An 86,788-nucleotide genomic window follows, 5' to 3' on the forward strand; every position below is an offset into this window, starting at 1 on the left:
GTTTAAGCTTATTTTGGAGGTTAAGCTTTCGATAACTTAACATAAAAGTCCCATAGGACGATACCCGCTGATACCACTATATTAAAGGAATGTTTAGTGCCAAATTGAGGGATTTCGATACAGGCATCTATATTGTCCATAACATCTTCAGACACACCATTAACCTCGTTTCCGAATACTAAAGCATAATTTTTATATGCAACAGGACTGTAATCATCTAAATTGATACTATTATTGGCCTGTTCTAATGCAATGATGGTTAGCCCATCAGCTCTGAGTGAGGTAATAGCCTCTAGTGTGGTGTCAAAATGAACCCATTCAACAGATTGAGTCGCTCCCAGTGCCGTTTTCTCAATCTCACGATGAGGAGGCTGACCTGTAATACCACAAAGAACAATTTTTTCTACTGCGAAGGCATCGGAGGTACGAAAAATAGACCCCACATTATGCATACTTCTTACATTATCCAGGACGATGGTAAGAGGTAGTTTCTTTTGTTTTTTAAATTCGTCAACGCTTACCCTGTTGAGTTCATCCAGTTTGAGTTTATGCATCTTTTAATTAAAGTTCAACTACACCAGTTCCAATTTCAGAACTGTAAACGGAAGGTGCGTATCCAATTTTAGCAGCATAATAGTCAATAACTGACTTACTGAAATCTTCAAACTGATTTTTCTTAACCAATGCAATAGCACAACCTCCAAATCCTGCACCAGTCATTCTTGCTCCTGTAACACCCTTATAGGTTTTACAAAAATCAACAATAGTGTCCAGCTCTACTCCCGATACCTCATAAAGAGTTTTTAATGATTCATGCGAAGCATACATCAATACGCCAAACTCATCTAATTTATGAGCGGCCAAGGCTTTAGCTGCATCAATCACACGGTCATTTTCTTCCACAACATGTTTAGCCCTGTTTTGAACAATAGGATTCTTAATCAGGTCCTTGTTTTTATTAAATGTATCGGTATGAATCTCGCATAGATTCCCTATTTTAAGTACGGATTGCAGGGCCTGAAGGGCTTCCTGACATTCACTTACACGTTCATTGTATTTTGACTCTGCCAGTTTGCGTGGTTTATTGGTATTGATAATAGCGAGCAGATGATCAGCAAGATCACATTCTACTGCTTCATAATCCAATGTTTCGCAATCCAACTTCAATGCCTTATTCTTTTCACCAAATGTCACAGCAAATTGATCCATGATGCCTGAATTCACACCAATGAATTCATTCTCTACCTTTTTAGTGATTTTAACTAAATCAAGTTTAGAGTATCCAGCGTTAAAAAGCGTGTTGAGGGCATAAGCCATAACGACTTCAACAGATGCAGATGAAGAAAGACCCGCACCAATAGGTAAATCCCCATAGAATAACAGATCAAGTCCATGAACATTTTTTCCACCTACTAAAAAATTATGAATGACACCTAATGGATAATTATACCATTCTTTTCCTGTTCGTGCATAGTCGTCCTGTAAAGGAATTTCCAGTACATCATCAAAATTAGTACTGTGAAAGCGAAAGATACCCTCTTTATTGGGTGCAGTTAAGAGGTAAGTTCCAAAAGTTACTGCGCAGGGCATAACCAGTCCTCCATTATAATCTATATGTTCACCAATAAGGTTTACACGTCCAGGAGCAAAGAAAGTATTTTGGCTTTGTTGTCCAAATAGTTCAGAAAATTTTAATTTAAGGTTATCTAACATGGCTTTATTAGTGATAATAGCAAATGTAATAATTTACTTGGTTTTAGGAATGATTAGTGTAATTAAAACACTAAGCCTCAGCAACCATTAGCCACATTTAATTGCTGCTTGTCGGGAATAATTAGTATAACAAAATCTGGATAATGATTCGTTTAGCTTTATGCTAAAACCTGAAATTAAAATTCAACTATTTGAGCATAATTTAAAATGCCAAACTAAAATAATAAGCCTGATAGAATCGTTAAATTTATCCCTTCTTATTAGATGAATTACGAACAATCAGAATTGGATCCAGCACAATTTGCTCCGGATGATCCTCCAGGCTATCATCCTTAATCTGTTTTAGGAATAATTTAGCAACCTCTCTTCCCATGGTAAGCGCTTGCTGATCAATTGTGGATAGGTTGGGAGTAACCAGACTTCCAAAAGATTCATTAGCAAAGCCAATCACACCTACTTCCTCCGGAATGTTTACCTTATATTCCAGTAATTGCTGCATGACCCCCATAGCCGTAAAATCTTCTAATGCAAACACTGCGTCAAAGTTTAACCCACTTGCTTTTGCCTCCTGAATAACCTGCTTTCCAAAGGCAAGAGAAAAGTTGCCCCTTATAATAAGGTTTTCATCTATCTTCAGATTATAATGCAATAAAGCATCCATGTATCCACGTAATCGTTCTTTAAATATGGAGATATCCTGCTCATCTGTAATGTGTAAAATGCGTTTATACCCCTGTTTAATCAAATGTTCTGTCGCAATAAATCCACCCTTATAATCATCAATGGTGACAGATGGAACATTTAACTGAGTGGGTATACGGTCAAAAAAGAGTAAAGGAGTTTTACGGGTAATAATTTCCTGATAATGTGCGATCTCAGTGGTCTCCGTAGAGATTGAAGCAATAATACCATCGACTCTGGATTGTAAAAATGTTTCAATTCCATTTTTTTCCTGTTCCAGCTTTTCATTGGATTGATATAATAATATGTTATAGCCGTTAGCATTCATAACCTGCTCAATTCCATATACAACCAAACTAAAAAAGGTAACTTGTAAGCTAGGCACCAGCACACCAATCACGTTGCTCTTTCCTGATCTTAATGAAGAAGCTATTTTGTTTTGCCGGTAATTCAAGCGCTCCGCTGTTTCTCTTACCGCTATTTTAGTTTTAGCACTAATGGCCGGATGATCGTTCAATGCCCGGGCTACAGTAGAAAATGTGATTCCCAGCTCTTTTGCTATATCTAAAATTGTAATTTTTTTCATTTAAACTATTGGCCTATCTGCCGATTTAGTGCCCTTTTTTTTTGTGTGAAAATTTTTATTTTAAGCTATACAATAATTTTGTATGCCATTTTTGTTGATTTTTTTTTCTAATATCAGAATTTATTTCTACAATTGCGCTAACGTTGGCATTGTCAACCACCAATATAAAGAAATGTTATTATTAGGAATCGATGTAGGCACCTCGTCCATTAAAGTTTCGGTAGTGGATCCGGCAACCCAAAAAACAATTAGTTCGGTTCAGTATCCGGAAACGGAGACTGAAATCAACTCCCCGCAACCCGGTTGGGCAGAGCAATCGCCCGAAATGTGGTGGGACCATGTCTCTCAGGCAATCTTAAAGATCAATGCCCTGGGTTCATTCGACCCTAAGGATATCGGGGCGATAGGTATTGCCTACCAGATGCACGGGCTTGTGGTGGTCGATCAACACCAGCAGGTACTCCGCGATTCAATTATTTGGTGTGACAGTCGCGCTGTTGAAATTGGGAATGCCGCTTTTGAAGTGATAGGAGAAGAAAAGAGTCTTTCTCATCTGTTAAATTCCCCTGGAAATTTTACTGCTTCAAAATTAGCATGGGTAAAGGAGAATCAACCGGAGATCTACGCTAAAATTGATAAAGTGATGTTGCCCGGCGATTTCATTTCCATGAAGTTAACAGGAGAAATAACATCCAGTCCTTCCTCTTTATCCGAAGGCATCTTCTGGGATTTTCAAAATGAACAGCTGTCTGAAGATGTTTTAAATTACTTTGGTTTTGATAAAAAACTATTTCCACCAGTGAGACCTGTATTTTCGGAACATGGTTACCTCAAGGAAAGCATTGCAGAACTGTTATCGCTTCGTAAAGGAATTCCTGTAAGTTACAAATCCGGAGATCAGCCCAATAATGCCTTATCTTTAAATGTATTACAGCCTGGAGAAGTAGCCGCTACCGCAGGTACATCTGGTGTGATTTATGGCGTAAGTGATCAGTTGGCCTACGATCCGCAATCACGCGTGAACACCTTTGCGCATGTTAATCATTCTTCAGAAAACAAACGACTTGGCGTCCTTTTATGCATTAATGGCACGGGAATCTTAAACCGTTGGGCAAAGAATACATTTGGTCATGGATTAAGCTATTCGGATATTAATCATAAAGCTGGCGCAATTGCCATAGGATCTGCAGGATTGCGCATCCTCCCTTTTGGCAATGGCGCAGAACGCATGCTTAATAATAAGTTGATAGGGGCACAGTTCCATCATATCGACTTAAACCTGCATACTGCTGATCATATTTTCAGAGCTGTTCAGGAAGGTATTGCATTTGCGTTTCGTTATGGTCTTGATATCATGAGGGAGAATGGCATGTTTCCTACTGTGATCCGTGCCGGAAAAGCAAACCTGTTTCAAAGTGCTCTTTTTACTGAAGCATTTGTCAATTCAACAAATGTTCCCGTAGAGTTATACGATAATGACGGAAGTGTGGGTGCTGCTCTCGGTGCAGGGATAGGAGTAGGGGTCTTTAGCTCCGAAAAAGAAGCCTTTCAAAATAATAAAGCAATTCAACTCATTGAACCGGGTAAGTCGGATTGTTATGAACCTGTTTATCAGGACTGGAAAGAAATACTACAAGAACAATTAATTATAAAATAATATACGATGGGAAATGTAATTACTGGCGAAAAAGAATTCTTCAAAGGAATCGGCCAGATCCAATTCGAAGGTCTGGAATCAGACAATCCTCTTGCATTCAGATGGTACGATGAAAATCGTGTCGTTGCAGGGAAAACACTTAAGGACCACTTTAAATTTGCCTGTTCGTACTGGCATTCCTTTAATGGTACAGGAGCAGATCCCTTTGGTGGTGCTTCACATATCTTTCCATGGGATGAAAAAACAGATGTAATTGAACGTGCTAAAGATAAAATGGACGCAGCATTTGAGTTTATTACCAAGATGAACTTGCCTTATTACTGTTTCCATGATGTAGATTTGGTGGATTATGGTAATGATGTAGTAGAAAACGAACGTCGCCTAGCTGCTATTGTGGAGTATGCCAAAGAAAAACAGGCAGAAAGTGGAGTTAAACTTTTATGGGCAACAGCCAACTTGTTTTCTCACCGCCGTTACATGAATGGGGCCTCTACTAATCCTGATTTTCATGTGCTTGCTCATGGAGCAGCTCAGGTTAAAGCAGCTTTGGATGCTACTATCGCACTTAAAGGCGAGAACTATGTATTCTGGGGTGGCAGAGAAGGATATATGTCCTTACTCAATACCAATATGAAACGCGAACAGGAACATTTGGCTGGTTTCCTTCATGCTGCAAAGGATTACGCACGTGCAAATGGTTTTACAGGTAATTTCTTCATTGAACCAAAACCTTGCGAACCTACTAAACATCAGTATGACTATGATGCAGCAACTGTTTTGGGCTTTCTGCAAAAGTATGATCTGTTGGGCGACTTCAAGATCAACCTTGAAGTTAATCACGCGACTTTAGCTGGCCATACTATGCAACATGAAATGCAGGTTGCTGCAGATGCAGGATTACTTGGTTCGTTGGATGCAAACAGAGGCGATTATCAAAATGGATGGGATACCGATCAGTTCCCAAATAACGCAGGAGAACTTACTGAATGTATGTTGGTCTTTCTTGAAGCTGGTGGATTGAAGGGTGGAGGCGTAAATTTTGACGCTAAGATCAGAAGAAATTCCACAGACAGAGCAGATCTATTCTATGCGCACATTGGCGGTATGGATACTTTTGCACATGCATTGATTGCAGCGGATGCTATTTTACAAAAATCGGATTATAAAAAAGTAAGAGAAGATCGTTATGCATCTTTTGATTCCGGTAAAGGCAAGGCTTATGAAGAAGGTAAGTTAACACTGCAGGATTTGAGAGATTATGCTGTCGAAAATGGCGAGCCTGCTACTATTAGTGGCAAGCAGGAATACATGGAGAATGTCATAAACAGATATGTTTAGGTCATAACCTAATAAAGCAAAATAGCTTATTTCTTTTATCAAAAAAAGGCTGGATCATCAAAGACTCAGCCTTTTTTGTTTATTAGAAACGTCTGAAATGCCAAAGTCATTATACTATCTTTGATGCCCACACATCAAATTAGTGTAAAGGCAAATGATTTACATCCTTCTCAGCATAATCTGCAATATAGTCGTATCCATCCTACTCAAACTAGCCCGGAGATATGAAATTAGCGTCCCTCAGGCTATTGTATGGAATTATGCTGTTGCATCCCTGCTTACCTATGCGTTTTACAAGCCCTCTTTTACTACAATTAACTGGGCTTCAGCTCCAATAGCTGTTTTTATACTACTTGCCATCCTCCTTCCATCCCTTTTTATTATCCTGGGACTTTCGGTGAGGTATACAGGAATCGTTAGGACAGACCTGGCCCAACGACTCTCTTTATTCATTCCTCTGCTCTTTACCTTTCTCATCCTGAATGAACCAGTTTCAATTTTGAAATCTGTTGGCATCAGCATTGGATTTATAGCTATTTTATGCACTATTCCCTGGCATAAAACTCCTCTGAAAAATAAAGGGGCTGTTTTGAACTGGCTTTACCCCCTGTTGGTATTTGTGGGAATGGGTATAATCGATCTATTTTTTAAACAAATAGCCGCATTTACACAACTCCAATATACCACTTCGCTGTTTATTATTTTTCTTTTTGCTTTTGCAATTGCTGTACTTGTTTTGATTATCGCTATTTTATCCGGAAAGACTAAATTCAGGATCATTAACCTGTTTTGTGGGATTATTTTGGGAGTCTTTAACTTTGGTAATATTTTGTTTTATCTGAAGGCACATAGGGATCTGCCAAACAATCCCTCGGTTGTGTTTTCTGCCATGAATATTGGTGTTATAATAGCTGGTGCTCTCATAGGCGTTTATCTTTTTAAAGAAAAACTAAGCAAGATCAACAGAATTGGAATTTTCCTGGCTATCCTGGCTATTTTCATTTTATATCTGGCTAAATAAGCTAATTACCACTAGACTGATATAAAATAGAACTTATGCTAAATCTTTTTTGTAGTTTTAGAATATAAGATTACTACATCATAAATTCCCAAATGCATAATTGTGTTTTAGAAGAACAGGAGTCGAAGAGACTAAAAGCATTAACGAATTACAAAATACTTGATACTGAAAGGGAAATAACCTTCGATTCTATCACGCAGCTTGTTGCCCGGATTTGTCAAAAGCCTATCGTGCTGATTAGTTTAATGGACGCTAACCGTCAATGGTTTAAATCAAAAGTAGGAACTGATCGATGCGAAATGTCAAGGGAACATACTTTTTGCAACTATACCATTCAGAGCGATAATCTTTTAGAGATTCCCGATACCTTTGAAGACAGCCGTTTAACTAAAAATCCATTACTAACCTTACCCGAGCCTATTCGCTTTTATGCTGGGATGCCTTTAAAAACACCTGATGGGTATAGGATAGGAACTCTATGTGTTTTGGATCTGAAACCGGGTAAACTTTCCGATGTTCAGCGCGAAACGATACAAGTCTTTTCCGCAGAGATTATGGTACATCTGGAGTCCGCTAAAAAGAATCGTGAACTGCTACAACTACTGAACGAGGAAAAAGAATTCCAGGTTCTATTTAATAATTCAGGCGATTTACACTGTATTACTAATGAACTAGGACAAATAGAATATATCAATGATTCAGTTAAAGATAGGATAGGCTTTAATGCCACTGAGATCCTAGGTCATACAATTTGGGATTATTGTTTACCAGAAGATATAGAAATCGTACGACCCTTGATAAAAGAAGGGGTGAAAAATGGAAAAACTCATTTCGAAGTCGAAACCAGAGTATTGACTAAAAGTGCTGATGTCCGCAATTACTGCTGGTCTAATGTACTGTTAAACGGAAGGTGGCTTGTCAATGGAAGAGATATTACGGAGCAGAAAAAGACGCTTAAGAGTTTGGAGCAACTTTCCCTTGTAGCGAGTCATATTAATAATGGCGTGGTGATCAATGATAATAATAATAGGGTTATTTGGGTAAATAAAGCGTTTGAAACGATCACCGGTTACCCTGAGAATGAGTTGTTAGGCAAAAGGTTGGGCGATATTTTATCGGGCAAAAAAACAGATTTAAATATTATTAAAAATGCAAGAATGCGGACTTTAGATGGGAAGTCTTATTCTATTGATATTTTGTCTTATCGTAAAGATGGTGAACCAAGGTGGTTCTCAGTAATGAATTCCATTATATTAAATGAAAATGGTAAACCTATCAAAAGTATAGAAATTATAACTGATGTTACTAATCATAAAAACGCGGAAATCGAACTCCAAACCCTTAGTCTGGCAGCAAGTAAGTCAACCGTAGGGATTCTTATCCGTGATAAAGATGATCAGGTAATGTGGGTGAATGAAGCTTTCGAATATACTTTAGGATTTACATTAGCTGAAGTAAAAAACAAAAAGATAGGTAGCCTATTGTTAGGTCCGGAAACAGATATGGAGTTGATTTCGAAAGCAATACTGAGTTTCGATGCTAGAAAACCGTATGAGATCGATAATCTTTTTTATAGAAAAGACGGAAGTAAAATATGGATGTTTATTTCGAATACACCTATATTTAATACGGAAGGAGAATTAGAGCGTCAGTTATGCATTGGCGTTGATATTACAGAAAGGAAAATAGCGGAATCTGAATTGATTAATGCTCGTGAAGAGGCTATTAAATTAGCGAAAGCAAAAGAAGCTTTTCTTTCTGTGATGAGTCATGAAATTCGCACCCCTTTAAATGCGATTATCGGTATGACTCAAATCCTTTTGGAGGATAATCCACAGGAATATCAAGTGGAAAACCTGGAGGTACTTAAGTTTTCATCTGAAAATTTACTCGCTTTAATTAATGATGTGCTTGATTATAACAAACTGGATACAGGCAATGTAGCGCTGGAATCGAGATCTATTGATATTAATAAATTCATTAGTTCTACAATTGAAACGATGTATTTTCGTATAAACAGAAATAATGTTACGCTTAATTATCATATTGATCCACGCATTCCTCAATATGTTCAAGCAGATAAAACCCGCTTATTTCAAGTCTTGATTAACTTGTTAAGCAATGCCATCAAATTCACCGAAAAGGGGGAAATTAGGGTCGATCTTTCTCTGGAGAATGAAGATGAAACAACGGTGTCCATTAAATTCAAGGTATCTGACTCGGGAATAGGAATAAACGAGGACAAACTCAACCTTATCTTTGAGTCCTATGCCCAGGCAAGCTCAGATACCACGCGGAAATATGGAGGTACTGGTTTAGGATTAGCAATAACACGAAAAATTTTACATGTCCATCAGTCAGAAATCTATGTAAAAAGCGAAAAAGATAAGGGCTCCTGCTTTTATTTTACCATAGCTTTTTTACGTTGCGATCGTTGTTCACAAGAGGTTATAGAATCGTTAGAAGAAAAACCACTCCCTTCTCTAGTATTGGTTGTAGATGACAATCCCATCAATAGGATGGTAGTACAAAAGGTGTTGAAAAGATGGGAAATCGTGAGTGAGTTTGCTGAAAATGGACAGGAAGCTTTAGACATGGTTCAACTGAAAGAGTATGATCTGGTATTAATGGATCTTCACATGCCTGTTATGGATGGTTATGATGCTTGTCTTCATATCAGAGCACTGCCCGAAGGAAAATATAAAAAGATTCCTATTATTGCTTTAACAGCGAGTAAGCTGAATATTAACAAAAAAGAGTTAACCGAAAAAGGTATGAATGATTTCGTGTGGAAACCTTTTGTACCTCATGACCTCTTTAATAAAATCAGGCCATTTTTAGAGAAAACGAAGTAGTTTACAGTATATTCTTCAACTCTTTCCACACATTTTCTGCCACTATCTTCTGTCCGGGAGCAGTTGGATGAACACCATCTTTCAGATTGAGCTTTGGAATCCCTGCTACATTCTCCAGTAAAAAAGGAACAAGTAACATGCTATTCTTATCTGCTATAGTTTTAAATACTGCATTGAAATCAGCAGCATAACGTCCTCCCATATTTGGTGGCACTTTCATGCCTAATAAAACTAGTTTGGCATCCGGATATTTCGCTTTAACAGTGTCCACTATGGACTGCAGGTTTTTAATAGTCTCCGTTACAGGCAAGCCCCTCAAACCATCATTTGCTCCTAGTTCAAGCACAAAAACATCCACTTGAGTACGTAAAAGCCATCCAATGCGACCCTTTCCCCCAGCAGTGGTTTCACCACTTAAACCAGCGTTAATAGCTTTGTAATTCAGCTTTAAGGAATCTATTTTTTCTTGTATAAGAGAAGGGAAGGACTCACTTGAAGGATCTTCCAGACCGTAACCGGCAGTAAGACTGTTTCCGAAGAATAATATATTTTTAGTTACTTGTTTATCGGTACTATTATTTTGAGTTGAAGCTTCATTTGCAGCCTTTTTTTGATCCATATTTCTGTTCGTGCAGCTTGTTGCAATTAGAAGAAGAGATAAGTAGAAGAATAGTTTTTTCATAATAATGTCCTAAAGTTAAATAAAAGCTTCATTTTAAACAGGAACATCTATGTTTAGTTTAAATGGCAGAAAATATATTAACAGTTGAACATCTTAGTAAAGTATATAAAGGAGCCGGACAAACCCTTACCGTATTGCACGATGTCAGTTTTTCCGTAGAGCGGGGAGCCACCGTAGCCATTGTAGGGCCTTCCGGAAGTGGAAAGACCACCTTATTAGGATTATGTGCAGGGTTAGATACCTCTACAACAGGTTCTGTGCTGATTAATGATATTCGTATTGATCAGCTAAACGAAGACCAGAAAGCCCAGGTAAGAAGCCAGTATACCGGTTTCATATTTCAAAACTTTCAACTGCTGCCAACATTGACGGTGTTGGAGAATGTGATGGTTCCACTAGAACTCCGGGGCGAAAAGAATATTCGGCCCATCGCGCTCGATCTTCTTGAAAAAGTAGGCCTTTCGGATCGCGGACATCATTATCCAGCCCAACTTTCAGGTGGTGAGCAACAGCGCGTAGCCTTAGCCAGAGCTTTTTCCAATCGCCCACAAATCCTTTTTGCAGATGAACCTACAGGAAATCTTGATTCCGAAACCAGTGAAAAGATCATTAAACTCATCTTTGAACTGAACCGGGAAGCGGGAACTACCTTGATCCTGGTTACCCACGACCTCGAACTTGCTGCAAGAACCCAGCGCATCATCCGGATAAAAGGTGGGGCCATCGTATCCGATCAACCTGTAATTTCTTCCGAAAATAATTCATAAGAGCATGGAAAATCAAACAGCATGGCTCTTTAAAATGGCCTGGCGGGATAGCCGAAGAAGCAGGTCGCGTTTATTTCTCTTTATCTCTTCCATTATCCTGGGTATTGCAGCACTCGTTGCCATTTATTCCTTTGGTGATAATTTAAACAGAGACATTACCATTCAGGCCGCTAGTTTAACAGGTGCCGATCTGATTATTTCTGATAATCAACAGCCTCCAGTGGCAACCGTTACTTACCTTTCTAAACTAGGTGATGCCCGTTCCTCAGAAAAAAGCTTTGCCTCCATGGTGCTTTTTACAAAAAGTGGCACAAGCAGACTGGTACAGGTACGTGCCTTGGAAGGTGGTTTCCCTTATTATGGAGAGATTGAAACAAGTCCCTCCTCTGCAGCTCAATCATTTAAAGAAGGCTCCCGTGCTTTAGTAGATAAAACGCTGATGCTCCAATATGGTGCTGCAAATGGTGATTCAATAAAACTTGGAAACGAAACCTTTGCCATAGCAGGCACCCTGAATGGCGCACCCGGTCAAACCGGTTTTTCATCTGCCATCGCACCCATTATCTATATTCCTTTAGCCACATTGGAAAAAACCGGTTTGCTCCAAAAAGGCAGCAGAATAAACTATACCTACTACTATAAGTATAATAGGCCGGAGCAATTGACAAAGGAACTCAAAACAATCAGGAAGAAAGCAGAAAAGGCATCCATGGAAGTGGAAACCATTGAATCAAGAAAAGAAAATACAGGCGATTCTTTCCGCAACATGACCAAATTCTTGTCATTGGTTGGCTTCGTTGCTCTTTTACTGGGCTGTATTGGTGTGGCTAGTGCTGTTCACATCTACGTGCGCGAAAAGTTAGCATCTGTATCCATTTTACGTTGTCTGGGCGCCACAGCCTCACAAGCTTTCCTGATCTATCTGATCCAGATCGTAGTCATTGGCTTTGTAGGTTCTATCCTTGGTGCTTTACTCGGCACCGTGATCCAGCAAGTCCTACCCATGGTACTAAAAGATTTCCTTCCTTTAGAAATCACTTCACGCATTTCTCCTTTAGCCATCGTGCAGGGGATCGTAACCGGATTAATAGTTTCTTTCCTGTTTTCGCTGTTGCCCTTGCTTGCTGTACGAAAGGTGTCACCCTTAAATACACTTAGGGCAGGCTTAAATGAAGATAAGATAGCTCAGGACCCCTTAAAATGGGTCGTTTATTTAGCGATCATTATTTTTATGGCAGGCTTCAGTTACCTGCAGTTGAGAGAAGTTAAACCAGCCCTCTTTTTTACAGCTGGAATAGTTTTTGCCTTTTTGATCCTGGCAGGTATTGCGCAGCTGCTTATATGGCTCGTGCGCAGGTATTTTCCTGAGTCATGGAGTTACTTATGGCGACAAGGTCTATCTAATTTATTCAGGCCTAACAATCAGACGCTGATTCTGATCGTATGCATCGGATTAGGTACCTCATTTATTGGTACGCTGCTTTTGGTGCAGGATGTACTCATTAAAAAGGTATCCAGTTCATCGAGTGAAAATAAGCCCAATATGGTGCTTTTTGATATTCAAACTTCTCAGAAGGAAGCGGTTGCCAGTCTGGCGAAAAGCTTTAAGCTTCCTGTGATCCAACAAGTTCCTATTGTGACGATGCGCATTGAAGAAATTCGGGGGATTACGGCTGCACAAGCTAAAAAGGACACGACTCTGGATCTTTCCTATCGTTCCTACAATTCGGAAATAAGGGCAACCTTCCGTAAGGATCTGACAACTACGGAGAAAATCACAGCAGGTAAATGGGTGGGTCAGTTTCAGGCAAATGATAAAGAAATCATGGTCTCTCTGGAAGGTAGATATGCAGAAAGGTTACATGTTAAGGTCGGGGATAAAATGGTGTTTAATGTGCAGGGAGCTCCAATTCCTGTCGTAGTGGGAAGTCTAAGGACCGTGGACTGGAATAATATCCAGACCAATTTCAGGGTTGTATTCCCTGCCGGTGTACTGGAAAGTGCCCCCCAGTTTCATGTGTTGATTACCCGCTTAAAGACACCAGAGCAAGCTGCTCTATTCCAACAGGCTGTAATTCGTAATTTCCCTAACGTATCTATCATCGATCTGAACCTGGTATTAAATATTCTGGATGAGATTATGAGTAAGATCGGTTTTGTAATCCGTTTTATGGCTGGTTTTAGTATTATCACTGGCATTGTGGTACTGATCACCTCGGTGTTGATTAGTAAATACCAGCGCTCAAAGGAGGTTGTTTTACTGCGCACATTGGGTGCCAGTAGCAGGCAGATTTTGGTCATCACCGGAATGGAATATTTTTTCCTGGGTGCATTTGCTGCATTTACAGGAATCATATTGTCATTTGCCGCAGCCTGGGCTTTGGCGAAGTATAATTTTGAGACTGATTTTTCACCTCAGTTGATTCCTGTGATCATCCTCTTTTTCTGTGTTTGTTTGTTAACGGTTGGAATTGGTTTATATAATAGCCGGAGCAGTTTGAATGGATCGCCTTTAGAAGTGTTGAGGAAAGAGATATAGGGAGATAGGGATCTGATGATTTTAATCTGTTCCTCTTATAACATAAATGTTATTTGTAGCAAAATAATTCGGGTAAGAATCCGGTAAAAGTCCGACTTAAGGACCCTACAGTCGGACTTATACTGGATTCATACTGCTATCTTATCAATATCATTATATTGTTTTATACTGAAATTACCTTACAAAAATCGGACTGTTAAGCGGCTTTATATTTACAACGATAAAAGTTTGTACGGATATATCTTTACACTTAAAATAAATCATACAGATTTACTTTCCTATGTTTTTCATGTTCTATTTGATCTTTATTGTTTTCTTCTTCATGTTTGGTTTGTGGAGAGGCTAAATGGCAACTTAAATGGGGCCTTAAACATTTGTACCGGGTTATTGCTTTGCAGGTTGCATCAACCAACCGCTTTTGCATAGTAGTCGAAAGAAGTATTTAAGCCGAAGTCGCTTTTAAGTATCCCATTGACCCTTTCGGAAACGGCATTATCGTAGGGAGATCCGCTCTGTGTCATGCTGATCTGTATACGGTGTCTTTGCAAAAGAGACACATAGGCATCACAGCAGTACTGGATTCCCCTGTCAGAATGGTGAATAAGGGATCTATAGAGTTGTGCAATGGCTTTATTAAGTGCAAATACACATCCTGAGGCCTCCATAGTCTGACTTAAATCATGTTTTTATTGTTGTTAAGAACTTTAATATTCTAGTTGATACTTGTATAGCAACAATCGCATCTCACCGCAATTTAAAGTATAGAAGCAGACGAAGAGTCTATAATTTAAATGCTTTATATTATAATTAATCCTCGATTCGCGATTCGCGAATTTATGAGTAAATTTGTTCTATGAAAGCACATAATGGCATGAGGCCACATGATATTGTGGTACTTCTAAAAATTATATCTATCAGAGGTGAGTGGTTGAATAAAGATCTTTCATCGGCATTGCATATTAGTAGCTCAGAAATAAGCGAATCATTGAACAGGTCTAGGATTTCAGGACTGATAAGTCCCGACAAAAAGAAGGTAATGAAATCTGCATTTATCAAATTCATCCAATTTGGGCTAAGATATGTTTTTCCAGTAGAGCCAGGATCAATGGAGAGGGGAATACCCACTGGGCATAGTGCACCTATTTTAAAAGACTATTTTCTGTCAGCAGAGAAATACGTCTGGCCGTCAAGGTTAGGAAAGGAAAAGGGGTTTGTGATACAGCCATTGTACCCCAATCAAGTATTGGCTGCAGGTGATAACGGCCAGCTCTATGACATGCTTGCCCTCATTGATGCAATCAGGGCAGGGAAAACCAGGGAATGTGAAAAGGCAATAGAACTTTTGGAACAAATATTTGATAAGCCATATGCACGAGAATATAATTAGGTTAAAAGCAGTCGCTCTGGCATTGAAGGGCCTTGGACAGGAGTACGTATTTGTGGGAGGCGCAACAGTTTCTCTTTATGCAACTGATCCTGAACTTGCTACAGAAGTAAGACCAACAGATGATGTAGATGTTGTTGTTGAACTTGCAAGTTATGGAGGATATGCAGAACTCGATGAAAAATTACGTGGTATGGGGTTTACTAACGACATTGAATCTGGGGTCATATGCAGGTATACAATACAGGGAATCATTGTAGATGTGATGCCAACTGAACCAAAGGTCATAGGCTTTAGCAACAAATGGTATCCGGAGGGTTTCCAGAGTGCTGTAGAACATCGGTTGGATGATGAAGTAACTATCCGCCGCTTTTCGCTCGTCTATTTTATTGCCACAAAATGGGAGGCATTCAAAGGAAGGGGAAAAAACGATTATAGAACCAGCAAGGACTTTGAGGATTTGGTTTATGTTATGGAAAATGTTAATGATTTTGAAGAACAGATGCAGGAAATTCCAGAACATCTAAAGGGCTATTTACATGAATCGTTTAAAGATGTACTATTTACGGACGCTTTTGAGGAGGGATTATATGCGCATCTAACGGGCGGTTACAGAGGATTAGATGCAAACTACATTGTGCTCCGACTGCAACAAGCGTTTGGAATAGCTTGACAATAGGTCATTATTTTGCCCAGACAAATGGTTAACGAGAAACTATACTTATAAAAAGTATTTAGAATATAATATAAGCAAAGGCTTTCTCAATTGAAAGGGTATTTTTAATCTGCTATATTGTTGCAATACATTCTACATGGTATTAACAACGGTTCTCTTACTAATGAACAGTTTAATATCAGGATGCATTATGATAACAAGGAAGGTTTAAATTGTAATTACTATAAGTACAAGAATACATGTGAACAATGCTGCTCTAGTTTGTAGTTTTTTATTTATAATTCCTAAACTTGGTATGCCATGAATGTATTTAATAAAATCAGTAAAACCGAGGGTGTTCAATTACAAGTACCTGTATTATTTAAAGAAGATAATGAGAATGCAAATAATCATTACGGCATTATTTCAAATAATGAATATATTTTTAAATTTTCATGGAATAGTGACATAGAGCCGATTATAATACAAGTTAGTCAAAATGTTTATAGTATTGGGATAGACCAACATTTTGCAGTAGTAGATTTGAATCACAATACTATTTTGTTAGACCTAAATCTCTTCTACAATTTTTATGATGCAAAAATCTTTAATGATTGGCTTTTTGTAATTACAGAACTTGAAATAATAAAGGTTGATATAAAAACCCTTAAAGTTATCGGTAAATATGCCTTGCCGGATTTCTTCGAGGAAATGGAGTTTAATCACCGAATAATTGAAATAAAATGTTCAGGAGGCGAACATATAATCATCAAATAACCAGCGTCCATTCTAGTGTGGAAGGCTTTTTGGTTGTATCTGCACTCGGTTACCAGAAAACGAGGGTTTCCTAATAATTCATGATACCTTTTGCTGCACACATAAAGGTTGTAAATTTGGAATATAGCGCATTTTTTTATATGAACGCAAATATCGGAAAACAGTCTTTTCTTAGACGCCTCGTTCCCTCTGTCATATAATTAAATCTTTCTTTTTAACATAAAACCAGTTATAAAGAATATATACCTAATATGTGTTTATCTGCAAGTGCCTTAAATTTTTCAACACGCAGTTAAAACTTCTAAATACTTTCCTAAATTGCCGGTACTTTTGAAGTATATGCAGCTAATTAAAAACGATAAAAAGACGATCAGGGGATGGGCGATGTTCGATTGGGCCAACTCTGCTTATAACCTGGTGATTACCTCCACTATCTTTCCTGCTTATTATACCATTATCACGACTACAAAGGAGCATGGCGATAAAGTGCAATTTTTTGGAAGAACATTTGTCAATACGGCGCTGTCTAATTATTCACTTTCAGTAGCCTATCTCATCATGGCTTTGTTATTGCCTTTTTTGTCATCCATGGCCGATTTTAATGGTACTAAAAAGCTGTATATGAAGATCTTTACTTATATCGGCAGTTTCGCCTGTATGGGGCTTTACTTTTTTAAGTTGGATACGCTTGAACTAGGAATTATCTGTTTTGCTATTGCTGCCATGGGTTACATCGGCGGGGTTATGTTCAGCAATTCCTACCTTCCTGAGATTGCTACGGTGGATCAGCAGGACAGGGTAAGCGCCCAGGGTTTTGCCTATGGTTACATTGGGAGTGTACTTTTACAGATCATATGTTTCGTTTTTGTATTGAAACCTGATTGGTTTGGCATTACGGATCTTTCTTTTCCTCCTCGGTTTTCTTTCCTTTTGGTAGGAGTATGGTGGATCGTATTTGCGCAGATCCCTTTTCGCCGGCTCCCGAAACAAAATAAGGACCAAGTAGCTGAGGTAAAAAAGAAAGCGAATAATGGTTACCAGGAACTTAGTAAGGTGTGGAAACAATTAAATGGAAAAGCACAGTTAAAGCAGTTTTTACTGGCATTTTTCTTTTATTCTATAGGGGTACAAACCATTATGCTTGTTGCGGCCAGTTTTGGTGAGAAGGAACTGCATCTGGGTACCGATAAACTCATTATTATAATTTTGATCATTCAGCTTGTTGCTATTGCAGGGGCATATTTAATGTCAACACTAGGTAAGATCATTGGAAATGTACGGGTACTTATTATGGTGGTGGTGATTTGGATTGGCATCTGTGTGGCCGCCTATTACATCAGTACAGCACAGCAGTTTTATATCATCGCCATCTTTGTAGGATTGGTGATGGGAGGGATTCAAAGTCTTTCGCGGTCCACTTATTCCAAATTCCTTCCTTTGGATACGCCTGATACCGCTTCTTTTTTCAGTTTCTATGATGTGACGGAAAAGATTGCGATCGTCATTGGTCTAGCAGCATTTGCCTTTATTGAAGAGCGGTCCAATATTCGTAACTCAGCCCTTTCTTTAAGTGTGTTTTTCTTTATCGGGCTGATCATGCTGATTATTCTAGCTTATACAAAAGATAAAAGTCCTTCAAAAGTAATCTCTGAAAATTAAAATTTGGCATTTACAGAATACAATATACCTTTACAATTGAAATGACTGTAGAACTATTCATTCCATGTTTCATGGACCAGCTTTATCCCGATACTGCCTTTAATACAGTTAAAATACTGGAGCGCGCAGGATGTCAGGTAATTTATAATTCAGAGCAAACTTGTTGTGGACAACCGGCATTTAATGCGGGATTCTGGGATGAGGCCAAGGCAGTGGGAGGTAAGTTCTTAACTGATTTTTCGGAAAGCAACTACATTGTATCACCATCCGCTTCTTGTACCGGGATGGTTAAAAATTACTATAGCGACCTGTTTACCAATACAGCCGTGCATAATAGATGCAGAAATATCCAGGGGAATATACATGAGCTCTCAGATTTCCTGATCAACGTGCTGAAGAAAGATTACTTCGGAGCAGAACTGGATGGTAGGGCGGTTTATCATGATTCATGTGCTGGTTTGAGGGAGTGTAAAATCAAGGCAGAGCCACGTGCTTTGCTGGCTAAGGTACATGGTTTGGAGTTGGTTGACCTGAAGGACAATGATACTTGTTGTGGTTTTGGGGGAACGTTCGCTGTTAAATTTGAAGGGATCTCCAGTGCAATGGCACAACAAAAAATTGATAATGCACTGGATGCAGGTGCAGAATACATTATTTCGACGGATGCTTCCTGCCTTTTGCATATGCAGGGATACATTGATAAACACCATCTTCCGATCAAATCAATGCATCTTGCTGATGTGCTGGCACATGGCTGGGGAAATGTATAATTTGTAAAATCTTTCATTATTAGCTTCAAAACCTTACTTTTGCAATTGAATTTGGATCACGTCTGTATGTGATTTGATGAATAAATACTTATAAATGAACTTAAAATCATAGTTGTAGATGATTAACATTACACTTCCTGATGGTTCCGTACGCGAATATGAAAGCGGAATCACATCCTTCCAGATTGCACAGTCAATCTCTGAAGGTTTAGCACGAAACGTATTAGCTGCCGAAGTAAACGGCGTAGTTTGGGATTCAACCAGGGCAATTGAAGAGGACGCTACCGTTCGTTTGATCACCTGGAATGATGACCTTGGAAAGGCCACTTTTTGGCACTCCTCTGCGCATTTAATGGCTGAAGCACTAGAAGCACTTTACCCGGGTACTAAATTTGGTATCGGTCCGGCTATTGAAACCGGCTTTTACTATGATGTAGACTTTGGCGAGAGAGAATTCTCCTCCGATAACTTTAAAGAGATCGAAGATAAGATGCTGGAGCTTGCCAGAAAAAAATCGGCCTATGTACGTACACCGATCAGTAAAGCCAATGCCCTGGAATTTTTCACAGAAAAGGATGATGAATATAAACTGGACCTGATTAAGGATCTTCCTGATGGTTCGATCACGTTATATTCGCAAGGTAACTTTACAGACCTTTGCCGTGGTCCGCATATTCCAAACACAGGCTTTATTAAGGCCGTGAAGTTGATGAATGTTGCGGGAGCTTACTGGCGTGGGGATGAGAGTCGCAAACAGCTTACACGTATCTATGGGGTTACTTATCCCAAACAGAGCGAGCTGACTGATTACTTAAAACTGATTGAAGAAGCTAAGAAGCGAGATCACCGGAAACTGGGAAAAGAACTTGAACTGTTTATGTTCTCAGAAAAGGTAGGAATGGGATTACCGATGTGGCTTCCTAAGGGAACTGCATTGCGCGAGAAACTGGTTAACTTTCTGCAAAAGGCACAAGCTAAGTCAGGCTATCAGCAGGTAGTTACTCCACATATCGGTAATAAGAATTTATATGTGACATCTGGCCATTATGAAAAATATGGTGCTGACTCATTTCAGCCGATCAAAACTCCACAAGAGGGGGAAGAGTTCTTTTTAAAACCAATGAACTGTCCGCATCACTGCGAGATGTATAAATTTAAACCTCATTCTTATAAGGATCTTCCTATTCGTTTTGCTGAATTCGGAACCGTTTACCGGTACGAGCAAAGTGGCGAGTTGCATGGTTTAACCCGTGTAAGAGGATTTACTCAGGATGATGCGCATTTGTTTTGCCGTCCCGATCAGGTAAAAGAAGAGTTTAAGAAAGTAATTGACCTGGTATTGTACGTTTTTAAGGCTTTAGGTTTTAATGAGTACACTGCACAGATTTCTTTACGTGATCCTGCTAATAAGGCCAAATACATTGGAACAGATGAAAACTGGGCTTTAGCTGAGTCGGCTATTATTGAAGCCGCCGCAGAAAAAGAATTATCTACTGTAGTGGTTTTGGGCGAGGCCGCTTTTTATGGACCTAAGCTTGACTTCATGGTAAGGGATGCTTTGGGCAGAAAGTGGCAGCTTGGAACTATCCAGGTGGATTATAATTTACCAGAGCGATTTGAACTCGAATATACAGGAAGTGACAATTTAAAACATCGTCCGGTGATGATCCATAGGGCTCCATTTGGCTCCCTGGAGCGTTTTGTGGCCGTTCTGATTGAGCATTGTGCAGGAAACTTTCCATTATGGTTAACACCTGATCAATTTATTATACTTCCAATATCAGAGAAGTATGAAGAATATGCAAATAAAGTTTTAGAATCACTTAATAATTCCGATATTCGCGGCCTGATTGACTTACGAGATGAAAAAATCGGAAGGAAAATCAGGGATGCAGAATTGAAGAAAATTCCGTACATGTTAATCATCGGAGAGAAGGAAATGAGCGAAGGCTTGGTTTCAGTGCGTAAGCATGGTGAGGGTGACTTGGGAAGCATGACGGCAGAAGCATTTGAAAAACAACTATTAACAGAAGTAACAATTAACAAATATTAAATTTGGCATTAGGAAGACCAGGGTTTAACAAAGGTCCACGCGGACCAAGACCTCCGTTTAAGAAAAAAGAGGCTGAGCACAACATTAACGAGTATATCAGGGCTCCGCAAGTACGGCTTGTTGGAGAAAATGTTGAACAACAAGGTATCATGGCTTTGGCTGATGCCAGAAGAATTGCCGATGAGCAAGAGCTGGATTTAGTCGAAATCTCTCCTAATGCTGATCCTCCTGTTTGTAGAGTTATTGACTATAACAAGTTTATCTATGAGCAAAAGAAAAAGCTTAAAGAGATAAAGGCAAATGCAAAGCAAACGGTTATTAAAGAAATCCGTTTCGGGCCTAACACCAATGAGCATGACTTTCAATTTAAATTGAAACATGCAATGGGTTTCCTGGAAGCAGGAGAAAAGGTTCGTGCCTACGTTCATTTTAAGGGTAGGGCAATCGTTTACAAAGAACAAGGAGAAATCCTTTTGTTGCGGTTTGCACAGGCTTTAGAAGAAGTGGGTAAAGTAGAACAATTACCAAAATTAGAAGGAAAACGAATGTTTTTAATCGTTGGCCCAAGAGCAAAGAAATAAACAATAAATAAATAGAGTTATGCCAAAAATGAAGACCAATTCCAGTGCTAAAAAGCGTTTTAGGCTTACTGGAACCGGTAAAATTGCAAGGAAGAATGCGTTTAAGAGCCACATCTTAACCAAGATGTCAACTAAACGTAAGCGTAACTTAGGTCAGACCAGCTTAGTGTCTAAAGCTGACTTAGGAAATGTGAAGATGATGCTTGCAATAGGAAAGTAAATTAATTAATGTCACCTGGTACCCGGTTTTAAGATTGCCTAAACAGCAACACCGTCTGCCAAAAATCAAACAACATGCCACGTTCGGTAAACGCAGTAGCGTCAAGAAGAAGAAGAAAAAAGATCTTAAATTTAGCCAAAGGCTATTACGGATCTCGCAGCAAGGTTTATACTGTTGCAAAGAATACATTAGAAAAGGGTTTACAGTACGCGTACCGTGACCGTAAGACTAAGAAAAGAGAATTCAGAGCATTATGGATTCAACGTATTAATGCTGGTGCACGTCAACACGGAATTTCTTATTCTCAGTTGATTGGTAAATTAGCAGCTAAGGAAATTGGTTTAAACCGTAAGGTTTTAGCTGACTTGGCAATGAATGAGCCAGTTGCTTTCAAAGCAATCATTGATTTGGTAAAATAAATCGTTGTATTTTAATACAATTTATACAAAGGGAGTCACACAATGACTCCCTTTGTTCGTTTTAAGAATTATGGATTTCGGTAAAGTACCTGAGAATGAATTGGCAGGCATAGATTTTACATTGCCTGCAGATAGTGTCTTAACCACAGCTGTTTTAAAGCAAGCTAAAGCATTAAAAGATCTGCCATCGTACATTGGCTGTGCAAAATGGGGAAGGAAAGAGTGGAAGGGTTTAATCTATCCGGATAAACTGAAAGATATCCTGTTCCTGAATGAATATGTGAAGCATTTTAATTCCATAGAGCTCAATGCGGTGTTTTATAAAGTTCCCGAAAAGGACCAGATCATAACCTGGCGGGAGAAAGCTGAAGCAAAAGGAGCGGAGTTTAAATTTTGTCCCAAGATCTCTCAAACGATCAGTCACATTAAAAGGTTAAAGAATGCTGAAGAAGCTACTTCAAAGTACCTTTCAAGCATCATGGAGTTTGGTAAATATCTGGGACCTAGCTTCCTTCAGTTAAGTGATAATTTTGGTCCTGCTAATCTGCAGGTCCTATCCGATTATTTAGAATCGTTGCCGAAGGATTTCGACCTGTTTGTTGAAGTGCGTCATCAGGGCTGGTATACCGATGTTTCGGCAAGAAAGGAATACTTTGATATGCTCTCCAAACATCACGTAGGGGCGGTGATAACTGATGCTAGCGGGAGGAGGGATTGTGTCCACATGGAACTTCCTACGCCACATGCTTTCATTCGTTTTGTTGGAAACAGTTTGCATCCTACGGATTATAAACGGGTGGATGAATGGATTGATCGCATCGCGGAATGGAAAAAGCAGGGTTTGCAATCGGCCTGGTTTTTCCTGCATCAGCATGATGAGAAAGACACACCAATTTTAGCTGATTATACGGTAAAAAAGTGGAATGAGGTATTGGGTACTGAGTTAGCCGGACCTGGAATCAGGATTAAACCAACTGAGTTGGGCTTGTAGTCATTATCACTAATTATGATGTTAAACAGACATAAATATTTTTGTTGACTTCGATAAATCTATTAGCTTAGTAGACTTAATTTAAAGAATTAAATACTTACAATTATGAGTTTAAGACTAGGAGATACAGCACCGAATTTCACTGCCCAGACATCCTTGGGTGTAATTGATTTTTACGACTATGCAGGAGATAGTTGGATTGTATTATTTTCGCATCCTGCTGATTATACACCTGTATGTACCACTGAGTTGGGTGCTACAGCTGCTTTAAAGGAAGAATTTGTTAAACGTAATGTGAAGGTACTTGCATTAAGTGTAGATGGATTAACCAAACATGAAGGCTGGATTCAGGATATTAATGAAACTCAGGGTGTAGAAATTGATTTTCCTTTGATAGCAGATGAAAATAAGGAGATCGCAAATGCTTATGGCATGATTCACCCGAATGCATCAGACACTTTAACGGTTCGTTCTTTATTCATTATTTCTCCTGATAAAAAGGTGAAATTAATGATTACCTATCCCGCTTCTACAGGAAGGAATTTTCAGGAAGTGCTTCGTGTAATTGATTCGCTGCAGTTGACTGCTAAATACAGTGTAGCTACTCCTGCAGACTGGAAAGAAGGTGAAGATGTGGTTGTGGCGAACTCAATTAAAACAGAAGATATCGATGCCAAATTCCCTAAGGGATACCGAATTGTAAAACCATATTTGCGGTTTACACCTCAACCGGACAAATAACTATAAGTTATTCATAAAGAGCTCCATTTATGGGGCTTTTTTATGATTAGGCTAATCGTTCGGCTTCTATGGTGATGAGGTTACCACTGCAGCCGGTTGTAAATAATAAAAATACTTCCCCACCGTCACTAAGTTTGTGTTTCTTTTTGAGTTGTTCCGGAGTTAAAGGGAAGTTTCTGCTGATGACATTAAAGCTCCCTTTCATCTTTTTCTTGATAAAGTCCCTATAAGGTATCGCGGAAATAACTTTAAACGTTTTACCGGGGAATTCTTTTACGATATTTTCAGAGGTATAGAGATGCGTATTGATGTTTAATTTTTCTATAGCCTGTTTTATAGCAGTGGATTTAAATGCACCGGCCTTGAGTACGGCTACATCAGGCTCATATAGATAAGATAGGGGATCGGTATAATTAAGGATCTCTGAATTTTTCTCATATTCTATAGAAAAGTTAAAATGCAGCGTTTTTTGTGGAGTTAGAATGGCACAATGGATTTGAGGTTCAGCACAAAGCTCAGGCTGGAGTATCCATAAGAGCTCCTTACAGTCGTTTTTATAACTCACTACATGTATTTCCCTGACATAAGATCCAAACTCTTTTAAACCTGCCTGGATGTCCAGCATAGGGGATGTTTTAATTATAAGTTGATGTGCTTTTTCTAATAGCAGCGGTAAATTCTCAATTACATTAGGTTCTGTATCCTCAAGCATGAATACTTTTTTGTTTTCCACTCTCCGGGACGGATCAATATAGATTGTGTCAAACAGTTCATTGCCTTTTTTTAGGAAAGTTAGCCCGTCCTCATGGAAGAAATCTACATTTTTGAGGCCTAATGTGGTCAGGTTGTGTTTGGCAATTGCTGCAAGTTCGATATTCCGCTCACAATAGATAACTTGTTGTGCGACTTTAGCGAAAAAGTAACTGTCTACTCCAAAGCCTCCGGTAAAGTCAAGTATTCGTTTCCCTTTGATTAGCTGGGATTTATAACTTGCAGTTGCTTCTGAAGAGGTCTGTTCTAAAGCTAATTTTGAAGGATAGTAGACCTGATCGGCATGAAACCAGGTAGGAAGTTTCTTTTCTGCCCTATGCTTGCTATCGATCTGTTCGGCCAGTTCTTTAGCGCTCACATCCTTAAAGGGACTTTTAGCCAACATAATTTTGGTTATATCGGCTGTCAGGTTCTTATTTATATAGCTTTGAACGTCTTGTTGAAGAATTGCCTGGTTCATTCTTTTTGTTTTAAAACGACCTGTGCGGTGTTTCTGCTATTTTGTTCCAGCATAATAGTTTGTCCCTTTGTTAATTCAGCCAATAGATCCCGTTGGAAATGCCTCATGGTAATCAGTAGCAGACCATCGTTATATTTAACCATGAAGTTTTGCTCCAGCAGGGAAATTAGTCCGGGGAACTTTCTTTCATCATGATCGATACAGCCAGACAAACTGGTTGCGCCCACCTGTACCATATTCATTTTAACTGCACTGTCCGCCAGGTTTTTATAGATCATGCTGATATGACTTTCTGTAATAAAAGATAGATCCTTTGTGGTCATTGAAATTAGAATCTGCCTGTTTTTTATGATTACAGCAGGTTCTGTTGCCACAATATCGGTATCCATGATACAGGTGCCACTCTCTTCCGGTGAATGAAAGGGTTTTACAAAAAGGGGGATGTTATTATTCTGTAAGGGTTTAATGGTTTTAGGATGGATGACTGTTGCCCCATAGTACGTCATTTCGATAGCTTCCCGGTAGGAGAGCACATCGTACTTTTTGGTATTGGAAAATAATTTTGGATCTGCATTTAACACACCGGGCACATCTTTCCAGACGGTAACGGATTCAGCCTTGAGGCAGGTTGCAAATATTGCCGCCGAATAATCAGAGCCTTCGCGACCAAGTGTAGTGGTGAAGTTTTCTGATGTACCACCAATAAAACCTTGGGTAACAATGTATTTACTGTCAAGTACCTGTGCTAACTGTTCGCTTATTTTTTTTGATGTTTTATCCCAGTCGACCTTGCCTCTTGTATACGTATTATCGGTCATGATGTAACTTCGGGCATCTACCCATTGATTGATTACACCACAATGGTTGAGGTAGTGACTTATTATTTTTGAAGATACGAGCTCTCCAACAGAGACGATCTGGTCATACAGGTACTCGTAACTGTCATAAGGTTCTTCTTCCAGGATCCAGTCAATCTCAACAAATGTATTCGCTATATCATCATAAACGGGATGTGTTTCATCGGCAAAGAGTTCTTTAATTAGCGTAGCATGATACATTTTTACGACATTTAATAATTCTTGCGTATCTGTCCCTTTGTCATAATAGGCATTCAGAACAGCTTCGAGACTGTTCGTAGTTTTTCCCATTGCAGAGATTACAATCAAGAGTTTGTCTTTGGGAATTGAGGATACGATTTTAACCAGGTTTTTTATGCCATCGGCATCTTTTACAGATGCACCACCAAATTTATATACTTCAGTCATGTACAATTTGTGAAAAGCCGGAAGCGCTGAGCTGCTCCTTGCTTAATGAAACGTTGATCCATTCGCCTTCAAAGCGGGCATTGTATTTTTTATAAAATGAGATTGCGGGTTCATTCCAATCGAGTACCTGCCAGCTGATGCCATTAAACTTTTTTTCCTGTGCTTCTCTTATAGTAGCCTCAAACAAGAGTGTGCCTACTCCCTGGCCTCTGAGTGTTTCGTCCACGTAGAAGTCTTCCAGATACATCCGGCATCCTTTCCATGTGGAGAAACGGGTGTAGTATAAAGCAAAACCTTCTACTCTTCCATTGATCTCTGCCACAAAGGAGTTCCATACCGGGTTTTCTCCAAATCCCGCTTCTTCAAATTCTTCCAGCGTAACGGTTACTTCTTCCGGCGCTTTTTCAAATAAAGCCAAACCATGAACAAGCTCTAATAGACGGCTGCAATCTGCCTTAAGCGCTTTTCGGATAGTTATATTCATATTCATCTTTTTGATGCTTAGAGTTCGTTTATAAGGGCAATTCCCGTTTGCCTGAATGTTGTTTTATTCGGGATCGGCCGATCCTGGATCCTGAACATCAGGTTGCTCTGTTTCATCTTGATCAGTTGACGCTGCCGGTTTGTTTTTCCAGTGCGGAATCACACGTTTGCCAAAGATGGTACTTCCTATGCGTACCATAGTGCTGCCTTCTTCAACTGCTATTTTATAATCGGATGACATGCCTATGGAGAGCTCTTTAAATGAATCCTCTTTTCTAAAAAAAGAAGCTTTCAAACCATTGAAAAGAATTTTTAATTCATAAAATTCATCTTTAATCTGTTTTTGATTCTCTGTGTTGGTCGCAATACCCATTACGCCGACAATACGTGCGAACTTGATTTGAGCAAACTCTTCGGAACGAAGGAGTTCTACTGCCTCATCGAAGTCTAAACCAAACTTTGTCTCTTCATCGGCAATATAGATTTGTAGAAGACAATCAATAACGCGATTGTTTTTCTCTCCCTGTTTATCTATTTCTTTAAGCAGCTTCAGGCTGTCGACAGAATGGATAAGACTGATAAAGGGGGCAATATATTTTACTTTGTTGGTTTGGAGATGGCCTAAAAGATGCCATTGAATGTCTTTTGGCATATGTTCGTACTTTTCGACAAGTTCCTGTACCTGGTTTTCGCCAAAAAGACGCTGACCGGCTTCATACGCCTCCATTAAGTCCGCTTCCGGTTTAGTCTTTGATACCGCTACAAGTGTTACCTGATGCGGAATTAGTTCGTTGTTTAATTTGGACAAGTTAGCTGCAATGCTCATTTATATGTATTTTTAACCCGAAATTTGGCTAAATTAATAAATGAAGAGTTTATTGTTATTGTTTTTTATAATGATTTTTTTTATTGCCTGCGATTCCGGCAGAACTCCTAAAGGGATTATAGCTGAAAAGGAGATGATAGATGTGCTAACAGACGTACATCTTGTGGATGGTTACGCCTCTGTTATGTACGCAGATAGCAGTAGAAATGCTATTGCAGCATTGTATATGGCGATATATAAAAAACATAATACAGACTCTGTTGGTATTAGAAAAAGTCTGGAATATTATTCACGTCATCCAGATGAGTTAACAGTAATGTATGAGTCTGTTAACACCAAACTTAAAGCTTTAGAGAAAAGGGAGACTGATCTGGAAGTTGCGAAGCAATTGAAAGAGCAGGCTAAATTCGATAAGGAACGAAAATTGCAGGATCTAAAAAATAAATTAAAACTGGATTCGGTAAGAAACGATTCGTTAAACAAGCAGTATATAAAAATTGATACGTTCAAAGTTGTCCCGTTGAAAAGGTTATTTCTTCAGGATGTGTGGAAAAGAGAGAAAATGAAGATGAAATTGGATTCTATAACAAAGGATTCATTGAAGAACGCTAGAATTAAATAATGATCTATCCTAATAATGCTGCTGATAAACTGGGGTTTACAGAGGTAAAGGCACTTATAAAAGCGCTTTGTTTAAGTGATATGGGCAGTCAGATGGTCGATAAGATCCAGATGATGACCAACTACGATAATATTAACAAATTTCTTCGTCAGACGAAAGAGTTTAAAGAGATCCTGGAGAATGATTCACCATTGCCAATCCGTCATTTATTTGATATTAAATCGTTAGCAGAAAAGATCCGTGTGGAAGGTGCCTTTTTATTGGAAGGCGAATTGCAACAAGTTCTGCTTTCTTTACAGACGGTTTTTTCGGTAATTAGTTATTTCAATGAGCGGGAGGGAAGGTATCCTACGCTGGAAGCATTGTTTGAACATCTGCCTATTGAAAAAAAGATTATCCGGAGCATTGAGCTGATTATTGATGAAAAAGGGAAAATAAGAGCGAATGCATCTGCTGAGCTGCAAAATATAGTGGCCGGTATTGCCAAGGCAGAACAGGAAGCCCGAAAGAAGATTGATCATATTTTTAAAGCAGCACAAAATAGCGGTTATACAGCTGATGGTTCCTTAACGATTCGTGATGGACGTTTATGTATTCCGCTGCTTGCTGAAAATAAAAGAAAGGTGAAAGGTTTTGTTCATGATGAATCTGCATCGGGACAAACGGTTTACTTAGAGCCGGAAGAGGTGTTTCAGCTCAATAACAGGGTGAGGGACCTGGAGTTTGATAAACGTCGTGAGATTGTCCGCATTCTGGTTCGTCTCAGTGATGAACTCCGTCCGTATGTGCCCTTGTTTCTGGCTTACCATGGTTTATTGACCAAGCTGGATTTTGTACGGGCTAAGGCTTTATTTGCCATTAAGACTGAATCGCAAATGCCTATATTAATAAACAAGGCAGAGTTGAAGCTGGTCAACGCAAGACATCCTTTGTTGATATTGGCATTGAAAAAAGAGGGTCACACTGTGGTGCCTTTAAATATTACGATTGACGAGGAGCAGCGGGTAATTGTCGTTTCGGGACCAAATGCCGGTGGTAAATCGGTTTGTATGAAAACGGTGGGACTGATACAGATTATGGTACAAGCCGGTCTTCTTGTTCCGGTAGATGAGCATTCTTCTGTGGGGATCTTTAAACAGGTGTTTGCGGATATTGGTGATGACCAGTCCATCGAAAGTGACCTAAGTACCTACAGTGCTCATTTGTCAAAAATGAAGTATTTTGTGGAGAACGCAGGAGGTAAGACATTGATACTGATTGATGAATTTGGTACGGGTACGGATCCTTTGTTTGGGGGACCAATTGCAGAGGCTGTATTAGAAGCTTTAAATAAAAAGAGGATCAGAGGGGTAGTAACAACCCATTACTCCAATCTTAAATTATACGCCAATGCTACTGAGGGGCTTGAAAATGCATCTATGATGTTCAATAATCTGGAGATGCAGCCTATGTATATCCTGGAGATCGGCAAACCCGGAAGTTCCTATGCGTTTGAAATTGCACAAAAGATTGGTCTGCCTTTTCATATTTTAAATGCCGCAAAAGCGAAGATCGGAACGCAGCAAAAGAAGGTGGATACCTTGCTGGTTGATTTGGAACGCGATAAAAAAGAATTGTTGGAAACCCGCGTAGCCGTTGATAAACAGCAAAAGCGGGTTGCTCTATTGTTGCAGGAAAATGAAGAATTGAAGACCTTTTTGGATGAAAATCGTAATTCTATTCTTAAGGATGCGAAGAAAGAGGCACAAAGTATTATACTGAACGCTAATAAACTGATTGAAAATACGATTTCGGAAATAAAAGAAACACAGGCTGATAAGGAGAGTACCGTTAAGTTGCGTCAGAACTTACAGCAGGAGTTAAAGAAACACCAGGTGAAAGAAGTTGCTTCTTTAAAACCTGTTATTGATCAGGAACTTAAACATGGCGACTGGGTGAAATTGATTGACTCTGAAACTATCGGTCAAGTGATTGATGTAGCTAAGGATAATGTGATCCTGGCAATTGGTGAACTTCGTTCTGTTGTAAAACGTAAACGGGTGGAAAAAATTACGAAAAAAGAGGTACCTAAAGAAATCCGAAGATCTTATTCGTCACAGCTTGCAGAGAGTTTTGCATCATTCAGTCCGGAGATTGACGTAAGAGGAATGCGTGGGGAGGATGCCGTTTATGAGATCGAAAAATATCTGGATAAAGCATTAATGATGGGGATTTCCACACTTAAAATTATTCATGGAAAAGGGGATGGCATTTTGCGCAAACTAATCCGTGGATACCTGAGTAAGTATGCGCAGGTATCCAGGATAGAAGATGAGCACCAGGATCGTGGTGGCGATGGGATCACCTATGTGTATCTTTAAAACTTAACTTCTTTGTGTTCGCCTTCTTCATTGGGCTTACCACCAAGTGTGTTTTTCACAAGTGAAATGATTTGAGCTATGAGCAAGTCAGGTGAATCCCAATACTCTGCCTTGTCCGGCTCAATCCTTAAAAGACAAAGATCCGGGTCTGTCTTTCCATAAGGGAACCATGTTTTGTATCGGTCAGACCAAAGTTCTTCAACTTTTAAAGCATCTGTACTGATGATGGCCAGGCCATTTACGGTAATATAGAGACCCTTTTCTGTATCACTGTAGTTGAGAATTACATGCGGATTCTGTGCTATTTCAGATGTTTTTTGAGCGCTTTTTCGAGCAAACATCCAAATTAAACCATCATCTTTAATAGGGAAAGTATACATTGGCCTGCTATCTAAACTACCGTTTGGGTTCACGGTTGATAACATGGCAATCTTAATATCAGCAATTTTAGAAGACAGCTCACGCGCTTTTTTGATAAATTCTATTTCTTCTAATTGTTCTTGGGGTGTTTCTCCTTTAAGTTCAGTCATAGGGATTATTATTTCTATATAAGATAAAAACCTGAATGCTTGCTTTTGTTTAAAAAAATTGAAATTGTTTAGGATTGATGTGGATATGCAGATAATGCTAAGTATTAGCTGACTGTTACCTTAAAAATGGTTTAATAAAAATGGATTTTGCCTGTTTCGTGGCTGAATGATTATCGGAGAGGAAAGGATAGGTTAACGATCGGAATGTCCCAAGCTTTTATCAGGGCTTACGATGTCTCTGACCAATTGTTTCAATTCTTTGATTTCGGGAAAACGTCCTGCTGTTTTACGGTCAAATATTAAGTCCTCATTTATCTTTATGGTGAAAGTTCCACCAGTTTCGGAGGGTTTTAATAATACGCCTTCAATTTCATCTACAAAAGTACCGAGTAATTCCTGAGCCATATAAGCTGAACGGAGTAGCCAACCGCATTTAGGGCAATATTCTATAGTTATAATTTGCTTCATGGTAATTTGTTAAATGTGTCTAATGCTATTAACTAATTGTGATTGTTAACTCTTTTCCTGTTAGTTGAAAAAAAACGTTTTGTAATTCATGAACATAGATTATTCGTTTTTGTAAAGCCTGATTAAATGATCCGGATGATGTTGTGAATTGATATTGATCTGATTTATTGGTGTAAAACCAATTGTCAGGGTCCTGCGGGTCCTGGATAAATGAAGCTTTTGCCAACCACCCCTTGTTAAGCTTCAGTGGATTTATTTCATCGAACTGGATCCTGAAAAGATATCCTTTGCGTGGGATAAGCATCTTGCAAAGTACACTGGATTGCTGAATTTCAAGTATAGAAAGAATGCCTTCCTGGTTTTCTCTTGGATAAACCACAATAATATTTCCAGGTCGTAATTGGGTAAGATCTGTTTGCATCTTTAAACTAAATCACATCACAACACAAATATAGGTGTAGCATGCCAAATAAAGGTATTTTTGAACTTTGATTTATAAGCGGGCTTAAGTCATCATTTTGTAACGTTGTTAAATAGTGTTAATAAAGGATGTTTAGGTGTCATAATCTGTTCAATAGCAAATATAAAAGCAGGATATTTGCGTTAGTATGATTCTTTAATAGATAGATAAAATACATGAAAAAAGTCACTTTAATTTTAATCGCAGTATTGCTAAGCGGAGCTATTCATGCTCAGATACTTACTCCGGTGAAATGGTCTTATGCTGCTAAAAGCTTAAGTAAGACAGAAGCCATTATTCTGATCAAGGCCACCATAAATAGTGGATGGCATATATATTCTCAGCATGTAGGTGATGGAGGACCTGTACCTACATCAATTTCCTTTAATCCCTCAAGTGAGTATACCCTTATCGGTAAAACCCTGGAGCCTAAGCCAATTACGAAATTCGAAAAGGCATTTAGTATGAATGTGAGTTATTTTGAGAATTCGGTTATATTTCAACAAAGGGTTAAAATAAAGGCTGGGAAACCAGTAATTAAGGGTAAGCTTGAGTTTATGGTTTGCAATGATCAGAAATGTCTTCCTCCTGATGAAGTAAGTTTTAGTATTCCTATTAAATAGTGCTAGCACCTCGCCTTAAAATGAAATTACTCAAAAATTACGTACTTCTTTTGTTACTGGTTTTTCTGTTTGTTGGAAATGCTAAAGCACAGGATAGTACGGGTGCAATTAATACGGATGATATTGAATTTACGGATATTGAGCCTGTCAAGGCAGATAGCCAGGTAACTTCCGCTAGTGCTGTTTCGAAAGATACGGCCACCATTCGTGCTTCAAATACTGGAAATGTAATTAAAAAAGAAGCGGATAGTCGTTCCTTGTGGACAACTTTTATACTTGGATTTTTAGGAGGATTAGCCGCTCTTTTTATGCCCTGTATCTTCCCGATGTTGCCACTTACAGTTAGTTATTTTACGAAAAGTGCTTCTTCTAAGTCTGGAGCCATAACCAAAGCTGCTGTTTATGGGATTTCCATCATTCTGATCTATGTACTGCTTGGGTTGATAGTGACGATTGTTTTTGGCGCAGATGCTTTAAATGATTTGTCCACAAATGGGATCTTTAACATTGTGTTTTTTCTGATGTTGGTTGCTTTTGCTGCCTCTTTTCTAGGTGCATTTGAATTAACACTTCCATCATCATGGGTAAATAAAGCGGATTCAAATTCGGATAAAAAGGGTTTTGCTGGGATCTTTTTCATGGCGGCAACATTGGCTCTTGTTTCCTTTTCATGTACAGGACCAATAATTGGCTATCTTTTAGTGGAGGCCGCAACAAAGGGAGCTCTTCTGGGTCCCGCCATCGGGATGTTTGGCTTTGCATTAGCATTAGCAATTCCTTTTACCCTATTTGCTATGTTTCCTTCGTTAATGCAGGGACTTCCTAAATCAGGAGGATGGTTAAATAGTGTAAAAGTTGTATTGGGGTTTTTGGAACTTGCTCTTTCATTGAAATTTCTTTCCAATGTAGATCTGGCTTATCACTGGGAATGGTTCGATCGTGAAATATTCCTAAGTTTATGGATCGTTATTTTTGCTTTAATGGGTTTATATCTTTTAGGTAAATTAACCTTTTCTAATGATTCCCCGATTCAATTTTTATCCGTACCCCGATTATTTTTAGCTATCATCGTACTATCCTTTACCATGTATATGGTTCCCGGTTTATGGGGTGCCCCGCTTGCCTCTATTTCGGCATTTTTGCCGCCCCAACAGACACAGGACTTCGATTTATATACAGCCTCACTTAGTCAGGGTAAAGGTTTTTCCGGAACGGTTGAATCTGCTCATCCAATAAAATATGTGGATAAATTTAAAGCTCCGCTGGGATTAACTGCATTTTTTGACTACGAAGAAGGAATAGCCTATGCAAGAAAGGTAAACAAGCCGGTGATGATCGATTTTACTGGTCATGCATGTGTGAATTGCCGAAAAATGGAGGCTGCTGTATGGCCCGACCAGGTGGTTCGGAATCACATCATTAATGATTATGTTTTGATTCAATTGTATGTGGATGATAAAACTGATCTTGCTCAAAATGAACAATTTGTCTCCAAGTCTGGAAAGTCAATCAAAACAATAGGAAATAAATGGAGCGACTTTCAGGCCAGTCGTTTTAATGCTAATTCGCAACCTTTTTATGTTCTTTTGGGGCATGATGAAAAACCATTGGTTGAGCCTATAGGGGCGGACTATGATAAAGTGAGTTACGCCAAGTATCTTGAAAGTGGATTAAAGGCCTTTAAAGGCATAAAATAGATTATTAATTAAAATGCCTTTTCAAGCGGATTTTTCACTTAAAAATATATATTTGCCGCACAAGAATATTATTATGGAAAATTTCACTAAATTAAAAGAGCTAATTGCTTCCATGGAAGTAGATGCTGACAAGTTTTACAACAAGGCTAGTGGTGCTGCAGGAACTCGCGTTCGTAAGGCTTTGCAGGAAATTAAAACATTGGCTCAAGAGATGCGTAACGAAGTTACTGAACTTAAAAATAAAGAAGCATAGTCCATCATTGGAATTTATGTTTTAAAAGGTTATCTCCTCACGAGATAACCTTTTTTTTGCACTTTTATCTTTATGACCTTTATCATATTTATGATAATAAAAGATATTAAAGTCTTCTATTGTATATCTTTGATAGATGAATGACTCCGGCAGATCAATAAATAAGAAAACGTTAATAAGTACGCTATTAAAAGAGGATAAAGAAGGAGTAATTAAAGCATTGGAATGTTTGAATAAGAATTTTGCAAAGCTTCGGAATCCAGTCCTGAGAAATATGTTTGCCGGTTTCGTCACAATAGAAACAGCATGTAAGGTTGGAAATTGCGAAGTAACAGATTTTCTTGATGTCATGAAAAAGATAGGATTTATGGTTGAGGAGGATCCTGCAAATAACATTTTAGTTCTGGAGGATGATATAAAGATTGACAAATCAAATATAAAAGAGCTGGATGTTCGTGCAATCTTATCCAGACAGGAAGACCCGCTTAAACTAATCATGAGTACGGTTAAAGAACTTCAAGATTCAGAGTGTCTAAAGCTTATTGCACCATTTGAACCTGTGCCTTTAATTCATTTAATGCAGGCTAAGGGTTTTTCCAATGAGGTACATATAGAAGAAGATGGATCAGTAATTACTTATTTTAAAAGGGATTACACTTTGCAAAAAACGGTAGAAAAGGTACAACTTCCGGTTGTTGATGATCCGGACAGTTTTAATTTAAAAATTAAGCATTTTGAGGGAAAAATTAAAACTCTTGATGTGAGGGATCTCGAAATGCCTAAACCTATGATTGCTATACTGGAGACTCTTCAGCAACTCGGAGATGGGGAAGCATTATATGTGTACCATAAAAAGATTCCGGTTTACTTATTACCGCACCTGGAAGAAAAAGGGTTCCTGTATCTTACAAAAAACACAGATGAAGGTAAAGTGGATTTATTGATTTATAAGTCATGAGCAGTAGTTTGCCCAAGCAGTCTGATGGCATGTATAAACTCGTGTTGCTTCACTATTTTATATCCGGATTATGCTTTCTTCTTTTAGCTGTTCTGTTTCTATTCTCGATTAAAGATATCTCAGGACATTATTTCAATCCACACTTACTGGCTATTACTCATTTGGCAGCCTTGGGATGGGGCACACTGGTTATTTTTGGTGCATGTTACCAGTTGTTGCCGGTACTACTGGAAACTGATCTGTATAGCTCTAAATTGCCTTGGTTTACCTTTGTCCTATTTATTCCAGGATTATTTTGTCTGATTTACTCCTTTTGGGTTTTCGAACCGGGAATACATATGCAGGCAGGAGGTTTGTTGCTTACATCAGCTATATTGACTTTTTGCATTACGGTAATTAGAACTGCAAAAAAAAGTAAGGTTTCATCCATTCATAAGGAGTTTATCGTCACTTCCAGTATTTGGCTTGTTGCAACTGCCCTAGTGGGGACCTTGCTTGTGTTCAATTTTCATTATGCTTTTCTTCCTAAAGATCATCTGCAGTATCTTAGGCTTCATGCACACATGGGATTGGCGGGTTGGTTTCTGATGCTGATAATAGGGGTTAGCTGCAAATTAATTCCGATGTTTTTAGTGTCCAGAATTCAACTGAACCATCTGCTTTCCTGGAGTTATTATTTAGTTAATCTAGCACTTCTACTCTTTCTAATCGATGGTTATTTTTACGGAATTAACCTGCATACCTATTTCATAACCATGGTATTATTAGCTGGATTGAGTTGTTATTTCGTTTATGTAAAAAAGTGTTTTGATTCCCGATTGAAGAAGAAGCTGGATATCCCTATCTTGAAAACAGTATTATCTATCAGCTTACTGAGTTTGGCTCTGATTCTGATTCCGGTTATTATATATAGCTCGTCAAAGCAAAATGGCTTAGCCGTTCATTACTCCATATTTTATGGAATGTTATTATTTATGGGGTGGATCACTGCACTGATCATGGGACATGCATTTAAAACACTACCTTTTATAGTATGGGTTCGAAAGTATGAGCATTTAAGCGGTAAAAGGAAAATACCTATGCCGGCTGATCTATATAGCTCAAAACTCCTTAAGCTTCAGTATGTAAGCTATATCGCATTCTGCATCCTATTCTTCTGCGGCTACCTCTTATATAGTCCTGTTATGATGATCATAGGCATTGGATGTTTACTAATTTCATCAGTAGCTTACCTATTAAATTTAGTTATACTGATCAAACACAAAGACAAATCATTAAGCCATGAAAGAATTTGACATTAGAGACCAATCCTCATTCAAAGAACTGGAGATTATAGAAAACTTAAGGACTGTTCTTGATCCGGAACTTCAGATCAATGTAATCGATATGGGATTAATTTATCATATTGACCTATCAGAAGAATTAAGAATAAGGATTGAGATGACGCTTTCTTCCTCACATTGCCCAATGGGTGAGGCTATACTACAATCTGTTAAAAACTGTTTAGAGGAAGCTTATCCCGGTTATGAAGTTGTTGTTGATTTGGTATGGGAGCCCAACTGGACCTATGAAAACATAACAGAAGAGGGTAGAAGGCAACTTGGCAGGTAGAGTTTTTTAATATATGATATCAATCATTTATTTAGATACAGAATAAAAGATATATTTGTCTTCTATTAATACTAACGATATGGAAATAGTTGAAATTCTTAATGTTACTGAAATTGAGCCACGTTTCAGACATCCTTTAATCTTTGATCAGTTTGATGCATTAGCCTTAGGAGAATCATTTATCATACAAATTGATCATGATCCAAAACCACTTTATTACCAGTTAATCGCTGAAAGGGGCAAAATCTTTACATGGGAATATCTAATGAGTGGTCCTGAATTATATCAGGTAAAAATCAGTAAAAATGATTCTGAACAAAAAGAAGAAACGATAGGAGAGATAGTAGCGAAAGATTATCGTAAGGCACAAGTATTTAAGAAACTTGGAATAGATTTTTGCTGTGGTGGAAAGAAAACAGTGAGTCAGGTTTGTGATAAAAAAGGACTTGATAAGGATGATGTAAAAGAAGAATTGGCGAAATTGGACGGACAGCAGGGCAATCCTTCTCAGGATTATCAGAAGTGGGATCTTGACTTTTTGAGCGATTATATCATCAATACGCATCACAAATATGTAAAGGATACCATTCCCTTTCTATCCGAAATAGCACAAAAAGTAGCCAGTGTACATGGTGCTAACCATCCGGAAGTAATTCGCATAGCAGAAGTTTTTGCCGCAGTTGCATCTGATTTAAGTCTGCATTTACAAAAAGAGGAGAAAATTCTTTTTCCTTATGTCAAAAGTCTGGTACTTGCTGAAAAACAAGGTACAGCATTGCCGGAATCTTCTTTTGGAGAAGTTGGAAATCCAATTGAAGTGATGGAAGCAGAGCATGAGCATGTAGGAGAAGATTTGGGTGAGATAAATGAGCTGACGAATAATTATACTGTTCCACAGGACGCTTGTACCTCTTACCGAATTTTATACCGGACGTTGGAAGAATTTGAAAATGATTTGCATCAGCATGTACATCTGGAAAATAATATTCTTTTTCCAAAGGCAATTGAACTTGAAAAAGCGATGAAGCTTTAATTTTAATAAAATGTTATAGGTTTGCAACCTAGTACAATACTATGATACTATCAAAATCATGTGAGTATGCCATTAGGGCTGTCGTATACGTAGCGGCTAAGACTGTTAAAGAGGAAAGGGTAGGTATCATTGAAATTGCGGAGGCTATAGGATCTCCGGTAGCATTTACGGGGAAAATACTGCAAACACTTACACGTAAAAAAGTTCTGGCTTCATCAAAAGGTCCGAACGGCGGGTTTTATATTATAGATCCCGCTTCAGTGTACTTGATAGATATTGTTCGTGCAATGGATGGTAATGAAATTTTTACTGCTTGTGTAATAGGATTAACGACTTGTTCTGCCGAAAGACCATGCCCGATGCATCATCAGATGAAGCCAATCCGTGATCAGTTGCGCATTGATTTTAGTAATAGATCGGTGTATGAAATGGTGCAGGCATTTGAAGAAAACAACTACTTTTTGAAGTAAATTATTCAAACTATTCCGGTCATTTTATCGTCGTTGTAGTAAGCTAGTTAAGAATATCCTCAACACTTCGTCAAACTTTTTGTTATACTTACACTGTTGAATTAATTTAATGTAGTGTCTATGAAGAATCAATCAAAAATAATAGCTGCAATGCTTGCAGGAGTTGCAGCTGGAGCTATAATCGGGCTTTTATTATCACCAGAAGATGGCGGGGAAACACGTAGTGATATAACCGCATGGTTTAAAGATGTTTATGAGCGTTCGAAAGAAAAAAGCAGTGACTTAGCAGCGAAAGGACTCAATGCGATAAAAGCTGGTCAACCATCCGCTGATAATCAAATTGATCATGCTGAGAGTGCATTAGGCGTTTAAATAAGCTATTACATGTATTATAATAGATGAGATCTGTCAATCCTGATGGATCTCATTTTTTTTGCTTAATTTTATCTGCATAATCTAACTGCATTGTAAGCCAATCATTTAAGGGAGATCTCATCACGATGATTAAGAAGTATTTTGTCCAATATGCTATATGTTTTCTTCTTGTTTTAGCTGCTCACTATTTAATTAAAACTTTGCTGTCTGATGATCATGGAAGTTCATATCTTCTTATAACGGGTATAGTGGTTTTTACAACCCGCTATCTGGGTAAGGGACCCGCTATATTTTCAACAGCCCTGGCAACTATCCTTCTTTTATGGCCTTTATTATCCGGTTCGCTAAGTTTATCTTTAAATGAATGCATCCTATTGCTGCTGTTTATTGCCGAATGCGGATTAATTATTTATTTAATTCCTGGTTATTTGAAAATTGATAAAGAGGCAGTCTTAAAGGGTTTGCGGTTCAGTAGACTGGTTGAAAAAAGTGCTGATGCATTTATCCTGGTTAATGTAAAAGGAGAAATTAAGTATAGTAATCCGGCGGTTCACCAAATAACAGGATATGCTATTGATCAGATACCTGAGTTACTGATATGGAATATAATAAAGGAAGAAGACTCCAGGATTGTTAAAGAACAATTCTATAAAATAGCTAGTCATGAGGAGAAGTCTGTTACCTTACTACACCGTATTGTAAAAAATAATGGCGAATTAATCTGGGTTGAAAATACGATGACCAACTTGCTCAACGATCCTTCGGTTCAGTCAATCGTGCTTAATTTGAGTGATGTTAGTGCGCGAGTTAGTCACGAACAGGAGATGGAAGATTTTTTAGCTATAGCTTCTCATGAATTAAAAACGCCTCTTACCAGTCTAAAGGCCTATACGCAAATATTGGAGATGCGTTTGAAGGCGGAAAATAACACCAATTCAGTATTGTTGGTGAGTAAAATGGATCGACAGATCAATAGGATTATCAGTATGATTTTTGACCTTCTTGATGTAACTAAACTTCAATCGGGCATTCTTTATTTAAAAAAAGACATCTTCGATATCAATGATTTGATTTTAGAAGTTGCAGAGACATTAGGTAATGTGAATAAGAATCATCAGATCATGCTGAGCCTTGACGAAACTACTAAGCTTTATGCAGATAAAATACGTATTAATCAGGTGCTTGTAAATCTAATTTCAAATGGAATTAAATACTCCCCTGAGGCAGATAAGATCCATATTAGTACCAGGCTAGAGACTGATAAATTATTAATCTCAGTTACTGATTTTGGAATAGGTATTTCTCCTAAGGAGATTCAAAATCTATTTAATCGGTTTTACAGAGTATCCAGCGTACGGGAATCTTATCAGGGTCTGGGTTTAGGGTTATATATATCCTACCAGATTATAGAGCATCATAAGGGAAAGATGGGCGTTTTTAGTGAGGAGGGTAAAGGATCTACCTTTTGGTTTACTCTCCCTTTGGAAAAAGAGATAGATGAAATACCGGTCAAGTAGTGCCATCTCTACAGCTCTTAATTCTGTATTTGTCTTAAAATAGTCACGTTTATTTATAAATGGAACAGTTGATTGTAATGGTTGTACTTTCATTGATCAGGGTAGTTAATTCTAAAAGGCCTGTCAATTTAAAATAAGCAAAATGTATAAACTTAAGATTATTTCTTCTACCGTAAGGCCGGGTAGAAAGGGACCTCTTGTTGCGGAATGGATAGCCGGACTAGCAAAAGAAACAGGAGACTTTGACGTTGAAGTTTTAGATCTTGGCGAAATTAACCTTCCGTTAATGAATGAAAGGATGCATCCTATGCTGCGAAAGTATGAACATGAGCATACTAAAAAATGGTCCGCTTTGATAGAAGAAGCAGATGCTTTCGTTTTTGTAACAGCAGAGTATGACCATGGATACCCTTCTCCGTTGAGAAATGCAATTGAATATTTGGTACATGAGTGGGCTTATAAAGCAGCGGGTATTGTAAGTTATGCTGGAATTTCAGCAGGTACCCGGGCGTCCAATGATCTTAAAAGGGACTTGGCTACCATGAAAATGGTCCCGCTAACAGAGCAGGTGAATATACCCACGTTTACACATTTTATTAATGATCAAAATGAATTTGTTCCAAATGAAATGTCAGTAAAGGCCGGTCAAAATATGTTAAAGTCTATTGTAAGATGGACAAAGGGTCTGAAATTAATTAAAGAGGATCAATAAGTTAAAGAATATTGAAGTGTTAAAATCCAGTTTAAACAAATCTATCCTGGTTTTTCATTTCGTAATCATATGTTTTAAAGTCATCATTTTGTCATGTTTAATATTTGTATAAATTTTACATATTATGAGAAACTTTTTTTAATTTTAAACCGTATATAATAGACCAAGGCATATTGTAATGAAATGCTTAACTCTGTGAGGTATTGAAAATGAAAAAAGGTAATTTAATTCAGCAATTAATCTCTTATATTAACATCTCTATTTTGGAAAAAAGGCGTCAAAGGCCTATTCTTAAGAAGATGGAATCCATTAATGCTCAAATACAAGACCTTTCAGAAACGTGTAAGATGTACGGTGATTTGGAGTTATACTTCGAGCAGGCATTAAAATATAAAGAGTTCATTGCGCTAAACTTTGAATATTCAAGACTCGAAATGCAATTATATAAAATTAATAAACCAGAGAAAAACAAAGTTCCTGTATCTCAAAATTAGTCAGCAATTCTTTCAATATCCTTATATTTCTTGCTTTAAACAACGTATCAATCCGTGTGGCCATGGTAATGTCACGTGCTCTCTTGTCAAGACCTTACATTTAACTGTTATTTAACAAAAATACAGAAGCCATATCCTTAATTTAGCATCATGGTTTTTCGTTTTTGGAGCAAAGCATATCTTTGTGTATTTATTCTCCATATTGCTGTCTTAAATGCTTATTCGCAAACTTCTAGTATCAGTGGCCGTGTCGTAGATCGTTCAGGCAACCCACTAGCCTTTGTTAGCGTAGAACTACTAGGAAGTATGCATGGAACAAGCACAGATACTGCCGGAATATATCAGCTCAAAGCAGTAGGGAGCAGCACACAAATCAAGTTTTCATATGTAGGCTTCAAATCTTTAGTAAAAAATATAGTTCCTGGCAAAGAGCAGATTTTAAATGTCAGGTTAGACGAAGAAGACAATTCCCTTCAGGAGGTAAGTGTTAAAGGAAAGAAACATCGAAGTTATTCCAATCGTGAAAACCCCGCAGTTGAACTTATTCGCCAGGTAATAGCGCATAAACACGAAAATGAAGCACAGCACTATGACTTTCTGCAGTATCAGCAATACGAACGTATTCAGTTCTCTCTGAGTAATATGCCATCGGGGATTGCAGGGAAAAAAATGCTGAGTCCTTATCGTTTTGTTTTCGAAAATATAGATTCCACAAAGATTCAAGGGAAAACAGTAATTCCTGTTTTTATGGAAGAAAAGCTTTCTGATAATTATTACCGTAAAGATCCGGAGAAGACTATTCAAATAATGAAGGCTGAGAAGTCAGTTGACTTTGGGAAATATCTGGATCAGAAAGGGATGACTGTTTACCTCAACAGGATGTATAACGTGGTCGATATTTATGCTCCTAATATCTTTATCGTATCAAATGAATTTCTGAGTCCCCTTGCTGATGTTGCTCCTACGTTTTATAAATACTTCATTCAGGATACTATTACAACTTCCGATAACGAAAAACTGGTGGAAATGCATTTCTTTCCCCGGAATAAAACAGATCTGCTTTTTAAGGGAAAGCTTTGGATTACATTAGATGGAAACTATGCAGTTAAAAAAGTAGAATTAGGTCTGAGCAAGGATATTAATTTAAATTGGGTACGTGAAATGACCGTGACTCAGGATTTTGAGCGTAATCCGGATGGGCGCTATCACTTAAGCCGGAATAGTATGAAGGCAGACTTTGGTATGCTGCCTCAGAAAGGAGCTGGAATATATGGCGAAAGAGTAGTTTATTATTCTGATTATCATGTCAATGTGCCTGCTTTAGCTGAAGTATACCAGGGTAGCACGCTCCAATCCAATACCTCACTTACTAAAGATAATCAATCCTTATTACTGGAAAGCAAGAGGCCTGATACCTTATCCGCCGCAGAAGCAAAAGTCTATAGCAACATTGATAGTTTACAGCGGATTCCATCGTTCAGACATACCATGAGTATTACGGCTGCGTTTACTTCAGGTTTTAAGACTGCCGGACCGGTTGAAATAGGTCCCATAAGTACTTTCTACAGTTTTAATCCTTTAGAAGGAACCCGCTTACGTTTGGGAGGGCGTACCACCACAGCGTTTAGTCCTCGTGTTTATTTAGAATCTTACGGAGCATACGGTTTTCAGGATCAACAATGGAAATACCTTTTAAGTGCTGCTTATGCTTTCAATAATAAATCAATATATACTTTTCCCTTTCATTATTTAAAGGCTTCATATCAGAAGGATACGGAAATTCCTGGTCAGCAGGTTGCCTTTGCCCAGTCTGATAATTTTTTACTTTCCTTTAAGAGGGGAGATAACGATAAGTGGATCTATAGTGATGTGTTGAAAACCGATTATATACATGAGTTTTCCAATCACTTTTCCTATAGTCTTGGGTTTAAAAACTGGAAACAACGTCCTGCAGGTACACTGGAATATTATACGTTGGATGAGGGGCAAAAAACACCTGTTGCAGATCTTACAACAAGCGAGTTGTCGCTTGAATTACGTTGGGCTCCTCATGAACAGCTCTTTCAGGGTAAAATGTATCGCACTACCATTCCCTCTAAATACCCAATCATGACGCTTCGGTTTGTTTCAGGTCTGAAGGGAGTGTTAAATAGCGATTATTCATATCAGAACATGATGCTTAATGTTAGTAAACGTTTTTACTTGTCGCAATTAGGCTACTCAGATTTCATGGTTGAGGGGATGCAAATCTTTGGCCAGCTCCCTTATCCATTACTCACCATACATAACGCGAATCAGTCTTACACCTATCAGCCCTATGCGTATAACATGATGAATTTTATGGAGTTTGTAACAGATCACTATGTATCCTTGAACTTCGAGCATAAATTCAATGGATTTTTTCTGAATAAAATACCCTTAATCCGGAAGTTAAAATTCAGAGAGATTGTAGGATTAAAGATGCTTTATGGTGGAATAAGGTCCGAAAATGATCCAGTTTTACATCCTTCTTTATTGGCATATCCACTGAATGGAAATGACCGTTCTTCTACTTATTCTCTTGGAAATTCCCCCTATGCGGAATTAAATGTAGGGCTGGGTAATATTTTCAGAATTATCAGACTGGATGCTGTGAAACGATTGACCTATCTGGATCATCCCGATGTGGTCAAACTAGGTATAAGAGCAAGTATGAAGTTTGATTTGTAAAACAATGATTACATGAGTTCAAATCTTCTATTTATTTAAGCTTGTTTAAGGATTTTTGTACATTAGGCTTTTATTTAAAAGATGAAACAACTGTACTTCTGCTCTTTAGCAGCACTCTTATTCACGATTTCTTCCTGTGGAAACAAGGAAAAGCAATCAACTGATTCAAACACCTTTACTTCTTCTAATCCTTTTGCTGAAGTAAGTAAACTGGCCTATCAAGCTCCTGACTTTGATAAAATAAAGGATAGCGACTTTGAGCCGGCTATACAAGAAGGCATGAAAGAGCAATTAAAGGAAGTCCAGCAGATTTCAGAGAATACAGAAAAGCCTGATTTTCAGAATACCATTGTGGCGATGGAAAAAAGCGGACAGCTCCTTTTACGCGTCAACCAAGTTTTTAATCTTCTTACCGGAGCAAATACTAACCCCGAACTTCAAAAGGTTCAGGAAGCAATAGCGCCAAAATTGGCAGCGCACCTGGATGCCATTTATCTGAATGCTGAATTATTTAAACGGGTAGAATCCATTTATAATGAAAGAGAAAAGCTTAGTCTGGACGCAGAATCCAAGCGTTTGGTGGAATGGTATTATCAGCAATTCGAAATTGCAGGTGCAAAACTATCCGATGCTGATAAAGTTAAACTTAAAAAGCTGAATGAAGAAGAAGCAGGACTTAGCGCCAAATTCACCAACCAGTTATTAGCTGCTACAAAAGCTGGCTCAGTAACTGTAAATACTAAAGAAGAATTAGCAGGATTATCAGCTGAAACACAGGATGCGGCAGCACAGGATGCTAAAGCAAAAAAACAAGATGGAAAATGGTTGATTTCTTTGCAAAATACAACGCAGCAACCCGACCTTCAATTCCTATCGAATAGGGCAACCCGTCAGAAACTATTTGAATCCTCATGGAACCGTGCCGAAAAAAGTGATTCCAATGATACGCGTTCGGCAATCATTCGTATTGCAAAAATTCGTGCAAATAAAGCAGATCTTCTTGGGTTTAAAAATTATGCAGGATGGAAGCTTCAGGATCAGATGGCTAAAACTCCCGAAGCAGTAAGTGCGTTTCTGGGACAATTAGTGCCTGCCTCTGCAGCGAAAGTAAAAGGCGATGCTAAAGAACTTCAGGCTGTAATCGATCAGCAGAAAGGTGGCTTTGCATTGCAGCCATGGGATTGGGATTATTATGCCGAGCAGGTACGTAAAGCCAAGTTTAACCTCGATGAAAATGAAGTTAAACCATATTTTGAACTGGATAACGTACTTCAGAATGGTGTCTTTTATGCTGCCAATTTATTATACGGTATCACCTTCAAAGAAAGAACAGATCTTCCGGTTTATCAGAAAGATGTACGTGTATTTGAATTGTTTGAAAAGAACGGCCAAAGCATTGGCTTGTTTTATTGCGATTATTTTAAACGTGACAATAAATCAGGTGGTGCATGGATGAGTAATATGGTTGGACAGTCTAAGCTATTGGGTACAAAGCCAGTGATCTATAATGTATGCAACTTTACAAAACCGGCAGCCGGACAGCCTGCATTAATAAGTTTTGACGATGTTTCTACTATGTTCCATGAATTTGGACATGCTTTGCATGGTTTTTTTGCCAATCAGCAATACCCAAGTATCTCCGGTACAAGTGTTTCCAGGGATTTTGTAGAGTTTCCTTCACAGTTTAACGAACACTGGTCACTTGATCCTAAAGTGTTTAAAAATTATGCGATTCACTACAAAACGAAAAAGCCAATGCCACAGTTCTTGGTAGATAAGATCAAGAAGGCATCTGTTTTCAATCAGGCATATGCCCTTACTGAACTTTTAGCTGCTGCAAAATTAGATATGTCATGGCATACCATAACCACTAAAGATTCCATTAAAAATGCCGATCAGTTTGAAACCGCAGCCTTACACCAGGCAGGTTTAGATTTGCCACAGGTTCCACCTCGCTATCGTTCCACTTACTTTCTCCATATCTGGGGAAATGGTTATGCAGCTGGGTACTATGCCTATTTATGGTCTGAAATGCTGGATGACGATGCGTATGCCTGGTTCAATGAGCATGGCGGATTGACAGCAGCAAATGGACAGCGCTTCCGTGATATGATCTTATCCAAAGGAAATACAGAAGATCTTGGCACCATATTTACTAAATTTCGAGGACACTCACCTAATATAAAACCTTTATTGATCAACAGGGGTTTAATAGGGAAATGATTTAAATAATCAGTTTACCATAATATTTTAATTGAAGAGAGCAGGGCATGAATTCTAAATTTTCTATACGTCTGCACTCTGAAAGTGCAAAAAAAGGAGCCACTGGTGCAGTGCTCCTTTTTTTGCGCCTTCTTAAACAGTCATTTAAAACTTTTTCAGCCAACGATCCCTTGCGAATGGCTGCAGCTACTGCCTTCTTTACCATGTTTGCCTTGCCACCCATACTGATCATCATAATTCAGGCATTAGGACTGGTATTTGAAAGAAACTTAAGCAGAGGGGTATTCTCCAGACTCTCCAGTACGATTGGTCGAACCAGTGCCCATCAGGTCATTGATACGCTTCACGCTATCCGTGAGATGGCCAGTAACTGGTATGCAAGCATCATTGGCTTCGTCATTCTCGTGTTTGTCGCCACCAATTTGTTCAAGATCATCAAGGATTCTATAAACCAAATATGGAAGATCAGGATGATTGCCAAACAAAATTTTTGGAAAACGATGCGAGGAAGATGGCAAGCCTTAATTATAATTATGCTAACAGGTACGCTTTTCTGTATCGCCATCCTGGCTGAAGGAATGCAAACTTATCTGAGTGATGAGTTGGTTAGTTTGTTGCCCGGACTTGCAGATTATTTGAATAGCATATTTAACTATGGTTTTTCTATCGTGTTCGTGACCGCCTGGTTTGTTATTTTATTTCGATATCTGCCGGATGGTCGTCCTCTATGGACCGTTGCCATTGCAGGTGCATTTTTTACCAGCATCTGTTTCAATATAGGAAAGATTATATTACGGCTTTTACTATTACAAAGCAATCTCAATAATTTCTATGGTGCCTCAGCATCAATTGTATTGTTACTGCTTTTTGTGTTTTATTCCTCATTAATATTGTATTTTGGTGCTGCATTTACAAAAGCATGGGCAGATTACCGTGAAACGCCTATCAAGCCAAAAACTGGGGCTATTCGCTACCGGTGGTCTGAAATCCATGAAGAGTAATGGGAGGTTAGCCGTCTTTTTATACACTATTAATACTTGATCGATATATGGATTTTTCAAAATTAAAAATGGGTACAGCATCTGTTTGGGCTGGCGAAACGGAACGATCTTATCAGGGAGCAACTACTACACCTATTGTAAACAGCGTTACCTATGCCTACGATGATCTGGATGAATGGTATGATGTAGCAGCAGGTAAATCAAAAGGATACATTTATAGTAGAAATACAAATCCAACTGTAGCTGTGCTTGAAGAGAAGATCTGTGTGTTAGAGGGAGCAGAAGCAACAACAGCGTTCGCAACAGGAATGGCTGCCATCAGTAATACCTTATTTGCGTTACTTTCCCCTGGAAAGCGGGTTGTCTCTATCAACGATACTTATGGAGGAACGAGCAAACTGTTCCTGGAATTTTTACCTGAATTTAAAATTGAGGTAAGTCTTTGTAATACTACTGATTTCGAAATGCTTGAAAAAGAAATAGCGAAAGGTTGTGACGTATTGTATCTGGAAACGCCTACCAATCCCACACTGAAGGTAGTGGACATAAAACGATTGGCAGCAGCAGCAAAAAAGGTAGGTGCTGTAGTTGTGGTAGACAATACTTTTGCTACCCCGATCAATCAGAATCCATTGCAACTTGGTGCCGATCTGGTTATTCATAGTGCGACAAAATTTCTATGCGGACATTCAGATGCGATGGGAGGTATCCTATGCGGGAAAAAAGAGCTGATTGAAAAAGTGTTTAGATTCCGTGAGATCAATGGTGCCAGTATTCATCCAGAAGCTGCATATATGATCTTAAGAGGTATGAAAACCCTGGAGCTAAGGGTAGAGCGCCAAAATGCATCCGCCCTTAAAATTGCAAAGTATTTATTGAACCATGATCAGGTAACTGACGTTTTTTATCCGGGACTTACCACGCACCCTGGACATGAAATTGCCAAAACGCAAATGTCTGGTTTCGGAGGGGTACTCAGCTTTACCATAAAAGGCGGCTATGATCAGGTGAAGCAATTCCTTCCCAAGCTTAAATTAGTTCATCTGGCAGCTAGTCTGGGCTCAGTGAGCACACTTGCTGGTCCTCCAAGAACTACCAGTCATGTGGAATTAAATGACGAACAACGTAAACAACTTGGAATTCCCGAAAGTCTGATTCGTTATTCCGTAGGTATAGAAAATGTCGAAGATCTTATAGCTGATTTAGACACCGCGTTAACAGCAATAAAAATAGATAATACAGGGAACGTAGCAGAGAAGCTTAGTTAGAAAATAGATTCACCTTTTATTTGGCCACCGGCTTAAGCAATACATCATCAAATTCAAGGTCAGATTCCGGATTAATTATTTTTAGCTTCAGCTGATCAATTGTTCCATCTGGATTCAGAGCATAAGTCACATACGCGTCTGCCTTTAAATGCACATTCCTGAAGGTGGCAAGAAAGGTGTTGAACTGAAAATAGCTAAGATCAGCTGTCAGATGAGGCAGCTGTTTGAATTCCATAACCATCCCATTTTCAGTGTTGCTGATAACTACCTCGCCGTATATTTCGTCCCGGTAATTACCACTGAATTTGCTCAAGGCTACCGGTATTTTGTTTATTGAATCTGGCTGAACTGTATTTTTACTTAATTGAAACTTTGTTTTAGCAAAGCTGCTGTCCTGTGCTGATTTGTAATTTGTTAGCCAATCATGCTTTTTGTTTTTCATATAGAAATCAAGAACATGATATATTACCGACCAATAGGCTCCTGTTGATTCCTGGTTAGTAAATACAGCAATCCCCAGCTGAAGATCAGGTACCATAGCTATTTGTGAAACAAAGCCATTTAATTTACCTCCATGACCCACCACTTTATAACGCTGATAGTTATAAGTACGAAATCCAAGTGCATACCCGAAAAAGTCCATTTGTGCCGGTTTCAATCCTTCTGGCATTTCACTTACAGGGATAGGCCTTACCAGCTTCCAAAGCTCTTTAGTTGTTTCCGGTTTAAATAAAACAACTTTAGATGGGGTTCGCCCAGAATCCAGTTGCGTGATCATCCAGTTTGAAAAGTCATTCGCATTTGAAAGAATTCCTCCTGCAGGGTCACTTGCATCCCCGATGTTTAATTCAGTATAATGGTCTACCACTTGTACCATTCCATTTATCCGGTCATGTGCCACTGCAATGTTGGGCATTCCAGCAAACAAAGAATAGCGTGATATACTGCCGGGCATTCCTACCGGATCAAAAATCCTTGCTTTAATAAAATCCTCCCAACTTATACCACTTACCGCCGCAATAATCTCCCCTGCTGCCAGGTAAAGGATATTATCATAGGCATAGGTTGTTCTGAAATCATTCGCTAGCGGAAGTTTTTTAAGTTTATTCAGGATCTCCCTACGGTTAAATGTAGAGGGAGGGAAGAGCATCAAATCGCCGGAATAAGCCGCCAGTCCGCTTTGATGTACCAACAAATCCCTAACGGTAAGATGTGTGCTGACATAAGAATCTGCCATCTGAAACCATGGAAGATATTTAATAACCGGATCATCCCATTGTAACTTTCCTTCTTCAACCAATAAAGCCAGGGCTGTAGCTGTAAAGGCTTTTGAATTGGAAGCAATAGAAAAAAGGGTATTTGCATCTACTTTGTCCGTTTTTCCCAACTGTTTTACTCCGTAACCTTTCGCTAAAACTACCTTGCCATCCTTTACAATGGAAACGCTCATCCCCGGTACCTCAAAGGTTTGGAGTACTTTATTGATGTATTCGTCCAGACCTGGAGGCAAACCACCATTAGTTTGTGCTTGAATACGCAGAGGGTTTAAAAATAAAATGAATACAAAATGTACAAGGACAACAAACCGGATTACCTTCATTAGTATCACTTTAGCTTACGTATCAAAAACTCCGCAACAGCCTCATCCACCTGAAGCATATTTTTATATTTCATCCAATGGTGCGTTTCATCAGGGATCATCAACGTCTCAAATGGTGTTTTCTTTTTCTTCAGCCTGTTAAGCAGATCAATACTTTGATGGAAAGGAACATTGCCATCATCATCTCCATGAATAATCAGAACGGGGGAGGTCCAGTTATCCAGCCAGGCAATAGGGGATGATTGCCAGTTTAGCTTTTTAGCTAAAGCAAGATCGGGTGCAGGTTCAGCACTTTCAGCGGGTAAAAACGTAGAAAGATTATGCTCTCCATGTATATCCACTCCAGCAGCAAATAATTTAGAATCCCTTCCCAGAGCCAATGCTGTAAGGTAACCACCATAAGAACCACCATAAATGCCAACCCTTTTTGGATCTACTCCATCCTGTGATGCCAGCCATTTTCCCGCTGCTTCTACATCCAGATACTCGGATGCTCCTGTGGTCCATGAATGAAGCGGATTTTGGAAATCATAACCATAACCTACACCCAAACGGTAGTTCACAGCCAGAACTACGAAACCCTGACTAGCCAGATATTGATTGAGGGCATAGGTATTGGAATAATAATCGCCAAAATGCCAACCCAGCAACATCTGCCTTTGCGGTCCGCCATGCACAAATAAGATAGCCGGCTTTTTAGATGAACCTGATGTAGGCTCAAAAAGCTGACCATAAACCATTTTGCCATCAGAAGCTTTAAATTGAACCGACTTTGGTGTAATAAGCTTTTGGGAAGGGAAAGCAGGCGTAATCAATTCTTTCCCGATCATATTAATTTGTTTACTCCCAAGAGAGAGCGTTGCTGGTAAATTTGGTTGTTGAGCGGTTGCAGATAAAAAAGCGACTGTCTTTCCGTCACCAAGAGGTACTGCATTACTCTCCAATCCTGTCCCTGGAGTTAAGGTTTCCATTGCTGCTTGATCAACAGGCACTCTAAAAATGTGACGCCTGTCCCGATCCTCTTTATTCGCACTGAAATATACCCAGTTACCATCAGCGCTGAGTTTAACATGCTCAATTGCAAAGGCGCCTGGAGTCAATAATATAGGTTTTCCACCTGAAGCAGGTAAACTATAAAGATGTGGCCAGCCATCCTGGTAAGAAACATAAACAATATGACCCTTAGCAGCCCAATGAAGATTGGCACCGCCATTTGTTTCAGGATAAGAGCCCTGCAGCGTTTCAGGTGCCTTCCATAGTTCTTTTCCTTTTCCTGACAAGACATCAGCTATTCTTATCGACCATGGTTCATAAACCGGTGCAGTTAAAGAGTCTGGATACCCACCACGTGTTGCACGTCGTATAAATACAATTTGTTTTCCATCCGGACTCCATCGTGCCGACTGATCCATCGAAAAAGAGGGGTCAATCCATTTAATTGAAGACGCAGAATCTGTATAGATCCCAATTAACGAGTGATCATTCCGGGAGTTTACAAACAAAAGCCGATTGCCATCAGGTGACCATTGTATGGAATGTACCGATCCTCTGCTGTAAAATAACCTTTTCATCGAAACTGATCCATCTAAAGCAGATACCCAAACCTGACCGTTTTTAATATAAGCCACCTGCTTACCGGAAGGAGAGATAACAGGATAGTCGCCATCAGTAAGCAATATCGCTTGCCCTCCTGCTTTAAAAGGCATGTAATATAGCTGTACATGCGGCTCAACAGGAGCAGATGAAGGATTTCTTGGAATGCTTTCATCAAAAGCACCATGGTCACCCCCTCTCACAAATATCACCCATTTCCCATCTGGAGAAATAGTCACACCTGTTAATTCCTGACCCTCATCCGTGTTGAAATTAGTCAGTTTTCGGAGTTTAAATAAAGGGCCTTCAGCAACGTATATGTTGCGTATTCCTTTTACGTTAACGGTAAAAGCTAACTTAGAGCCAGTAGAAGCGGCTGTCAGCTCCGTTACGAACGGATAACTGGTCACCGCTTCTACATCGAAGCCTTGGGCATAACTGAATTGCAAACCGGCCATAAGGGCCATAAAGAGGAATGTGTTCCTGAGCATAGTTTAAAGTTAAATATTATTTGTCCCAGTACAGGCGTTGATCTAAGCCTGAAACAATAGGTACATTAGCCCCGTTACGGCTGGTTTCAACAGTCGGATATCCTAACCGTCTAATAAAGGTACTTAACACAGCTCCTTCAGGTATAGTAAAGTCACTATATTTATAATCATATCTTCTTGCGTCTACCCATGATTCAGGGTTAAGGAACATGGCCACATATTTCTCCTTAAAAATCAGGTCAAGTGTTAATCCCGCTTCACCAACACTTACTGCCGGGTTGTTAATATAGGCCAGTTGATCAACCGAACTCACCCCTAATTTATTCATATGGGCTTTAATACCATCAAGGTAAGCTAAATAGGCCTTTGATTTGTTATTCGACCGGAATGCCGCTTCTGCCTCTATAAACTTAAGCTCGGCATAAGTAAATAGCTGTACTGGGGCACCAGATTTCGAGTAGAAGCCATCTACACCCAAATAGGATTCTTCCTGATTTGTTCCTGTTCCAATACGTCCTGCACCATTTGGGGTTCCTCTGTAATCACCGAACTTAGTCAGTGTCGCTATTTTAGGTAGTCTTGGATCAAATATTCCATAGGTAGTTCCATTTAAAGCATCTACAAACTGGCTGCTTAACCAACCATCCAGATTGAGCTGCGTGTTATTGTAAGCAACTTGATTCCATGGACTTAAACCATCAAATGCAGTAAGTGTTGCATCCTGTGTATCTGGGTTGGAACCATCATAAGAGCTTGCCACGGCAGTAAGAACAGCTGCAGGGTCATAGGTGCTGGTCTTGGAGAGCTGATTCAGAAACCTTGCCTTTAATCCATAGGCTGTACGAATCCAGTTTGCTGTATTACCTTTATGAATGACATCACTTGATGCATCCAAAACAACGGTCACATCATTTCGTTGCAAGTCAGCTATCCCTTCGTCAATTAACTGCAGACAAGTGGCGTGTAAAGTTTCCTGCGGGTCATACGTAGGTGTGACCACTTCTTTACCCATAAAAGCAGTGGAGTAGGGAACATCTCCAAACGTATTGATGAGCATATTCAAATTAAATGCCATTAATATTTTGCCAATTCCCAAGTGATAATAGGCATCTTCTGTTACGGCCAGATCATTCATCTGTTTGATGTTCATCATGCAGCTGTAGAAGTATGACCAGGTACCTGAGTAATCTACTTCATCGTAAGTGTCTGCACCACTACCTTTTGTATTGCTGGCCAAATATTGTGAGTAGTACGAAACTGCATTGCCCATTCGGAAAACATCCAGTCCGGTCTGTGATGTTGCTGTCGCTAAGAGCCCATTCAATGGAGGATTAATAACCAAATTAGGGTTATCAAGTTTATCAAGATAGCTATTACAGCCCGAAAAGATGAAAGCTAGAAATCCTGCGAAAATTAATATATGTTTATTTTTCATTTTGTTCAGCCTTAAAAGTTAGCATTTAATGAGAATATATAACTGCGTGTTGCCGGGTATGTAAATCCAGCAAAACCGTCTGTTGCACTTCCTGAGCTGGTAGAGCTCGATTCGGGATCGAACCCGGTAAACTTAGTACTTAACCAAAGGTTGTTTCCTGTAAAGGATAATGTTACTGCATTTAGAAATTTACTTCCTTGTAGCAAGGTTTGTGGCAATGTATAAGCTAATGTTGCACTGCGCAAACGTACCCAGGAAGCGTTCTCTATAAATGTTTCTGAAGCACCTCTGTAATAATTACGGTAATAGCCATTGCCATAATTTACACCGTCGGGACCAACTCCTTGTCCCAGCCATACAGACTTTGTATTTGGTGTTCCATCTGCTAGTACACCTTCAAATACCTTGAAGTCATTCCTGTTTTCTGAGCTTTTTTGTAAAGCAAAAGCAGCCATAAAGTTGGCTAGCTGGTTATAACGGTATACGCCCTGCTGTGTATCGAATAAGAAGGAGAAGCTCATTTCCTTATACTTAAATGTGCTGCCAAGACTTCCAATCCATTTAGGTTGCGAGTTGGCAATATATTGTTGTTTTGAAGCAGGATTTAGAACAGGGAAACCATTTGCGCCGATTACTATTGGCTTTGATTGATCGAGGATTCCTGGATCTTCCGTTTCATCTCCATAATAACGTTGATACGTACGGCCAAATAATGCACCTACTGGTAGGCCTGGAATGTATTTTTGGGTTACAGTAGAACTTAAATAACCATACTGAGTTCCCATAAGTATTTCTTTTAATGCAGGATTTATAGAAAGTACCGTGTTTTTGTTCCGCGTATAGTTTATGTTCATATTCCAGCTAAAATCAGGAGTTTGAATAGGTCTGCCTGTTAAGCTGATCTCGACTCCTTTATTTCGAATACTTCCGGAGTTGAAATATATTTTGTCATATCCTGCTGTTGGTGATACATAAACAGGAATGATGAGGTCTTTACTGGTATTGTTGTAGTAGGTAAACTCAATCCCTATTTTGTCTTTCAGAAAGCGGAGTTCCGTCCCACCTTCATAAGATGTAGTGAACTCCGGACGGATATTTAAATCTCCGGTTTGATCATCCAGACTGAATGGTAATACACCGTTGCTTAATGGATCATCAATATTATATCCTGAGGAAGTGGCATAAGTGGTAGCATCTTTACCAATCTTAGCTACTGAAAAGCGCAGTTTACCAAAACCGAACCAGTCTGGGAGAACTAGATTTTCTGAAAATACCCAGCTTGCACTGGCAGATGGATAATTAAAGGACCGATTTTTTTTAGGTAATGTAGAGGTCCAGTCATTTCTGGATGTGAGCGACAAATAAAGAAAATTATCATAACTCAAGGACCAGTCAGCGAAAACTCCTATGATCCGGTAATCATTAATAGTATTACGTGCTGTCACTTTTTTGGCATTGCTCAAATTGTAATAATCGGGTACAACCAAAGTGTCGCCTACTGTATTAACCGTATTTCGACTGGTTGAATATATGTCATTACCTACCTTGAGCGATGACTTAATATGAGGACCCAAATCGTTTTTAATATTCAGCATTAATGTAGAGTTGAGAACCGTATTCTTAGCTCTATACTCTTCTATGGTACCATATCCAAAGTCACCTGCGGGATAAAGTTCTCCGGCCAGACCTAATGGACCCGGAGTAGTACGTGTTCGCGAGTCATTGTACAAGTCGACGCCAAACCTATAATTCACATCCAGCCATTTGAAAGGGGAGTAAGTGAAATGCGAATTGGAGATTACCCGGTCTACGTCATCTTTATAATTGGTATTGGCTAAGATATAAATGGGGTTATCATTGGTTGACCCTATAATTGTATTTTGTGTGCCATCCGCTTTTTCATAATCCCAAATATCCCAACGTGGCGAAAAATACGTAAGACCCTCATTATACCGGTCTGAATTACCTCTTCGTCCACCTGATTTAATGTAATTTAAAGAACTACCGAAACTCAGTTTATCTGAAAATTTGAATTCGCCTCCAACTTTAGCAGAATAGTTTTTATAGTCGGTAAACGGCATAATCCCGTCCTGGTTAAACTGTGAAAAGGCTCCTGTAAATATTGCTTTTTCAGAACCTCCAGACATATTTAGACTATTACGGTAGGAATGACCGGTTTGATACCCATGTTTATAATTATTAAACAATTGATCGGGATGAGTAGGGTCAATCGCCTTTGCTTCTTCAATTGTGGGTCCATATGCAGGCCAGAAACTGGTAGGATCATATACGCCAAGCCATCCCTGTGTATATTTATTCTGTGTTTCCGGGTATTTATTAATTTCGTCTATACTCGCTGTGGAGGTAAAGCTGACCCTGAGCTTACCTGCTTTACCCAACTTGGTCGTAATAATGATGGCTCCTGTAGCTGCCCGTAAACCATATAAAGCGGTGGCAGCTCCTCCTTTAAGCACATTTATGGATTCAATATCATCCGGATTAATGTCTGCAGCACGGTTGCTTATTCCTAAAAGATCACTTCCGTCAGAAACATCAGTGGAATTGTCAATCGGGATTCCATCTATAATAAACAGAGGTTGAAAGCTCCGTTCAGAATTCATGGAATTGATCCCCCTTAAGATTATTTTGGCTCCAGATCCCGGTGCACCTCCACTTGAATTAATCTGTAGTCCCGCAGCTTGCCCTTGTAACGCATTCACCAGGTTCGTCTGGTGACTTGCACTAATCGCGTCACCTGAAACTTCTTGTGCCGAATAACCCAGAGAACGCTTTTCTCTCTGGATTCCGAATGCGGTAACGGTTACTTCAGAAAGGACTTTATTGTCAGGTACCAAAGAAACGGTAAGTGTTGTGGATTGGCCTACCGGTACTTCTTTGGTGACAAAGCCAACTAAACGGAAAACAAGAATGGAGTTGTTTCCTGGAACTTCGATACTAAAAAATCCGTTCGAATCTGAACTTAAGCCTCTTGTTGTTCCTTTAATCAAAATGTTTACACCGGCTAAGGGAATACCTTTGTCATCGATCACTTTACCGGTTACTGTAGCCTGATGTGTTTTTACTTCATTAGTGATTACTTTCCTGTTCGTTTTGGGAATACTGGCTATTTTGCTTAGAATAATTTTACTCTTTAGACTGGTTGCTGAAACATTGAATAAAGAAAAAAGCAACAATAGAACAGTTAGAGTGCTAACAGGAAAAGTGGAGCATAACCATCGGTAATGATAGCCCTGGTCGTTTTTTAAGGTACAAACGTTCATATAGATAGGTTATTTGAATTAATTAATAAAGAATAAGGACATTTATGTAATAATTATCAAGTTTTTTGTACTGAATTAGTGTTTTTCGGCTTTATTTTCAAATTAAATGAGATTAAAATTGTGTAAAGAAGTATTATGCAGGTTGAACAAGGTGGCAATGTGTAATTCATATTAAAATAAGTCATCAGGTGAATGAATATGAGTGCTTTTTGTTAATAAAACTTTAATATCGGATTTATTTTGTAAATAATGCAAGTATACTTTAACTTTTTTATTAATTTATGCATGACTAAAGAGAACGAAGGTATCCGAAGCAGTAAAAGGTAACATATAGATACCGAGCAATAAATCAACCTGCTAAATTCCCGAATTGAAATAAAAGCCTACCAATTTGAAAATTTGAAAGACCCTAAAATTCAAACAATAATTACTTAAATGGCCTCCAGTGTCTTTAAACAAGCATTTTTTACACAATTATTTAATCGGCATCGCTTTTGTTAACTCGTTGAAAAAAATAAATTTCAATGGAAGAACATTCGATAGTTGTTCGCGTAGCAACCTTAAAGGATATAAAATACGTAACTGAAATTATACAAGAAACAAAAGAATCTGCCTTACAACGCGGAATTGGCATATCAAATAGGACTCCAGAATCTATTGTAGCCAAAATGAGAGATGGAAAATCAATTATCGCTTTAACCGATACAGGGGACTGGGTAGGTTTCTCCTATTTCGAAGTTTGGGAAGGCGGGAAGTACCTTTCTAATTCCGGGTTAATTGTATCTCCAGAGTTTCGACACACTGGTGTAGCCAAAGCAATTAAAGAGCGCATATTCAAACTTTCAAGGGAAAGGTATCCAGTCGCTAAGATCTTCAGTATTACTTCAGGCATTGCTGTAATGAAAATGAATACGCTACTTGGCTTTGAACCCGTAACCTTTCAACAGATCACTCAAGATGAAAAATTTTGGGAAGGCTGCAAAAGCTGTGTGAATTATAACACACTCGAACAAAAAAAACAATTCAATTGCTTCTGTACAGCCATGTTGTTTGATCCCGAAAAACAAGCGGATAGTATTCATAAACATGCCACCTTTGAATACCAATTAATGATTGCCTAATAGTTAAACTGTATATCATGAATGACAAACCCCTTAATCCTTCAGGAAATGATTTTCCGGAAGAACTCTATATACAAAGTCTGGACCTCTTGAAATCACTCATCCAAACACCCTCTTATAGTGGTGAAGAAACGATTACTGCTGATCTGATTTATTCTTTTCTGATATAAAAGGACATTACCGTATAGAAAAGAATAATGTATGGACGTATAAAACCGTTATCTCAGTGCTGCAAAACCAACCATACGTACTAGATTGTATCGCTCATGGAAAAGCTGGTCACGCCGCCAGGGATGAAGGCGATAATCCCATCTATAAATCATTGAATGCCATCCGCTGGTTTCAAGACTATTGCTTTTCAAGAGAATCTTCTTTGTTAGGACCCGTTAAGATGAACGAAATACAGGTCAATGCCGGTTTGCAGCATAATGTTATTCCTGCTGATTACTCATCATTCTCTACATGATTAAGGAAACTGTGCTGATTATGTGGTGCTATAAAAACAGCAAATACATCTGCTAGAAATTTGTCCCGATAGATCAAACCTATCATAATGAATTTGAAGCCTTCCAAAATGGAAGGCTTTTTTTGTTTCTAATCTGGATTGATTATCTCTTTATATTGATTTTCAATTAGTTATATATGTTTTGTAAATTGTGGTCTATCTATTGAATAGTAGTCGAAAAATATAAATATGCTTACTCTCTTATTATTTATGGCCTTGCTTTTATGCATCTGCCTCATTTATTATTCAATTGATTGGTTTGAAAAAATTTAAGACTTATGACCCTATTATTCATTATCGCATTGGCAGTTTTTATATACATGGTGTATGTACTGCTTAAACCTGAAAAATTCTAAACCCTATCATGAACACAGAATTACTTGGAATAATTACCACCTATCTGATTACTTTGCTGATAGGCATTCCACTGGGAATATACCTGGCTAAAGTATTTGCCGGAGAGAAAGTTTGGACTGACTTTCTCCTACCTATTGAAAAAATTATCTATCGCTTGTCGGGGATTCGCCAAACTGAACAGATGAATTGGAAACAGCATATGAAAGCGATGCTGACTATAAATTCAGTATGGCTGATCTACGGATTTTTCGTGCTGATTAATCAGGACAAGCTTCCATTAAATCCGGATGGAAATCCAGGACAAACACCTGATTTGGCATTTAATACCATTATTAGCTTTGTGGTGAACTGCAATCTTCAGCATTATTCCGGAGAAAGTGGCTTGACCTATTTCACACAGCATTTTATAATTATGTTTTTGCAGTTTGTAAGTGCGGCAACCGGTATTGCCTCTGCGGTTGTGTTGTTTAAAGCTTTCAGAGAAAAATCAGTTTCTCAGCTTGGTAACTTCTGGGAGTTTTTTGTTAAGTCAATAACCCGTTTGCTTCTGCCTCTTTCCATAGTAGTAGCTTTAATCCTTACGTTTAATGGAACGCCAAGTTCTTATGAGGGAAAGGATCAATACATCTCCTTACAAGGTGATACAATAGCCGTTTCAAGAGGACCGGCAGCGGCCATGATTGCAATTAAACATTTGGGTACAAATGGCGGTGGATGGTTTGGTGTGAATTCTTCACATCCGCTTGAAAATCCCAATTATTTAACCAATATGGTTGAACTAATCGCACAGGTGATTATTCCCATTGCCATGGTCATTGCTTTCGGCTATTTTATCAGACGTAAAAAACTCGGATGGATCATCTTTGGGGTGATGACATTTGGAATGCTCCTCCTTTTGATTCCTACAATTAGCTCGGAGCTTGGCGGAAGTCCTGCTATCGCTCAATTGGGTGTAAGTCAGCATACCGGTGCAATGGAGGGGAAAGAGGTTCGGTTTGGTCCTGCTGCTTCGGCATACTGGAGTACGGTTACGACCATTATATCGACCGGATCAGTAAATAGTATGCATGATAGCACGATGCCTTTGACAGGAGCATTGCAATTGTTAGGCATGATGATCAACTCTTTTTATGGTGGTTGCGGAGTGGGGATACTCAACTACTTCATCTATTTAATCATTGCGGTATTCATTTCTGGATTGATGGTCGGTCGTACCCCTGAGTTTCTGGGGCATAAAGTGGAGGCTAGAGAAGTGAAAATAGCCGCATTGATTACCTTGCTTAGTCCTTTTCTGATATTAGCAGGAACTGCTGCTGCCAGTTACGTATTTGGCAATTATGGAGATGCCGATTGGGCAGTTAAACCTGCCAACTGGCTCAATAACCCTGGTTTTCATGGTTTCTCCGAAATGTTATATGAAATAACCTCTGCAAATGCAAACAACGGATCAGGGTTTGAAGGTTTAGGCGATAATAATATTTTCTGGAATATCTCCAGCGGAATCGTCCTAATCTTCTCACGTTTTCTACCCATCATAGGCCCTATAGCTATTGCCGGACTGCTGGGACAGAAAAAATACATTCCTGAATCAGCTGGTACGCTTCGTGCGGACACGATCACCTTTGGAATAATGACCCTAGCCGTTATCGTGGTGTTAACTGCTCTATCTTATTTCCCTGCTTTGGCTCTCGGCCCATTAGCAGAATACTTTACTATGCTTAAATAAAATCTTGTAACAAGATGAGAACGCAATCCAATCAATTATTTCAACCGGCACTGGTAAGTGCAGCGTTGAAACAATCTTTCATAAAACTGAACCCCCGTAGCATGATCAAGAATCCGGTCATGTTTACAGTAGAAATCGGAACGGCAGTTATGCTGGCAGTCTCCGTTTATTCGCTTACAGCAACAGGACAGGGGTCTTTTGCCTACAATGCAACCATTTTCGTCCTGCTCTTGCTTACTGTGTTGTTTGCCAACTTTGCCGAAGCACTAGCCGAAGCGAGAGGAAAGGCACAGGCAGATAGCTTGCGTAAAACCAGGGAAGACACGCCTGCAAAATTCCTTACCAAAGACGGCAAAGTAGAACTTCGTTCATCCAATCAGCTCCTCAAAGGTGATGTCTTTGTTTGTGAAGAAGGGGATACTATTCCAACTGATGGAGAAATCATAGAAGGGATCGCAACCATTGATGAATCAGCGATTACAGGAGAATCTGCACCCGTAATCAGAGAATCAGGAGGAGATAAATCTTCTGTTACTGGAGGAACCAAGGTGTTGTCGGATCAAATTAAAGTGAGGGTAACCACCCAACCAGGCGAAAGCTTTTTGGATAAGATGATCGCATTGGTAGAAGGAGCTTCCCGTCAAAAGACGCCGAATGAGATCGCATTGACTATTCTACTGGCCAGCTTTACTCTGGTATTTATAATCGTATGTATCTCGCTGAAGCCATTTGCCGATTATGCCAATACGCCTATTACGGTTGCTGCGCTAATTTCACTCTTTGTTTGTCTTATTCCTACAACGATCGGCGGACTTCTTTCCGCGATTGGTATAGCAGGAATGGATCGTGCTTTACGTGCTAATGTGATTACTAAATCCGGAAAGGCCGTTGAAACCGCAGGAGATATCGATACCTTATTGCTGGATAAAACAGGTACAATCACGATAGGAAACCGAAAGGCCACTCGCTTCTATGCAGCCCCAGGCATTACCGAAGATCATTTTGTACGCAGTAGTTTGTTAGCCTCCATATCAGATGAAACTCCTGAAGGAAAATCCATTGTTGAACTGGCAAATCAAATCTTAAATCAAAATACAGCGAATCTTCCTGATCAATCTGCATTGACTTTTGTGAAATTCACTGCTGAAACCCGTTCAAGTGGTGTAGACCTTCAAGATGGAACTCAAATCAGAAAAGGGGCATCAGACTCTATCCGAAACATTGCTGTAAAAGCGGGTAATGAATTCCCTGAATCGGTAGGTAATGACGTTACTCACATCTCCACCAACGGAGGAACACCGTTGGTGGTATCCGAAAATTCGAGAATACTTGGTGTAATCGAACTGCAGGATATTATCAAACCGGGCATTCAGGAACGGTTTGAACGGCTACGTAAAATGGGCGTGAAAACCGTTATGGTAACAGGTGATAACCCATTAACTGCTAAGTACATTGCAGAAAAAGCTGGTGTAGACGACTTTATCGCAGAAGCAAAACCCGAAGATAAGATGAATTACATCAAACATGAGCAATCACTAGGAAAACTGGTTGCCATGATGGGCGATGGAACGAATGATGCTCCTGCTCTTGCACAGGCGGATGTGGGTGTGGCAATGAATAGTGGAACTCAGGCAGCAAAAGAGGCTGGTAATATGGTCGATCTGGATAATGATCCGACCAAACTGATTGAGATCATTGAAATTGGAAAACAACTGTTGATTACACGTGGTACTTTAACCACCTTTTCCATAGCCAATGATGTTGCGAAGTATTTCGCTATTGTTCCTGCACTGTTTATCGCTTCCATACCTGCTTTACAGGGATTAAATATCATGCATCTGCATAGTCCGGAAAGCGCGATCCTGTCTGCTGTCATTTTCAATGCGATTATCATTCCATTCCTGATCCCGCTGGCTCTAAAAGGAGTGGCATATAAACCACTTGGAGCTAGTGCTTTGCTCCGCAGAAATCTGTTGATCTATGGTTTAGGCGGTGTTATTGTCCCTTTTATTGGCATAAAGGCAATAGACCTTTTAATAGCTGTTTTTATATAATTCTACACTGATGAAAAAATATATCTTTCAATCTATCCGTCTCACACTGGTCCTGCTGGTTTTATTAGGTGTGATCTATCCTTTAATTATTGCCTTCGCAGGCCGGTTTGCCAAGGGTGAAGGCAACGGCGAAGCCGTCCTGCTGAATGGCAAAAAGGTAGGGTATGCCAACATTGGGCAATCTTTTACAGAACCACAGTATTTCTGGGGCCGTCCATCTGCTGCTAATTACAATGCAGCAGGTTCTGCAGGATCTAATAAAGGTCCTTCTAATGTGGATTATTTAAAAGATGTGGAAAACCGGATTGACACCCTGCTGAAGTATAATCCAGGGTTGAAGCGCTCTGATATTCCGGCTGATCTGGTTACCGCATCCGGTAGTGGACTTGATCCTGATATTTCCGTACAGGCGGCTATTATCCAAATTAAAAGGGTTGCCAACGTTAGAAACCTGAGCCTGGAGCAGGTACAGCAGGTAGTTAAAAATGCAACTACCCCGCCTTTATTGGGTCTGCTCGGACCTGAAAAAGTAAATGTACTTCAACTGAATTTATCATTAGATCGCTTATCAAAATAAACATTAAACTTTATCAATAACTCCTGTAAGCTTTCAAAAAAAGAAAGCTTACAGGGTATTCTTTGCCCTTAATTATACATCAAAATGAAAAAAATTCTCATTCTTTCGGCCTCTTTAATGGCAGCTCTAACGGTTTCTGCACAAGTGGAATCACCTTTAAAAATCTCTGGCTACATCGAAACCTACTATGGTTATGATTTTAATAAACCCGTAAATAACACACGTCCATCTTTTATCTACTCGCACAACAGGCACAATGAAGTAAACTTAAATCTCGGCTTTTTAAAATTAGCTTATGATAATGGTAGTCTGAGAGGTAACCTGGCTGTAATGGCTGGCACGTATAGCAACGCTAACCTGGCAGCTGAGCCTGGAGTTTTAAAAAATATTTATGAAGCAAACGCAGGAGTAAAATTATCGGCTAAAGCTAGTCTATGGTTAGATGCTGGGATCTTTGCATCCCATATCGGTTTTGAATCGGCTATTTCAAAAGACTGCTGGGTGTTAACCCGCAATATTTCATCGGAGAATACGCCCTATTATGAGTCAGGGGCTAAAATTAGTTATACCACAAATGATGGCAAACTCGGTGTTACCGCTTTATATTTAAATGGTTGGCAACGAATGCAACGGCAGGATTTTAACAATCAGCCTGCAGGGGGACTTCAGCTAACATGGAAACCTATAGACAAGATCACGCTAAACTATAGCAACTACTTGGGTACGGAAGGCGCCGACTCCATCCGTGTCCGCCGGTTCTACAACAACTTCTATGGAATATTCCAGGCAACTGATAAACTAGGCCTTAGTGTGGGTTTTGACTACGGTACACAGCAAAAACAAAAGGCGAGTTCTGCAAAGAAAGAGATCATTTCTGCAGTTGCTATAGCACGTTATCAGCTTGCTGATAAGTGGGCCGTTGCCGGAAGGGTGGAATATTACAAAGATAAAAACGGTGTATTTATTGCCACAGATACTCCTCAGGGATTTAATACGAAGGGTTATTCCTTAAATCTGGATTATGCACCAATCGCTAATGCTCTGATCAGATTAGAAGGGAAAGTATACGATAGCAAAGACGCTGTTTTTGTAAGAGATAATAAGCCTGTTCATCACAATGCCGCGCTAACTGCTAGTATAGCAGTAGCCTTCTAAAACAAGATCCTCCTGTCTGAAAGGTTATTCAGACAGGAGTTTTTATAACTGAATCTATGAATATGAACAACCAATTGCTCTTTAAAATACATGAACTGGCCTCTTTGTGTCTGGTGAAAGTTTATTTATATGACCTTATAGCAGAAAGTGTTTACTCGGGAAGGCTTAAATCTTTTTTTGCTAAATTATCTTACGAGGAGATGAATCAACTCGTGACTATGCGGTTTGCCCTCAGATATTTAACTGATAAAATTAAATCCCGGAAAGTCAAATTTCTTGTTCCTCAGGTAGAATGGCATGAAATAACAAATGCACTGACCTTACAGAATTATCAGCTGATTTTAAGTTCCGTTATTAGTTTAGAATCTGATACGATAAAGCGTTACAAAGAGGCATTCTGTATCTGTGAACCTAAAACTCATTTAGCTGTTCTACTCGGTAATCAACTAAATAAGGCACAGTCTATCGCAGATGATATAGTCAGGATAAAGATTAATTACGATCCTGATCACCGGTTCGAAAACTTATAAATGGCTGTTTGTTGATTAAAAGTATAGCTATATAATCGCTGGATTTCCAACTACCAACGAGACAGCAGATAGGAGAAAGCTGTGTCAATAGTATACTTCTTATCCCTTCCTTGTTCGTTCCTTGTTGCTTGGTCATTCGTTAAAACAGGTGTTTTAGCGAAGCAGCAAGGAGGGAGCAACGTTCAAACGCAGAACTAACGCCCATGTGGTGTCGTAATTGTTAGGTCTGTGTTACGGAACTGATTAGATTAACAGCGTAATCGTTTCTATTTCGTTTCCTTATCGCTTAACCAGAAAATAATTTGTACTGTACTTCAAATGTTGTATCATTAACCTTTATTTGGAAAACCAGTAGACATTATTTTAAAAAATATGCCTTTTTATAAACACTATTCTTTCGATCTGTGGCTCACGCTGATCAAGTCAAACCCTGACTTTAAAATAGAAAGAACCCTGTACTTCCATGAGCACTTTAATGCCGCAAATAAATCGATTGATGAAATCGCTGCAATCTTCCGTCAGGTAGACCTGATGGTGAACAGTATCAATGAAAAGACAGGCAAGAATATCGATGCGGAGGAGATGTATCTCATCGTAATTAGCAAAATAAATAACTATTCAACGGCATTCACAGACATTGATATCGACGGTTTATACGATACTATGGAAGAATTGTTAGTAAACAATATGCCAGTATTATACTGTTCTGAATGTATTGACGTTCTGTTTAAGTTGAGAGAAACAGGACAGAGTACAACGAGTTTATTAAGCAATACCGGATTTATAAAAGGAAAGACACTAAGGAAAATAATGACTCATTTAGAATTGGATCAATTGCTTGATTTTCAATTGTATTCAGATGAAGTGAGGATGTCAAAGCCGAACCCCCACTTCTTTCAACTGATGCTCGATACCATTAATCGGAACCGTCACATGGATCTTGATTTAAATGATATCATACATGTGGGCGACAACCCCCTGGCAGATATTAAGGGCGCTGAAGCTATTGGAATCAAAAGCATGCTAATTAATTCGAATCACCTGACTATATCAGCCTTAATCCTATGATACCTTATACTTATTCCTTACACAAGATCGATAATACCAGTAACTTTGGTTTTCATGCCGATGACTACAGTCGTTTTAAATTCGGTGATGAGCAGGTTGCCAGTTCATTTGGTAGGAACCTTGCTGATGGATTTATAAAAGATTTCCTGGAAGATAATGACATTACTGAGCAGATTGTGGTGCTTTCCAGTCCTTATTGTTTTATTCCAACCGCAACTTTTGCCATGATGAACCATTTCGTATACCGGCTCAACCATTGGCTGGTAGAGAACGGGAAACTGGTGGTTCAGCAAGCTAAAGTGCACCGTACCATTACCTATAAGGAAGACTATGGCGAGTTGAGTGCCGAAGACCGCATGAAACTGATTGGTAACGACTCTTTTCATATTGATAAAGACTTCCTGAAGGGTAAGATATTGTTTTTTCTGGATGATATTAAAATTACAGGAAGCCATGAAAGGATGATTCTTAAAATGGCGAAAGAGTATGGACTGAAGAATGATATTTACATGCTGTATTTCGCAGAGCTAGTGAATCATAATATTCACCCAAGCTTTGAGAACCACCTCAACTATCACCGGATAAAGTCAATTTTTGACCTTGATGAGGTAATTAAGGGTGGTAACTTTTGTTTTAATACACGTATTGTTAAATATATCCTAAATTGCGAGTTTACAAGTTTTAAGCTGTTTCTTGATCGGCAAACGGATGAGTTTATTCAGAGTTTGTACAATTTATCGTTAGGAAATAGTTATCATACTATAGAAAGTTACGCATTGAACTTGAATTTTTTAAAGAATTATATTGTTAACAAAAATTATAAATTAATATAACATGGCCATTAACTTACAAAAGGGGCAGAGAGAGAATATTGATGCTCCTAAATTTTCAATCGGTTTAGGTTGGGATACAAATAGTAGTTCTACGGGTGCTGGATTTGACTTAGACGCCTCAGTTTTTATGCTTGATGCGAATAAAAAGCTGGTATCAGACGAACATTTAGTGTTTTATAACAACTTAAAGTCGCCTGATGAGTCAGTTGAACATACTGGTGATAATTTAACCGGTGATGGGGACGGAGATGACGAACAAATTAAGGTAGATTTGACAAAAACCGATGCCAAGGTATCTGAAATATGTATAGTGGTTACGATTCATGACGCTGAAAATAGAAGACAGAACTTCGGACAGGTAAGAAATTCATTTGTTCGTATTTTTGATTCCGTTACCAACGAGGTTATTCTTAAATACGAATTAGAAGAAGATTTCTCTATTGAAACTGCGGTAGAATTCGGAAGGATCTACAGGCGTGAAGGAAAATGGAAATTTGAAGCAGTTGGCATGGGAATGAAAGGCGGATTACAGGATTATTTAAATAAATATCAATAATATTATGGCAATCAATCTTCAAAAAGGACAACGGATCAACCTTGAAAAAAGCAACGGTAGTAAACTCCAGAGCGTTTGTGTTGGGATCAACTGGGGCGCAATAGAGAAAAAAGGAATGTTTGGTTTTGGTAAAACGAAAGAAGCGGTTGATTTAGATGCGAGTTGTGCGCTATATAATGAAAATAAACAATTAACAGAGGTCGTCTATTTTGGTAGTCTGTCTTCTAAAGATGGTTCGATCAAACACAGTGGTGATGATTTGACAGGCGATATGGGTGGCGATGACGGTTTAGATAATGAAGTGATCACTGTTGATTTTTCGAGACTAAATCCTAGTGTTACCTATGTGGCCTTTGTGCTGAACAGTTTCAAGGGACAGGATTTTGGAACAATTCCTTTTGCATCTATCAGGATCTATGAGGGAATTCCTAAAAGAGTCAACGAGGTATTTGCAAAATATGACATTGCCAATGGATCTGATTTCGCCGGACATGTTTCTATGGTGTTAGGGGTATTCTATAAGAAAAACGGCGAATGGAAATTCAATGCCCTTGGCGAACCAACTAAAGATAAAAAGCTGGAACAAACCGTTAAGACCGTAACAGAAAAGTATTTATAAGGTCTAAGTACTGATATATAATTGAATTATGGAAACGAATCAAAACGACACTCAAAGCCTTACTCCGTTAAAGCTTGATAAAGAGGGAAATGTCAATTTAACTGTTATCACGCCGGAAGAAGAAAGTAAATATAAAGAGATCAATAAGTCGCTGGTGCCTTCTGATGTGAATTCTATTCTTAACTATGGGGTAGAAGCACAGAACTCAATGGAGAAATACAGCAATGATTTTCTATCATCTGTTCGTACTCAGAATAATGGGGAAGTAGGAGGACTAATTAATGATTTGCTTGCAGAGCTTAATTATATAGATGTAGATGAGCTGGAGCAAAGTGGTTTTAAATCATTTCTCTCCAAGATTCCCTTCCTTAAGAATTTGGTTGTGGATGCGAAGAAGCTTTTTCAGAAGTATGACCTGGTAGTCAATAACATTGATAAAATTGTCAATAAGGTAAAGGCAGGCCGATTAAATTCGATTAAGGACAATAGCTCATTGCAAACCATGTTTGATAGCAATGTAGGTTATATTAAACAGATGGAAGATCTGATCGTATCGGGACAGCTGAAATACAATGAGTTGAATTTGAAGCTTGCCGAAATGGAAGGACGGTCTGCAGATTTTCAGGATTATGAAATTGCCGATTTACGCGACTTCATTAGCAGGCTGGATAAAAGACTGGCTGACATGAAGATTGTTCGTTTCATCATGCTGCAGTCGCTTGCTCAAATTAGAATAGTTCAGAATAACAATACCTCTATTGCTGAAAAGGCACAGTCTATTGTATCTACTACAATTCCGGTTTGGAAAAATCAGTTGACTATTGCCGTTGCTTTGCAAAGACAGAAGGCGAATGTGGAGATGCAGAAAAAGATCTCTGATACAACGAATACGATCTTGCAGAAGAATGCCGATATGCTGAAGCAAAACAGTATTGATGTAGCCCGTGAAAATGAAAAAACAGTCGTTTCTATTGAAACGCTAAAGTTAACCACTCAATCGCTAATTGAAACGTTAAGTGAAGTGAAGAAAATTCACGAAGAAGGAGAGAAAAGCAGAAGAGCTCTTGACGGCGAATTGAAAACACTTGAGGCAGAGCTAAAGAAGAACGTCACCCACGTGAATTAAAGTTAACTAATGGATGAACGGCGGATGAATATATTAAAGACTTCAAACGCAGAGATCAGCCGACTACAGCTGCTTTCTGCGTTTTTTGAAGATGAAATACTTTATAAGATCTATTTACGCAGCCAAGTGATCCATAATCTCTTTGCAAATAATGAAGAGCTGGAAATTGATAAACTGGATTTGTTTCATGTTCAGTTTACAGCCAGTTTAATAGAGCTCTTAAGAAAGATTAAAAAGAGTAATGAAAAGAATGTAAGTCTGCTTTATGATGAAATTCATCTGAATAAGGAGCTGATCGAAAAACTAACGGGTACTGTCTTTACCGAGAAGAATTATAACCTAAACAAACAGCAGCAGGCGCTTAAAATCAATCAATCGTTAAGGAGATTATACCAGGTTCTATCTGACGGGACCAGTGAATTTCCTTTTGCCAAAAATATCAGCACATTTAGTGCCCGGTATTCGAAAGACTTTTATTCCGATATTTCCACCGAACAATTAAGCGAGCTGATTAATTACAATCCTAAAGATTTATATATCAATGAACATGCTGGTATTGAGCGGAAATTAATGGGTTTGCTGTGTAAGTATGATTTTAGAACGGAGTTCTTTCATGGTTTGAAAGCGGGACAACTGGTAATCGAATTATATAAGTTCATGGACGTAGACCGGCATTTTCTCTTCTTTCCGAGTCGGGATCTATTCCTGTTTTGCGATTTAAACACACTTTCGGGCATTGACTGGTCAAACAATATGTCCGGGAAGTCAAAGATGATTCAGGAGCTTTCTTATGAAAATGATAAACTGGAGAGTGATGCCGCATCTTTGAAGACTTATATGCCGGTACAAATCATCACCTTGCTGAAAGAGAACTATACCAAGATCTCGGATATTGACTTTTTAAACCATCTGAATAACTTCGACGTACAGGCCAATATTTTAAAAGCGATGCTAAAGACCGATCTTTTTTAGCATTTTTGCATACATTTATGAATAACATTAAAATTTATATAATAAGTAATGAATAATATGATCAATCACCCGGGCGTCATTGCAGGGTTTGTTATAGTTGTTTTAGTGATGTTGCTCCTAGATTTGGGTATTTTCAATAAGAATGCCCACGTAGTAAGTAGCAAAGAAGCATTAATCTGGTCTATCGTATGGATTTCACTATCCATGGGATTTAGTGGGGTAATATATCATTTTGAAGGGTTTGAGAAGTTTACGCAATATCAATCTGCTTACTGGATTGAAAAAGCACTCTCTGTAGATAATTTGTTTGTCTTTATCATGGTTTTTGGGTTCTTTAATGTGCCGCGATACTTGCACCATAAAGTACTTTTCTGGGGTATCATAGGAGCATTGTTTTTTCGTGCCATCTTCATATTTGCAGGTGTTGGTTTAATTAACCTAACTTATTTGCCTGAGATGAACTTATTTGGTTACGCTGTTAAATTAAATGTAGTAATGTTACTATTTGGTATTTTTCTAATCTATGCCGGGATTAAATCAGGTACTGGTGGTGACGACGATGAGGAAGAAAAGGACTTTAGTAAGAGTGCAGGAGCACGAGTGATTTACAAGTTTTTTAAAGTCAGTAAGGAGTTTGATGGTGCTAACTTTTTTACTGTTGAGAATGGTATTAAGATTGCCACACCTTTATTGGTTGTAGTTGCTGTAATCGAGTTTACGGATATTCTGTTTGCAGTAGATTCAATACCTGCAATTTTTGCTATTGCTCCGGATGATCCGTTCATTTTATACACATCTAATATATTTGCCATCTTAGGATTAAGAGCACTTTATTTTCTTTTGGCAAACTTTATCTATATGTTCAGCTTGCTGAAGTATGGCTTGGCTGTCATCTTAACCTTTATCGGTGTCAAGATGGTCATTGCACCTATATACCATATTTCATCCCCTTTATCGCTGTCTATCGTGGCAGGGGTATTAATTATATCGGTGATCGCTTCCTTGCTGATTATTCCGAAGAAGGGACCAGAAGCTGAAGAAAAATAATTATTGAGCGTTTATAAAAAAGGTCTGCATCTTTGTAAGGATGCAGACCTTTTTTTTGTCTGGTGTTTGCTAATAAACAACACCCACTCGTAATGCTTTCAATCCGTTAACTCCTTGTAATTCCTCCAGTTCAAGCTCTTCCACCTCGTTATTCAGTATATGCTGTCCCTGCAGGTAATGGATGTAATCCCTGTATTCTTCTGCGTCGCGCTGATTGAAATAAACCAAAGCTATTTTGTCGGGTTGAGTCAATCGTTCGCCTGTTTGTTTCACATGTACTTTATCAATCCGCTTTTTAATAATTTGATACCTGATATTATAAGTACCCTCTACATCAAAGCGACGTTCGTCATTTCGAAAGCTGATATCGATGGCGTTTGCATTGATATAGATCAGTTGAGTCGTGTGCATGGCTACTGACATTTGAGGAAGCAGACTTCTGGTGAGCTTAGCGATTCCCGCCATTGCACTGAGTTGTTGTAACCGAATGTTTTTAAGGAATAACGAATCATAAGGTTGATCGGGTGCTATGGATTGCCCAATGTAAATATCATATTCAACCCCATCTGTTCTGAATTTTTCAAAATAACAGGGGTAGGTATCCCACATCTCCTGACTTAAACATTCCAGATAGCTGTTTATAGAGGTATTAATGGTTTGCAATGATAATTCTAAAGACCTTCTGTTGGCAAAAGCTTCTCCTGTTAAGGCATCCGTAGCCTGGTCATATAAGGCTATTATTTCACGCGTCTTTACATTGGATTGTCTGAAATGCTGTAAAAACGAATCCACTTCTATTTCAAGGAAATCTTTCATCCTGACTTGTAAATCGTCAATGAGTTCAGTTTCCAGGGATGCTAGCATATTTTGGCACTTAAATATGATGCCGTTTACTAATGTTAGGTGAACGGTACTTCCTAAACTTTCAAGGGTTTGAATAAGCAATCCAAACTGAACTTTTAAGTCATCTGATAATGCTCTGTTTCGCTCTAGTGTTGAATTGCGAATATCAATAGCACCATAAAGTGGATTAACATTCTCAAACCGGATTACACCAATTTCAGGCTTGGGTTCATTTGCACGACTATTCCGTAGATATTCCCACGCTACTTCATTAAATTTCCATTGTACAGAAGGCTGCAAGGGAGTAAACTTATCTTTGATGATACTTTCTATTTTGCTGTTAACGGTATCGCTGAAATTCTTCAGAAACTGAGCGATTAAAGGGGACGCAGTCTCCAGTCTGGCCAATACATTTTCATTAATCATGTTTTCCAAAGGGGAAGACATTTCAATGATGCCGACAGTTTGTTTATTAAAGGTAATTGGTAGAATAGCGTAGGATAGGGTTCCTGTTTCCTTTATATCTGTAATCAGCTTAAACTTTTCTGGATTAAAGCTTTCTTCCGCACCTGAGAATAGCAACATGGGTTTATCCAGGTACATCTGGGCAAGCTCCAGGATTTTTTCATTACCCAATTGCTTTTTCATCATCAGGTCAACTATAATACTTCCATGGATATTCTGAAAATCAAATACCAACTTGTTATTCACCTTCATTAATGGAAGCAGTGTCAATGAGATATTAGGATTACCGATCAGGTTTTTTAAAGATTGTTTCAGTAACAGGTGATAGCTCTCATCTTCATAAGAAGTATGATTGATGATGATAGTTTTAATATCTTCTAAAGATTGTTCAATGGTTACATCAGTGATCGTGATAATCGAAAATCCTTCAAAGATAAAATTCTTAAGCGGAAGGACATCATATAGGAGCTCCCATGTGGTATCCGCTGTAAGGTTTTCCCTGATTCGCTCGAAATTTAAGGTAGGTAACTCAACCTTATGCGTTAGTTTAACAAAGCGGTTATCTATATGAACCCGGTAGTATTTGGGAAGTCCTGTTTTTTTATCCGTTAGCGGACGCACAAAGCTGTTCTTTCCCAGTGGATCAAATCCATAAAGTCTTTCCATGATCAGCGAATAGGCGATCTCTGGTTTTTTGTGCTTATTCTCCTCTGTAGAAAAGGCATCACGAACGGTTCTACATTGCTCTTGTTGCATTAAATCAAACAGCGCATCCGTTCCGTAGAATAATATGGGCGACATGGGAAGTGCCAATGACCAGTACGTCAGGCGTTCATCTGCTAATGGTGACACGAGCAGCGTATAAAGCAAAGTCAGCTCCTCTTTGAATTGATCTAAGGTATGTGGATCTATCTGACCATGTAAGGCTGCATTGGATTCAAACTTCTCTAATACAAATAAAAAAAAGCTTTTTTTACCTGAGCTTTCCTGAGCAATTCTTTCTTTTAAAAAGGTGATGAAATGGTCGAAAGATAAAATCGACTTAAACTCATCTTTAAGTAACTCATCGATATTTAAAACTCTTGCTTGCATAATTTTAATTTAAAGCGGGTTTTCTTTTGTTTTAAAAACGGAATCCCAATGTAAAATAGGGGAGCCAACCCTCTTTAGAATGTCCGGCTACCACCTGAAATACCGTAAGCTGTGCTGGCATATAAAATAAACCACCACCATAACCCTGATGTATAGTGGAGGTGTTATTTTCTTTCGTCCACACTTTGCCTGCGTCATAAAAGCCAATCAGTCCAAACTGGCCTGGAAGGATATAACTCCCTACCTGCGCCAATTTAATCCGGGCTTCCAGATTATTAAATAGAACGTGCTGTCCAGCAAAACGGTATTGGCGAAAACCGCGTAAGTTTTCATGACCTCCAAGGAAAGCGGACTGGTAAAATGCAGGTTTGCCAAATGTAGTTACTCCTCCTAATCTTTCGGCTATAACAAGCTTAGATTGTTTACCTATACTTTGGTAAATAGCCATCTCCGGCGACAGTTGAATGTAATTTTTAGAATCGCTATTCAATCCGGCATAACCTGTTGCTCTTAGCTGAATGTACCCGCCTGATGTAGGGAATAATTTATTATCACGATTGTCTTTTAGAAACGCTGCAGTGATGCCAGCGAATAACTTGTCCTTATCAACGGTCAGACTATCATAGGAGCCTATTTGTGAAGGGTTCATGATCAATCTTCCTTCATTTTCGTTAGGGGAGAAATGGTAGTATTGCAAAGAAGGGCCTATAGCGATATAGGATTGTTTATCAAAGCGCCACCTCAGCGCAGGGTCAAGCTGGTAGACGCTGAAACGGGAATGGTAAAACTTTTCCAATGGGCCTTTATGATCGAACAGGGTGTTGTTTCCAAGTCCGAAGAAGTTCTGCGTATTAGGAGAAAAGGCCTTTGCTTCAAGTGTAAAGTCTGCTTTATCGAGCGCCTGAATCCATTCTCCTTTATATTTTACCCGAAATGCTCCGGTCTTGAACGAGGCCATACCCTGCAGCTGATGGGAGGAAGTATATGGCGATTTTCGGAACCCTTCCTGTCGGATATACCGAAAGCCGCCACCTAAGAGTACGCCGTCATCGTCATTAAAGCCCATGGTAATGATAGGCACGGTCACATTGTACAAGTTTACAGGGACAAAAGCCGTATTGGTGCTGTCGTTGGATACCTGTTTTTTCAGCTGCTCTGTTTTCCCGTAAAATGAGTTATGATCTGTTTTTGTATAGAGCTTGATTTTTTGTTTGGATTCTTCTACATGAAAGGATTTAGTACCATTACCTGCAATCAGCCTGATTTTAATAGCCTTGTTTTTGGTATTAATCAGCACACTATCATTGCCCTCTCCGGTATAGATCCTGATCTCTTTAGTCAATCGCGAATCGTACACTTTATCCATCAGCGTATCCCGCAGTTCTCCTTCTTTATTGATTTTTAAAACCTGTACCCTAAGGGAATGCATAGGAGCATCGGTTACCTCGATCAATTCATTTTTATCGCTGGTATGAAGATCTACTATTTTATTGATGAATGTATAATAGGCATCCATTGCCTCTGGGATTTGATCACGCCGTTTTTGGAATGATTTCAAGAGCTCATCGTGTCTTAATTTATAGGATGCTTCAGGAAGTTTGCTCAGTGCATCCTCTAGTACACGATCTGTTATTTTCGAAGTAAAATCAATTACCTGGATCATCCATTCTTTATGACTAAATTGAGAGGCGGGGTGGGCATTCAGAAACCTGGATTTGAATAACGTATACTGCGGTTTTTTAAGATCCGATTCAAAGCCCTGCAAAGCAGGTAAAGCCCATTCTCGGGAAGCAAGATAAGGGAAAAATCCTTTTGTTAACCGTAATACCTGATCCCGATCTCTCGGGATAGCCACATAAAACTTATTGTTATCCTTACTTGTGTTCTTCCATCGCCACTGATCTTCATGGCGGTCCCAATCATTCATCAGCAAATCAAGCATTCTTGCTCTTAAAAATTCCTTAGCGTCATAACTGTTGTCATTGTCGCGTTGCAGATTTTTTATCATTTTGATGGAATTGTCTGACTTGCCAAGGGGTTCTCTTTCTTCCAGGAGGACTAGCGTATGCTCAAAAGCATGGCTATAAACGTTGAGAGCAGGATCAGGAACGATGACGCCGATAAAGGGATTGGCATGAGGCACTTGTACCGCATCAGCGAGAGGAGGGACTATCAAGGCCGAGTAGGGATGCTGCGAACTGGTGGCATCATCTAACCAGTCACGGGCAAAGATTTGCTGCAATTCAGGCGGCAGGAGAGCATCTGGGTTTTTATTGACACTTCTGATCACCCATTCCTTTTCGCTTGGATCAGCAAGTCTTAAAGAGGTCGATTGCATGCCTCCTCCCCGTTGTAATGGTTTAAGTCCACCTGCTATTTCAGAGATTCGGATGAGCGGAAGGGTTTCCTGAGCTGCCCATTCTTTCCTGAATCCTTCTCCAAATAAGTTAAGGTGCAGGGAGCTGACTTGATTATAGGCCGGATTGGCTGCTATGGAAATACTGTCTCCTTTGGTAATCGAAGTGCTCACAGGTAAAGTCTCCGTATATGGGTTTGTATAAGTATAAGCCTCCTTAATTACTTTGTTGGAATAGGTGTAAAAGGTAAACTTTACACTTTTATCGAGAAGCAGATCGGCAGTTACAAAGCCTTGCGTCGCATCTGCGTATCGGGAATATTTTCCTTTTTTTGCAAAGGAATGTTTAGCTCCCGCACCGCTTACTACCTGCAGTCTTTGCGGGTTTTTAATGAGCTGGAGACCATGTTCATGTCCTGCTACATAGGTCAGGTTAGGGAATCCCTCAAATACATGGTCTACTTCCCTAATCATATGCTGATATAGGGGATGATGCATATCCTCGGGATTGAGGAAAATGCTGCTTCTTAAAAGGGGATAGAGCGAACCGATTACAGGTAAAGGGATATAGAGGTTTTTATTAATTGCGGTCAGTGGAAACAGATGGTCTTTCCAATTATAATAACCGCCATGCGTACCATAAGATGCGAAAGGATGATGCCCTGCCAGTAAGATCACCTTATCCCTGTTTTTATAAAATAAGGAATCCAGCTGTTCAATGATTTCCGCTTCATTGTCGCAGTTACAATCGGCATTTGTCTTATCGTGTGTAAATAACCACCATTCACTGTCGTAGGCAATAATGACCATGTTACTGGAGATCGGTATTTCTACAGGATCTGGACAGCCATTTGCTGGTACAAGCTTCAATAAAGGATCATTTTGGGAATCAAGGAATTGCCATTGCGCTTTAATTTTAGCTAATCCCAATTCAGCCATCCTGTCCCAGTCATGGTTTCCTGGTACAAAATAAACGGGAGCACCTTTTGCCCGCATGGGCTCATACTGGGAACGGAGGATCTGTCGGGTGCTTTCCTGTTCCGGGCTACCTTCAAGTCCAATACCTCGCGGATAGATATTATCCCCCAGGTATATCACCGTAGTTTTTCCGCTTAGGATGTGATTAGCCGCATAAGGAATCACTGTTTCCTGTTCGTAGTTGATTTCCCCGGCGTCCCCTATAAAAATCACACGCTGAACGATGCTGTCCTGGGCAGCTGCAGATTTAAAAAAACAACTGCAAATGAAGAAGAAAACAAGGTAGCGCTTTTTATATCTTTTCATCGGTTTTGCTGTGTTTAAATGAACCCTTAACCTTTCTATTCTTTATGATATACAAACCTTAACACGTTCCCATTTTGTATTTTATCGCCCTCGTTACTAATATACAAATTGCCTTTCTGGTCAAAAGCAATTCCTTCGGGTTGATTAAATGTATCCGCATCCAGGGGATATACTTCTTTCACCTTCCAATTTTTGTCGGCTATAATCAAAAGCTTATTGACGGATGACAAGATATACCATTCATTAGTCAATGGATTTAGAGCTAAAGCTGATGGTCTGAAATTGATTTTCATATGTCCAGCTAATGTGGCGATCTTATCTGTTTCTATACTGAAGTGCTCCTTTACTTTAATTTGTCCATTTTTATTCATATCAAGAACATATCCACTTAAGTTACTGTTCCCTTTACCTGATTTGCAGGTTTTACATAACAAGAATAACTGACCAGAGCTTTGATCGGCAAATAGACCTTCATATTCTCCTTTAGGTACCAATCCTGCCCATTCCTGGAGCTGCTGGATTTCATTATGTCTTATTTCATTCAACGGAAAGCTGAACAAGGTTCCGTCACTACGTAACACGATGACCCTTTCATCAGTAATGGCAAGATCTTCATAGTCCCCTTTTTTACCGAACTTGAATTTCTGTGCCTTTTTATCATTAGGGCGAAGGTAAAACAATGCTCCCTCTTCATCTTGAATCGCATAGATCCGTTCAGTATCTCCCGGATGGAACGTAATTCCTGAAATTTCCAATAGGGCATCGGGCATCGGATAGCGCACCGGATGTTGAAGATCAAAACCTATGGGGCTTTTATCTTTCACAGAATTGGTATTGGCACAAGATTGTATTGATCCGACAAAGAACAGGAGGCAGATATATTTTAATGTCCTCATTATAAATTTCAATTAAACGATGTAAAGTTTAGCTATACATCAACTGTCGCGTTAATTTTGTTAGACAGATAGTCGTAAATTGCTTCTTGCGAACGGATGCCCAGGGCATTCACTAAGGGAATATTCACTGAATTTTCATCCACAGATACTGCCGAAACATCATCCCTAAACTGTAGCAGGGTGATATCCTTAATCTGCCTTTTTAGTTGCTCATCATAGATAGGGAAACACACTTCGATGCGGTGATAAATGTTCCTGTTCATCCAGTCAGAAGAGCCCAAAAAGATCTTTTCTGCTCCATTGTTATGAAAAATGAACACACGGCCATGTTCGAGATAGCGGTCAACTATACGTCGGATGCTGATATGCTCACTTAAGTTTTGGATGCCAGGAACAAGGCGACATACACTGCGCACAATCAGGTGGATCTTCACGCCGGCATTGCTTGCTTCATACAATTTAGCTATTAAAGTTTCTTCCTCCAGGTTATTGATTTTAATGATGATCGCAGCAGGTAAGCCCGCTAGAGCATGGGAGATTTCCGTATCGATCAAGGAGATAAACTGCTGATATAAATTAAACTGAGCAATAAGCAGATGTTTCAATTCAAATTGATCCTCCTGACTGCTTTTTCTTCTTTTCGCCAGAAACATGAACAGCTGCTCAAGTTCTTGCAGCATCTCCTGATGAGCCGTGAGAAGAAAGTGATCGGTGTAGATTGCCGCTGTCTTTTCATTCAGATTGCCGGTGCCTAAGAGCCCAAGAAGAGTCTTTTTGTTACTACTCTTTAATTTGACCAGTGCAACTTTAGAGTGGACTTTGAGATCGGGAATGCTATAGATGATTTTGACACCTGCCGCTTTCATGACCTTTGACCACTTAATGTTATTTGCTTCATCAAAGCGTGCTTTCAATTCAATGAACACGGTTACCTTTTTGCCATTTCTTGCTGCACTCATTAGTGCATGACCGATACGGGAATCATTTGCTACCCGATACATGGTGGTGAATATTTCTTCCACCTCCGGGTTTATGACTGCTTCATTAAAAAAACGAAGAACAGTATCAAAAGACTGATAGGGGGTATGTACCAGAATATCCTCAAGTTGGATTTCCTCAAATAAGGATTGCAGATTATGGGGAAAGGGATAATGTAAAGAAGGATGTTGCTCGTAAAGCAACGAAGCATTCTGAATGGGGAATGCGAAAAAGTCTTTTAAATTATGATAATAACCCCCGGAAACCTTGTTCGCTTTTTGCAGTTTAAGTTTCCTTGAAATGCTTTTTAGAAGATGTTTGGGCAGATCAGGAGCGTACAGGAAGCGGGTGGCCAGGCCTAAGTCTCTTTTAGTGAGTTGCGCCTCGATTTTGGTAGCAAGATTCCCTTCATATTCGTCTTGAAGATTTAAATCGGCATCACGGGTTACTTTGAAACTGTAGATTCCCTTGATTTGATAATCAGGGAAAAGATTAATCAATTGTTCCTTGATGATATCGTCAATAAAGACTACGAAATGAGTATGCTTTACGGTTGTACAAAAAAAACGAGGAACAGAGTCGGATGGAATATTAACTATGGCTATTTTCTTATCTTCATCTTTCTTTAATTCTACCGCAAAATAAAGCAGACTGTTTTGAGGGAAGAAATCGCTGGTTTCAGTTAAAAAAACGATCTGTAGATAAGCCGCCAGCGTACTGAAAAAGTAATTCTTTACTTCTGCTTGAATACTTTCGGGAATGGGTTGATTGTAAAGGAGGGAAATGTTTTTTTCTTTCAGAGCCGGGATCAGCTTTTTAGTCAGGATACTCCCGAAATACCGCTGCTGATTACTGATTAATTCTTTCGCATTAGCATAATTGCTAATTTCAGTTAGTCTGTTTGTCGTAAATTTTTTATTGGCAATTTTTTTCAAAGCCATTAGAACCGGCATACGGACCCGATAAAACTCGTCAAGATTGGATGAGAAAATACTAAGAAACTTGAGTCGCTCCAGCAAGGGTACATTCTTTTTTTCGGCTTGCATTAAGACCCTTTCGTTGAAGAATAACCAGCTTAAATCCCTATTAAAGAATAAATTATTTGCCATGATAATTTTTTATGCATAAATGATAATAGCGATAATAAAGGCCAGGACCGAGGTGACAAGGCCAAACATGAAAATATTATACGCTAGTCTGAGCAACAGGTATTTTCGGCCAAGTACAACACCCTGTGAATACACATCTCTAATCAGGGTGCCATATAAAAACTCCCGGTCATTCATCACCTGATTCATGCCATCGGTATAACTCTCCAGACTCATTTTGTAAAAGTTGCCAAAGAACAGCAGGTTTACTTTCTTTTTCTGCAGATCTTCCGGTTTAAAAATGCCTGAAGGTACAGCAGGACGGGTAGCTAATATGGCTATGACCATGGTACTCAAACTTATGGACAACAGGATAAAAGTGGGAACAATCAGATTTACATTATTTTCTAACTTACGTAATAGCAGGGTAATCACTGCTGAAAGGATAATAGAGTTGACCGTTATCAGGATCTGTGCCTTATTATCAGCCATATCACTCAGTCGTTGGTTATTTCCTGAAGTAATGCGGAACATGGTTTCAATTCCCTTATCAGGTCGTTTTTCATGATCTTTTTTATCCACCGGATTATCTGTATCTAAAGGATATTTGGAAGTAGACTTACCTATCTCTACAGGTATTTTAGCAATAGGATTTCCACTGTCTTCAGTTGTTTTATCGATAGGAAGAGGCAGATTGCTTATAACCGGCTCTTCTTGCAGGTCCTGTTCTTTTTTAGCGTCTTTCTTCAAGCCCTCTTTCTCTTTTTGAATTAATTTATTCAGGTTTTCCTGTTTTTTTTCATTTAATAAAAGTCTGCTATAATCCGTTTGGTAGGTATGATGTTCCATTAGGGAGATCGTTTTGCGTCGCCATTCGCCTTTCGTTTTACCCTTTCCCATCAATTCGGCTTCTTTTCGCATTAAGCGGTTGCGTTCGGAAAAATCATCCGTTCCCAGATGAAACAAATCGGCATCGCATAGAATTTTCTCCAGCAGATTTGTTGGGTTTTGTGGCATCCTGGTGGCCAGGATGCACTGTTTTACAAAACGAATCGTTTCTTCATCTACTCCTTTGTCAGACAAAAAGGTTTCAGCCATTTCAGCACTTCGTTCCTCGTGGTCTTTTGCAGCACCATTGTAGTAGCCGATATCGTGAAAACTAGCAGCTGTAATGACAATAAAATAATCTTTATCGTTTAACTTATAATGCTGAGCGATTTTTTTCGCTGCCTCTATAACATCTTTATTGTGTGCATTATTATGAAATAAAAGTTCTGGAATGTGATGTTGTCTCACATAATGAGAAACATAATCGCTTGCATCTTTTTGAAGGGCTGTGTATTCCATAGTTAAGTTATTTTCACGTGGAAAGATACTGTTTTTTGGTTAAGGTAAGTAGTATTTGCACCAAATCCTATGAGCATAACTAATCGATGAAGATAAGTAACGGTTTAACCATAAGCCAATCTCTTTTTATGAAGTATAAATCTGTAATGGTGTAAAAATTGCTTTTTTGTATGTAGATTTAAAAATCAAAAATAAATTAAGATGGGAATCTATAAAGAAAAAGTACTCGACCAGTTAAACTTATTATCTGACAATCTACATCAGGAAGGAAAAGATGTATTCGAGGTATATGACCGCGGTACTGAAGTAATTATTCAACTCAAAGAAGGTGTTGACCTTAAAACTTTTACTGCTAAATTTCCGGAGACCATATCAAGTTACTTGCCAGAAATTGATGCGGAAAAAGAACGGATCAAGTTTATTATCGGCAACCAATTGGAAAGTTCATTGTATATTTTAGAAACGGAATAAGTCAATAGGTACAACCATTTGATTGATGGTAATTTATATATTTAAATAATAAATTTATTTTTTCTTATTCTGACAATTTGCATACATTCAGATAACCTAATTTTATCTAAATGAAAGTGTTTCTTTCCTTATTATTCGTTTATTTATTATCGCAACTAGTTCAAGAACAGGGTGTTGTTTAGTCATATGGAAAAGTCGATCAGGCTTCTATAGATCTGAAAGAATGTCCATTTGAAAAGGACGCCAATGTGATGGTTCTTTTTAATAAAGGGCAAGTCTATTTTGATGACAAAATTTGATATCATACTGGATAGTCACAGACGTATTAAGATTTTTAATGAAAAGGCAAAAGATAAAGGAAATATCCGGATCGAATATTATTCTCTCAGGGGATATGAAAAATTAATTTTTCAAAGAATTTTGAGGTTGAATCTATACCAGCTGCTGATTCTCTTCAATTTGCTTATGGAAGTTTCAATGCCAGTTATTCGCTGGGCAAGACAAAGAACAGGATTACGTGTATTAGTGTTTTTAAGCTGAATAAACATGTTATACCTGTGGGAAAGTACAAATAGATGCAGGAGTTTATGGATCTGGTGGCGAAGTCAGTAAATAAAAAGATTATCGTAAACAGGACTTAAGGGTAGGTTTGAGAAAAGTATAAAGAATTATGATGTAAGTAGCTGAAATAATAGTTTTTTTTAAATCTAAAATAAAAAGTTGGTGTTAACTGTGGAGAATTACCTCTAATACATTACCAGGTATTCCTAATTAACGACATCTTGCATTTACTTATGATTAATTATTTTATAATATGGATAGCATCAATCAACAACAGCCTGAAGACAACTTTGAGAACTTAGCAGGTACTGAAGCAGCAAAAAAAATGAAAACACTGGCTGAAAATGCAAACAGTTGTTTTTTTTGTTCAAATATTAAAACCGGAATTCCTTTTTCAACCCGTCCTATGTCGGTGCAAAAAGTTGATGATGATGGTAACTTTTGGTTCTTAAGCTCTAATGACAGTAAAAAAAATGAAGAAATTAGTCGCGACCCGTTTGTTCACTTATTATTTCAGGGCTCGTCCTATTCAGATTTTTTGAATGTTTATGGGATAGCTGAAATAAGTACAGATAAAGAAAAGATTAAAGAACTTTGGAATCCTATTTTAAAAACCTGGTTTACTGGAGGAGTGGACGATGAGCGTATCACGGTAATCAAAGTAGATCCGACAGATGGTTATTATTGGGACAACAAACATGGAAATGCTGTTGCATTTGTTAAACAGGCGTTTGGTGCTGTGGTAGGTAAAACGCTTGATGATTCAATTGAAGGAAAGCTTGAGATTGAATAGTAGATTAGGGAGTATAATTATGAAGCCCTGTTGTGCGTGGTACAACAGGGCTTCATAATGATTTAATTCTGCATGATAGGGCATTACTGAATGAACTGTGCTGCTTCCTGCAATAAACCTAATAAGCGATTCACATTTTAACGGCTCTGAGATGTAATTATTCATACCAACATTAAAGCAGGCTTCACGGTCTTCAATCATTGCATTGGAAGTAAGGGCAATAATTATAGGGTTGTAGGGTATAATGTTTTCTGATATAGATGGAAGCCTCCAGTCCGTCCATGTCAGGCATTTGAACATCCATCAATATAAGATCTTCTTTGTCTAACATTCTGATCACTTCAATACCCGTATTTGCTAGTGCGGAGATGTAGCCCAACCGGTCTAAGATCTTAATGAGCATCATCTGGTTGGTCTTATTGTCTTCGGCAATTAATATTTTTAGTGGGTGTTTTTAGGGTTGGTCCTGTAAATCGTAAAATGGTAGCCATCGTATCTGTTAAGACCGTCTTCGGTACCAAACCACATAAATCCATACTTGTCTTTTAGAGCGTAATTAACAAAAATAGTAAATGGTCCTTAACGCTTCTGTGAAATATATTTATACTGAAAATAGTGGCACAAAGTTGTCTATTAATCAAATTTGAACATTTTAATTGATAAGATGATCATTCTATTTTTAAGAATTGGCTGTTTGATAGTGTTTTAACTTTTTGTTAATAGTAAAATGTGAATTTAATTGAAGTGCTTGAATCGATATTGGTGTTGCCAGTCATAATTTGAGCATAAATTAAAATGAGAAAAAGTGTAACAAAAGGGCTACCCATGAGTTGTATAAATAATGGACAGTTACAAAAAAATTGCCATTATAGTCGCTCATCCAGATGATGAGATACTATGGGCAGGCGGGACCATCCTTAACCATCCGGAATGGCGCTGTTTTATTGTTAGTCTTTGCAGGAAAAGCGATCCTGATCGTGCGCCAAAGTTTAGCAGGGTACTAAAGGATCTAAATGCAGAAGGTATAATGGGCGATCTTAACGATGGTCCGGAACAGTTCCCACTCAATGGGAACGATGTGGAAGATACCATCATGAGTTTATTGCCTGCAATGAATTATGACCTTATTATCTCACACCATCCTAAAGGTGAATATACGAGTCATCTTCGTCATACGGAGGTGAGCAGGGCAGTAATTAATCTATGGAATGCAGGTCAAATTAAAGCTCATGAACTTTGGCTTTTCGCCTATGAAGATGGTAAGCGGCAGTATTTTCCTATACCTATCAAAAGAGCTGATCTTTATTTCCCTTTAGCTGTGGATATCTGGCAGCATAAGTATGATATCATGACCAAGATATATGGGTATGGCAAGGATACATGGGAGTCTCAGTCTACACCAAAAGATGAAGCATTCTGGCAATTTACCGATTCAGGTAAGGCGCTTAACTGGCTCAAAAGCCAAGAAAACAATGAAAGTATTAGTGTTATATGATTATCCACCAACCCCTGGGGGGCTGGCAACACAGGGTGACTTATTATACAAAGGATTACTAGCACTGGGTGTAGATGCCCATGCGTGTAATGTGGCATCTGAAATAGAAAAAGAATGGTACTATTTGTGGTTTAAGCCAGATGTAGTAGTAGGAGTGGGGTACTGGGGACATACTCCTGATTTGGTACTTCATCCTCAGAAGTTTGGTATGCTGGCCGTTCCATGGTTAGTGGCCGATGGTTATATCGCAAATTATCAGGATGTGCTGAATGAGCTTCCCCTGATATTGGTCACTTCAAACTGGGTAAAAGAAATGTATGTGCGCGATGGAATAAGTCCGGATAACATTGTAGTGCTTCCGGTTGGTTGCGATACCGACACCTTTATCCCATACGATAAAAACGACCCTAAGGTATTTGATATCAGAGAAGAGTTGGGTATTACCCCAGACCAATTGATGATTCTTACCATTGGTGGTGATGCTGCTTCAAAAGGTGGCCGTGAGGTGATGCAGGCACTGGCTCAATTGGGTGACTCTGTACCAGATTGGCGTTATGTTTGCAAGGTATGGCCTCAACCCCGTACAGAAAGTCAGAATCGTGAAGACATGGAGCTTGCTCAGGAATTAGGTATTGCCGATAAGGTAATTTATGCCACCAATATTGTTTCCAGAGCGTTTACCCCTTACCTTTTATCAGCCTGCGATATCTATGCGGCACCGTCACGCCTGGAAGGGTTTGGTATGCCACAGGTAGAGGCGGGTGCATGTGGGAAGCCGGTGATCAGCATCAATGCAATGGGTATGCTGGATACCTTAATTCATGGCGAAACGGCTTTATTGGCTGGAGTAGCAGAATTGATCCGAATTGGAGAGGTTACTATTTGTGATAAAGCAAGTGGTTTAGAAGGTAAAAGAGTAGTATTTGAAGAACCCCGGACAGTGGATTACCGTGCAGATGTAAACGACATCAGGGATGATTTATTGATTTTAATGAACGATCCGAACCTACGTAAGCGTATGGGTGCGGCAGGAAGGGAACGTGTGACTGCTAATTTTGATTACCGCTTAGTAGCCCAAAGATTTGTCAAGTTGGTAAGTGAAAAATTAGGAATCAGTTAATTCAATTGAAATGAAAACACAAGATTGGGCACAAATAGAAAAAGCAAGAAAGGCGGCTATTGAGGTATTATTACA

Annotated in this window: 77 protein-coding genes; 55 read left to right on the forward strand and 22 right to left on the reverse strand. The window is 38.9% G+C overall.

Going from position 1 to position 86,788, the window contains the following annotated elements; genetic code table 11:
- Nucleotides 1–20 precede the first annotated feature (20 nt).
- The 3 genes from ADIARSV_RS01485 to ADIARSV_RS01495 all read right to left on the reverse strand — a co-directional run bounded on the left by ADIARSV_RS01485 (nt 21) and on the right by ADIARSV_RS01495 (nt 2,980).
- Entirely contained in the window at nt 21–554 is a 534-nt protein-coding gene (locus ADIARSV_RS01485; RefSeq protein WP_016193568.1) for an RNA methyltransferase, read from the reverse strand.
- Between the two features lie 7 nt (nt 555–561).
- Nucleotides 562–1,713 (reverse strand): galactokinase, encoded by a 1,152-nt coding sequence (locus ADIARSV_RS01490; protein ID WP_016193569.1) that lies wholly within the window; start codon nt 1,711–1,713, stop codon nt 562–564.
- A 247-nt stretch (nt 1,714–1,960) separates the two neighbouring features.
- On the reverse strand, nt 1,961–2,980 hold the full coding sequence (locus ADIARSV_RS01495) for a LacI family DNA-binding transcriptional regulator (protein ID WP_016193570.1): 1,020 nt from the start codon (nt 2,978–2,980) through the stop codon (nt 1,961–1,963).
- A 172-nt stretch (nt 2,981–3,152) separates the two neighbouring features.
- Between ADIARSV_RS01495 and ADIARSV_RS01500 the strand changes: the two genes are divergently transcribed.
- The 4 genes from ADIARSV_RS01500 (at nt 3,153) to ADIARSV_RS20310 (ending at nt 9,851) form a co-directional block, all read left to right on the forward strand.
- Entirely contained in the window at nt 3,153–4,637 is a 1,485-nt protein-coding gene (locus tag ADIARSV_RS01500; RefSeq protein WP_016193571.1) for a xylulokinase, read from the forward strand.
- A 6-nt stretch (nt 4,638–4,643) separates the two neighbouring features.
- Nucleotides 4,644–5,975, forward strand: a complete 1,332-nt coding sequence (gene xylA, locus ADIARSV_RS01505; RefSeq protein WP_016193572.1) for a xylose isomerase — start codon at nt 4,644–4,646, stop codon at nt 5,973–5,975.
- Between the two features lie 154 nt (nt 5,976–6,129).
- Nucleotides 6,130–6,996: a DMT family transporter gene (locus tag ADIARSV_RS01510; RefSeq protein WP_016193573.1), complete on the forward strand. Its 867-nt coding sequence runs from the start codon at nt 6,130–6,132 to the stop codon at nt 6,994–6,996.
- A 92-nt stretch (nt 6,997–7,088) separates the two neighbouring features.
- The gene (locus tag ADIARSV_RS20310; RefSeq protein WP_016193574.1) at nt 7,089–9,851 is read left to right on the forward strand and encodes a PAS domain S-box protein; all 2,763 of its coding nucleotides are present in this window, start codon (nt 7,089–7,091) and stop codon (nt 9,849–9,851) included.
- A gap of 1 nt (nt 9,852) precedes the next feature.
- Here ADIARSV_RS20310 and ADIARSV_RS01520 read toward each other — a convergent pair whose 3' ends face one another.
- Nucleotides 9,853–10,533 (reverse strand): arylesterase, encoded by a 681-nt coding sequence (locus tag ADIARSV_RS01520; protein ID WP_040298727.1) that lies wholly within the window; start codon nt 10,531–10,533, stop codon nt 9,853–9,855.
- A gap of 62 nt (nt 10,534–10,595) precedes the next feature.
- Here ADIARSV_RS01520 and ADIARSV_RS01525 point away from each other — a divergent pair, with 62 nt between their 5' ends.
- Together ADIARSV_RS01525 and ADIARSV_RS01530 are read left to right on the forward strand one after the other, a co-directional pair.
- Nucleotides 10,596–11,300 carry an ABC transporter ATP-binding protein gene (locus ADIARSV_RS01525; protein WP_016193576.1) on the forward strand — a complete coding sequence of 235 codons (705 nt, stop codon included), beginning with the start codon at nt 10,596–10,598 and terminating at the stop codon, nt 11,298–11,300.
- 4 nt (nt 11,301–11,304) lie between these two features.
- Entirely contained in the window at nt 11,305–13,839 is a 2,535-nt protein-coding gene (locus ADIARSV_RS01530; protein WP_016193577.1) for an ABC transporter permease, read from the forward strand.
- 404 nt (nt 13,840–14,243) lie between these two features.
- On the opposite strand, the gene ADIARSV_RS20315 is transcribed toward ADIARSV_RS01530, so the two are convergent.
- On the reverse strand, nt 14,244–14,504 hold the full coding sequence (locus ADIARSV_RS20315; RefSeq protein WP_052016923.1) for a DDE-type integrase/transposase/recombinase: 261 nt from the start codon (nt 14,502–14,504) through the stop codon (nt 14,244–14,246).
- A gap of 188 nt (nt 14,505–14,692) precedes the next feature.
- Here ADIARSV_RS20315 and ADIARSV_RS01540 point away from each other — a divergent pair, with 188 nt between their 5' ends.
- The 11 genes from ADIARSV_RS01540 to ADIARSV_RS01590 all read left to right on the forward strand — a co-directional run bounded on the left by ADIARSV_RS01540 (nt 14,693) and on the right by ADIARSV_RS01590 (nt 24,089).
- Nucleotides 14,693–15,226 (forward strand): hypothetical protein, encoded by a 534-nt coding sequence (locus ADIARSV_RS01540; RefSeq protein ID WP_016193580.1) that lies wholly within the window; start codon nt 14,693–14,695, stop codon nt 15,224–15,226.
- A complete protein-coding gene (locus ADIARSV_RS01545) occupies nt 15,207–15,896 on the forward strand; it encodes a hypothetical protein (RefSeq protein WP_016193581.1) in 690 nt (229 codons plus the stop codon). Before ADIARSV_RS01540 ends, ADIARSV_RS01545 begins: the two co-directional genes overlap by 20 nt.
- Nucleotides 15,897–16,199: 303 nt before the next feature.
- Nucleotides 16,200–16,655: a hypothetical protein gene (locus ADIARSV_RS01550; RefSeq protein WP_040298729.1), complete on the forward strand. Its 456-nt coding sequence runs from the start codon at nt 16,200–16,202 to the stop codon at nt 16,653–16,655.
- A 339-nt stretch (nt 16,656–16,994) separates the two neighbouring features.
- A complete protein-coding gene (locus ADIARSV_RS01555) occupies nt 16,995–18,314 on the forward strand; it encodes an MFS transporter (RefSeq protein WP_016193583.1) in 1,320 nt (439 codons plus the stop codon).
- Nucleotides 18,315–18,355: 41 nt separating this feature from the next.
- On the forward strand, nt 18,356–19,084 hold the full coding sequence (locus ADIARSV_RS01560; RefSeq protein WP_016193584.1) for a (Fe-S)-binding protein: 729 nt from the start codon (nt 18,356–18,358) through the stop codon (nt 19,082–19,084).
- 118 nt (nt 19,085–19,202) lie between these two features.
- A complete protein-coding gene (thrS, locus tag ADIARSV_RS01565; RefSeq protein ID WP_016193585.1) occupies nt 19,203–21,137 on the forward strand; it encodes a threonine--tRNA ligase in 1,935 nt (644 codons plus the stop codon).
- A gap of 2 nt (nt 21,138–21,139) precedes the next feature.
- A complete protein-coding gene (gene infC, locus ADIARSV_RS01570; RefSeq protein ID WP_016193586.1) occupies nt 21,140–21,718 on the forward strand; it encodes a translation initiation factor IF-3 in 579 nt (192 codons plus the stop codon).
- A 19-nt stretch (nt 21,719–21,737) separates the two neighbouring features.
- Nucleotides 21,738–21,938 (forward strand): 50S ribosomal protein L35, encoded by a 201-nt coding sequence (rpmI, locus tag ADIARSV_RS01575; RefSeq protein ID WP_016193587.1) that lies wholly within the window; start codon nt 21,738–21,740, stop codon nt 21,936–21,938.
- 74 nt (nt 21,939–22,012) lie between these two features.
- On the forward strand, nt 22,013–22,357 hold the full coding sequence (gene rplT, locus ADIARSV_RS01580) for a 50S ribosomal protein L20 (protein WP_016193588.1): 345 nt from the start codon (nt 22,013–22,015) through the stop codon (nt 22,355–22,357).
- Between the two features lie 70 nt (nt 22,358–22,427).
- The gene (locus ADIARSV_RS01585) at nt 22,428–23,348 is read left to right on the forward strand and encodes a DUF72 domain-containing protein (RefSeq protein WP_016193589.1); all 921 of its coding nucleotides are present in this window, start codon (nt 22,428–22,430) and stop codon (nt 23,346–23,348) included.
- A gap of 105 nt (nt 23,349–23,453) precedes the next feature.
- On the forward strand, nt 23,454–24,089 hold the full coding sequence (locus tag ADIARSV_RS01590; RefSeq protein WP_016193590.1) for a peroxiredoxin: 636 nt from the start codon (nt 23,454–23,456) through the stop codon (nt 24,087–24,089).
- Between the two features lie 46 nt (nt 24,090–24,135).
- On the opposite strand, the gene ADIARSV_RS01595 is transcribed toward ADIARSV_RS01590, so the two are convergent.
- The 4 genes from ADIARSV_RS01595 to ADIARSV_RS01610 all read right to left on the reverse strand — a co-directional run bounded on the left by ADIARSV_RS01595 (nt 24,136) and on the right by ADIARSV_RS01610 (nt 27,894).
- Nucleotides 24,136–25,320 carry a class I SAM-dependent methyltransferase gene (locus tag ADIARSV_RS01595; RefSeq protein WP_016193591.1) on the reverse strand — a complete coding sequence of 395 codons (1,185 nt, stop codon included), beginning with the start codon at nt 25,318–25,320 and terminating at the stop codon, nt 24,136–24,138.
- Complete coding sequence (locus ADIARSV_RS01600) at nt 25,317–26,585, reverse strand: aspartate kinase (RefSeq protein ID WP_016193592.1); 1,269 nt, start codon at nt 26,583–26,585, stop codon at nt 25,317–25,319. Before ADIARSV_RS01600 ends, ADIARSV_RS01595 begins: the two co-directional genes overlap by 4 nt.
- Nucleotides 26,578–27,069, reverse strand: a complete 492-nt coding sequence (locus ADIARSV_RS01605; protein ID WP_040298748.1) for a GNAT family N-acetyltransferase — start codon at nt 27,067–27,069, stop codon at nt 26,578–26,580. The genes ADIARSV_RS01600 and ADIARSV_RS01605 overlap by 8 nt, the downstream gene beginning before the upstream one ends.
- 63 nt (nt 27,070–27,132) lie before the next feature.
- Entirely contained in the window at nt 27,133–27,894 is a 762-nt protein-coding gene (locus tag ADIARSV_RS01610; RefSeq protein ID WP_016193594.1) for a YggS family pyridoxal phosphate-dependent enzyme, read from the reverse strand.
- Between the two features lie 70 nt (nt 27,895–27,964).
- On the opposite strand from ADIARSV_RS01610, the gene ADIARSV_RS01615 reads away from it, so the two are divergent.
- Both ADIARSV_RS01615 and ADIARSV_RS01620 read left to right on the forward strand, forming a co-directional pair.
- Complete coding sequence (locus tag ADIARSV_RS01615) at nt 27,965–28,516, forward strand: DUF4296 domain-containing protein (protein WP_160166630.1); 552 nt, start codon at nt 27,965–27,967, stop codon at nt 28,514–28,516.
- Nucleotides 28,516–30,876, forward strand: a complete 2,361-nt coding sequence (locus tag ADIARSV_RS01620; protein ID WP_016193596.1) for an endonuclease MutS2 — start codon at nt 28,516–28,518, stop codon at nt 30,874–30,876. Before ADIARSV_RS01615 ends, ADIARSV_RS01620 begins: the two co-directional genes overlap by 1 nt.
- Here the strand turns inward: ADIARSV_RS01620 and ADIARSV_RS01625 are convergent.
- The 3 genes from ADIARSV_RS01625 to ADIARSV_RS01635 form a co-directional block, all read right to left on the reverse strand.
- Nucleotides 30,873–31,406: a pyridoxamine 5'-phosphate oxidase family protein gene (locus ADIARSV_RS01625; protein WP_016193597.1), complete on the reverse strand. Its 534-nt coding sequence runs from the start codon at nt 31,404–31,406 to the stop codon at nt 30,873–30,875. The genes ADIARSV_RS01620 and ADIARSV_RS01625 overlap by 4 nt on opposite strands.
- Before the next feature lie 192 nt (nt 31,407–31,598).
- Complete coding sequence (locus ADIARSV_RS01630) at nt 31,599–31,874, reverse strand: SelT/SelW/SelH family protein (RefSeq protein ID WP_040298737.1); 276 nt, start codon at nt 31,872–31,874, stop codon at nt 31,599–31,601.
- 28 nt (nt 31,875–31,902) lie between these two features.
- Nucleotides 31,903–32,295: a hypothetical protein gene (locus ADIARSV_RS01635; RefSeq protein WP_016193599.1), complete on the reverse strand. Its 393-nt coding sequence runs from the start codon at nt 32,293–32,295 to the stop codon at nt 31,903–31,905.
- Between the two features lie 215 nt (nt 32,296–32,510).
- Here ADIARSV_RS01635 and ADIARSV_RS01640 point away from each other — a divergent pair, with 215 nt between their 5' ends.
- The 16 genes from ADIARSV_RS01640 to ADIARSV_RS01720 all read left to right on the forward strand — a co-directional run bounded on the left by ADIARSV_RS01640 (nt 32,511) and on the right by ADIARSV_RS01720 (nt 49,278).
- Nucleotides 32,511–32,957, forward strand: a complete 447-nt coding sequence (locus ADIARSV_RS01640; RefSeq protein ID WP_016193600.1) for a protein-disulfide reductase DsbD N-terminal domain-containing protein — start codon at nt 32,511–32,513, stop codon at nt 32,955–32,957.
- Nucleotides 32,958–32,977: 20 nt separating this feature from the next.
- A complete protein-coding gene (locus tag ADIARSV_RS01645; protein ID WP_040298738.1) occupies nt 32,978–34,654 on the forward strand; it encodes a protein-disulfide reductase DsbD family protein in 1,677 nt (558 codons plus the stop codon).
- Between the two features lie 73 nt (nt 34,655–34,727).
- Nucleotides 34,728–34,907 carry a hypothetical protein gene (locus ADIARSV_RS01650; RefSeq protein ID WP_016193602.1) on the forward strand — a complete coding sequence of 60 codons (180 nt, stop codon included), beginning with the start codon at nt 34,728–34,730 and terminating at the stop codon, nt 34,905–34,907.
- A gap of 136 nt (nt 34,908–35,043) precedes the next feature.
- Nucleotides 35,044–35,865 (forward strand): DUF2249 domain-containing protein, encoded by an 822-nt coding sequence (locus ADIARSV_RS20320; protein ID WP_016193603.1) that lies wholly within the window; start codon nt 35,044–35,046, stop codon nt 35,863–35,865.
- Entirely contained in the window at nt 35,862–37,160 is a 1,299-nt protein-coding gene (locus tag ADIARSV_RS01665) for a hypothetical protein (protein WP_016193604.1), read from the forward strand. The genes ADIARSV_RS20320 and ADIARSV_RS01665 overlap by 4 nt, the downstream gene beginning before the upstream one ends.
- Nucleotides 37,147–37,476, forward strand: coding sequence for a metal-sulfur cluster assembly factor (locus ADIARSV_RS01670; RefSeq protein WP_016193605.1), 330 nt, complete (start codon nt 37,147–37,149; stop codon nt 37,474–37,476). Before ADIARSV_RS01665 ends, ADIARSV_RS01670 begins: the two co-directional genes overlap by 14 nt.
- 79 nt (nt 37,477–37,555) lie before the next feature.
- On the forward strand, nt 37,556–38,509 hold the full coding sequence (ric, locus tag ADIARSV_RS01675) for an iron-sulfur cluster repair di-iron protein (protein ID WP_016193606.1): 954 nt from the start codon (nt 37,556–37,558) through the stop codon (nt 38,507–38,509).
- A 41-nt stretch (nt 38,510–38,550) separates the two neighbouring features.
- Entirely contained in the window at nt 38,551–38,979 is a 429-nt protein-coding gene (locus ADIARSV_RS01680) for an RrF2 family transcriptional regulator (RefSeq protein WP_016193607.1), read from the forward strand.
- A 120-nt stretch (nt 38,980–39,099) separates the two neighbouring features.
- Complete coding sequence (locus ADIARSV_RS01685; RefSeq protein WP_016193608.1) at nt 39,100–39,351, forward strand: YtxH domain-containing protein; 252 nt, start codon at nt 39,100–39,102, stop codon at nt 39,349–39,351.
- A gap of 128 nt (nt 39,352–39,479) precedes the next feature.
- Nucleotides 39,480–40,871: a sensor histidine kinase gene (locus tag ADIARSV_RS20325; RefSeq protein ID WP_052016925.1), complete on the forward strand. Its 1,392-nt coding sequence runs from the start codon at nt 39,480–39,482 to the stop codon at nt 40,869–40,871.
- 142 nt (nt 40,872–41,013) lie between these two features.
- Nucleotides 41,014–41,583, forward strand: coding sequence for an NADPH-dependent FMN reductase (locus ADIARSV_RS01695; protein WP_016193610.1), 570 nt, complete (start codon nt 41,014–41,016; stop codon nt 41,581–41,583).
- Between the two features lie 263 nt (nt 41,584–41,846).
- The gene (locus tag ADIARSV_RS01700) at nt 41,847–42,077 is read left to right on the forward strand and encodes a hypothetical protein (protein WP_152439730.1); all 231 of its coding nucleotides are present in this window, start codon (nt 41,847–41,849) and stop codon (nt 42,075–42,077) included.
- 150 nt (nt 42,078–42,227) lie between these two features.
- Nucleotides 42,228–44,786, forward strand: a complete 2,559-nt coding sequence (locus ADIARSV_RS01705) for a DUF5686 and carboxypeptidase-like regulatory domain-containing protein (RefSeq protein ID WP_016193612.1) — start codon at nt 42,228–42,230, stop codon at nt 44,784–44,786.
- Between the two features lie 81 nt (nt 44,787–44,867).
- Complete coding sequence (dcp, locus tag ADIARSV_RS01710) at nt 44,868–47,009, forward strand: peptidyl-dipeptidase Dcp (protein ID WP_016193613.1); 2,142 nt, start codon at nt 44,868–44,870, stop codon at nt 47,007–47,009.
- Nucleotides 47,010–47,056: 47 nt separating this feature from the next.
- On the forward strand, nt 47,057–48,010 hold the full coding sequence (locus tag ADIARSV_RS01715) for a YihY/virulence factor BrkB family protein (protein WP_016193614.1): 954 nt from the start codon (nt 47,057–47,059) through the stop codon (nt 48,008–48,010).
- Between the two features lie 47 nt (nt 48,011–48,057).
- Nucleotides 48,058–49,278 carry a cystathionine gamma-synthase family protein gene (locus ADIARSV_RS01720; protein ID WP_016193615.1) on the forward strand — a complete coding sequence of 407 codons (1,221 nt, stop codon included), beginning with the start codon at nt 48,058–48,060 and terminating at the stop codon, nt 49,276–49,278.
- A 16-nt stretch (nt 49,279–49,294) separates the two neighbouring features.
- Here the strand turns inward: ADIARSV_RS01720 and ADIARSV_RS01725 are convergent, their stop codons facing one another.
- The 4 genes from ADIARSV_RS01725 to ADIARSV_RS01740 are packed head-to-tail and all read right to left on the reverse strand — an operon-like array spanning nt 49,295 to nt 57,678.
- Nucleotides 49,295–50,878, reverse strand: a complete 1,584-nt coding sequence (locus tag ADIARSV_RS01725) for a serine hydrolase (RefSeq protein ID WP_016193616.1) — start codon at nt 50,876–50,878, stop codon at nt 49,295–49,297.
- A gap of 5 nt (nt 50,879–50,883) precedes the next feature.
- Entirely contained in the window at nt 50,884–52,962 is a 2,079-nt protein-coding gene (locus ADIARSV_RS01730; RefSeq protein ID WP_152439731.1) for a S9 family peptidase, read from the reverse strand.
- A 16-nt stretch (nt 52,963–52,978) separates the two neighbouring features.
- The gene (locus ADIARSV_RS01735) at nt 52,979–54,397 is read right to left on the reverse strand and encodes a SusD/RagB family nutrient-binding outer membrane lipoprotein (RefSeq protein ID WP_016193618.1); all 1,419 of its coding nucleotides are present in this window, start codon (nt 54,395–54,397) and stop codon (nt 52,979–52,981) included.
- Nucleotides 54,398–54,408: 11 nt separating this feature from the next.
- Complete coding sequence (locus tag ADIARSV_RS01740) at nt 54,409–57,678, reverse strand: SusC/RagA family TonB-linked outer membrane protein (RefSeq protein WP_152439732.1); 3,270 nt, start codon at nt 57,676–57,678, stop codon at nt 54,409–54,411.
- Between the two features lie 524 nt (nt 57,679–58,202).
- On the opposite strand from ADIARSV_RS01740, the gene ADIARSV_RS01745 reads away from it, so the two are divergent.
- The 16 genes from ADIARSV_RS01745 to ADIARSV_RS01810 all read left to right on the forward strand — a co-directional run bounded on the left by ADIARSV_RS01745 (nt 58,203) and on the right by ADIARSV_RS01810 (nt 71,924).
- The gene (locus tag ADIARSV_RS01745; RefSeq protein ID WP_016193620.1) at nt 58,203–58,799 is read left to right on the forward strand and encodes a GNAT family N-acetyltransferase; all 597 of its coding nucleotides are present in this window, start codon (nt 58,203–58,205) and stop codon (nt 58,797–58,799) included.
- A 17-nt stretch (nt 58,800–58,816) separates the two neighbouring features.
- Nucleotides 58,817–58,969: a hypothetical protein gene (locus ADIARSV_RS21760; protein ID WP_016193621.1), complete on the forward strand. Its 153-nt coding sequence runs from the start codon at nt 58,817–58,819 to the stop codon at nt 58,967–58,969.
- Between the two features lie 56 nt (nt 58,970–59,025).
- The gene (locus tag ADIARSV_RS01750) at nt 59,026–59,265 is read left to right on the forward strand and encodes a peptidase dimerization domain-containing protein (RefSeq protein WP_016193622.1); all 240 of its coding nucleotides are present in this window, start codon (nt 59,026–59,028) and stop codon (nt 59,263–59,265) included.
- Between the two features lie 317 nt (nt 59,266–59,582).
- A complete protein-coding gene (gene kdpF / locus ADIARSV_RS20890) occupies nt 59,583–59,660 on the forward strand; it encodes a K(+)-transporting ATPase subunit F (protein ID WP_083257263.1) in 78 nt (25 codons plus the stop codon).
- 8 nt (nt 59,661–59,668) lie between these two features.
- A complete protein-coding gene (gene kdpA / locus ADIARSV_RS01755) occupies nt 59,669–61,387 on the forward strand; it encodes a potassium-transporting ATPase subunit KdpA (protein ID WP_016193623.1) in 1,719 nt (572 codons plus the stop codon).
- A 14-nt stretch (nt 61,388–61,401) separates the two neighbouring features.
- Nucleotides 61,402–63,441: a potassium-transporting ATPase subunit KdpB gene (kdpB, locus tag ADIARSV_RS01760; protein WP_016193624.1), complete on the forward strand. Its 2,040-nt coding sequence runs from the start codon at nt 61,402–61,404 to the stop codon at nt 63,439–63,441.
- Between the two features lie 10 nt (nt 63,442–63,451).
- Nucleotides 63,452–64,018: a K(+)-transporting ATPase subunit C gene (locus ADIARSV_RS01765; RefSeq protein WP_016193625.1), complete on the forward strand. Its 567-nt coding sequence runs from the start codon at nt 63,452–63,454 to the stop codon at nt 64,016–64,018.
- 84 nt (nt 64,019–64,102) lie between these two features.
- Entirely contained in the window at nt 64,103–65,173 is a 1,071-nt protein-coding gene (locus ADIARSV_RS01770; RefSeq protein ID WP_016193626.1) for a porin, read from the forward strand.
- 62 nt (nt 65,174–65,235) lie between these two features.
- Nucleotides 65,236–65,703: a hypothetical protein gene (locus tag ADIARSV_RS01775; RefSeq protein ID WP_152439734.1), complete on the forward strand. Its 468-nt coding sequence runs from the start codon at nt 65,236–65,238 to the stop codon at nt 65,701–65,703.
- A 372-nt stretch (nt 65,704–66,075) separates the two neighbouring features.
- Complete coding sequence (locus ADIARSV_RS01780; protein ID WP_016193628.1) at nt 66,076–66,771, forward strand: HAD family hydrolase; 696 nt, start codon at nt 66,076–66,078, stop codon at nt 66,769–66,771.
- Nucleotides 66,768–67,604: a phosphoribosyltransferase family protein gene (locus ADIARSV_RS01785; RefSeq protein ID WP_016193629.1), complete on the forward strand. Its 837-nt coding sequence runs from the start codon at nt 66,768–66,770 to the stop codon at nt 67,602–67,604. The genes ADIARSV_RS01780 and ADIARSV_RS01785 overlap by 4 nt, the downstream gene beginning before the upstream one ends.
- Nucleotide 67,605: 1 nt before the next feature.
- Nucleotides 67,606–68,160: a TerD family protein gene (locus ADIARSV_RS01790; RefSeq protein ID WP_016193630.1), complete on the forward strand. Its 555-nt coding sequence runs from the start codon at nt 67,606–67,608 to the stop codon at nt 68,158–68,160.
- Between the two features lie 4 nt (nt 68,161–68,164).
- Entirely contained in the window at nt 68,165–68,779 is a 615-nt protein-coding gene (locus ADIARSV_RS01795) for a TerD family protein (RefSeq protein ID WP_016193631.1), read from the forward strand.
- A gap of 28 nt (nt 68,780–68,807) precedes the next feature.
- A complete protein-coding gene (locus ADIARSV_RS01800) occupies nt 68,808–69,905 on the forward strand; it encodes a toxic anion resistance protein (protein ID WP_016193632.1) in 1,098 nt (365 codons plus the stop codon).
- A 9-nt stretch (nt 69,906–69,914) separates the two neighbouring features.
- The gene (locus tag ADIARSV_RS01805; protein WP_016193633.1) at nt 69,915–70,877 is read left to right on the forward strand and encodes a hypothetical protein; all 963 of its coding nucleotides are present in this window, start codon (nt 69,915–69,917) and stop codon (nt 70,875–70,877) included.
- 57 nt (nt 70,878–70,934) lie between these two features.
- Nucleotides 70,935–71,924 (forward strand): TerC/Alx family metal homeostasis membrane protein, encoded by a 990-nt coding sequence (locus tag ADIARSV_RS01810; protein ID WP_235048344.1) that lies wholly within the window; start codon nt 70,935–70,937, stop codon nt 71,922–71,924.
- A gap of 69 nt (nt 71,925–71,993) precedes the next feature.
- Here ADIARSV_RS01810 and ADIARSV_RS01815 read toward each other — a convergent pair whose 3' ends face one another.
- Genes ADIARSV_RS01815 through ADIARSV_RS01835 form a run of 5 tightly spaced genes read right to left on the reverse strand, consistent with a single transcriptional unit; the run spans nt 71,994 to nt 82,273 of the window.
- Entirely contained in the window at nt 71,994–74,324 is a 2,331-nt protein-coding gene (locus ADIARSV_RS01815; RefSeq protein ID WP_016193635.1) for a hypothetical protein, read from the reverse strand.
- A 31-nt stretch (nt 74,325–74,355) separates the two neighbouring features.
- Entirely contained in the window at nt 74,356–77,964 is a 3,609-nt protein-coding gene (locus ADIARSV_RS01820) for a BamA/TamA family outer membrane protein (protein WP_016193636.1), read from the reverse strand.
- A gap of 35 nt (nt 77,965–77,999) precedes the next feature.
- Nucleotides 78,000–78,860 (reverse strand): SdiA-regulated domain-containing protein, encoded by an 861-nt coding sequence (locus ADIARSV_RS01825; protein ID WP_016193637.1) that lies wholly within the window; start codon nt 78,858–78,860, stop codon nt 78,000–78,002.
- A 32-nt stretch (nt 78,861–78,892) separates the two neighbouring features.
- Nucleotides 78,893–80,947, reverse strand: coding sequence for a polyphosphate kinase 1 (gene ppk1, locus ADIARSV_RS01830; protein ID WP_016193638.1), 2,055 nt, complete (start codon nt 80,945–80,947; stop codon nt 78,893–78,895).
- Nucleotides 80,948–80,956: 9 nt separating this feature from the next.
- Nucleotides 80,957–82,273: a Pycsar system effector family protein gene (locus tag ADIARSV_RS01835; protein ID WP_016193639.1), complete on the reverse strand. Its 1,317-nt coding sequence runs from the start codon at nt 82,271–82,273 to the stop codon at nt 80,957–80,959.
- A gap of 201 nt (nt 82,274–82,474) precedes the next feature.
- Here ADIARSV_RS01835 and ADIARSV_RS01840 point away from each other — a divergent pair, with 201 nt between their 5' ends.
- Together ADIARSV_RS01840 and ADIARSV_RS01850 are read left to right on the forward strand one after the other, a co-directional pair.
- Nucleotides 82,475–82,744, forward strand: a complete 270-nt coding sequence (locus tag ADIARSV_RS01840; RefSeq protein ID WP_016193640.1) for a hypothetical protein — start codon at nt 82,475–82,477, stop codon at nt 82,742–82,744.
- Nucleotides 82,745–83,558: 814 nt separating this feature from the next.
- Complete coding sequence (locus ADIARSV_RS01850) at nt 83,559–84,098, forward strand: pyridoxamine 5'-phosphate oxidase family protein (RefSeq protein ID WP_016193643.1); 540 nt, start codon at nt 83,559–83,561, stop codon at nt 84,096–84,098.
- 193 nt (nt 84,099–84,291) lie between these two features.
- On the opposite strand, the gene ADIARSV_RS01860 is transcribed toward ADIARSV_RS01850, so the two are convergent.
- Nucleotides 84,292–84,537 (reverse strand): response regulator, encoded by a 246-nt coding sequence (locus ADIARSV_RS01860; protein WP_316929482.1) that lies wholly within the window; start codon nt 84,535–84,537, stop codon nt 84,292–84,294.
- 402 nt (nt 84,538–84,939) lie between these two features.
- Here ADIARSV_RS01860 and ADIARSV_RS01865 point away from each other — a divergent pair, with 402 nt between their 5' ends.
- Both ADIARSV_RS01865 and ADIARSV_RS01870 read left to right on the forward strand, forming a co-directional pair.
- Nucleotides 84,940–85,593 (forward strand): PIG-L deacetylase family protein, encoded by a 654-nt coding sequence (locus tag ADIARSV_RS01865; RefSeq protein ID WP_016193645.1) that lies wholly within the window; start codon nt 84,940–84,942, stop codon nt 85,591–85,593.
- Entirely contained in the window at nt 85,571–86,713 is a 1,143-nt protein-coding gene (locus tag ADIARSV_RS01870) for a glycosyltransferase family 4 protein (RefSeq protein WP_016193646.1), read from the forward strand. The genes ADIARSV_RS01865 and ADIARSV_RS01870 overlap by 23 nt, the downstream gene beginning before the upstream one ends.
- Nucleotides 86,714–86,788: the final 75 nt, after the last annotated feature.

The sequence above is a fragment of the Arcticibacter svalbardensis MN12-7 genome (genome assembly GCF_000403135.1).
Lineage (GTDB): Bacteria > Bacteroidota > Bacteroidia > Sphingobacteriales > Sphingobacteriaceae > Arcticibacter > Arcticibacter svalbardensis.

Coding starts and splice junctions, on each gene's coding strand:
- ADIARSV_RS01485 (WP_016193568.1), bottom strand. CDS start 554: ATGCATAAACTCAAACTGGATGAACTCAACAGGGTAAGCGTTGACGAA.
- ADIARSV_RS01490 (WP_016193569.1), bottom strand. CDS start 1,713: ATGTTAGATAACCTTAAATTAAAATTTTCTGAACTATTTGGACAACAA.
- ADIARSV_RS01495 (WP_016193570.1), bottom strand. CDS start 2,980: ATGAAAAAAATTACAATTTTAGATATAGCAAAAGAGCTGGGAATCACA.
- ADIARSV_RS01500 (WP_016193571.1), top strand. CDS start 3,153: ATGTTATTATTAGGAATCGATGTAGGCACCTCGTCCATTAAAGTTTCG.
- xylA (WP_016193572.1), top strand. CDS start 4,644: ATGGGAAATGTAATTACTGGCGAAAAAGAATTCTTCAAAGGAATCGGC.
- ADIARSV_RS01510 (WP_016193573.1), top strand. CDS start 6,130: ATGATTTACATCCTTCTCAGCATAATCTGCAATATAGTCGTATCCATC.
- ADIARSV_RS20310 (WP_016193574.1), top strand. CDS start 7,089: ATGCATAATTGTGTTTTAGAAGAACAGGAGTCGAAGAGACTAAAAGCA.
- ADIARSV_RS01520 (WP_040298727.1), bottom strand. CDS start 10,533: ATGAAAAAACTATTCTTCTACTTATCTCTTCTTCTAATTGCAACAAGC.
- ADIARSV_RS01525 (WP_016193576.1), top strand. CDS start 10,596: ATGGCAGAAAATATATTAACAGTTGAACATCTTAGTAAAGTATATAAA.
- ADIARSV_RS01530 (WP_016193577.1), top strand. CDS start 11,305: ATGGAAAATCAAACAGCATGGCTCTTTAAAATGGCCTGGCGGGATAGC.
- ADIARSV_RS20315 (WP_052016923.1), bottom strand. CDS start 14,504: ATGGAGGCCTCAGGATGTGTATTTGCACTTAATAAAGCCATTGCACAA.
- ADIARSV_RS01540 (WP_016193580.1), top strand. CDS start 14,693: ATGAAAGCACATAATGGCATGAGGCCACATGATATTGTGGTACTTCTA.
- ADIARSV_RS01545 (WP_016193581.1), top strand. CDS start 15,207: ATGCACGAGAATATAATTAGGTTAAAAGCAGTCGCTCTGGCATTGAAG.
- ADIARSV_RS01550 (WP_040298729.1), top strand. CDS start 16,200: ATGAATGTATTTAATAAAATCAGTAAAACCGAGGGTGTTCAATTACAA.
- ADIARSV_RS01555 (WP_016193583.1), top strand. CDS start 16,995: ATGCAGCTAATTAAAAACGATAAAAAGACGATCAGGGGATGGGCGATG.
- ADIARSV_RS01560 (WP_016193584.1), top strand. CDS start 18,356: ATGACTGTAGAACTATTCATTCCATGTTTCATGGACCAGCTTTATCCC.
- thrS (WP_016193585.1), top strand. CDS start 19,203: ATGATTAACATTACACTTCCTGATGGTTCCGTACGCGAATATGAAAGC.
- rpmI (WP_016193587.1), top strand. CDS start 21,738: ATGCCAAAAATGAAGACCAATTCCAGTGCTAAAAAGCGTTTTAGGCTT.
- rplT (WP_016193588.1), top strand. CDS start 22,013: ATGCCACGTTCGGTAAACGCAGTAGCGTCAAGAAGAAGAAGAAAAAAG.
- ADIARSV_RS01585 (WP_016193589.1), top strand. CDS start 22,428: ATGGATTTCGGTAAAGTACCTGAGAATGAATTGGCAGGCATAGATTTT.
- ADIARSV_RS01590 (WP_016193590.1), top strand. CDS start 23,454: ATGAGTTTAAGACTAGGAGATACAGCACCGAATTTCACTGCCCAGACA.
- ADIARSV_RS01595 (WP_016193591.1), bottom strand. CDS start 25,320: ATGAACCAGGCAATTCTTCAACAAGACGTTCAAAGCTATATAAATAAG.
- ADIARSV_RS01600 (WP_016193592.1), bottom strand. CDS start 26,585: ATGACTGAAGTATATAAATTTGGTGGTGCATCTGTAAAAGATGCCGAT.
- ADIARSV_RS01605 (WP_040298748.1), bottom strand. CDS start 27,069: ATGAATATAACTATCCGAAAAGCGCTTAAGGCAGATTGCAGCCGTCTA.
- ADIARSV_RS01610 (WP_016193594.1), bottom strand. CDS start 27,894: ATGAGCATTGCAGCTAACTTGTCCAAATTAAACAACGAACTAATTCCG.
- ADIARSV_RS01615 (WP_160166630.1), top strand. CDS start 27,965: ATGATTTTTTTTATTGCCTGCGATTCCGGCAGAACTCCTAAAGGGATT.
- ADIARSV_RS01620 (WP_016193596.1), top strand. CDS start 28,516: ATGATCTATCCTAATAATGCTGCTGATAAACTGGGGTTTACAGAGGTA.
- ADIARSV_RS01625 (WP_016193597.1), bottom strand. CDS start 31,406: ATGACTGAACTTAAAGGAGAAACACCCCAAGAACAATTAGAAGAAATA.
- ADIARSV_RS01630 (WP_040298737.1), bottom strand. CDS start 31,874: ATGAAGCAAATTATAACTATAGAATATTGCCCTAAATGCGGTTGGCTA.
- ADIARSV_RS01635 (WP_016193599.1), bottom strand. CDS start 32,295: ATGCAAACAGATCTTACCCAATTACGACCTGGAAATATTATTGTGGTT.
- ADIARSV_RS01640 (WP_016193600.1), top strand. CDS start 32,511: ATGAAAAAAGTCACTTTAATTTTAATCGCAGTATTGCTAAGCGGAGCT.
- ADIARSV_RS01645 (WP_040298738.1), top strand. CDS start 32,978: ATGAAATTACTCAAAAATTACGTACTTCTTTTGTTACTGGTTTTTCTG.
- ADIARSV_RS01650 (WP_016193602.1), top strand. CDS start 34,728: ATGGAAAATTTCACTAAATTAAAAGAGCTAATTGCTTCCATGGAAGTA.
- ADIARSV_RS20320 (WP_016193603.1), top strand. CDS start 35,044: ATGAATGACTCCGGCAGATCAATAAATAAGAAAACGTTAATAAGTACG.
- ADIARSV_RS01665 (WP_016193604.1), top strand. CDS start 35,862: ATGAGCAGTAGTTTGCCCAAGCAGTCTGATGGCATGTATAAACTCGTG.
- ADIARSV_RS01670 (WP_016193605.1), top strand. CDS start 37,147: ATGAAAGAATTTGACATTAGAGACCAATCCTCATTCAAAGAACTGGAG.
- ric (WP_016193606.1), top strand. CDS start 37,556: ATGGAAATAGTTGAAATTCTTAATGTTACTGAAATTGAGCCACGTTTC.
- ADIARSV_RS01680 (WP_016193607.1), top strand. CDS start 38,551: ATGATACTATCAAAATCATGTGAGTATGCCATTAGGGCTGTCGTATAC.
- ADIARSV_RS01685 (WP_016193608.1), top strand. CDS start 39,100: ATGAAGAATCAATCAAAAATAATAGCTGCAATGCTTGCAGGAGTTGCA.
- ADIARSV_RS20325 (WP_052016925.1), top strand. CDS start 39,480: ATGATTAAGAAGTATTTTGTCCAATATGCTATATGTTTTCTTCTTGTT.
- ADIARSV_RS01695 (WP_016193610.1), top strand. CDS start 41,014: ATGTATAAACTTAAGATTATTTCTTCTACCGTAAGGCCGGGTAGAAAG.
- ADIARSV_RS01705 (WP_016193612.1), top strand. CDS start 42,228: ATGGTTTTTCGTTTTTGGAGCAAAGCATATCTTTGTGTATTTATTCTC.
- dcp (WP_016193613.1), top strand. CDS start 44,868: ATGAAACAACTGTACTTCTGCTCTTTAGCAGCACTCTTATTCACGATT.
- ADIARSV_RS01715 (WP_016193614.1), top strand. CDS start 47,057: ATGAATTCTAAATTTTCTATACGTCTGCACTCTGAAAGTGCAAAAAAA.
- ADIARSV_RS01720 (WP_016193615.1), top strand. CDS start 48,058: ATGGATTTTTCAAAATTAAAAATGGGTACAGCATCTGTTTGGGCTGGC.
- ADIARSV_RS01725 (WP_016193616.1), bottom strand. CDS start 50,878: ATGAAGGTAATCCGGTTTGTTGTCCTTGTACATTTTGTATTCATTTTA.
- ADIARSV_RS01730 (WP_152439731.1), bottom strand. CDS start 52,962: ATGCTCAGGAACACATTCCTCTTTATGGCCCTTATGGCCGGTTTGCAA.
- ADIARSV_RS01735 (WP_016193618.1), bottom strand. CDS start 54,397: ATGAAAAATAAACATATATTAATTTTCGCAGGATTTCTAGCTTTCATC.
- ADIARSV_RS01740 (WP_152439732.1), bottom strand. CDS start 57,678: ATGAACGTTTGTACCTTAAAAAACGACCAGGGCTATCATTACCGATGG.
- ADIARSV_RS01745 (WP_016193620.1), top strand. CDS start 58,203: ATGGAAGAACATTCGATAGTTGTTCGCGTAGCAACCTTAAAGGATATA.
- ADIARSV_RS21760 (WP_016193621.1), top strand. CDS start 58,817: ATGAATGACAAACCCCTTAATCCTTCAGGAAATGATTTTCCGGAAGAA.
- kdpF (WP_083257263.1), top strand. CDS start 59,583: ATGACCCTATTATTCATTATCGCATTGGCAGTTTTTATATACATGGTG.
- kdpA (WP_016193623.1), top strand. CDS start 59,669: ATGAACACAGAATTACTTGGAATAATTACCACCTATCTGATTACTTTG.
- kdpB (WP_016193624.1), top strand. CDS start 61,402: ATGAGAACGCAATCCAATCAATTATTTCAACCGGCACTGGTAAGTGCA.
- ADIARSV_RS01765 (WP_016193625.1), top strand. CDS start 63,452: ATGAAAAAATATATCTTTCAATCTATCCGTCTCACACTGGTCCTGCTG.
- ADIARSV_RS01770 (WP_016193626.1), top strand. CDS start 64,103: ATGAAAAAAATTCTCATTCTTTCGGCCTCTTTAATGGCAGCTCTAACG.
- ADIARSV_RS01775 (WP_152439734.1), top strand. CDS start 65,236: ATGAACAACCAATTGCTCTTTAAAATACATGAACTGGCCTCTTTGTGT.
- ADIARSV_RS01780 (WP_016193628.1), top strand. CDS start 66,076: ATGCCTTTTTATAAACACTATTCTTTCGATCTGTGGCTCACGCTGATC.
- ADIARSV_RS01785 (WP_016193629.1), top strand. CDS start 66,768: ATGATACCTTATACTTATTCCTTACACAAGATCGATAATACCAGTAAC.
- ADIARSV_RS01790 (WP_016193630.1), top strand. CDS start 67,606: ATGGCCATTAACTTACAAAAGGGGCAGAGAGAGAATATTGATGCTCCT.
- ADIARSV_RS01795 (WP_016193631.1), top strand. CDS start 68,165: ATGGCAATCAATCTTCAAAAAGGACAACGGATCAACCTTGAAAAAAGC.
- ADIARSV_RS01800 (WP_016193632.1), top strand. CDS start 68,808: ATGGAAACGAATCAAAACGACACTCAAAGCCTTACTCCGTTAAAGCTT.
- ADIARSV_RS01805 (WP_016193633.1), top strand. CDS start 69,915: ATGGATGAACGGCGGATGAATATATTAAAGACTTCAAACGCAGAGATC.
- ADIARSV_RS01810 (WP_235048344.1), top strand. CDS start 70,935: ATGATCAATCACCCGGGCGTCATTGCAGGGTTTGTTATAGTTGTTTTA.
- ADIARSV_RS01815 (WP_016193635.1), bottom strand. CDS start 74,324: ATGCAAGCAAGAGTTTTAAATATCGATGAGTTACTTAAAGATGAGTTT.
- ADIARSV_RS01820 (WP_016193636.1), bottom strand. CDS start 77,964: ATGAAAAGATATAAAAAGCGCTACCTTGTTTTCTTCTTCATTTGCAGT.
- ADIARSV_RS01825 (WP_016193637.1), bottom strand. CDS start 78,860: ATGAGGACATTAAAATATATCTGCCTCCTGTTCTTTGTCGGATCAATA.
- ppk1 (WP_016193638.1), bottom strand. CDS start 80,947: ATGGCAAATAATTTATTCTTTAATAGGGATTTAAGCTGGTTATTCTTC.
- ADIARSV_RS01835 (WP_016193639.1), bottom strand. CDS start 82,273: ATGGAATACACAGCCCTTCAAAAAGATGCAAGCGATTATGTTTCTCAT.
- ADIARSV_RS01840 (WP_016193640.1), top strand. CDS start 82,475: ATGGGAATCTATAAAGAAAAAGTACTCGACCAGTTAAACTTATTATCT.
- ADIARSV_RS01850 (WP_016193643.1), top strand. CDS start 83,559: ATGGATAGCATCAATCAACAACAGCCTGAAGACAACTTTGAGAACTTA.
- ADIARSV_RS01865 (WP_016193645.1), top strand. CDS start 84,940: ATGGACAGTTACAAAAAAATTGCCATTATAGTCGCTCATCCAGATGAT.
- ADIARSV_RS01870 (WP_016193646.1), top strand. CDS start 85,571: ATGAAAGTATTAGTGTTATATGATTATCCACCAACCCCTGGGGGGCTG.